This window comes from Olsenella sp. KH3B4 (genome assembly GCA_900111695.1).
Classification (GTDB): Bacteria; Actinomycetota; Coriobacteriia; order Coriobacteriales; family Atopobiaceae; genus Tractidigestivibacter.
The window spans coordinates 1-115343 of the sequence record FOHD01000007.1 but is presented as its reverse complement, the minus strand read 5'-3'; the positions used below and the strand labels follow the sequence as shown (position 1 = coordinate 115343).

Below are 115343 nucleotides of genomic sequence, written 5' to 3'. Positions count from 1 at the left end.
CGTCCTTACCCGACTTGGCGCCATAGTCCACCACGGCACCACCCTCGAAGCGTAGCCAGAAGTCGCGCACGGTCTGCCCATTGTGAACTAGCGGCAGCGCAGAGTACACAATGCCGTCAACGCGCATGCGGTCCGGCGAGGTAAAGACCTCCTCGGTAGGGATGTTGGGGAAGAAGACCGTTCCGTCTTGCAGACGGCCGGCTCCACCCTCCCAAATGTGACCCTCCGTGAGGCCAACCGTAAGGTTCGTGCCGTTCGAGGATGCATAGCGCAACGCAGAGTAGTGCTTGCGTTTGAGCATGCGCTTGGTCTGCTCAAACGTGGCGTTATGCGTCTCCCAGGCGCTCTCGGGATCGTCGCCCTCGGCGCGCGAGGTCTCGAGGATGGCAATCCACAGGCGGTAGACAGCCTCGGCCGGGGAGAGCTCGGGAAAGACCTCGCGCGCCCATGCCTGGACGGGAACGCCAGCGATGCACCATGCGTTGTGCCCAAAATCCATTCCGTCCCTGAACGACTTGCACTGCTCGTTGCGAGCGCGCGATGCCGTGGCGGGTTTGGCGGGATCGATGCCCTTCAGCGACGACGGGTCAGCTCCCTCGAGGAAGAGAAACGCCGCGCCGCCCTCCGCCAAGGAGTTGAGCTGCTCGCGCTGCCAGGACGGGACCGTCTCAAACCAGGGGGTGGGGACATTCTCGTAGGTCATGCGAGTGACCTGGTCGTCATGCCAGATAACCGTCACGTGGCCCGCGCCAACGCGATACGCCGCGCGAACGACCCTTCGCGTAAAGTCGGCGCGCTCGACGGGAGCAGAAAGCACAAGCTCCTGCTCGGGGTGGAGCGCCACGCCCTTCTTTACCAGCAGGTTTGCGTAACGGTCAAGCTGTTCCGATATGGCCTCGGTTGCCAGGCGGCATTCTTCGTCCGTCATGGGGATGGCAGTCATAGTGATTCCCTTCGCATGTGGTACGGGTGCGCCCATGTCCGGGCGCCTGCTCTCATATGGGTTAGTACCCACAAAAAGGGCCCCCGAAGGGGCCCGGCGTATTCTGGAGCGGGCAACGGGATTCGAACCCGCGGATGATGGCTTGGGAAGCCATTGCCTTACCACTTGGCGATGCCCGCATGCGTGGAGATTCTATCACAGCGCGTGCCCGGGGTGGCCACACTCCACAAGTTGGCCGTTTGGACGCACCGTGAACGCCGTTGAGCCGCCGGGTGCAGAGGCTTACAGATAGACGTCTGCCTCTTCGCGACCAAACTTGTGCAGTAACTCATGGCAGGGCCTACAGGCTGCACAGTCGCAAAACTTGGCGCCGGCCTTCTTGCGCTCCTGGGAGTGCGCGAGCATCTTTGCCGCGCCCTCCTCGCCAAAGACCTGCTTGCCAGCATCAGAGCCTGCGAAGCCGATAAGGTCATCGATCGTGGTCTGGTGAGCGCTGATGGCGTTGAGCAGAGCGTTCGTGGCGGCGTCTGCATCATCACCCTTAGCGATAGCGTCCTTCCATGCCTGGGCAGCATTCTTGGTTTCCGCCGAAGCTGACGGGGCAGCAAGCATCTCATCGACCTTAGCGGCGGTGTAGTCAAGCAGAGCCTTATCCATGGTGGATCCTCTCTAGAGAATGGGTCACAACGTGTACGGAGTTGATATACCCATCATCTCTGGCTTGGTAAACAATTCTCGCCACGAGTTTTGGGAAACCGAACCCCTCCTGCGGCAATTGCGTTCTCCCAGTTTAGAAGTAGTGCTCGTCAGATTCGTGCCGGCTGCGGGGCAGCCGCATGCAAGCGCGGCGTCAATCTCGTGCAAGTACCTCCCCGTAGCCTTGGCGTCCCTGAATGGGCCCATCGACACGCAAGGGAGGACGCATGAGACAAGAACAGGCACGAGAAGTCGAGAAGGGAGAGCGACACGCCCACGTGAGGAGGGATATGCCGCGCTCACGCCTTATTGGCGGAGACAAACTGCGGGGTGGCCCCCATGTTGGTCCGGGCCACGCTGGAAGACGGTCGATATGGCAGGGAGTACTAGCCATCGCGCTTACCGTGATGCTCGCCGCCGAGCAAATCCTGGGTGGTGGTCTTAAGTTGGACGGGGTTGCGCTGGCGCAATCGCCGGCATCAGGCAACGTGAACATTGGCTACCTGCACAACCCCGACGGGAGCAGGTACATCAGCGATCTTCTCGGCGTCACTCGTCAGCAGGTGGTAAACGAGCTCACTGCGCACGAGCATGACAGCTACTACCTGGGAACTCCCTACAAGGGCGTCAACGATACGGGCAACTTACCGCGTCCCAACGGAGATCCCGGCGGCTATTCTCCCGGCATGCAGTGCAACGGGTTTGTCTCCTACGTCCTCAACAAGGTTGGTGGCACGCCATACCAGACCTTCGTGAACACCGACGGTCACCGGGGAAACTGGGCATCGCTACTCAATTGGTTTGCCGTCTGCAGGAACAACGACGTCATCTCGTACACGTTTGACTCGAAGGAGGAACTCCTGGCGTCAGGACTACTTCAGAAGGGCGACATCATCTGCGCCGTTCCGTACTCATCAGTGTTTCGCGCTGGGGCGGACGCCTACGGAAACACCGCCGACGACCACGTGGGTTTCTTCTGGGGCAGCTCATCCAACGAGGACCTCTTCTGGCACTCTGCACACCGTTCGAACGGGATAGGCTCTGGAGACATGCTCATTGACGGGAACCAAATCTCGACCATCACACCCAAATGCTTTCCGTCCTGCTGGGTCCTCTTTCCCATGGGGCCCGCAAACGGACAGGTAGAGTTGGTGAAGCAGTCAGCAAACAAGACCATCACGCAGGACAACGGTAGTTATTCGCTCTTTGGTGCCCGCTACGGCCTCTACTCGGACGCTGAGTGCACGCAGCTGGCGCAGTCTGCCACAACAGACGAGAACGGCCACGCCTCCTTTGAGGACATCCCCGCGGGAGACTACTACGTCCGCGAGATCTATCCCTCAAAGGGCTACCTGCTTGACGAGACAATCTACCCCGTCTCCGTAAGTGCGGGTACAACGGCGCAGGTCAAGGGCTCGCCCGTTGAGGAGGTGCCGGCCTGCGCACCCGGCGGTGCCCTTGTGCAGAAGCTCGACGCCAAGACCGGTGGCACGGCGCAGGGGAACGGCTCATTGGCGGGCGCGCAGTTCACCGTCTCATACTACGGGGACACAACGGGAAATGCCTCGGGCAACCCCCTTCGTACCTGGGTCTTTGCGACTGACGAGTCTGGCGTGGCAGCATACGACAGCTCGCAGCTTGTCTCCGGCGATGAGCTCTTTGCCAACTCGAATGGCGAGACGGTCTTTCCTCTGGGCACGTACGCCATCAGAGAGACCAAGGCACCCGAAGGCTACGCACTCACGGACTCGTCAACGCACGTAGCAACCGTCACGCTCGAGAACGGCACCGCCGTCTGGAAAGCACTCGACGGCTGGAACAACACAAGCGCCGTGAAGGACGTACAAGGCCGCGGCATTGGTGACGAGGTGCTTCTCGGCTCGATTCACGTAGGAAAAATTGACCATCAGCTCAAGGAGGGCGTGGCGCAGGGCGACGCTACGCTGGCAGGCGCGCGGTTCCAGGTGCGCAACGTCTCCGACCACGCCGTCAACGTGAACGGTGTCACCTATGCCGTTGGGGAGGTCATTGCTGGCTTCGAGCTAGTAACAGACGCTACGGGGGCAGCAACGAGCGAGAGCTCGCTTCCCTATGGCACGTACGAGCTGCGCGAGATCCAAGCGCCCAAGGGCTACGAGCTCAACTCGGACTGGGTGGGCCTTGCTACGGTCACCGGCTCGCAGGCCCCGGCAGACGCAGGCACCGTAGACGAGGCTGTCGAGAGACCTCACACACCACCTGTCGTAAAGGTGGACATCAATCTTGGCTCGGACGGGCCACAGGGAGACTCCACCTTCGAAGGGACCGAGGTGAGTATCACCAACGCCTCAGAAGGGGACGTAGTCTACAACGATCAGGTTTTCTCGCCGGGCGAAGTGGTATGCGCCCTCACAGCCAACGTCGAGGGAAAGTTTCCCATCATCCAGCTTCCCTACGGCACCTATACCCTGCGGGAGACCAAAGCGCCCGAAGGTTACCTCCTCAACGAGGCGTGGACCAAGACACTCGTGCTGCATGAGGAAAGCGAGGAAGTTGTTGAGCTGCCGGACACCCCCATCTCGGGTGGGCTCTGCCTCGACAAGATTGATCACGAGCTTGCAACCTCTAACCCCCAGGGAGACGCCTCGCTCGAGGGGGCGCACTTCCAGATTACCAACGAGTCCAAGCGCCCCGTTGTTATCGCGGGAGTGGCATATGCCCCCGGAGAGGCAATCACGGGTATCGACCTGGTGACGGACGCCCATGGTCACGCAACTACAACGGCCAACCAACTACCGTATGGCCACTACTCCGTTCGCGAGGTCACCCCACCGGAGGGATATCTGCTCAACGAAGAGTGGAAGGCGAAGGTGAGCATCGCCGAGAACGGCAAGCTGGTCGCAGCCCAAAGCCCCGTCGACGACCAGGTGATACGTGGGGGCGTACGTGTTGGAAAGGTTGACCGCGAGACCCTTGGCAATGTTCCTCTCGGCTCCGCCACGCTAGCGGGGGCTACGTTCACGGTGACCAACAGCTCCATGCACCCTGTTCTTGTTGACGGAGCAACGATCAACCCCGGTGAGGTTGCCCTCACGCTGACAACGGATGAGACTGGCACAGTATTTACCAGCGCAAACGCACTTCCGTTTGGCACCTATACCGTTCGCGAGACCAACGCGCCGAGAGGGTATCTCCTGGACAGTGAGGCAAGACTCTGGTCAAACACGTTCCGTGTGGAGGAGGACGGCAAGGTTATAGACCTCACCGAACCCAAGGATGCTGTGCGCGACCAGGTTGTGCGTACGGACATCCGGCTCGTAAAGCGAGACGAGAACTCCCAGAAGCCCATGGCCAACGTCGCTTTTCTCATCACCAGCCTCACCACGGGAGAGTGGCACGTTGCGGTGACGGACGAGAACGGCATCTTTGACTCGTCCGTATATGCCCCTGAGCAGCGTACAAACGCAAACGACGCGGCAATGGACGAGAAAAACGCGGATTCCTCGGAGCTTTCGGTCGACTCCTCCAAGCTTGATGCACAGAGCGGCGTATGGTTTGGTGGCTCTGTTGGCGCTAACGAGAAGGCTATTGAGGGCCTCGCCGCACTCCCATACGACCGCTACGAGGTTCGGGAGCTGCGCTGCGACGCCAACCGCGGACACGAGCTCGTCTCCTTCGAGCTCACCACCGAGTTTCCCCCATCGCGGCACAGCGCGGTGCTCGACCTGGGCACCATTGATAACCGCGAGGAGCCCTCGCCTTCAGTACAAACAACGGCAACAGACGAGAAGACCGGCAGGCACGAGGGCGTGGCCCAGGAGACAAGCAGAATCGTGGATGTTGTTGCCTTTGAGGGACTCATCCCCGGCACAGCCTACGAGCTAAAAGGCGCGCTCATGGATGCAGAGAGCGGCGAGCCCATCCTCGATACCAGCGGCAACCCTGTCGAGGTGACGCAACAGTTCGTTCCCATAGAGGCAGCCGATACCGTTGCCATGCCGTTTGAGGTTGCCGGGTCATCCATCGAGGGCAGGAAGGTGGTTGTCTTCGAGACCCTCTATCGCGATGGCAATGAGGTTGCGTCTCACAAAGACCTTGGAGCGGCAAGCCAGACCGTCGACTACCACAAGGACGTGCCGCCAGACAACTCCGGGGATAAACCGGAGAACGCGAATCCCAACACGCGGCACGAGGCGAGCGGCACACCCCAGACCGGTGACCCAACGGCACACATCGCAATGGGAGTCTGTGCGACCCTCGGGTGCGCAGGGGTCATCCTTGCACTTTGGAGACGGAGAAAGGGATAGCCCAAGCCGCCATCTTCTCGCACGGTAACGCTATGAGGTAGACAAGAGGGGGCCGGCAACGGCCGACCCCCTCGGACTCGCACGTTCCACGTGAAACGCTGTCTCGTGGCTAGGAGCGACGAATCATCTCCGTAACCAGCTCTGCCACTGAGGCAGCCTGGTCGCCGTCAACGTTCTCGGGCGCGTCCTGCTCGGTGCGCGAGAGAGCCGGCAAGCCGTTGTTGCCCATGCCCATGATCGTGACAGCACGGACGGAGGTGCGCATGGCTACGGAAGCGTCAGTATCCGCCCAGTCGAAGTTCTGGGTCTTGAGATCCGTATGGAGATCAGATGCCGTGCCCGTAAGGAGCCTGAGGAGCCTCCTGTCCGCACGGCGGGTGGGCTCGAAGCCCTCGCGGGTCAGAAGAGAGAGGTCACCGGCGCCAATGCAATCGAGGTTCACAAGGAACGCACCACGGATGGCGGAGCGATGCTGAGACAGGAAGGAGCGCATGCCAGCATGGTCAAGATCGGAAGCACCGAGAGCGACAAACCAGATGTCGTGGCAGACCAGCTCATCATCACCCATGTGGAGCACGGCAGCCCGAAGGTCGTCCTCGGTAGGAGCCCCATCGGTCTCAGCCTCGGCAGCAGCAACGGAGGATCCTTCGGCATCGGTGCTAGTTGCAGAGTCATTGGAAAGAGGCTCGGCGTCTGCCTGCACGGCGGCGCCAGAAGGCTCTAGGGTCTCGGACGGCTCGTCATCTACCAGGCGAAGGCCGCTTCTCGTAGTGGCGCCCCCCTTCCAGGGATCAGAGTCAGAGCTCTCGTCCCAGTTCTCAGGGTCGTCGCTAAGCCAACTGCCGCGAGCATCCTGACTGTGGGAACGGCCACCGCTGCCCTTGCCATGACCAAAGAGACTAAAGTGGTGCTTCTCGGCAGGCCGCTCAGGCACTTCTTCCTGCATGCCAAGGTCATCTGCGCTGATAACGTCAAGACCATCCTGCGTCGCATTGGAAACAGGCTGAACTGGCGCAGCTGCCGTGGAGCCCGGCGTGATAACGGGCACGTCGGAATCGGCCACTCCGCTACGAATGCGCTGGGCATTCCTGCTGTTTGCATCGCTCAGCAGGCTTCCCATGCTCCTCCGTGCAGGGGTTGCTGCGGGGCGCGCGGGCGCAAGCTGGGTGGCATCAGAGTCCGACGCAAGGGGGTCGGACAGCTCAGACGGATCGGGAAGGTCAAACAGCGCAGCACGACGCGCGACGTCAGAGACCTGGGGCTTGAAGCTCGACTTACCCCAGTTGGGATCGTCGGGCTTCTCGGGACGCTTGCGCGGAGTTGGGGCCGTGGGGCGCGTGGACCCAAGATCGTCGTCGGGCGTGGCCGTGAGGCCCGAGTCATCCTTCTCACCAACGCCGCGGCTCTCAAAGCGATCAAACATGCTCGCGAGCTTCTTGCGGTCAAAGAAGTGCGTCTTCTCTGGAGCGTCAGGTGCGGCTTCCTCGGTAGGGGCGTCTGTCGTAACGGGCGCAGCAACCGTGGAGTCCACGTTGGCAGCAGGGTCAGAAACGGGTTCGGTGCTTGCATCGCTCGTGCGAGCGGCCGCAGGCCGTGGGAGGCTCTCGGTGGAATCCGCTGCGTCAGTCTGCGTCAGGGCATCGATGCGGGAACCGGTGCGGACGGGGCTGCCAGGCAGCTCGCTTGTCTCGTCAGCGTCAATAGAGGAAGACCTCATATCCTTAGAGGAGTCGACGTACTCAATATCACAGTCGGCGGGGAGGATGCCAAGTGCAGCAATCACGTCCTTGCCATGGCGTACGCCAACTACCTCTTCGGGCTTGGCGGCTGGCTCAAGGACAGGCTCCTCAACGGGGGTCGGGGCCTCGGCAGTCTGCGCTGCTTGGGCAGCGGCAGCCTCCTTCTCCTGCCGCTCTCGCTCGAGGGAGCGGTTGGAAACGGGCTTCTCGCCCGAGGGCCTCACATTGTCAAGGATGCCAAGAAGCGCCGCGACCGAAGACTTGTTGTCATTAGACCCAAGCGAGCATGTCGAGAACCTCTGGTAGATTCCGTCGGCGCCAAGCGCCACAAGGGGAATGGCAAGCAAAATGCCCGCAACCCAAAGAAGGGAGCGAAGGGGCGCAGGCAGGAAGGAGAAGGCCTGGAGCAGCGCGCAGAGCGCAACTGCAGGGACAAGCCACTTGACAGCCTTGCGAATCATGGGGATATAGCTGGAAATCGGGCTACTGTACAGAAAGCTCTCATGTGGGGAATCGTAGTGCGCAACCACGACGATGGGCCTGTTGCCCTTGGCAACAAGCTCTCCCGTGGCATGGTGAACGGCAACGACATTCTGGCTGCGAGCCGTAGGCCCAAGCTTAGAGAGGAACCCTCCACCAATACCAAGGGCGTCGAGAACAAGAACGGCGCCGGGCACCAGTGCCAAGACGATGCCCAAGCCCGAGGCACCCGTGCCCGCAAGGATAATTCCCAGGAACATGAGCACGAGAAGGACGCACCGCACAAAGCGAGCAAGGCCGGGGGCGTCAAACTCCTCGACGTTAACGTCGACGTCATGCTGCTTCATAAGGTCTGCAATAGTCTGGGCTGCCTGGAGCTCCTCCTGGCTGTTTGCCGGAGAAATGCCAATCTGGTCCTCCAGATAGTCCAAATAATCATGTGTCATGGCCATGCTGTACGTCCTCCGCTGGTCACGCAGCCGTTTGGGTCGCGAGAATGCGCATATACGGTACTGAGTATACGTCTTGATGGGCGGCGATATCACCCCGGCACCCCTTGGACGGTCTTCTGCACGGCATTTCCCCCACAGCGAGACCACATGTCCGGCCATTTGTTGCTGTTGCGGTGCGGGCATCTTGCATGTTTCTCTTTTTGGCGGGCTCGTCGGGTTCCGTCCTTTCGACTATCGTCTAAACGTGATAGGGCTAGGACCGCAAAAACACTGGCGGCGGGTACCGCTAAGGTGCGCGGGCCGCCGTGGAAAAAACGGGAGGACCGGGTTGGACACAGCAGAAGGCTACTCGGGGTTTTCGAAGGACGATGAGCAGGCAACAAGAATCGCTGCCCTTGCTCTCTCCTTTATGAGCTCGGACACCATAAGCGACAAGGCCATCTGGCACTCGTTCTATCCGGACCTCACAAAGGCAGACTCATATCGCACCGCCTTCCGCCGTGACAGGATGGCACTTGCCGAATGCGGCATCATGGTGAGCCGTGTTGATGGACCAGAGACGCTCTGGCGCGTCGACAGCGCGTCCTTCGTCGAAAATACCGAGCTCTCGGATGAGGACGCCATGGCTCTCGACGTTGCGTGCCTCCCGCTCGTCGACGATCCGGACTTCCCCTATGGTGCCGAGCTTCGCATAGCGCTCTCAAAGATCGATGACACATTCGACAACCCTGCGTCAGTTACTCTGCCAGCCGAAGAGAGAGTGCCCAGCCGACAGCTTGCGACCCTTCAGGAGTGCAACCTTTCCGGTCAGGTCGCGCGCATGGACTACGAGCGGGTCGATGGGACAACGCTCCAGCGTCAGGTGGCCCCCTACGGCTTCTTTGGCCTGCGTGGCCACCTCTATATGGTTGCGCCGGTCGTTGACGAGAATGGCGTTGCAGTTGAGGGCTCCACGCACACATATCGCATCGACCGCGTGAAGCGGGTGTCGAAGGTTACGGGCACCTCCTTTTGTGTTCCAGAAGACTTCGACATTCGCGACTGGAGGAAGCTGCCTTTTCAGCTTGGCCCGGTCCTGTGCGAGGGCGTGTTTGCCGTGCCGGCCCAGGCAATGCGGGAGTTCTCTCAGGCAACCCAGGGGAAGGGGACGTTCCTCGAGCCAGGGGCCACCCCCCATGCGGCGCCACCCTCAGACGGGGAACACTCGTCCGTCTCCCTTCTCTGGCAAGTCGAGATAAGCAGCATCGAAGACGCCGCGTCATGGGCAATCGCAGAGGACATCGTGCCCATCTCGCCTCAGGAGCTCGTTGCAGCGTGGCATTCCCAGCTAGAGGGGGTTGTTGCATATGGCTAGCCGTAGACAAGGGGCGGGGCGCAAGGGCGGCCTGCAGGAGGCCCGAGAGCTTGTCGCCATCATCTCGTCACTCGACCACGCTGGGGACAGTCTCGATGTGACAACCATCGCGGGTCGTTTGGGCATCAGCGAGCAGGACGCTCGCCATCGCATGGACCTCATCCTTGCCGCGGGTGGCGAAGGTGCCGCGATACTACCGCTCTCCGAAGGACAGGACAGCGGGCGTCTCACCCTTGAGGGAGGGTCCGGCAACCATGCTCGAAGGCTCCGTCTCACCACATCAGAGACCGTAGCGGTTGAAGCGGCGCTCAACCAGATGGGAATCCCCGCCAACGCCCCGCTGCGCCAGAGAATCGCGTCGTCACTCTCTTCACCGCGCTCAAACGAGGCAGAAACTGCCAGGCCCACCACCACACACGGGGACGACTCTCACACGGCCGAAAACCTGCTCCAGTGCTCAAAGGCCATAGCCCAGCTTGGCATGCTCGATTTCTCGTACCAGGGACTAGCCGACAAGACGCCCCAACAGCGGCATGTGGACCCGCGCGGACTACGCAACACAGACGGCTCCTGGTACCTCGACGCCTACGACCCCTCAAGGCAGGGTGCGCGCGTCTTTCGCCTTGACCGCATGAAGGACGTGCACATTGCTCCAGCAGAGGAACTACCGCCGGAGGATGAACGGACAACCGCCGAGCGCGTGGTTCGCATCGTCTTCCACAACAGGCACTACCTCGACCTTCTCGCCTGGCCGGGGCTGCATGTGGACCGCAACGACGGTTCCGTTGTGCATGCGCGCATTCCCTACTACGGCGGGGAGTGGCTGCCGCAGCGCATTGCCGCCTGTGGAGGCACCGCACACACAAACGATGGCGAGATAAATTCCCTCGCCATCGCCTATGCTCATCGCAAGCTGGGCTCTCGCTAACCTTCGCACCTATCGTTCGTGCGTCGAGCGCCACATCTCTATGTAGCGTCCCACGTTCTCGGTCTCAAGCGTGGTCACGCTCCTTGATGGCAGCGACCCTGTGAAAGAACGGCCGTAGCGCTTCTGCACCACGCGCGAGTCCGCAAGCACCAGCACCCCTCGGTCACTCGACGTGCGGATGAGTCGCCCCGCAGCCTGCTTCACCGAGATGACCGCCTCGGGCAGCGAGTAGCGCCACCACGCACGGTCTTCGCGCAGGTCACGCTCGCGCACAATTGGGTCGTTGGGGCTTGCGAACGGCAGCTTGGGTATGACCACGCACCTCAGCGTGTCACCAGTCGCGTCGAATCCCTCCCAGAAGGACCGCAATGCCAGAAGCGACGTGCGCTTCTCGGCCAAGAACTGCTGCCGCAGACGACGTGGGGACGACCCTCTCTCCTGGCATACCAGCGCAAGCCCGGCCTTAGTGAGACGGGGCTCAAGCGCGGCGTACACACGCTCCATGTCGCGTCTGTTGGTGAACAGCGTGAGCACAGAACCGTCCATGGAGCGATGCACGTTATACAGAAGTTCAACAAGAGCGTCGAGGTAGTTGGCATCGTTTGGTGCCGGCATATCCTTGGTCACAATGACCGACATACCCTTGTCGTAATCAAAACTTGAATCAAGATGAACATCTTTGTGCATGGATGCGGGAAGGCGGTCAAGACCCACCGCATGGTCAAAGTGCGAGAAGTCGTCCTTTACCGCCATGGTCGCCGAGGTGAACACCACGCTCTTCATCTCGGGGAGCCAGTTCTGAGCGAGGTCAGCGCCCACATCGAGCTTCTCGGCCAAGAGCTTCTCGGCGCCAATACGTCGCTTAGAGCGGTATAGCTCCGCGGAGTACACGTAGGTCTGATCCTCTCCGCCCAGGATGAGACGAAGGCTCTCGAGAAGCTCGGAGACAAAGCGCCCAGACTCCGTAAGGTCCGCACCAAGCTGGGGCGCCACCTCGGCAAGTTTCTCCTCCGCCTCGCCCAGATGCTTCGCCGCCTCGTCGAGGTGTGCCACGGCAGAAGCACCCGCCTCGGCAACGGCACCCCACTGCGACGTCTCGCGGACCTTCTCGTCAATCCAGAGCGTCGCCATGTCGTAGCCGCCGTCGCCCCTGGCAAGCGTTCCAAGCTCATGCACGGCCATGAACAGGTCGGCCGTGGACACGGACGCGCGCGAGACAGACGCAGCCGCCTTGGTGAGCAGCCCCTGCACAAGCGTTGCCCCCTCGAGCTTAGACGCCGAGACGGACGTCATGACCGTGTGCAGCGCTCCGCTCTTTGTACCTCCGAGCAGCTCGAACGCAGCACGGGCTGCGTCACCGGAGACTTCGTGCGCCCACTGGCGCCGCGCCTCGCCCTCGAAGGAGTGGGCCTCGTCGATCACCCAATGGCGAATGGGTGGCAAGATCTTTCCCTCGGCAGCAACGTTGCGTAGCAGCAGCGAGTGGTTGGTCACCACCACGTCGCCGCTGGCAGCACGCCGGCGGGCTCCATGAACCAGGCACTCGTTGGGGAAGTAGGGACAACGCGTGCGCAGACACTCGTTTGGTGTGGTCGTAAGCATCTGCCGAGGCACGTACCGCCAACGAATCCCCAGCGCATCTAGATCGCCGTCAGGCGACTGGCAGGAGTACGCATACGTCACGGCGATGGCAGTTAGCATGTCTCCGGCGATGGCATTGTCCGAGCGGCCGTCATTACGTGCGAGTTCCAGAGGCAAATCCTCAACGGCTGCTCGGTCCAGCCTGTGCAGGCACGGGTAGTGCTCATAGCCCTTGAGGCTGTGGAAGGTGAGTCCCTTGGGCAGCGCACGCGCAAGCGCAGGAAGTTCGTGCGAGACGAGCTGGTCAGTAAGGGCGTTGGTCTTGGTGGCAATGCCCACAGTCACGTTGTTGCGCTGAGCAAAGAGGACCTCGGGCAGCAGGTAGGCAATCGACTTCCCAACGCCCGTGCCCGCCTCTATCGTACGGTGGGTCGAAGTGGCAAGGGCATCGCGTACCTCGAGCGCCATCGAGACTTGCTCCGGGCGCGTCTCGTAGCTCTCGTACATACGCCCAACAACGCCGTCTGGCGCAAACTCGTCACGAATCGTCTCCGGTGAAGGAGCAACAAGTGACTCATCGCTCTCTGCCGCATCCGCACGTGGGTGCGTTTCCACACGGGAGACCAGGCCATGGCGCAGGGCCTTGAGCGAGAAGGGCTCTGGGCCTCTCTCGGCCGCAAGGTGTGCGATGACTGGCCTAAACGACCACTCTACCTCGGGGTGCATCTCCGATAGCCTACCCAGGAGACCTGCCGGCAGGTCAGAGAGGCCCAGCAGGATAATGCGCCACATGCCGCAAAGCGCGTCAACGTCGTCTCCCGCGCGGTGCGTTACCGAGTCGCACCCAAAGGCCTCCGCCATGTCTGAGAGCCGGTGAGACGAGAGGCGCGGGAGGGCGATGCGTGAGAGCGCGAGTGTGTCGATCCAGGTGTCAGATACCTCAGAGCCTCCGCGGACGCTCTCGATGAACGTGCAATCAAAGGTTGCGTTGTGCGCCAGCACAGGGGAACCGCCCACAAAGTCTGCCAGCGCCCTCACGGCCTCGACAGGGCTAGGCGCTCCCGCAACGTCGATGTCGCGAATGCCCGTGAGACGCTGGATCTCTGGTGGGATGGGCCTGCCGGGATCGACGAAGGTCTCGAAGCGATCAACTGCCTCGCGTCCGGAAAGCCGCGCGGCCGAGATCTCTATGAGCTCGCAGTCCTTGAACGAGAGACCCGTGGTTTCGGTATCGAGCACCACGATGTCCTCTTCGAGCAGGTCAAACCCATGGGTTCTCGCACGTTCGGCAAGGTTGAGGTAGTTAGCGCGTATGTCTTCGGGCGTTCCAGGAAGAAGCAGCCGCTCGAGGGCGGCTGCAGCTCGTTCCGTGTTCTCTTCTCGCCCGCCAGCATTGGCAAGGGCCATGGCTATGCCTCCGACTTCCCGTGGGCCTCAAGCGCATACTCTACGAACTTCTTGCAGAGTTCCGGGAACTCAATGCCGCCGTGACGCGCGGAGTCAGGCAGGAGGCTGTTCTCGGTCATGCCGGGGATGGTGTTGGTCTCGAGAATCACCGGCGTGCCGTCCTCTCGCACAATAAAGTCGCTGCGCGAGGCACCCAGGCAGTGAAGCGCGCGGTGGGCACGAATGGCCAGCTCCTGGGCGTGAGCATAGACGCCGGCCTCCAGACGGGCCGGAATCACGTGATGCATGGAGGACGGCTCGTACTTAACCTTGAGGTTGTAGAACTCCGCACCGGTCACTATCTCAACAATGGGCAGTGCCTTGGGGTTGTCGTTGCCAATAACGGGAACGGTGATCTCGGTTCCGGTGACGCACTCCTCGATGAGCGCACGGTCACCGCCGGCTGTCGCGCGTTCCACGGCCTCGGGGAGCTCGGAGGCGCTCGTCACGCGGGTCACACCAAAGCTCGAGCCGTTTGCGGCGGGCTTCACAAAAAGTGGCAGGCCGAGCTCGTTCACGATGCGGTCCACGTCATCAGCAGTGAGCTTGGTGCCGGGCGCAACGTCCGTGCCGCACGGCGTGGGGATGCCAGCCTGGTTGTAGAGGGTCTTTGCGACCTCCTTCTCGGTACTTACGGCACTCCCAAGAACGCCCGAGAAGGTGTAGGGCATGTGCAGAATCTCGAGAAGGCCCTGGATGCAGCCATCCTCGCCATAGTGCCCGTGCATCGCGACAAAAGCTACGTCATAGCCACCATTCGCAAGCTTCGACACAAAGCCATCGCCTGCAGGATCAAGCAGGTCAACGCCCGCAAAGCCCACCTCGGTGAGCGCCTTTTGGCACGCGCGCCCAGAGTCCAGGGAAATTTCCTTCTCGTCAGACCAGCCGCCGGCGATAACGACAACCTTGAGGCCCAACACGTCCTGACTTGTCATGTGCTCTCCCTCGCATCTCTCCGCCGTGCGGTAGACTCAACTCACACGGAGACAGTAACCCAAAGAGGATACTCCACCACACCATACGATAAGGGCAAGGTGCTAGAAATGCAGACGGATGACGTCAACCGAAACAACGAGAAGCTCGACCTTAGGAACTGTACGCGCGGCCAGCTTGAGGCACTTCTCGCAGAGCTGGGCCAGCCCAAATTCCGTGCCAAGCAGATCGAGGACTGGGTATGGGTCAAGAACGCGACCTCGCTTGATCAGATGACCAACCTCTCCAAGGCACTTCGCGCACAGCTTGCAGACTACGTTACGCTCGGTGGCGTCGAGGAGGTTGCGCGCCAGGTTTCCCAGGACGGTAGCCGCAAATATCTGCTTCGCTTCCCGGATGGCGTAGCCGTGGAGTGCGTCGGCATGCCTTCGAAGAACCGCCTTGCGGTGTGCGTCTCAACGCAGGCAGGGTGTGCCATGGGCTGCGCGTTCTGTGCGACAGGTGCCTCTGGCCTTACTCGTTCCCTCACGGCTGGCGAGATATACGAGCAGGTCATGCACGTGCGCGATGACTTCAACACGCGTGTGACCAGCGTCGTGATGATGGGGCAGGGCGAGCCGATGATGAACTACGATGCCACGCTCGCTGCGCTACGGCGCCTTAACTCCCCGGATGGAGCCGGCATTGGTGCCCGTCATCTAACGGTCTCTACGTGCGGCGTCATCCCCATGATTAAGCGTTTTGCAAACGAGCCCGAGCAGTTCACGCTCGCCGTTTCGCTTCACTCAGCCAATCAGAGCACGCGCAACATCCTCATGCCGGGCGTAAAGAAGTACTCCCTCATCCACCTCTACGACGTGATGGGTGAGTACGTGGACAAGACGGGTCGCCGCCCAACATATGAGTACGCGCTTATCCAGGGAGTGAATGACAACGAGGACGAGCTTGGCGCCCTCTGCGACTTCTGTCGAGGAACCCTGGCTCACGTGAACATTATTCAGCTTAACGAGGTTCCAGGCTCTAAGTTCAAGCCGGCAAGCCCCGAGCGTGCCGCAGAGTTTGTCGCTCGTCTGGCATCGGTTGGCGTTGAAGCAACCATCAGAAACTCTCGAGGCGCAGACATCGACGCTGCCTGCGGCCAGCTTCGACAGCGCATGCAGGAGCTCTAGGCGGAATTGCTGCAGTTTTCCCGCTATGGCTTTGTTACGAGATGGGGTGGCCCCTAGCTTGGCCACCCCATTATTTTAGAACACATGTTCTTAACTTTGAATCCTTCAGACCTAGTACCCAAGGTCCTTCCACTGACGCATGGTCGTCTGAACATTTGGCAGAGGTCCGTCTTCCGGCATTACATCGCCTCTCACCGAGCTGATTACCTCATTTATGCGGTCATATGACTTCTTCACGGTTTGGACCATCTTCTTGAGATTTTCTCGGGCTTCGTCAGAGAGAACCTCTCTGTAGACTACATAGCCAACGCCAGCGGCAGTTGCTACGACTACCATCCCACCCAGTAGCTTTTTCATTCAAACTCCTACTCCCTGGTAAGGAGGTCCACGAGATGTGCGAGTTCATCCTCGTCCTCAAACTCAATCTCTACCTTGTTTCTTCCACGAACAGTCTTGACCTTCACGTTGGTATCTAGAGCTAATCTCATTTGACGTGCTGCCCGCTTGAATGATTGAGGGACTGGTTGGCGACGTACCGGTTCAGCTTGACTATTGTCAGAAAATAGTGGCGCGAGAGTTTCTGTCTGCCTTACCGACAAACCTTGAGCAACAACTTTCTCAGCTAGGCGCACTCGTCCTTCTTCTGAGGGTACAGCGAGAATTGCTCTCGCGTGCCCAGCAGTGATCTTACCCTCACTCATAAGCTCCTGGACCTCATCTGGAAGATCCAGCAGTCTAAGCGTGTTGGTTATCGCAGACCTTGACTTAGAGACGAGACGAGCGACCTCTTCTTGTGTCAGGCCATTACTGTCAAGCAGCTGCTTATATCCTTGGGCTTCCTCGATGGGGTTGAGATCAGATCTCTGAAGATTCTCAATGAGCGCAAGCTTAAAGACATCCTCATCACTGATATCCCTTATGACTACTGGGACCTCATCGAGGCCAGCTAGCTTTGCCGCCTGGTAGCGTCTCTCGCCCGCAACTATTTCGTACCAGGTGCCTTTCTTGCGTACGATAATCGGCTGCAGGATACCATTCTGCTTAATTGAGTCTGCAAGCTCGGCAAGCTCGTCTGGATTGAAATTCTTTCTTGGTTGTCCCTTATTTGGCTTGATCTTAGTGATGGGGAGCGTTGAATCAGGAGTAGGAGCGCCAACCTCAGCGTTAGCTTCTCCCATCAGTGATTCTAGTCCCTTGCCAAGTCCTGATTTCTTAGCCACGACGAATCACTTCCTTTGCCAGCTTGGTATAGGCAGATGCACCCTTACTCATTCTCGCGTACATAGTGACAGGCAGCCCATGACTCGGCGCTTCAGCAATTTTCACATTGCGTGGAATGTAGGTTTTGAATATCTGTTGTCCAAAGTAGTTCTCGCACTCTTCAACGACCTGGTGCGAAAGGGTAGTTCGCGTATCGTACATGGTCATAACAACGCCAAATATTGAAAGTGTTGGATTGAGGCTACTTTTGACCATTTTCATTGACTCAATGAGCTTTGTTACGCCCTCAAGTGCATAGTACTCGCACTGTATTGGAATTAAGAGCTGGCCGGACGCAACAAGGGCATTGATAGTTAGAAGTCCCAGTGATGGAGGACAGTCGATAAATACGTAATCAAATTCGCCTTTTATCTTCTCAACTACACTTTTGAGAATACTTTCGCGTGCCATTGCTGAGACAAGCTCAATTTCCGCACCGGCAAGTTGTATTGTCGCGGGTGCAACGAATACTCGGTCTTCTACAGTGTCAACAATGACCTCTTCAATTGGGTAATCTTGGAGCAGGACATCATACATGTCGTGCTCAAGGTCTTCTTTCTCAATTCCATATCCACTTGTTGTATTTCCTTGGGGGTCTAAGTCAATTACAAGTACTTTTTTCTTTGCTTCCCCAAGTGCAGCGGACAAATTAATAGCCGTTGTCGACTTACCAACGCCGCCTTTTTGGTTAATGATGGCCAAGACCTTTGGTTCTCTATTTGTATATCCCCGTTTGACATCTTGGAATCCCACGAATGACCCCCAATTGCCGAGTATGAATGCGTCTAATCTGTGTTTGCTCACCAATCTGGTGTATGTCAATCATAGGGTATTGTTTCACGTGAAACGTTGAGAATCTTTCTGATTGTTTTGATGATGAGTTCGGCAAGCTTCAATATTCATATTCACGCGTTTCACGTGAAACTAGTCTATAGCTTTCACTCGTCTATCAAATTCTTGCTGTTTCACGTAAAAAATCATCACTAAACTGTAAGAACAAACCTTCTTTGCTGATGCAATGATTAACTCTAAACAGTGAACAAATAGACTAGCAAGTAGATCGCTCTCAGCAACGAGAACATCTGTGATATTGGATTTTGGTGCCTCGTACAACGAAAATCATGTTTTCAAAGACCAGGAGTTGCTTGTTTCACGTGAAACGTAGTAAAGACATATATCGCAATAAGGCAGGGACATGAGTCAAATCAAATTGATGAATTAGAGTAAATAAAAAATGTACACGTATCGAACGGAGCAACGAAAAAATGACCCCAACCAACAATAGAGAGATTGGGGTCACAATTAGCATCAACGAATACCAGAAATTGAGCAACAAGGAAATATAGTCCTACTCGATTCCAAGGGGTGCTCTCTTAGCCATTCCAATCTGACGAGGAAGTTTGATACGTGGATTCCCCGTCTTTGTATAAACGAGGATGGTTCGATGACCAAGTTCAGAAGGCAATTCATATTCAAATAGCCCAGACTCCTCAAGACCGCAAATCTTAGCAGCTCTATTAGCGGCGATAAGTTCCTCTGTGGTTGGGTTACCCTTACCAACAAGCAACGTCCCATTCTTTCTCAGACATGGTGTCGCGTACTCAATAAGAACATTCGTTTGGGCAACCGCTCGTGCGACAACAACATCAAAACGGGAGTCGCACAATGAGGGTACTTCCTCCGCACGGGCATGAACACAAGAAATCCTGTCCGATAGACCTAACTCATCAACAAAGTCCTGAACAGCAGAAACCTTTTTCCCTACAGAATCTATCAGGGTCGCTTTGCACCCACTAACAAGAGTGAGAGGAATGCCTGGGAATCCAGCACCAGTTCCAATATCAAGCAAAGACGAATCTGATTTGAGCAACGTTGGAGCATGCGCAACAAACAACAGCGAGTCGATAATGTGAAGGACAAGAGCTTCATGTTCATTGGTGATGCGTGTCAGATTCATCACTTTGTTCTTCTCGATAACAAGTTCCAAATGGTGAACGAGAAGATCGATTGTTTTATCAGATACATTTATTCTTGAGAGGTCTGCATCGTGGGCAATGAGTTCACGAAGCGCCTTGCAAGACGTATCTGAAGTCATACCGTTCATTGTCTCTCCTAAATCCATGGCATATGCTGATAAATCAAATTAGGGTTTGCCAAAAACTCTTGAAGCGAGAGAAATTGGCATAAAAAAGGAGGGTGACTGTGCCACCCTCCAAAACTGTACCTCATGTGAAACAGCAGTAATCGCCTTAAAGCTTGACCGGTGTGATTACTACGTACCTGTCAGGATCTTCACCCTCAGAGTGCGTAGAGACCTCGGGGTCCTCACGCAGAGCGAGGTGAACCAAACGACGGTCATAGGCATTCATCGGAGCAAGCTTAACACTCGAACCATGGCTCTTCGCGCGAGAGGCAGCATTACGAGCCATCTGCTCAATCTTCTTCTTAGCACGACTGCGATAGCTCTCAATATCGACCACGATGGGATAGTAGAACTTAAGCTTACTGCTCAGAAGCGTCGTAATAACGGTCTGAAGCGCCTCAAGCGTGCGGCCATGGCGACCGATGAGAACCGCAAGGTCACCACCGTTCACATCAAGGATGAGTTCGCCCTCCTCGCCGTCATACTCATCAATAGAGGAATGAGTCTCGCCGAAAAGGTTGAGAATGCCCCGCAGATACTCAACTGCAACGTCAGCAATACGGTCTGTCTCGTCGTCAGTCAAGGCAACGCCAGCTTCGTAGTGCTCGCGAATCGAAGCAAACTCGTCATTGGCAGTATCCTGGGCATCGGTATCACCCGAAACAACAACATCAGACTCGACAACATCGCCGAGAGTTCCTTCCTCCATCACAAACCTCCTAGAAAGGTAGGTATCAAATCGCACTAATATAACTAAAACTGAATATAATCAGCAATGCATACAAATTAAGTGAGAACTGCCTCATAATACCTAGCTCTTCTTGTGCGGACGGGGCTTCTTCTCCTTGCGTACCACGTCGACGGTGACCGAGGACTGACCCTGCATACTCTGCTCGGCCTCTGCCTTGGCCTTCTCCATGACCTTGCGTGTCACGAAGTACTGCTGAACAATGCCCCACAGTGCAGAGGCGTTGTAGTAGAGAACAACACCAGCCGGGATGCTCCAACCGAACCAGGCCATCATTACGGCCATGATGGCACCCATGCCAAGCTGCTGCTTGCGCTGGTCCTCTGAGACCTGGCCAGCATTGATGGCCATCTGCAGGAACGTAAGGACGCCAAAGAGAATGACAAAGAAGATGTAGATGGCCGCAGGGCCCCATCCGTCGGAGCTAATCATGCCGCCCGCAGATCCAGCAAGCGAGGGGATGATGCCATAGAAGCTTGCATCGGAAGGAATGCGGTCACGAGCAACCGTGAAGAGAGCAAAGAAGATGGGCATCTGAAGAAGCACAGGCAGGCAACCCATAACGGGGTTGAAGTGAATGTCGGAATAAAGCTTCTGCATCTCCTGAGCCTGACGCTCTGGATCGTCTGCGTACTTGGCCTGCAGCTCCTGAATCTTGGGCTGGGCAGCCTGCATACGGGCCGAAGACTCAACCTGCTTGTTCATCAGCGGCATGATGAGCACGCGAATGATAACGGTAAGGATGATGATCGCGAGGCCCCAGTCCCCGCAGAATCCCTCAATGCCCGCGAGTACGCCGGCGAGAAAGTCAATAATCCAATCCCACATGGTTCCTCCGTGTGTGTCCCCGAACGATTAGGGAACGGGGTCGTATCCGCCAGCGTGGAAAGGGTGACACCGCATGAGACGCTTCACAGCAAGCCACCCACCCTTCGCCAGACCGTACTTGGCTATGGCCTGTCGAGCGTACTCCGAGCAGGTCGGCGTGTAGATGCAGTGTGGCAAGAACAGAGGTGAGATGCGGCGCTGATAGAACCGAATGGCCCTTGTCGCAGCATGCGAAAGTGCAGACTCCCCCTTGTCCTTAGCCACACACCACACCGGCCCTCTCGAGCAACCTCTCAAGGGACGTCGCCACGCGCTCGGGGGAGCTGTCATGGGTCTTGTCGGTCGAGAAGAGGATTACGTCGTAGCCGTCACGCGGTAGCGAACAAGCGCGTGCTGCCTCTCGCAGGACGCGCTTGCACCTATTTCTGTAGACGGCGTTTCCAAGCCTTTTTGGCGCAACAAAGGCGACCTTCGGCAGGTCGCCTTCGCTCGTTGGCACCACTCGAATGCGCAGTAACGCGTCGTTGTAGCGCTTCCCGCGCGAGAAGACCCTCTCAAATTCGGCACGCGATTTGATGGTCTCCATGATGCTGTGTTAGACGGTGAGCTGCTTGCGGCCCTTGGCACGACGACGGGCGAGAACCTTGCGGCCGCCCTTGGTGGCCATACGAGCACGGAAGCCGTGGGTCTTGGCGCGCTTACGCTTGTTGGGCTGATACGTACGCTTCATGATGTATTCCTCCCATACGGGTCTAATGTCTTGAGCACTAAGCCCAAAGATTGTAAGGGTCTCTCCGCCAAGATGTCAATTTAATGCAGAATAACTGCACGGATTCGCACCGTACCAACCCATGGTAGGCCACAACAGCAACCATCCCCTCGCCAAGGAATGCTGCAAGAAATCTTCCGCGAGACGAAAAGAAACGTCCAAGCAGCTGACAACTTTCTTCCTGATGCTATGATTTTCCAGCCGGTATTTCACGTTTAGACCCAGTTATCAACCAAGTTTCATCCGATGTTGAAAACTTTCGTTCACATAGAAATCCGAGCGAAAGTTTTCATCCAAGGTTCAAACGGGGTTGAAAAGTCCGAGCTGGTGAAAAGAATCAAGAGGTAAAGCGGGATGGACCACGCGTTCTATCCGTTCGTAGACAACATGTCCGAGGATGCGAGCAGGGGGGACGAGAAGTCCCAGGAGAGCAAGCAGAAGGAGACCACGGCCCAAGGCGAGCTTGGAGCCGTGCGCTATCCCGCACGCATAGCCATCTACGACGATGCGGCCGCGGCTCCTCGCGTGGTGGTCATCGAGCCAACGGACATACGCAGCTACCTCGAGGAAATCACCGCGACCGTCAACCGTCTCGCACACGAGCAGGGAAGTCAGATTCCCTTCACCGTCATTCGCGAGATCGTCGAAAACTTCATCCACGCATACTTTATCGCCCCCACCATCACGATACTCGACGGGGGGAACACGCTGCGCTTCTCGGACCAAGGGCCAGGCATCCAAGAGAAGGACCTAGCCATGGAGTACGGCACCACCTCCGCAACAGAGGAGATGAAGCACTACATTCGCGGAGTTGGGTCAGGCCTCCCGTACGTGCAGCAGTACATGACCGACAAGGGCGGCAGCCTCACCATAGAGGACAACATCTCCGGCGGAACAGTCGTGACAATATCGACCAGGCCAAAGGAAGATGCCGAGAGATGCGCGGCACCAGGCAAGCCCGGGGGAACCACACAGCAGGTACCGCAGTCGCAGATGCCGCAGGCCTATGGACAGACACCCTATCCAACGCAGCCAATGCCAGGAGCCTACCAGCAGCCTTTCATACCGGGATATCAGCAGTACTACCAGCCGGTACCGTCCCAGATCCCGCAAGGGTTCTATCCGCAGCAGGGCTACCAGCAGCCTGCCTATCAGCAGCAAACTCCTGCCCAGGCGCTGGCGCCCGCTCGGGCCTCAGAGCAGCCAGCACCAGCATGGACGGCGGAACTCGGCCGCATCAACCTTTCGGACCGCTCGCAGACAATCCTCGAATACCTCTCGGCGCACGAGATGGTAGGCCCCACGGAACTGGTGAGAACCTACGGTAAGTCGGCGCCAACCTGGTCGCGTGAGCTCGCAAGCCTGGTGCAGATGGGCGTTCTCAAGAAAATTGGCCAGAAGTACTACCTCACGCAGCTAGGACAAAACTTCGTGTAAGACCATTGCCTCACTCACCAGCCAAGATAGTAGGTTTTCAACATTTCTCGTTGTTCTCGCCGCTTACAGGTGTTCATAAGGGAGAGTTTTCAACAATATCTTTATAATGGTCTCTCGCACGAGGGACGGGCGCCGATTGCGCCCACGAGCGCCGAGAGGGACGCACGCAATGGAACCAGGGATTGACTCAGACACCGAAGCGCTATGGCAGGACATGTTCGACCTGGTGAGCAAGCGCTGCCTGCCCGGGTCGGTCATGGCCATGCTACGCAGTTGCTCGCCAACGTCGCTGGATTCTGGCGTCCTCCACGTTGAGACACACAGCCGCACGGTCAAGAACCGCCTCTCGAAGCACCTCGAAGTCATTAACGAGTGTCTCACCGAGGCTGCGTTCGAACCAACCACGCTTGACATCGCCTTTGTGCAAGACCCTGATGCAGCGCCTCTCACCACCAGCTCGGCAGTGACGCCCGAGGAGGCGCGCCGCTGGATGGCACCATCCCCGCAGGTGGCCGCGCCCGCGACGGTCCAGGCACCCGCTGCGCCGCCACGCGCCCCCGAGGACGCCTGGATCGACGAGAACGCCGCGCGCGAGGCCGCGGGTCACGAGCGGCGGGCGGCAAACCCACTGGTAGACGATATCTCGGAGATGGACTCAAAGCTCACGTTTGACCGCTTTGTCGTGGGTGACGAGAACACCTTTGCCTACCAGGCGGCGCTTCAGGTGGCAAACGGAGAGAACCGCACCTACAACCCGCTCTTCATCTATGGCAAGAGCGGGCTTGGCAAGACGCACCTCCTGCGCGCCATACAGAACTACATCTCGGCAAACGACCCCACCCGCGTTTGCGTGTACAAGGATGGCTCGTCCTTCATCACCGACTACACCACTGCCATGTCACACCGCGAGAGGTCTGCTCCGGACATCCTGCGCGACCACTATTACGACATCGACGTTCTTATCATCGACGACATCCAGAAGCTCGCCGGCAAGGCGGGCACCATCGACTTCTTCTTTGATGCGTTCAATCACCTCACCAGCGCCGGCAAGCAAATCGTACTCGCCGCAGACCGCTCGCCCTCACAGCTGGGCGCCGAGGCGGCCTTCGACGAGCGCGTGACAAGCCGCCTGGACTCGGGCTTCTCGACATCGATCCAGGTGCCAAACTACGAGCTCAAGCTGCGACTCATCACCACCTTCTGCGAGCGCATGCACGAGGACGCCGCCGAGGGCCACGTGGGACTGGCCATCACGGGCACCATCTCGAAGGAGAACATCAGCTACATGGCCGAGCGGGCGGGCACCAACATCCGTGTGATCGAGGGGTTCTGCCAGCGCTGTCTCATCGCCGAGACGCATCGCGAGCAGCACGGTGAGGAGCTCTCGCGCGAGGACATTAACCGCCTTGCCAAGGAGTCGTGGCCAAACGGCGAGAAGCAGTACAAGATTGAGGAGATTCAGCGGGCCGTCGAGCAGTACTTCGACATCTCTCACACGGACCTCGTGGGCGAGAAGCGCAACAAGGACATCATGAACGCACGGCACATTGCCGTGTGGCTCTCGAAGGAGCTCTGCGACGCCACCTACGCCGAGATTGGCGAGCATTTTGGCGGGCGTAGCCACGCCACAATGCTCAACAGCATCAGGGTGGTGGACAAGAAGCGCAAGGAGGACAAAATCTACCACGACCGGCTGGTGCAGATCCGCGATAACATCACCGAGAACACGTAGGTCAAAAAGACGGGAGAAAGGCGTACGAAAACCCTCGAAAAGTGGGAACACAGTGTTGAGAGAGTTATCAACATGACTTCGACCGTCGAGAACCACTAGTTCCGAGAAGACGAACCGGAAGATTTGTTATGGCATCTACCAGCGAGTTTTCGAGTTCTCAACTTTTAGACAGACCTTATTACTACTATTGCTTTTATATATAGATAAAGAACTAATAGATAAGAGAGGGCAGCCATGAGGTTCACCGTAAGTCAGTCTTCACTTCTCAAGGCACTGTCAGTCGTTGCCAAGGGCATGGGGACCAACTCAACTCTTCCCTTGCTCTCAGGCATCTACATCAAGGCCGAGGAGGGCACGCTCGAGTTCCAGACTAACAACCTCACCATTTCGATTCGCCACCGCATTCCCGCGAATGTGGAGGAATCTGGCGAGACCGTTGTCTCGGGCAAAATGCTCACGAGCATCGTGAAGACGCTGGACGACGCTGCGGTGACCTTTGATGGCGGCGAGCGCACGATCTCTATCTCGTGCGAGAAGTCCTCGTTCCGTCTTAACACCCTGAACCCTGCCGATTGGCCTGCCTTCCCCGAGTACTCTCTCGAGGACGCCACAGAGCTTCCGAGCGAGTTGCTCTCCGGCATGGTCGACAAGGTCTACAAGGTGACCTCCAAGGAGACCACACGGCCCATCCTGCAGGGCGTTCTACTCACGGCCGCCAACAACACCATTCGACTCGTGGCAACGGACTCCTACCGCCTGGCCGTCTGCGACGCTTCTGCCGAGACGGGCGAGGGAGAGTTCAGCACCATCGTGCCCGGCCCCGTCTTCCATGATGTGCTCTCGATGCCCAACCTGGAGGAGCACATCTCCATTGGCACCACCGACACCCAGGTGGTCTTCACCTTTGGCAACACGACCTTCATCTCGAGCAAGATCGAGGGGAACTTCCCTGACTACCGTCAGCTCCTGCCGTCGAGCTGCAACACCTCGGTGCGCATAGACGTCGAGGCCTTCGCGGCTGCGCTCAAGCGCGTCTCGGTCGTGGCGATCTCCAACGCCTCCGTGCGCTTTGACATCGACGCCGATGGCAAGGTCATGCGTCTCTCGGCTTCCTCGCCCGACCAGGGTGAGTCCAGCGAGCTCCTGCCCGTTGAGGTTGAGGGTCAGAGTCTCTCCATTGCACTTAACTATCACTACGTCTTCGACTGCGTGAACGCCATCTCCGACAAGAAGGAGCTGGTCCTTGAGCTGCAGAGCAACATGCAGCCAGGCATCTTCAAGACCAACGGTAAGGTCAACTACCTCTACATGCTGATGCCCGTACGGATGTAGCGTGGGCCTTCTTGTAGAGAGCCTGGGGCTCGAGCAGTTCAGGAACTTCCGCGAGCGCGAGGTGGCCTTCTCGCCCACAACTACGATCCTTGTGGGGAGAAACGCCGTGGGCAAGACCAACACCGTCGAGGCTCTGCAGATGCTCACGGCGGGGGTGTCGTTTAGGCACCCCACGCCGTCGCAGCTCATCCTGTCCGGCTGTGAGCGTGCCCGCATTGCCGCGCGTCTTACGGGTGACGGTCGCGTGGTGGATGTTGCCTGCGACATCACTCCACAGCGCCGGCAGTTCTCGCGCAACGGCAAGCGCTGCCAGGCGGCGGACATGCCCGCCTCTCTCATGAGCGTGCTCTTCTGCCCGGATGACCTCTCGCTCGTGAAACGTGGTGCGTCCTTTCGCCGAGCGGAGCTGGACGGCTTTGGCTGCCAGGCGGCCGTGGGCTACTCCAAGCTCCTCGCTGCCTACACGCGCGCCATTGAGCAGAGAAATAGGCTTCTTAAGGACGAGAGGCCCGATCTCTCGCTGTTAAGCGCCTGGGATTCCTCCGTTGCCGTGGGCGGTGCCACCCTGCTCCAGGCCCGCGTGCGCCTCTTTGAGCGCCTGCGCGAGAAAATCCTGGACGTCTATGGCAGCATCGCCGGCGGGGAGAAGCTTTCCTGCACCTATCAAAGCACCGTTTGCGACGATCCTCTTGCGTCATCGCGCGAGGAACTTGCCGAGCGTTTTCTCACCCGTCTGGAGGAGGCGCGTCAGGACGACCTCCGCCGCCAGCAGACCACGGTTGGCCCGCATCGCGACGACGTGGTCTTTTCCATCGACGGACGAGACGCGCGAAGCTTTGGTTCTCAGGGCCAGCAGCGCTCCATCGTGCTTGCCCTCAAGATGGCCGAGGTCCTCGTCTCGGAGGACGTTACCGGATCGCGTCCCCTGTTGCTTCTGGACGACGTGATGTCAGAGCTAGACGAGACGCGCAGACAGTCCGTAATCGAGTTTGCCCAGAGCGGCATTCAGACGGTGGTCACCACCACCAACCTTGGGTACTTCTCGGATGAGCTCCTTGGCCGCTCGAAGGTGGTGGAGTTTGGTGAGTGAGGATTACGAAGGCATATCGTCGCTGCTCAAGGGCATGTTCTCAAACCCCGAAGTACGCCGCTCCATGAGCGCCAACCAGCGCGCGGCGTACGTGTGGCACAACGTGAATGGCGATGTGGAACGTGCCCACACCACGGGCGTCTTTCTCAAGGAACCTCACGTGAAAGGCGCGGCGCCCATACTTGGCGTCTACGTGGACTCGCGCATGCGTGCCGTAGACTTTAGGGCCAACCGCGAGGTCTACCGCGCTCGCCTCTCGATGGGCGGGCTCGAGGTCTCTGAAATCGAGTTCATCGTCTCCCAGTACGGTCACGGTGCAGCTCCGCGCAAGGAGCGTACAACAGGTGCCCCCGGCGCCCCTATGCCCAAGACACCGCTGCCAGAACTTACCGGAAGCGAGCAGGACACTGTCGAGAAGCTTGCAGAATCCGTACCGGAATCTCTCAGAGAGAGCGTCTACAAGGCCATGAGCCTGTCGTTTAGGCGAGAAAAGAGCAGAGACACGAAAGATGGGACTTCTCGTCTCTAGCGTGCCTCTCCGCGCCGCTGATGCGCAGGGATTCTGTTTTAGATGGCCCTAATTCTTGTGTGCCAAGAAGAAAAGTGCCCATGGAGTACACTTGACTCTGTATCTTGCTCAGCTCTGAGGGGAGTCACGTGGCAAACAAGAACGACAACTCGTACGACGCGAGCGAAATCAAGGTCCTCGAGGGCCTTGAGGCCGTGCGCAAGCGTCCTGGCATGTACATTGGCACCACCTCGTCCGCCGGCCTGCACCACCTGGTGTGGGAGATTGTCGACAACTCCGTCGACGAGGCCATGGCGGGATTCTGCACCAAGATCAAGGTGACGGTCCATCCGGATAATTCCGTAACCGTGGAGGACAACGGCCGAGGCATCCCCGTTGCCAAGCACCCCCAGAAGAAGATCTCCACCCTCGAGGTGGTCCTTACTATCTTGCATGCCGGCGGCAAGTTCGACAACCAGGCCTACAAGGTCTCTGGTGGCCTGCACGGCGTCGGCGTCTCGGTGGTAAATGCCCTCTCAAAGAAGATGGTTGTTCAGGTCAAGCGCGACGGCGGCATCTACGAGATGCAGTTCGCGCGCGGCAAGACTACCGAGAAGCTCAAGGAACTCGGCAAGACCAAGACAACCGGCACCACCATCACCTTCTGGCCCGATGACACCATTTTCGAGACGACGGTCTACGACTACGATACCCTGCATGACCGCCTTCAGGAGACGGCGTTCCTCAACAAGAACCTCAAGATCATTCTCACCGACGAGCGCGAGCTCACGCCCCGCGTGGACGAGTTCTGCTACTCGGGCGGAATCATCGACTTCGTGAAGTACCTCAACGGCTGGAACGGCCAGAAGTACGAGAAGGAAGTCCTCCCCGGTCTCTCGAAGCCCATCTACATCGAGGGCAAGTCCGACCCGGACGCGCCCTTCTCGCAGAGGGGCGAGGTCGAGGTGGCCCTGCAGTGGAACACCACCTACTCCGAGCACACCCTCTCCTTTGCGAACGACATCTTCACCGAGGAGGGCGGCATGCACCTCGAGGGCTTTAGAACTGCCCTCACCAAGGCCGTGAACGACTACGGTCATCGCCAGAACATCATCAAGGAGAAGGACCCCAACCTCACAGGTGACGACATCCGCGAGGGTCTTACGGCTGTTGTCTCGGTCAAGCTCCCCGACCCGCAGTTCGAGGGCCAGACCAAGGCGAAGCTTGGCAGCTCCTACATGCGCACGCTCACCAACCGCATTGTGAGCCAGGGTATGGCGGAGTACCTCGAGGAGCACCCCAACCAGGCCAAGGAGATCCTGAAGAAGGCCTCCCAGGCCGCCAAGGGCCGCCTCGCCGCGCAGAAGGCCCGTCAGGCAACGCGTCGCAAGGGTCTTCTCGAGAGCGCGAGCCTGCCTGGCAAGCTTGCCGACTGCTCCGTTCGTGACCCCGAGATGACCGAGCTCTTCATCGTCGAGGGCGATTCCGCAGGCGGCTCGGCCAAGATGGCCCGCGACCGCTCCATCCAGGCGGTGCTCCCCCTGCGTGGCAAGATTCTCAACGTCGAGCGCGTGCAGGAGCATCGCGCCCTCTCGAGCGACACCATCACCTCGCTCATTACCGCCATTGGCACGGGCGTCGACCAGGAGTTCGACATCAACAAGGCGCGCTACCACAAGATCGTCATCATGACCGATGCCGATGTCGACGGCGCCCACATCCGCATCCTGCTCCTCACCTTCTTCTACCGCTACATGAAGCCCATGATCGAGGCAGGCTACGTCTACGTGGCGCAGCCGCCCCTCTACCAGCTCAAGCCAAAGGGCAAGAAGCACGGCAAGTACATCTACACCGATGAGGAGCTTGCCGTGGAGGCCAAGAAGTTCGAGGACTCCACCAAGTACACCGTCCAGCGCTACAAGGGCCTGGGTGAGATGGACCCCGAGCAGCTCTGGTCGACCACCATGGAGCCCAAGAACCGCATCCTTCTCCAGGTGACCATCGATGACGCCATGGCGGCCGAGCGCGCCGTCTCTGACCTCATGGGAACCCAGGTCGAGAAGCGCAAGGACTTCATCCAGACGCACGCCAAGGATGTGCGCTTCCTCGACATCTAAGGCCCGCAGGGCGCTACAAGCGAGACATGAGAAAGGCAACTCGTGGCAGACGATAACAACAGGAACCACGGTCCCGCCGACGACGAGGACGACCTCGAGAACGGTATGGGCCCAGACGAGGGCGACGAGATCGAAGACGATGAGGTCTCGGAGGACGAGGACTACGACACCGCCGAGGATGACGACTCGGATGACGACGAGGAGGAGGAGGACTCCGATTCTGAGGATGTAGGTCATCTTGCCGGCGCGGACCTCGACCACACGATCTCCGACGAGGCTGGCACCCGCCTTGACCTCACTGACATCCACGGTGGCACGCTCAAGCCCACCGACATGGCTACCGAGATGAAGCAGTCCTTCCTCGAGTACTCGATGTCGGTCATCGTGGCGCGCGCCCTGCCGGACGTGCGAGACGGCCTGAAGCCCGTTCACAGGCGCATCCTCTACGCCATGAACGAGGCGGGCATCACGCCCAACAAGCCCCACAAGAAGTCGGCCTGGACGGTCGGCGAGGTCATGGGTAAGTACCACCCCCATGGTGACGCCGCCATCTATGACTCGATGGTCCGCATGGCGCAGGACTTCTCGATGCGCCTGCCGCTTATCGATGGCCACGGCAACTTTGGCTCCATCGACGGTGACCCCCCGGCGGCCATGCGTTACACCGAGAGCCGCCTCACCCGCGCAGCCATGGAGATGCTCGCCGACCTCAACAAGGAGACCGTCGACCTCCAACCCAACTACGACGAGTCGCTCACTGAGCCCGCCGTTCTCCCGTCGAGGTTCCCTAACCTCCTCGTGAACGGCTCCTCGGGCATCGCCGTTGGCATGGCAACCAACGTGCCGCCCCACAACCTCCGCGAGGTCGCGGCAGCCGTGAACATGCTCATCGACAACCCCGAGGCCACGACCGACGAGCTCATGACCGTTCTTCCCGGGCCGGACTTCCCCACGGGCGGCGTCATCATGGGCACCGATGGCATTCGCGACACCTACGAGACCGGGCGTGGCTGCATCACCGTGCGCGCCAAGGTCCACGTCGAGCAGGTCAAGAACGGCCGCCAGCGCCTGGTGGTCACCGAGATTCCCTATGCCGTCAACAAGGGCCTTCTCCAGGAGAAGATCGCCCAGGCGGTCAACGAGAAGAAGATCGAGGGCATCTCGGACATGCGCGACGAGTCCAACCGCAAGGGCATGCGCATTGTCATCGACCTCAAGCAGGGTGCCGTCCCGCAGGTGGTGCTCAACAACCTCTACAAGAAGACGGCGCTGCAGTCCAACTTCAACGCCATCGACATTGCCCTGGTAGACGGCGTGCCCCGCACGCTCACACTGCGCGAGATGCTGCAGTACTACATCAACCACCAGATTGACGTGGTGACCAGGCGCACCCAGTTTGACCTCGACAAGGCGCTGAAGGACGTGCACATCAAGGAGGGCCTGCTCATCGCCGTCGACAACATCGACGAGATCGTGCACATCATCCGCTCCTCCGAGACCGAGGCCGAGGCAAAGCACCGCATGAACGAGCGCTTTGGCCTGGACGGCCCGCAGTGCGACGCCATTCTCGCCATGCGCCTGCGCAAGCTCACCGGGCTGGCTCGCGAGCAACTTGCTGCCGAGATCGACGAGCTCCACAAGCTCATCGACTACTACCGCGACCTTCTCGCCCACCGCGAGAAAATCCTGGGCGTCATCAAGGACGAGCTCGGCCAGATTGTGGAGCGCTTTGCCGACAAGCGCCGCACCAGCATCTCCTCCCAGGAGGCGCAGGACCTCGACGTCGAGGACCTTATCGCCGAGGAGGACATGGTGGTCACCGTTACCCACTCCGGCTATATCAAGCGCCTGCCCGTTGCCACGTACCGCTCGCAGCGTCGCGGCGGCAAGGGTGTCCAGGGTCTCTCGCTGAAGGACAACGACTTTGTCGAGGACCTCTTTGTGGCATCGACCCACGACTACGTGATGTTCTTCACCAACTTTGGGCGCGTCTACCGTCTGAAGGTCCACGAGCTGCCCATCGGCAGCCGTCAGGCGCGTGGGTCGGCCATTGTGAACGTGCTCTCGCTCTCCGAGGGCGAACACCCCACAGCCGTGATTACCTGCCGCGACTTCCCCGCCGACGACTATCTCATGTTCGCCACCAAGAACGGCATGGTGAAGAAGACGGCCATGTCAGAGTACGACCGCACCCGTCGCGACGGTCTCATTGCTATCAACCTCAAGTCCGGCGACGAGCTGGTCAACGTGAGGCGGGTGCGCGCCGGCGATAAGGTCATCCTCGTGACCACCGACGGCAAGGCCATCCTGTTTGACGAGTCTGACGTCCGCGCCATGGGTAGGGATACCTCCGGCGTCCGCGGCATCACCCTCAAGGGTGGCGCGTCGATGCTGGGTATGGAGATCACCAACGGCAACGGCGACCTGTTCGTGATCACCGAGAACGGTTACGGCAAGCGCACCCCCGTCGCCGACTACCCCGAGCACAAGCGCGGCGGCCAGGGCGTCTTCACCATTGCCATGACGGCCAAGAAGGGCAACCTCGTTGCCTGCCGTGTGGTTGGACCGCAGCATGAGCTCATGATTGTCTCGGTCGACGGTGTGGTCATCCGCGTCAAGACGAGCGACATTCCCAAGCTCGGCCGCTCCACGCAGGGCGTGAAGGTCATGAACCTCGCTGCCAGCGACCACGTCTCCGCCGTGGCACGCATGGTTGCTCACAAGAAGAAGGCACCCAAGCACGACGCCAACCAGGGCATGCTCGACCTTGCGGCGGCCGGTGCCAAGGATGCCGACGACGAGGAGCCCGTCGACATTGGCGGCGACGAGGAGGTCTCCCCCGACCTCCTCGACGAGGAGTGAGACAAAGGGACAGTCCCTTTGTCTCATACAAGAGGACCCGACAGCCGGTAAGCTGGCTGCCGGGTCCTTTTCTTGTGACTCGATGAGACAGAGGGACAGTCCCTTTGTCTCATTTTTGCGGTGCGCCGTCGCCGCCGTCGGTTACGTTGAAGTCATCCGGCGAGAGGCCCTCAACAAAGTCGTGGAAGTCTTTCATCTCCTGGTCATGCTCCTGGTCCTCGATGGCGCCAAAATCTGGCATGGCGGCCACGTCGAGAACTGCCTGCTCGGCAAAGAGCGGCGCCCCGCAGCGCACAGCTAGGGCGATTGCGTCCGATGGACGGCAGTCGACCAGAATCTGCCTGCCCTCCTCGTTCACAATGTCGAGCTGTGCAAAAAACGTGGTTCCAGAGACGTCACTAATGATGACGCTGCGCAGGTGTCCGCCTAGGGACTCAAGCACGGACTTGAGCAGGTCATGCGTCATGGGCCGAGCGCTGCTGTCGGGGTTCACGCCCATGCTGATAGCCGTTGCCTCCACCGAGCCTATGCGGATGGGAAGGCTGAGCGGCTCCTTCTCGTCCTGTTTGGCTGGCATGAGGACGATGAGCGAGGAGACTGGGCCCCCGCCAATCACTACTGTCTTGATGTCCATTTCTACGAGCATGCGGTACCCCCTGTTGTGCTGTTGCCCGCCTATCCTACCCAAACTGCGAAAACATACAACGGAGGTCACGAAAACTTCTACGTAGAGCTACCAATACTGGGACAACGGAGCATAGTGGACGGCTCAGGCGGGTGCCAGAAGCCCGAGAAGGGAGCATCGTCCTCAACCTCCGTTGTTGGACCCCTACGAATCCCCCAAAATTTCTCGATATATGTTGTTGACCTACCCTTGGCTTGGGGTGTAGTATTCCTACTTGCGTTGGGCCTGTAGCTCAGTTGGTCAGAGCGTCCGGCTGATAACCGGGAGGTCACAAGTTCGAACCTTGTCAGGCCCACCACCTTTTGACAATAGTCACCCCAGCGTTAGCCGAGTCGCCGCTGGGGTGATTATTTATAAGGGGACATAGCTCAGCTGGGAGAGCGCGGGCTTTGCAAGCCTGAGGTCGTGGGTTCGAACCCCATTGTCTCCACCACATGTTCGAGGGCCCTGCGGTTGTCTCCGCGGGGCCCTTTTTTTCTCTCGTTCCCTGGTATCCCCTCACCCCTTCCCTCCCTTCTTTATCGGTATCTGTGAAACAGACTTCACGTTTGCCCAGTTGCCGGCTAACAAGATTCACAGATACCGATAAAGAAGGGAGGGAGGATAAAGAAGGGGGGTTGGGTAAAGAAGGGAGACCGGCTAAAGAGGGAGGGCTAGCTAAAGAGGGTGGGGTATAGTGAGAGTAACTGATTCAAAGGGGCGGGAGCCCCTGACGCCAAGGAGGTGCCATCCATGAGCGACGGTAGTCATGCTCGAGAAAACGCAAGCTCAGTGAGGTTGGCGCCTGCCAAAAGGGGAGACGGGCGCCGCCGGTAGCGCTGGCGCGGCCCCACCCTGCTCATTCAAGCCTATTGTGTGCCCGCCTTGCCGCCGGTTCCTACGCAGATGACGTCGTACTGCGTCCCTGCGCGCATCCCCGGATCGGAGGTGGCCCATGAGGCTGCTCACCAACGGGTTCCTGTCCAGGCTGACAAGGACGGGGCTTATCGCTCACCGTGCGGAGACGCAAACGGGGAAGTCGTCCCAGCTCGATTGGCTGCGCCGTGTCTCCTCGCTCGAAACGGAAGAGCTTCTCAACGAGTTCAACACCAGCCATGACGGCCTCTCTGCCGAGAAGGTCGAGCTGTCCCGTGCTGCATGGGGTTCAAACGAGGTCGCGCACGCCCATCGCGACCCTGTGCCGGTGCGCTTTGCGAAGGCCTTCGTGGACCCCTTCACGGGAATCCTCGCGCTTCTCGCCGTGGTGTCTCTTGTCACTGATGTGATCCTGGCTGCACCCGCCGAGCGCGACCCTTCGACCTTCATCATCATTTTCGCAATGATCGCCGTCTCCGGCACTTTGAGGTTCGTGCAGGAGGGCAAGAGCGACGACGCCGCGGCGGCGCTCGCCAAGACGATACTGACCACCTGCAACGTCGAGCGCGCGGACGAGGGGCGCGTGGAGATTCCCCTGGCAGACGTGGTTGTTGGCGACATCGTGCACCTTGCATCGGGCGACATCGTGCCGGCGGACGCGCGGCTCATCCAGGCGCGCGACCTCTTCCTCGGCATGTCGTCGCTCACGGGGGAAAGCCTTCCCGTGGAGCGTGTGGCAACGCCTCGCCCTGCACCCTCCGATGACACCCGCACCGCAGGGGATCTCGACAACATAGTGCTCATGGGCTCCACCGTGGTCTCGGGGAGTGGGGTGGCAGTGGTTGTCGCCACTGGTGCAAACACCATGTTTGGCGGCATGGCGACAAGTCTTGGTGCCAAGCGCGGCAAGACTGCCTATGACGAGGGAATCGCCTCGGTGAGCAGGCTCCTGCTGCGCCTCATGGTGGTCATGGCGCCTCTCGTCCTCGCCATCAACGGACTCACGAAGGGCGACTGGCTCTCGGCGCTGCTCTTCTCGCTCTCGGTTGCCGTTGGTCTCACACCCGAGATGCTGCCCATGATCGTGACGACCTGCCTTGCGAAGGGTGCCGTGGACCTCTCCCGCGACCGCGTGATCGTGAAGCGGCTTGACGCCATCCAGAATCTTGGCGCCATGGACGTGCTTTGCACCGACAAGACCGGCACGCTCACCGAGGACCACGTCGTTCTCGAGCGGCACCTAGACCTCATGGGACGCGAGGATCCGCAGGTGCTCGGCCACGCGTTTCTCAACAGCTTCTTTGAGACAGGCGTGCGCAACCTCATAGACTCGGCAATCATCTCGCGCGCGACCGAGGAGACCGCCCGCAGAGTTCCCGGTATAGACGCAGACGAGCTGTCAACAAGCTGGCACCTTGTTGACGAGGTTCCGTTCGACTTCGAGCGCCGCCGCGTGAGCGTTGTCGTCGAGAACAACGACGGACGCCGCCTCATGGTCACCAAAGGTGCAATCGAGGAGGTCCTTGGGGTCTGCACCGAGGTCGAATACGACGGCAGTGTGGTCCCCCTTGGGGGCGACGTTCGCGAACGGGTGCTCTCCACCGCCTATGACCTTGCCGACAAGGGCATGCGCGTGCTGGGCGTGGCTCGCAAGGAGAACCCTGCGGCGGCGGGGGTCCTTTCCGGGGAGGACGAGCGCGGCATGACGCTCATTGGCTACCTGGCATTTCTCGACCCGCCAAAGAGGAGCGCCGCACAGGCGGTTGCCGCCCTGTGCGAGCATGGCGTTGCGACCAAGGTCCTCACCGGCGATTCCCTTCGGGTTGCGTGCACGGTGTGCGAGACGATCGGACTTGACGTGGAGGGGACGCTTGACGGTGCGGCGGTCGCCAAACTTTCAGACGAGGAGCTTTCGGAGCAGGTGGAGCACACCACCGTGTTCGCAAAGCTCTCGCCCGACCAGAAGGTGCGCGTCGTGCGGGCGCTCCGCTCGTGCGGACACGTGGTGGGTTTCATGGGAGATGGCGTGAACGACGCTGCTGCCATGGGGGCTAGCGACTGCGGCGTCTCGGTAGACTCCGGCGCGGACGTGGCCAAGGAGGCGGCGGACATCATCCTTCTCGAGAAGGACCTTGGGGTTCTGGAGCGGGGCATCGTTGCGGGGCGGCGCACCTTCTTCAACATGAACAAGTATGTGAAGATGACGGCCAGCTCCAACTTTGGCAACATCTTCTCGGTCCTGGTGGCGAGCGTGTTTCTCCCCTTCCTGCCCATGACCGCAGTGCAGCTGCTGCTTCTCAACTTCATCTACGACTGCGCCTGCGCCGCCATCCCCTGGGACAGCGTCGACGCACGGGAGCTGCGGGTTCCCCAGACGTGGAGGCCTGGTTCCATTGCGAGCTTCATGCACTGGATTGGACCCACAAGCTCGGTGTTCGACGTGGCGACCTTTGTGCTGCTGTTCTTCTGGGTGTGCCCGAGCGTGGCCGGGGGTAGTTGGCAGGCCATTGTGGGAAACCCTACCGCCACGGCTCTCTTCGCTGCGACCTTCCAGGCGGGGTGGTTCGTCGAATCCATGTGCACGCAGGTGCTCTTCGTGCACTTGGTTCGGACCGAGCGCATCCCCTTCGTGCAGAGCATGGCGGACTGGCGCGTGCTGCTGCTTGACACTGTTGCCATCGTGCTGTCGCTGGTCATCCCGTTTACGGGGGTTGGGGCTGCCCTTGGCATGGCACCGCTGCCCGTGGCATTTCTCGCCGTGCTGCCCCTGGTTGTGCTTGGCTACGCGGTTCTCGTCCTGCTGGCGAGAAGGGCCTATGTGCGCCGCTTCGGACGCCTGCTCTAGTGGCCTGATGCCTCGCTGCCGCGACTCTCCTCCCTCCTCCCTCCTCTCCTGTTCCTTCTTTATCGGTATCTGTGAATTCTGCTTTTCGCCAACTGGGCAAATGCAACGTCCGTTTCACAGAAACCGATAAAGAACGGGGGTGGGGAGGAGAGTACCACCATGCCGTGGGCCGGAACGGCTACCATGTGTGTCAAAGACAACACAGGTAGCAGGGAGGCCTCATGGGCGCTGAGAAGGACGGACAGGGAGTATCGCCGGAGCTGGACGACCTCTCGAGCACCCTTATGGGCCAGGCATTCGACGTGCTTGCGGAGGGCGTAGAGCTTAACGTGATCCTCGCCGTGGAGGATGCGGCAGGCAACGTGGCCAGCTACACCTTTGCCGACGACGGCCCGGAGGAGTGCCTCGAGGGCGCCCGCAAGAAGGTGCGTGATCTCGCACGCTCTTGCGGGGACGCCGCAGCGAAGCTCGGTGCGCCGGTGCGTTACGCTCTTGCCTACGAGGGGGCGGTTGCCGACGAGCGCGGCGCCTACCAGGATGCGGTCTTGCTCGAGTTTGGCGAGCGCGGCCGCACGAGCTTCTCGGCCTTCTCGCTCGTGGACGGCAAGGGCGAAGGTGACAACTTCGCCTGGACGGACCCAGCCCCCGCCGGCGAGGTCGAGAACCTGCTGGGGTAGGGTCCGTCGGAGCCTCTTTTCTAAGCCGCTCTCCTGCCTTCGTAGAATCCGCTGGTCATGAAGTGCTCGTAGTATGGAATCCAGTTGTCGCCATACGTGTCAGCGAGGTCTGCATAGCGTGTCTTATACGTAACGGGGTCAAAGTTGAGCGACGCTCGAACCCCGTGAGGCAAGTCCTTCTCGACGAAGTAGGCGAGAACGGCGTCCTCGCCTGTCCCCGCTGTCTCCGTGACCTCAGGATGATTCTCCACGTAGTAGTCGTAGTCGTAGACCAGGCCGTAGTCTGTCCCGTTGTAGACGGACGTGTGGTTCTCGGGTGCCTCTGAGTTGGCAAAGTACTTGTTGAACCATTCGGTTCTCCAGGTAAGCCAGTCGACGAGGTAGCGATAGTTTTCCTCATAGGTTGGGAACGGCGCAAACTCATTACCGAAGTGACCCATCCCAAAGAGAGCCTGATTGGCTGCCTGCGAGGCGGAAATCTGGTTGCGGTAGTAGGAAAGAGAGTGGAGAAAACCGTTGCTGCCAACAGCGCTGCTGTCTCCAAGGACCACGTTGGCCATGAGGGGACTCAGCTCCTGCTTCCAGACCTCTTGCGCACGCTTCCAAATGGAGGGGATGGTGTTGATGTATGCGCCACCGGGGACGCTGTAGCCAGAGTACTTCTTGAAGTTGGCATCGCCGTCGTCGGTCCTCACACCCATCGAACCGTCGAAATCCCACAGGGGCTCGGCGTAGATGACGTTGCTGCCCTTGTCCTTGTAGAAGTAAGTCGAGGTGAAGAAGAAGTCGATGTTCTTGGTGAACTCGTTCACGAGGTAGCTTTTAGAAAGGCTGTCGAGGTCGAAGCTTGCCTGGTCATTGAGGTTGAACTTGCCTTCGTACATGGCGTTGATAGCGGCCTGAATCTGCTCAGCGATGTAGCACACCTGGTTCTGAGATGCCACCTCCGGACTCTTGACCACGAAGATGCCTATGCTCGTTTCAAACCAGCAGGTCTCCTTGGCATAGTAGGCACCGTCCTTCTCTACCAAATATCCCCCCGTGATGTCCTTGGGGTCCTTGACGCCTTCCACATACTGGAAGGTGTAGGTCCTGCCATCCGAGGTGTAGGTGCCTTTTGCGGTAGGAAGGGCGTCGAGGTCCGTGTCCTTGTTTGCCTTCTCGACGTCATCTTCGAGATTGTGGATGTCCACGCGCCCGTCTTTGATTTCGACCTTCTCACAAAGGTAGTAGCTCCCGCGGTACTCACCGTCGTAGTAGAGGTCGATCGGAGTGCCCTCGCAGCCGACGAGATCAAGCTCGAGACCCATGTCATAGGCAAGGGTGTCGTGGAGCAGCGTGGCATCGTTCTCATTGGCGAGAAGGACCCACTTCTTATTGGCGTTGTCTTCATTGCCGGTCTGGAGCAGGTCGGTCTTCTTGCTGAGCGAGATCTGGTAGGGCTTCTTGTTGCCATAGCCCCAGGTGTTGTTGCCGCGACCCTTTATGGTGGAGTGCTTCTTGCCGTCCTTGTTGTAGACGAGCGAGCCGTCACTGGCCACCATCAGTATGTCTACGCTGGCCTTGGCGCTGTGGTTCTTGCTTGCCTCGACCCATGCACGGTTTTGGGCGGGGTCGACGCTTGTGACAAAGATGGTGCCTACGTCTCCAGACTTGAGGATGACGAGCGGATGCGTGCCGCGCCGTGTCGCATAGCTAGCGGTAGACCCGAGGTCGCGTGAGAGGTCGACGTTCGTTCCCGCTGCGGAAACTGAAGCGTCATGAGAGGGCAGGTTGAGCGTGGCGTCGAGGCCCGTCCCGTTGGCGCTGACCCCCACGTTTACGCTGCTTGCGTTTGCATAGGAGGGAAGCACGAGGTAGGTGATGCCGTCTTTGGTCGTCGAGACAACGTCCTGAGTGGCACCCGAGCTATCGGTGACAGATGCGGTAATGATGCAGAAGGACGCGTCCGTGGCGTACCAACCGGTTCCCTCCTTGTTCCAGCCGATGGTGCCGAGATAGTCATACTCGCTCTTGCTGAGCGTGTAGTGATGGGTTCCTATGGACACATATGGGTTGAATAGGCGATAGACGACAAAACCGCTCACGTGATCGTCTTCGGAGTAGAAGCCAACGCCCTCCTGCTTCCAACCGATTGTCCCAAGGCTGCTGTATTCGTCTGCACTGGTCGTGAAGTGGTGGTCTCCTGAGTAGGGGTTGTAGAGACGGTAGACAGGAGTGCTCGATGACTTAGGGGCCTGCCAGCCCACGCCTTCGTCAGTCCAACCTAGCTCTACGTCGGAGTCTCGTTCGCTGGTGCTGGAGGTGAACAGGTGCTCGCCAGTCCATTGGTTGTAGATTCGCGACATCGTTATTGTTGAGTCGTCTGCGGGGTCTGCGGCATCAGGCGAGTCTGTGGGGGCGTCCTCATTGGTCGAGCCCGAAGTTGCGCTCTTCTCGACGTTCTCCGATGAGTCTGTCTGCGACTGTTGTGAATCGGGTGCCGGTTCCTGCTTCTCAGTTACGCTAGGCGAAGCGGATGCCGTTTCCTGTTCTTTCTTCTCGTCAGACAGGGTGTTCTGCTCGCTCGGCCGCTTGAATGCGGACGTACTATCCGTCGAATCGCTGTCCTTAGAGGGCGCGGAGGTGTTGGACGGGGAATTCTCCCTGGTTCCAGCCTCAATCTCGACCTTTTCAGTGACTGCGGTCGAATCTGTGAGGAGTGACTGCGCGTCTTCTGCCAGTGCGCTGACGGGGAACAGCCCGAGTACTGCTACTAGTGCAATTGAAGCAACTCTCCGTCCTGGCCCTCGATTACTCATAAAATGTGCCTTTCGTCCACGCTGTCCAAACGAGAGCAATTGTACTGTTACATTCAGGTTTTCAGTCGTACCATGTAGCAGTTTGCGTGGAACGGCGTGCTGTGGGGTCCGTTTGGCCCCGCGCTGGTATAAAGTTGCCGCGAAATCCATAAGCGCCGGCGTTTGTCTCGCCGGCGAGCCAGACGAGAGGTGCCCATGCTCCAGGAGCAGATCAGAAACATCGCAATTATCGCCCACGTCGACCACGGCAAGACCACGCTGGTCGACCAGATGCTCAAGGCCACTCACGCTTTCCGCGAGAACCAGCAGGTTCAGGAGCGCGTCCTGGACTCCAACGACCAGGAGCGCGAGCGAGGCATCACCATCCTGGCCAAGAACATCTCCATCGAGTACCAGGGCGTCAAGATCAACGTCATCGACACCCCGGGCCACGCCGACTTTGGCGGCGAGGTCGAGCGCGTGCTCAAGATGGCCGACGGCGCCCTGCTGCTGGTTGACGCCGCAGAGGGCCCCATGCCCCAGACGCGCTTCGTGCTCTCGCACGCCATCGCCGCGCACCTGGCCATCATGGTCGTCATCAACAAGATCGACCGCGACGGCTCCAACCCCGAGAAGGCCCTGAACGACTGCCTCGACCTCATGATGGACCTGGGTGCCACCGACGAGGAGCTCGAGTTTGCCATGGAGCACGTGGTGTACGCCTCGGCCGTCAACGGCTTTGCGCGCCTCGACCCCAACGACGGCAACATGGACATGTATCCTCTGCTGGACATGATCATCAACGCCATGCCCGCGCCCGACGTGGACCTCAAGGGGCCGCTGGCCATGCAGTGCGTGACTGTGGACCACTCCGACTACGTGGGTCGCATTGGCATTGGTCGCATCTACTCTGGCACCATCCACGCTGGCGACAAGATCCTTGTGGTGAAGAATGACGGTAGCCGCGAGATGAGCCAGGTCAAGCAGCTCTTCACCTTCGACTACCTGGGACGTAAGGAGTGCAGCGAGGCCCAGGCGGGCGACATCGCGGCCGTGGTGGGCGTTGACCACACTGACATTGGTGATGTCTACACCGACCCTGAGAACCCCGTGGAGCTTGACCCCATCGAGATCGATCCGCCTACCATGTCCGTTGTGTTCGAGGCGTCCACCTCGCCGCTTGTTGGCCGCGACGGCGACATTGTTGGCGGCCGCCAGCTCAAGGAGCGCCTGATGACGGAGCGCGAGAACAACGTCACCATGCGCATCGAGGAGCTGCCGGACAAGACTGGTGTCGAGGTCGCCGGCCGAGGCATCCTGCACCTCTCGGTCCTTATGGAGCAGATGCGCCGCGAGGGCTTCGAGTTCCAGGTTGGCCGCCCGCGCGTTCTCTTCAAGGACGATGGTCACGGTCACAAGCTCGAGCCCATCGAGGAGGCCGTGGTCGAGTGTCCCGGCGAGTACTCTGGCAAGGTCATCGAGCTCTTTGGCAACTCCGGCGGCAACATGACCAACATGGTCTCGGGCGTGAAGCAGGACCACCTCGAGTTCAAAATCCCCACGCGTGGCGTGATGGGCCTCAAGAATCGTATCCTCAACGTCACCCACGGCGAGGCCGTGTTTTACCACAACTTCCTCGAGTACGGCCCCATGGAGGGCGAGCTGGGCAAGCGCCAGAACGGCGCCATGATCTCGATGTCCACCGAGAAGGCCGTGGCCTACGCCCTGGGTAACCTGCAGGACCGCGGCACGCTCTTCGTGGGTCCTGGTGACGAGTGCTACGAGGGCATGCTCGTGGGCGAGCGTTCCAAGCCCGGCGACATCGTGGTGAACATCGCGCGTACCAAGAGCCTGGGCAACCAGCGCAGCTCCACTGCGGACATTGCGGTGCAGCTCACGCCCCCGCGCACGTTTACGCTGGAAGAGGCGCTCGAGTACATCATGGATGACGAGCTGGTCGAGATTACGCCCAAGAACATCCGCATGCGCAAGCGCATTCTCTCCGAGGTTGAGCGTCGCAAGTGGCGCGTGCGTCACGGCCTTGTGGACAAGTAATTTGAACCGGCACGGTTTGTTAGCAACGTAAGGGGCGCCGCGGGTTACCCGCGGCGCCCCTTACGTATGAAGAAGACACAGAATTACGTGCAAAAGTGAGGATAAGTGGGTTATTTTCCGTGCCGCCGAACATAGCGAGTCTCCTTGGCAGAGACTTCGGGGAATCGCGCAGAAAGAAACAACATTACTGCAGATATCTGTTAGGCATGCTCATGCCTCCATGGCTCTTGGGAGCTACGCTGCGCCTCCGTGGCCAGCGGTGATACTACACAACCTCGGTTCCGTACGTAATTTTGGGAGTGTTGCTTGCGCGCAGATGGTTCCCGGCGGGCCAGATTGCTTCTCTGGGGCCGCCTCTGGCGCATAGCATTAGCGCTAACCGTTGCGCTTCCGAGCAGAGCTGCGCTTACGGCGCGCGGCACTCCTGGTCCTCGAGACGCGACGGGTAAGCTTGCGCACACCACCAGCCACGCGTGGGGCAAGGTTTACGTCGTTGGGGGAGATGACGTTGTAGTGAAGCGACCAGCGCCTGAGCCCAACAGTTACCGCCACGCACAGGATTGCCGCCCAGGGTTTCCCCAGCCAGAAGACCATGACTGTTACGTAGTAAACGGCTGAGCCGGCAAGCGCGCACAGGGCGTAGTAGTTGCTCGGTTTGAAGATGCGAGGGATGTCGCCAAGGAAGACGTCGCGAAGCATACCGCCGCCTACGCCAGTTAGGGTGCCCATAAGGATTGCCGAGAACGGCAGAAGCCCGTAGACGATGGCCTTGTCGGTTCCCATGAGCGCAAAGAGACCCACGGAAACAATGTCCACCCATTCGATAATGCTGGAGAACCCGTCAAAGAGGCTTGGGAAGCAAAAGGCAAAGATGCCCAGGCCTGCAGCGGCGGGAATGGCGTAGGGCGAAGAGAGCATGTAGACCGAATCCACCTGCATGGTGATGTCGCGAATGAGCCCGCCGCCTAAGCCACAGAGCATTGCCAGGCCGACAAACCCCACAAGGTCGAGTTTGTGCTCCCGAGCCACCAGCACGCCGGAGACCGCACCCACCATGAGGGCCGCGAGGTCGAGCCAGGCAGGAAGAGATACGGCCGCCATTTCGGGGCCAAACTTTGAGAAAAGCTCCGGCATTCGGCCTCCCTGGGGTTGGACAGGTGTATATTTTCTCGCACAATGACCCGTGCGGACAAGAATAACCGGTGGAGAGAAAAACCACTTCCCCTTACCGGTGAACTTACGATATACTAGCCGTCGCGGTTCCTGGAGAGTTGTCCGAGTGGCCGAAGGAGCACGATTGGAAATCGTGTATACGCCTAAAGCGTATCCTGGGTTCAAATCCCAGACTCTCCGCCAGTAAATCCAGCGGCGTCCCACTGGGGCGCCGCTTTTCACCCCACGGAGGGGTGGCAGAGTGGTTGAATGCGGCGGTCTCGAAAACCGTTTACCCCTTCGGGGGTACGAGGGTTCGAATCCCTCCCCCTCCGCCATTTGAATGCGAGAGCAGGTGCCAGGTGGTGCCTGCTCTTTTTCTTTGTCGCGATGTCTAGGCGCGAACGGTGAATCGGAAAATGTGTAGAAGTTGTGTATGATGAGCATCTCGCTACGAGTTTTCGTTGTGGGCAAGGACGGCATTCGCCGCCCCCAGAGCGGTGCCTGTCAGCTCTGTGTCAGTAGCCTGTCCGTCCAGCGTCAGATTGTTGTCAGCGACGAGCCGTACCCTTTGGAAAGGCAAGAGGGACGCGTGGTCTCGAAAGTGCGGGGCGCATGCGGCAGGACGCAGAAGAAGTTGTGGATTCGGACACACATTCGCAGGTCACGGGGGAGTTGTCTTCGGGTGCTGTGATACGATACCAAATCGCATGCTTCCTGCCCTGGACGCAAACCTTCACGATCCAGGGCCATCAGCCCAGAGGAGGTGACACCATGAAGGCTTATGAACTGCTGTTCTTCGTCGATCCCACGAGCAACGAGGAGACTCGCGCTGGCGTCATGAAGCGCATCGAGGTCGCTATCACCACTGACGGCGGTACCGTCGGCTCCGTTGAGGATTGGGGCAAGCGCAAGCTCGCCTATGAGATCGACCACCTCACCGAGGGTGACTACACCCTCATCAACTTCCACGCAGATCCTTCCCAGATCGCAGAGCTCGACCGAGTCCTGCGCATCAGCGATGCCGTCAAGCGCCACATGATCGTGGCCCGCACGGACAAGGACTAGCCAGCGGAAGGCGGGCCATGCGCCCGCACAGAGAGGTAGTGAGCAACGTGAGCATTAACAGGGTGAACATTTCGGGCAACCTCACCAGGGACCCGGAGCTTCGTTCTACCGGCGGTGGCACCCAGGTACTCTCCTTTGGTGTCGCAGTCAATGACCGTCGTCGCAACCAGCAGACCGGCGAGTGGGAGGACGTGCCCAACTTCGTCGACTGCGTCGTGTTTGGCGCTCGTGCCGAACCGCTCTCGCGCTACCTCAGCAAGGGCTCCAAGGTCGCTATCGAGGGCAAGCTCCGCTATAGCTCCTGGGAGACCAAGGAAGGTCAGCGTCGCAGCAAGCTCGAGGTCGTCGTGGACGAGGTCGAGTTCCTCTCGTCCAGGAACCAGGCCGCCGCTCCGCAGCAGACTGCCCCTGCGCCGCAGTATGGTGCGCCTCAGCAGGTCCAGCAGGCTCCCTACGCCGCGGCACCCCAGCCGGCAGCGCCCGCGCAGTATCCCGCGCAGCCGGGCTACTCCGCACCCGCACCGGCAGCGCCGCCTGTTTCCACGCCCCCCGCGGCAGACGTGTACGACGAGGACATTCCGTTCTAGTAACAGTTAGGCGGCCCCAGGGCCGCCGTTAGAAAGGCAAACCAGACATGGCTCAGCAGCAGAAAAAGCAAGAGTTTCAGCGCCAGCCGCGTCGCAAGTACTGCCAGTTCTGCAAGGAGGAAACCGAGTACATCGACTACAAGGATGTGCAGCTCCTCCGCAAGTTCATGACCGACCGTGGCAAGATTAAGCCCCGTCGCGTCACTGGCGCCTGCACGCAGCACCAGCACGATATCGCGGTTGCCATCAAGCGCGCCCGCGTTATGGCGCTCCTGCCCTACACCGTCCCCGTGGTCTCCAGCCGCGGTGGCCGCAACCGCGGCTAGGTGCGGGGTTCGAGAGAGAACCACTAGGTCATGACGGTGGAGAAGCGCACAGATGAGCAGACCAGGGCACTTGCGCTCTGGGATGCGTCTCGCTCCAAGGATGGTTTGCCCGAGCAGGGCGGAATCGTTCCTACGGAGGGCGGCGCACAGGCACCGCGCGGCGGTTCGTCGCTCGTTGCCGGTCTCGTCATCTGTGCACTCGGTGGCGTTATTGCCGGGTACATCCCCATGCTTGGGTGCTTTGCCGTAGGTTACGGTGCAGTTGTCACCTTGGCTGCTCGTAACCGTCTGCAGGCACTCGCGACGCTCGCTTGCACGTTAGTGCCGGCGGCTGTCGTAGCGCTCGTGGTACAGGTTGCAACGGTGCCCAGCGTTCTTGTTGCCTGCACTCTAGGCATCGTGACGGCATGGGCCATCTCGCGCAGTAGGCTGTCGCTCTCGGTTACGTTTGCGCTTGTGGGGTGCGGCACGCTCGCACTCATAGGCGTCGACGCCATCCAGCTGCAGTCGATGGACTCCTCCATCGCCAACATGATCACGCAGCTTGTGAACGAGTACGCCAGCAGCATTGGTGTGGCGTCGGTCTCGGCCGTGGCCCAGATTGAGGCCCTGCGCGCAATGCTCCAGCTCTACTGGCCCAGCGCATACCTCGTTGTCGCCTTGGTCGAGTTCGTCTGCGCACTTCTCGGCGCCTGTGCGTCGGCGAGGCGAGAAGGACTTCGCGTCTCCATGCCATCGCTTGTGGATTACGACGTGCCCGTGTGGCTCGTTGGAGTCCTCGTGGCCGACATCCTCGGCATTGCGGCGGTGCGTGTGGTCCCGCAGGCGTTCACCAACGCCGTGAACATGGTTTCGGCCAACCTCCTGGTGGCGCTGAGGATTGCATTTGCGGTCCAGGGCTTTGCCATCATCGCCTGGCTCATCAGGACCAGGCACGTGGGGGCGTTCGCAGGCGCGTGCACCATCGTCGCCGGGCTCGTTCTCGAAGACCAGTTTTACGTCATGACCATCGTGGGGCTTGTCGATGTGTGGAAGAACTTCCGTCACCTTCCCAGGGGCGTGAAGACCACCGTCCAGAGCAACGCGGATCAAGATTAGAAGTCGGCATAGCCGACTGAACGAAGGAGTGTCCCATGAAAGTCATCCTCCTGGGTGAGCTCCGGGGCAAGGGCGGAGAGGGCGACGTCGTCGACGTGGCCCAGGGCTATGCGGAGAACTACCTCTTCCGCAACAAGATCGCCCAGCCTGCCACCCCGGGCAACCTCAAGCAGCTCGAGCAGCGCCGCAGCAGCATTGCCAAGCGCGAGGCCGAGCGTATCGCCAACGCCGAGGCAACCAAGGCTGTCCTCGACGAGAAGCTCGTGAAGGTCGACGCGAAGATTGGCGAGGAGGGCCAGCTCTTTGGCTCCGTCACCTCGCAGCAGATCGTTGACGCCATCAAGGCGCAGCTCGGCGTCGACGTTGACCGCAAGCGCATCGTCCGTGGCGCCACCATCAAGACTGCCGGCCGCCACGCCGTCGAGATCAACCTCTACCGCGAGATCAACGCGAAGGTCATCGTCCTCGTTGGCGATGAGCCCGTTGCCGAGCAGCCCGCGGCCGAGGAGGCCGCTGAGCCCGAGGTCGCTGAGGCCGCGGACGAGGCTGCCGAGACCACCGAGGCTGCCGAGTAACTCTCGGAGTTTTCGACCAGACCTGCCCTCAACTGGGGATTTCAACAATTCCCGCAGGTCAGGGGTAGGGGCCTCAGGGTACGGTGGGTAAGCGCATTACCACAAATTTGCCCCGCATGCACGAGTGGCATGCGGGGCAAACGCTCGAAAAATGCATTTTATTGGCCCGTCTAACTGGGAAAACGTACAGATTCCGGATAATCGAGCCAAACATGCAGGTGCATCTCGTTCGTAATGAATATTTAAGGCGATTGAGCAAGATGAGCTTCCCGGTCTCTTTCCGGCCGTTCGCGAAATTGTTGAAAACGTTGAAAACTCTCAAAATGCCCGCTCAGCGAGAGGCGTTTTCAACATTGCATGTAGAAGACTTTGGCCTTCTCCTCTCTTGCCGCAGGTAGAGGGCTTGTATCGGCTAAATGGCAGACAAAGGCACCACACGCGCGCAATGCGGTAGCATCCTGGGCAGTCGGGCGGCGCGCAAGCAGGAGGGAGTAGGCTCGTGGCACAGGACGGCTACGACATCAACCCAACCCAGATGACGGCGACGTCGGACGTTGCGATGCCGCAGGACCCCGAGGCCGAGTCCTCGGTCCTCTCCGCCATGATGATCTCGCAGGACGTGCTGCAGGAATGCCTCATCGAGCTGGAGCCGGATGACTTCTACATTCCCTCCAACCGCAAGATCTACCTTGCCATGCGCGAGATGTTCGACCGCAACATGGCGGTGGACACCATCTCGCTTGCAGACTTCCTCAAGAGCCAGGGCGAGCTGGAGCGCGTGGGCGGCAGGCCCTATCTCCTGGACCTTGGCAACAACTCGCTGGCTTTGGTGGGCTGGCGCCGTCACGTGGAGATGCTGCGCCGTGACTCCACGCTGCGCCGGATGATCTCTGCCGCCGCGCAAATCACCGCGCTTGCCTACGATGCTCCCGAGGACACCAAGGAGGTCGTTGACAAGGCCGAGAAGATGCTGCTCGACGTTACCAACAGGGATGTGCGCTCGAGCTACCAGCCCATCGGCTCCATCATGAGCGATCTCTTCGACCAGCTCTCGGACATGTGCGAGAACCAAACCGCCGAGCTGGGCGTCAGGACAGGCTTCCCCACCATCGACTCCAAGCTCCTGGGTCTGCGACCTGGCCAGATGATCGTCATTGGCGCGCGACCCGGCGTGGGCAAAACCTCCTTCGCGCTGAACCTTGCCGTGAATGCGGCGTTCAACGGCGCCTCCGTCGCGTTCTTCTCGCTTGAGATGAGCAAGATCGAGATCGCCCAGCGCCTGCTGTCGGCCCAGTCGGGCGTGGGCCTGCAGGAGATTCGCTCTGCCCACATCCAGAACGACCAGTGGCCCGAGCTCATCCGCGGCACAGACGAGCTCTCGGGCCTGGACATCATGATCGATGACACGCCTGGCACCACGGTTACCGAGATTCGAGCAAAGGCGCGCCGCATGCTCCATGGCAAGAAGCTCGGCCTCGTTGTGGTGGACTACCTGCAGCTCCTTTCGCCGCCCGCCGGCATGCGTCGAGCGGACAGCCGTGCCACCGAGGTCTCCGAGATGTCGCGTGGCATCAAGATCATGGCCAAGGACCTTGAGTGTCCCGTTATTGCCCTGTCCCAGCTCTCCCGTCGCGTGACCGAGCGCACCGGCAAGCGCCCCGAGCTCTCGGACCTGCGCGAATCCGGCGCAATCGAGCAGGACGCCGACATCGTCATTCTCCTCGACCGATCCATGGACGAGGAGGAGGCCGCCCGAGACGACCGCCCGGACATGGGCGTCACCAACTTCATCATCGCGAAGAACCGCTCCGGCGCCCTCGGCGACGTGCCACTCACCTTTGTGGGCAACAAGACCAAGTTCCTCGAGGTCACGACGCACTACGACGACTAGCGCCCACGTCCCTCTCGCCGGCACCTCGGCCAGTGCGTCCGCGCCGGGCCAGCGAGTACTTGTTTGGGCTGTGGGATGTTTCCGGACCCTGTTGCATGGCTCACGATAACCGCTGGCCATGCCGTATACTTGCGTGGTTAGGGGCGCCGTGTGCCAAGCGCCGGCCGCCCAATCTATCACACTCTTTTGAGGGGGAGCAATGCCTGCATCAGTTCTCGTGGGTACGCAGTGGGGCGACGAGGGCAAGGGTAAGGTGACAGACCTCATTTCCGGCGAGTTCGACGTTGTCTGCCGTTACGCTGGCGGAGCCAATGCGGGTCACACCGTCATTGCCGGCGGCCACAAGCTCGCCCTTCACCAGGTTCCCTCGGGCGTCATGTACCAGGGCGTCTACCCCGTGATTGGTAACGGCTGCATTGTCGACCCCGAGGTCCTTCTCGGTGAGATTGATACGCTCGAGACCCAGGGCATCTCCTGCAAGGACCTCAAGATTTCCGGCAACGCCCACATCGTGATGCCGTACCACAAGGACCTTGACGGCGCGCACGAGAAGAAGCTCGGCAAGAACCTCATTGGCACCACCAAGCGCGGCGTTGGACCCTGCTACATGGACAAGATGAACCGCACCGGCCTGCGCATCCAGGACATGCTGGACGAGAAGATCTTCCGCGAGAAGCTCGAGGCTGCCCTTGCCTACACCAATCCCATCCTCGAGAAGGTCTACGAGCTGCCCACCTACACCGTGGACCAGATCTGCGAGACCTACCTGCCCTACGCCGAGCGCATCCGTCCGTACATCGTGGAGAGCTCCCTGTTCCTCAATGAGCAGCTCGAGGCCGGCAAGAACATCCTCTTCGAGGGCGCGCAGGCCACCATGCTCGACATCGACCACGGCACCTACCCCTTCGTGACCTCCTCCAACTGCACCGCCGGCGGCGCCGTGACGGGCTCGGGCGTTGGTCCCACCCGCATCGACCGCGTGCTGGGCGTCGCAAAGGCCTATCTCACGCGCGTTGGCTCGGGCCCGTTCCCCACGGAGCTCTTCGATGAGGTGGGCGACAAGCTTGGCGAGGTTGGCCACGAGTATGGTGTGACCACTGGCCGCAAGCGTCGTTGCGGCTGGTATGACGCCGTGGTCGTGAACTACGCGGCCCGCGTGAACGGCCTTACCGACCTGGCGATCACCAAGCTCGACGTCCTTGGCTGCCTGGACGAGATTAAGGTCTGCGTTGCCTACGAGTGCGACGGCAAGCGCTACACCACGGTTCCCGAGCACCAGTCTGTCTTCTACCACGCCAAGCCTGTCTACGAGACCCTGCCTGGCTGGAAGTGCGACATCTCTGGCGTGCGCAACTTCTACCAGCTCCCGCGCGAGGCCAAGGACTACATCGACTTCCTCGAGCAGCTGGCTGGCGTGCGCGTCTCCATCATCACGGTGGGCCCCGACCGCGAGCAGACCATCAACCGCTACTGGGACTAGATAACACGCCGACGCGCCCGGATCGTCCGGGCGCGTCATGCCATTGCGAGAAACGAGGGATGACACGTGGGCGATTCTAAGGTTGATATTCTTCTCCTGGGCGCGGGCGGGCGCGAGCACGCGCTTCTCGCCAAGCTTGCCGAGTCGCCCCGTGCGGGTAGCCTCTGGGTGGCACCGGGCAACGGTGGCATGGATGCCATGGCCCAGGTTGCCCCCATTGACCAGAACTCGCCCGTCGACGTGGCAAACTTCGCCCGCGAGAACGGCATCGACCTTGTTGTTATTGGGCCGGAGGCGCCGCTTGTGGATGGCGTTGCAGATGCCGTGCGCTCGGCCGGCATCGCCTGTTTTGGGCCCAACGCCTCCGCTGCGCGCATGGAGGGCTCCAAGAAGTTCGCCAAGCAGGTCATGGCCCGTGCCGGTGTTCCCACCGCGGCCTGGCGCTCCTTCACCGAGCAGGAGCCCTGCGAGGAGTACGTTCGTCGTCTCGATGGTCCTTGCGTGGTGAAGGCCGACGGCCTGGCCGCAGGCAAGGGTGTCATCGTGGCGAAGAACACCGAGGAAGCCCTGGCTGGCGTGCGTGAGTGCTTCTCGGGCCGCTTTGGCGAGGCGGGGGCCACGGTGATTGTGGAGGAGACCCTCGATGGCCCCGAGTGCTCGCTTCTCGCGCTCACCGACGGCACTACGTTGGTGCCGCTTGCCACCGCGCAGGATCACAAGCGCGCCCTCGATGGCGACAAGGGCCCCAACACCGGTGGCATGGGCGTCTACTCGCCCGTCCCCATGGTCACTCCCGAAGAGCACGCTGCCATGGTTGCCATCGAGCAGCGCGTGGTCGACGAGCTTCGCGCCGAGGGCATCACGTACTCCGGCTGCCTGTACGGTGGCTTCATGCTTACCAAGGACGGCCCCAAGGTGCTTGAGTTCAACGCGCGCTTTGGCGATCCCGAGACCCAGGTGGTCCTGCCGCGCATGCAAGCAGACCTTATCGACGTCTTTCTCGCCTGCGACGAGGGGACCCTCTCGCCCAATATGGTCACGTGGGACGATGATTGGGCCGTATCGGTGGTTCTCACCAGCGCGGGCTACCCCGGAAGCTACGAGAAGGGCAAGGCCATCACGGGCATCGATCGCGCGGAGGCGCTGGACGGCGTCACCGTCTACCACGCCGGTACCGCAATCGACGCCAGCGGGCAGCTTGTCACGGCCGGTGGCCGCGTGCTGGACGTGACGGCCGTGGCGCCAACCTTCGAGGAGGCCCGACGCCAGGCGTACGCCGCGTGCGACCTTATCAACTTCGAGGGCAAGACCATGCGGCATGACATTGGCGCCAAGGCGGTTCTTCCCCGCAGCAATGGATAGCGCCGGAGCGCTTGCATAACGCAGCAATCAACGTATTTGGAGGCACACAGCGGTGGCACGGGTGCAGGACACGGGCGACGAGATGGGCGAGGGGTACTCCTACGAGGGTGCACCCACGGACGATTCGCAGATTCGCCCCCAGTACGTCGAGGCGGTTCCCACGATGGACGACCTTCGCTCGGCCACCGCGGACATGCGCTCCGCGGCCGATGACCTCACCTTTGACGGCGACCGCTCGAGCCAGGACCACGTCTCGGGCGTTCCGCAGATACGTGACCTGGTGCTGGGTGAGGATGACCCGCGCGACGCCAGCCTGGAAGAGCATCCTGTCTCCGAGGACGTTGCCTGGACCGGACGCATCTTCAACGTCAACCGCCTGCGTGTGAAGCTCCCGGATGGTCGAACTGCCGTGCGTGATGTGGTGCGTCATCCCGGTGCCGTGGCGATTGTCGCGCTCACGGACGAGGGGCGCATCTGCTTGGTGCGCCAGTTCCGCACGGCGCTTGACCGCGTGACGGTCGAGATTCCCGCGGGCAAGCTCGACCCCGGTGAGGACCCGCTTGACGCGGCCCACCGCGAGCTGGCCGAGGAGACCGGTATGCAGGCCGAGAAGATGGCCTACCTTACCACCATTGCCACGTCCGATGGCTTCTGCGACGAGCTCATTCACCTCTACATGGCAACGGGCCTGAGCTATCAAAAGTCGAGCCCCGATGCCGACGAGTTTATCAATGTGGACCTTGTTGACCTCTCCGAGCTGGTCGACGCGGTTCTTGACGGTAGGATTGAGGACGCAAAGACCGTGGTGGGCGCTCTTGTCTGCGACGCAATCGCGCATCGCCTTGCGCCTGGTGAGGCTGCTGGTCCTGTGAATGACCCCGCAGGCGAGGGGGAGCTTGATGGCTAAGTCGAACAACGAGATGGCCCGTCGCCAGACCAAAGCCCTTACCGGCGACGAGGCCGAGAAGCTCTTCGAAACCGTTGACGAGACGGGCCACTCCAACGAAGAGGTCGCCCGCCGCGAGCGCAGGCGCCGCAAGGAGAAGGGCGCGGGCGTCGACATCGACCCGCTTTCCGCCGACGACCCCTCCGGTTCCAACGTGGGCAAGGTCATCGCAAAGACGGCCGTTGGCTTTGTGCTGGTCTTTCTTGTGATTGTTGTTGTCGGACAGGTCATTTTTGGCGTGGTGCGTCGCTCCAACACCGCTGACCTCGCGCACAACGTGACGGTTGCCACGGTGGCTTCGGCGCTGCGCGGCGGCGTCGAGTGGGGCAACGGCTTCACGCAGTTCCCCGAGGACTTCTCGGTGCAGGAGGCGGACGAGAACACCGGTACCGTCGAGGTGACCGTGATTGACACAAGCTCGGAGGATGCGCTCGAGTGCTTTGCCGGCTCGCAGGTGCAGGCCTCGGCTTTCTCGGTGAACTGCCTGCTCAATCCCAACATCAACACCGTTATCTATCACGTGAACGTTCACATGGACGAGAACGGCAAGTTCAAGACGTCGCAGCTCTTTGGGTTCCTCAAGCCCACCGGCGACGTGACCTCGTTCATCACGTTTGTGTGGTCCAAGACGCAGAGTTCCACGGGCGTGAACTTTAATTGCAACATTACGGGTGTGGACGAGACGCTTGAGGAGGAGTTGCGCGACCAGGTCACCACGTCGTTTACGCCGGTTGCGATTCTGAATGACCTCACGGGCGGCTCGACGGGGAGCGATGCGGAGACAAGCAGCGAGTCCGGAGATGCGTCGACCGACAGCGGGAAGTAGGTGCGGCGCCCGTCGGGCGGCGTTTGGCGGCCAGCGTCATGCCGCGTGAGTTTGCCGTTTAGGGCGGGCTAACCGTTCGGAATTCGCGGCATGTCCGGTCCTGCCGCGACTCCTCGCCGTTTAGGGGCCCCTAAACGTTCGAAAAAGTCCTAACCGGCGAGAATCCGCGGCATTGCCGTGAGACCCGACGCCCCGCGCCCGCCGTCGCGCCTCGCGCCGACGCCCGCCGCCGCCACGGGCACCGGTGCTACCCCACCAGTGCGGCGACCTGCCCCAACAGGCTCTCGAACGACACCCCGCGCACCTCGTTATCCGGTTGCAGCCGCGTGATGCGCATGGCGTCGCGCACGAAGTCCGTGGCAAACGCCACCGCGTCGTACACGCTGCGACCGCACATCACGGCTCCGGTGAGTGCCGAGGCAAACAGGTCGCCGGTCCCGTGGGTCATGAACGGCAGCTGCTCGCCCACAACCTCTACCAGGTCGATCTTCTCGCCAGCAATGTAATTCCTGATAAGGCCGTCGCCGCGGACCACGCCCTTCACCACGACGAGACGAGCGCCCATACCCACAAGCTGGGCCGCATGCCGCTCGACCTCGGCCCGCGAGAGATCCTGCCCGCGGTAGGGTAGGCCGGTAAGCAGGTGCGCCTCGGTGAGGTTGGGGGTGAGAATGTCCGCTCCACTCACCAGCTCGCGCATCTTCTCGCACAGCTCAACCGTGTACGTGGGGTACATCTTGCCGCCGTCGCCCATCACCGGGTCGACAACGCGCAGCGCCTGCGGGTGCTCGCGGTACAGCCGCTGAATGGCGCCCACCTGAGCCGCAGACCCCAGAAACCCGGAGTAAATCGCATCAAGCTCGATGCCCTCCTTGGCCCAGGCGTCCAGGTAGTCGTCCAGGATCGGCGTCGTATCGTGCATGTAGAACGTGGGAAACTTGGTATGCGCCGAGAAGAGCGAGGTGGGCACGGGGCACACGTCGCACCCCGCCGCAGAGAGCACGGGGATGGCGATGCCCAGCGAGCACTTTCCGTATCCGCACAGGTCGTGCACGGCTGCGACGCGCGGGATGTACGCGCCTTCTCGCTGGTAAAGAATGAGATCCCTTGCGTTCATGCGGTGCCCTTCGGATCGTGTCTGGTTCGTCGCATCTGTTGCTGTTGGTCAATGATAGGCCCCAGCGCCCAGCTTCGCTCAGCTCCATCTATACTGTGATGGTCTCTGAACCCAACACTAAGGGGGTCCTATGGCGGACAAGCCGCTGGTGGGAATCATCATGGGGTCTAAGTCGGACATGCCGGCGATGGAGGCATGCACGGCTCAGCTAGACGAGCTGGGCGTTCCGTACGAGCTGGTCATCGCATCGGCGCACCGCGCGCCGCAGAAGGTCCACGACTGGGCCTCCACTGCGGCAGACCGTGGCCTCAAGGTGATTATCGCCGCTGCGGGCAAGGCCGCTCACCTGGGCGGCGTTGTTGCCGCCTACACGCCGCTGCCCATCGTGGGCGTCCCCATGAAGACGAGTGACCTTGGTGGCATGGACTCCCTGCTCTCTATGGTCCAGATGCCCTCAGGCGTGCCCGTGGCCTGCGTGGCTATTGGCGGCGCCAAGAACGCGGCCATCTACGCCACCCAGATTCTGGGGGCCACCATGCCGGAGTATCGCGAGAAGATCGTCCACATGAAGCAGCAGATGGCGGAGGCGTAAAGCCGCCGACGTTACCCGCTGCAACCAGGGAGGAAAGCACCGCATGAAGAAGGAAGAGCTGCTCGAGCAGATCAAGCTTGCCATGAAGGCACACGACAAGGCGCGCCTCTCCATCCTGCGCCAGGTCAACCAGGCCGTGAAGCAGGTCGAGGTCGACGAGCGCCGTGACGCCACCGAGGCAGACCTCACCAAGGCCGTGAAGAAGCTCCAGAAGGTCACCGCCGAAGAGCTCGACGGCTTGCGCAAGGCGGGCGCCGAGTCTCACGCCGAGCGCATCCAGGAGCTTTCGACGCAGGCGGACGTCCTTTCTCAGCTGCTGCCGCGCCAGCTCGAGGGCGCAGATCTTGAGAAGCTGGCCGATTCCCTCATCGCCGAGCTTGGCGCAACGTCCAAGCGCGACATGGGCAAGGTCATGGGTGCGCTCACCAAGGCGACCAACGGCAACTTCGACAAGCCCGCAGCCGCGGCGTACGTGGGAAGCAAGCTGTCCTAGCCCACTGCGCGCGAGAAAGGCAGTCACGTGTCAAACAGTCAGGGCAAGCACTTTGGCCAACCGGACGGAGGGGGCTCCGCGGCCCCCTCGCGCGGCGACGTCTCGGGCGACAAGCGCAGCACCGGCTTCATACCCGTGGTGACCGGCGACCCGTCCGCCAAGGGCGCCGGCGTCGGTGCTTCTCGCCACAACCGCCGCCTGAAGAGCGACAACTACCGCGAGACCGATCCGTATGACCTCTCCGGCCGTCGTTCCCGCGACCCACGCAAGCGGCGCAACCGCATCATCTCCACGATTCTCTTCATCGTGGGCATCGCGCTCATCGTGGCGGCGGCAGGCATGTACGGCTACTCGCAGTGGCAGTACCACGAGCAGGACGTCGAGAACGAGAAGCTCGCAGCCTACGCCACGGTGGATGACGAGGGCAACCAGCCGCCCGTGGTGGACTGGGCGGGCCTTAAGGCCGTGAACCCCGAGGTCGTGGGCTGGGTGCAGATTCCCAACACCGTGGTGAGCTTCCCCGTGTACCAGGCGTCGGATAACGACAAGTACCTCCATACCAACGCCGAGGGCAACTACTCGCTGGGCGGCCAGGTCTTCATGGACTACCAGAACCAGGCCCCGGGCATGCTTGACCAGCAGACCATCATCTACGGCCACCACCTGCGCAACGGCGCCATGTTCAAGCCCATCGCTGACATGGACAAGCAAGAGGCGTTCGACTCCGTGAACACCGTGTGGTACGTCACCGAGGACGCCACGTACGAGCTTGAGCCGCTTCTTCTCTACTACACGGACGAAAACGACACCAACGTGCGCGTGTTTGACTGGTCGACTGCGGACGAGTTCCACACGTACCTCTCCGACCTGCTCACAAAGTCGGTGACCAAGCGCTCTGATGCGGCGGATCTTATCGGCAAGTCGAGCCATGTGCTCACCCTGTGCACGTGCAACTATATCGACGGCTATGGCCGCACCATCCTGGTGTGCGTCCCCAAGAACGAGGTGGCACAGTGACGAAAGCGTCGTGGACGCAAGCGCCGGGGCCACAAGACCCCAGCGACGACAAGCTGCATGACGAGTGCGGCGTCTTTGGCGTGTGGGCGCCCAATCGCGACCCCGCGCGCATGGCGTACTTTGGTCTGCGGGCGCTGCAGCACCGTGGACAGGAATCGGCGGGCATTGCGGTGGGGGACGGTCGTACGGTCCTGGTGCGCAAGGACCTTGGCCTGGTGACGCAGGTCTTCTCCGAGGCAGACCTCGCCGCCATGCCCGGCAAGGTTGCCATTGGCCACTGCCGCTACGGCACGGCTGGCGCAAAGGGCTGGGAGTCGGCGCAGCCGCACCTCTCGATGATTAACGACGTGATCATCGCGCTGGCCCACAACGGTACGCTCGTGAACTTTGACGCCCTGCGTGGCGAGCTCATCGAGATGGGCATCCCCTTCCGCTCCAGTACCGACAGCGAGGTCGCGGCCAAGCTCATTGGCTACTTCACGCAGCGCGGGCACCGTCTGCGCACGGGCATCGCGCACACCATGCGCATGCTCGAGGGCGGCTATGCCATGGTGCTTGCCCGCGAGAACGCCCTCTATGCGTTCCGCGATCCGCATGGCATTAGGCCGCTGGTCCTGGGCAAGCTCGACGAGGGCGAGTGGGTCGTTGCCTCCGAGACCTGTGCCTTGGACATTGTTGGTGCTACCTACGTGCGCGAAGTTGCCCCCGGCGAGATCATTCGCATCTCCGACGATGGCTTCCGCTCCGAGCAGGGCGTGCCGCCGCAACCCCGCGCCGACTGCATCTTTGAGCACGTGTACTTCTCGCGGCCGGATTCCGTGAAGGACGGCAGCTCGTTCTACCTCATGCGCCACAACATGGGCCGCCGCCTTGCGCGCGAGACGCCCGTCGACGCAGACCTTGTCATCTCCGTGCCGGACTCCGGCACGCCTGCGGCAGAGGGCTACGCCGCCGAGCTTGGCCTGCCGTACGGTACCGGGCTCATCAAGAACCGATATGTGGCCCGTACGTTTATCCAGCCCACGCAGGCCCTGCGCCAGATGGGCGTGCGTCTTAAGCTCAACCCGCTGCCCGACGTGGTGCGCGGAAAGCGCATCGTGATGGTGGACGACTCAATCGTCCGCGGCACCACGTCAAAGCAGATCGTTCAGATGCTGCGTGACGCCGGAGCCACCGAGGTCCACATGCGCTCGGCCTCGCCCATGGTCACATGGCCGTGCTTCTACGGCATCGACACCGCTAACCAGGACCAGCTCATCGCCGCAAACATGTCGCTCGAGGAGATGCGTGATTTTATCGGCGCCGATACGCTGGGCTTCCTCTCCCCGCAGGGCCTCATCGACTGCGTGCCCCACGGTGGCTACTGCACGGCGTGCTTTACCGGCGACTATCCGGTGGCAATCCCGCGCTCGTTCTACGAGGAGAAGTTCCTGCCCAGCTACAAGCCGCACAACCTCATGCCGTCATCGCTCGAGTCGCACATGAGCATCGACGAGATTGCGCGCGAGGTCGAGCAGGAATCGGCGGTGCGGCTTGAGGCCGCTGGTGCAGCGCCTGCAGATGGCGGTACAGACGAGAACAACGAAGCAACCCCAGTGAGGAAGGATGCCAAAGATGGCAGATAAGCCCCAGCACGTCTCGTATGCAGACGCCGGCGTCGACGTGGACGAGGGCGCACGCGCCGTCGACGCGATCAAGGCGGCCGTGGCGTCGACCAACCGGCCCGAGGTCATTGGCGGCCTGGGTGGGTTTGGCTCGTGCTTCTCGATGGCTCCGTACAAGGACATGGAGGACCCGGTGTTGGTCTCGGGCACGGATGGCGTGGGCACCAAGCTTGCCATCGCGCAGCTGCTCGATCGTCATGACACGGTGGGCGAGGACCTTGTCGCCATGTGCGTGGACGACGTGGTGCCCATTGGCGCCGAGCCGCTGTTCTTCCTGGACTACGTTGCCATTGGCAAGCTTCGCGCCGAGCACGTTGCCAAGATCGTAGGCGGTATTGCCGAGGGCTGCCGCAAGTCTGGCTGCGCGCTTGTTGGTGGCGAGATGGCCGAGCACCCCGGCGTGATGAATCCCAACGACTACGACCTGGCCGGCTTTGTGGTGGGCGTGGTCGATCGCCCCAAGATGATTGGCCCGCACCTGGTGCACGAGGGCGACGTTATTCTCGGCCTTCCCAGCTCGGGCATCCACTCCAACGGCTACTCGCTTGTGCGCAAGGTGGCCATCGGGGGCAAGACCGTGGAAGAGCTCGAGCGCCCGCTTCCCGAGCTGGGCGGCGAGAGCCTGGCCGATGCCGTAATGCGCCCCACCACCATTTACGCCGGTGGCCTGGTGCGTGCCCTCAAGGCCGGTGTGCCCATCCACGCCATGGCCCACATTACCGGCGGTGGCATTACCGAGAATCTCAACCGCGCGCTGCCCGCAAACGTTAACGCCGTGGTGGATCGCGGCGGCGAGGACGGCCCGGCATGGGACGTGCCGCCGGTCATTACGTATATGGTGCGTGCCGCCGGCCTCACGCCTGACGAGGCGTACAAGACCTTCAACATGGGCGTTGGCATGAGCATCATCTGCGGCCGTGATGACGTGGACGAGGTGTGCGAGGGGCTTGTTGCCCAAGGGTTCTCGCCATTCGTGATGGGCGAGTGCGTTGCCGGCGAGGGCAAGGTGACCTATCGATGAGCATCAAGCTGGGAGTGCTGATAAGTGGCTCGGGCACCAACCTGCAGGCGCTTATCGACGCCGTTGCTGCCGGCAAGCTTGATGCCACCATCGAGCTTGTGGTGAGCTCGCGTCCGAGTGCGTACGGTCTTAAGCGCGCCGAGGCGGCAGGCATCCAGACGCTCACGCTCTCCAAGGAGATCTACGCCGATCCCATGGTTGCCGACGAGGTGATAGCCACCGAGCTGCGGCGCGCTGGCGTGGACTACGTGCTCATGGCCGGCTACATGCGGATGGTGCACGATCCCATCCTTGCCAGCTTCCCCAACCGCGTGGTTAACATCCATCCGGCGCTGCTGCCCAGCTTCAAGGGGGCGCATGCCATCCAGGACGCATTCGATTACGGCGTCAAGGTCACGGGCGTGACGGTTCACTTTGCCAACAGCGATTACGACTGCGGCCCCATCATCGCGCAGCGGCCGGTGGAGGTGGAGGAGGGCTGGACCGTCGACCAGCTCGAGGCCCGCATCCACGAGGTCGAGCACGAGATCTACCCGCATGTGGCGCAGCTCCTGGCAGAGGGATGCGTGCACGTGCGCGAGGACGGTCACGTGGTGATTGTCCAGGCGTAGCGCCCGTACTTGTCGCGGTCTTCCTCGCCCCTTCGGCGCCTTGCCGGAGGGGCTTTGTGTTCCTGTTGCACAGCTGCGTTGTCCGGGCCCGACCCCCGTTCCGGTCCTAGCTCCAACGTGCCCGCTACTCTCAGCTCAAAGGTTATCGCCATTTCTTAAAAGCAGTCCGGCTGACCTGCGTAAACGTGATGGCATTTTAAGAAATGGCGATAAACTACGGTTCAATGTCGCGGTGGAGGGGGCACCTAACCGTCACCGAGAACTGCTCGCGCTGGGCACAGGCGAGAAGAACGTACCTCTAGCACGGGCATTCGTACCGTTCATCCACATCTCATACTTTGGATGGATTTCAACTTTCCGACGTATCCGCATCATGCGTAAGTTGAGGGGTGTTATGCGGCTGCGCGACACCCAACGAGCACTCACTACGCTGGGGGCGCGATATGGAAGCGCACATATGTACAAGGTGTACGGAGTCCGGCGACCTTGGCCGGTGGCCGAGCGTGAATCGCCGGCAAATGGGAGCGAAACTTCGAATAACAAGCTTGTGCATTGCTGTCGGAGTTCCGACAGCAGAGGGGATATCTGTCCGGCCGTTTGCGTTTCAGGTTGGGGGTCAACTATGAGACACAGAGGAAGAACACTACTTCAAGGGTTACTTGCAGTCTTTGCTGCGCTTATCGCGATTGGCGTGACGCCGGCGTTTGCCGCCGAGCCGCCAGCCACCAGCAAGATCGTCACGCCAAATGGCGATGGGACCTACACGCTGAGCCTCAGCGTGACGGGCAAGTCGCGGGCGTCACAGGAGCAGAGCAAGGCTGACGTTATCGTCGTGCTGGATACCTCGACCTCGATGTCAGAGGGCACCGGCAACGGCACCCGCATACAGGTGGCGAGGCAGGCGGTCAACTCGCTTGCCCAGGAGCTTCTCGCGAACAATACGGACGAGAACCCCGACGCGGTGACGCTCTCGCTCGTTACGTTCGACAATTACGCCACCACGAAGATCACGGGAACGACGGCATATACGACGTTCTCCAACGCCGTTCCCTCAAGCGTTCAATACAACCGTGGCACCAACTGGGAGGACGCGCTCAAGGTCGCAAACGCTATCCAGACGCGCGATGGCGCCGACGTCTACGTCATCTTTGTCTCTGACGGCAACCCGACCTTCCGTGACACGCATGGCGGTTCTTACGGGCAGACCAGCGGGGAATTCACCAAGCACACGTCGGGGACGGGATTAAACCAAAAGACCTATTACGGTTCTGGTAATTCTGACAACAACGGCCTGAACCTTCAGTACGCAAAGAACCAGGCCTCGGCAATTGCCGGCGAAGGTCACACGCTGTTTTCTGTTGGCGTCTTCGGCAACGTCTCCAACATGCAGAGCATTGCCCAGGTAGCCGGGCAGAGCAACAACTACTACAGCGCCTCGGACAGCGCCGCTCTCAACGCCGCCTTTGCGAACATCATCAATACCATCACGCACAACCTTGCCTACAGCAGCGTGAAGGTGACCGATGGTCTCACGTCGCTTGCGGCGTCCGTGCTTGTGAGCGGCACGGCCGATGGCTTCACCTATACCCAGACCAAGAACGGCGTGACGAGCGATTGGAATGACGCCCCCGCCGCCACGTTCGCGGGCTCCGCGGTCTCCTGGGACCTCTCGTCCCTTGGCTCCCTCGAGCATGGCGTCACCTACACCGTGAGCTTTAGGGTGTGGCCGAGCCAGGAAGCCATAGACAAGGTTGCCGAGCTGCAGAACAGCGGCACCACAACCGGTCTGCCCGAGAACATCGTCTACAACTCGGGCACTGGTGCCTATGGCATCAAGACCAACACCGCCGCGAGCGTGGCATATACGCAGACGAGCACCACGACGACCAAGGTGCTGCCGGATGGTGCGGTGGAGAACGATGACGGCACCTGGACCCACGATGGCGTCACCTATACCTATGCGAACGGGGTGTACACCGGTACCAAGTCCGATTCTGGCATCGCCCCTCTCAACCAGCCCGACCCCATGCCCGTAGATACGCCCACCATCAACGTGAGCAAGGAGTGGGTTGACTCCTCGAACAACGCTGCGGACCGTCCCTCTGGCGACATCACCCTGAACGTCCAGCTTGACGGCACCACCTTCACCACGGTGACCCTCAACCCCAACAACAACTACCAGGCCGAGGTGCACGTGCCCTACGGCATCACTACCAGCGGCGAGGACCTCACCACTGGTCACAGCATGTCCGTCACCGAGGACGGCGTCGACGAGCACTACGAGCTGAGCACCGAGACGGTCAGGCCCATGCTGGTCGACGGTGTGCTGGCGATGGGCGGCAACGGTGACACGACCCTCACAGCCACCAACACGCTCAAGAGCTCGATCAAGATCTCCAAGAGCGTCACGTCCGATGACGGCACGTATCCCGCAGACGCCAACTTCGACTTCAGCGTCACCGTGACCACGCCGGACGGCTCGAGCGTCCCGTACACGGTCTTTGCAGCAGACGGCACAAAGGCGTCGGCTGGCATCCTCACGAGTGGAAAGGCGTCGGCTGTAACCCTCGCTGCCGGTCAGCACATCCTTATCGACAAGGTTCCCACAGGTTCCACGTACTCGGCAGCCGAGACCTCCTCGCCTGCTGGTTGGACCCTCGCGTCTCTCGCGTCTGATGGCGGCAGCGACGAGGTGAGCGGCAATGCCGTTTCTGGCACCATCGCCGAGGGTAACATCCAGCGCGGCGTGACCTACACCAACAAGTTCACCCCCGTCGAGTCGAGTCCCACCGGTGCAGGCAACCTCACGGTTACCAAGACGCTCGCTGGCCGTACGCTTGAGGAGGGTCAGTTCTCGTTCACGCTCACGGCACTTGACGGGGCGCCTGAGCCCGCGTCGACAACGGTAACCAATGCGGCCGACGGCACCGTCTCCTTTGGCAGCATCAAGTTCGACAAGGTCGGCGTCTATACGTACAAGCTTGGCGAGAAGAACGACGCTGCCGCTGGCTACACCTACGACACCACCGCCTACACGTTGGTGGCAACGGTGACGGCCAACGCCAACACCAATGCTCTCGAGGTTGCGTGGTCCATCGATGGGTCCGATTCCTCCGCAGTAACGTTTGACAACTCCTACGCAGCCTCCGGGTCCACGACCATCAACGCCACCAAGACGCTCACCGGCCGCGACATGGCCGCCGGCGAGTTCACCTTCAAGGTGACCGACGCCAAGGACAACGTGGTAGCAGAGACCACGAGCCCCAGGGCAGGCGACGGCACGCCCGCCTCACTGCGCTTTGGAACCTTCAGCTACTCCATCGAGCAGGTGGAGAGGGACATTGCGGCCGGAATCGCAAAGGAGTATCCCACGGTTAACGGTGGTGTGGGTGCCGCCTATCACTACACGGTCTCCGAGGAGACGGCCGGTCTTGCCGATAAGGGCGTAACGCCTACCGTCAACACGCTTGGCATTGACGTAATCGTGACGGACAACGGAAACGGCACGCTCAACGTCCAGGTAAACTATCCCCAGGGGTCAAACGACACCCTCGCGTTCCAGAACCAGTACAAGACGGGCAGCGTTGACCTCGTGATTTCTGGAAGCAAAAAGCTCGTTGTATCCGACGGCCTCGTTGGCCCCGGTGGCATCGCAGGCAAGTACACCTTTGAGCTTGTCGACGCTGACGGCAAAGAAGTGGCAACCACCACCAACCAGGCAGGCGGCACCATCGCCTTCCCCGCCATTACCTTCACCGACGATGGCACCTATACCTATACGGTTACTGAGTCCGGTACTATCCCCGGCGTGACCAATGACGCTGACGCCACAAAGACCGTGACGGTCCGCGTGACCGACGATGGTCTTGGCCATCTTGCGGCTGAGACGGTCGAGGGCGACTCATCCATCGAGGGCGACGACTTCACCTTCACCAACACCTATGGCGTCGAGAACGTAGTGGCCTCCGACCTGGTCGAGGCTTCCTCTCCGTGCCTGAGGGGCTCACCGGTCCTGGCGATATCGCAGGCAAGTACACCTTCACGGTTGAGGCCGTGACGGAGGGTGCCCCCATGCCCGTGAACACCACGGTCGAAAACGCGGACGGCGAGGGCACTGCCACGAGCTTTGGCGAGGTTACCTATACCAAGCCAGGCACCTACGTCTATCGTGTGACAGAGTCTGGCAGCGTTGACGGCGTGACAAACGACGCCGAAGCCGCCACCGGCAAGACCGTGACGGTTGTTGTCACCGATAACGGCGACGGTACCATGTCTGCCGAGACGAGCGGCGCGGCCACCTTCACGAACACCTATGTGGCCGACCCCGTCACCCTTTCTGGTGACACTGCCCTGCGCGTGACCAAGAAGGTCGTGGGCCACGATGCCTCGACCGGATTCGCCTTCACGCTGGCACAGTCGGACAATGACGCCAACCGGGCAACCATCGCTGCCGGTGGCTCCTCCGTCGTCACCGACGTCCTTGCCGACGGCGACGAGCAGACCGTCAAGTTCGACCAGGTGACCTTCTCCGCTCCGGGAACCTACCACTTCACCATCACCGAGGAGGGCGAGGACGGTAACGGTTGGACCTGCGATCACCGCACCAGCAACGTCACAGTCACGGTGACCGACAACGGCACCGGTCAGCTTGTCGCGACCGTCGACGGCAACGATCCCGTTGTGACCAACAGCTACACTGCCCAGCCCGTTACCCTCGCGGGCGACACGGCAATCCAGGTGACCAAGGAGGCCCATGGCCACAGCACGAGCGAGGTGTTCGGGTTCGTGCTCACCCCGGACTTTGACCTTGCCGAGTCTGGCGTGACCATCGCCAACGACAAAGCCACCACCTCCGGCACCATCGCCGATGGTGGCGCCCAGACCGTCGCGTTTGGTGACGTCACGTTTACCAAGGCCGGTGTCTACCGCTTCCATGTGAACGAGACCCCGGGCAGCGCAGGCGGCTGGTCCTACTCGACCGCCCAGCCCGAGATCGTGGTTGTGGTGACCGACAACAATGCCGGCCAGCTCGTTGCCACCTATTCTGACAACAGCAACAACCCGACGTTCGAGAACTACTACACGGCAACCGGCTCTGTGACCGTCTCGGCAACCAAGGCCCTCGCCGGTCGAGCCATGGCTGCGGATGAGTTCGCCTTCACCATCAAGGACGCAAAGGGCGGCATCGTTGCCACGGCCACGAATCCCGCCGCGAACGACGGCGAGGCCGCAGCCCTGAGCTTCCGTGCGCTCGAGTTCAACACCGACGAGCTTGCGGACGATGTTGCCAATGGGCTTGCCACCGCGAACGAGGACGGCACCTTTACCTATAGCTACCTTGCGGCGGAAGACACAGCAGCGCTGCCCGGTGGCGTCAAGGCTGGTGCGAAGAGCTTCGACTTCACCGTGACAGTCTCCGACAATGGCGACGGCACGCTTGCCGCCAATGTCAACTACCCCGACGGCGCAAGTGGCCTCTCCTTCACGAACAGCTATGAGGCCAAGACGGCAACGGCAGTCACGCTCGATGCCACCAAGACCCTCACTGGGCGCGACATGACCGCAGGAGAGTTTGACTTCAAGGTGACCGACATCAAGGGCAACGTGGTTGCCACCGCCACGAACGATGCCGCTGGTGACGGCACTGCCGCCAACCTCGTGTTCACCTACGGCGATGGCAGCGCCGAGGGCCTGAGCTACTCGCTCTCCCAGATCGAAGCCGACATCAGTTCTGGCATTGCCGAGGACAGCCCGGCAGATCCCGACAGGCCCGGCAGGACCGCCATCTATCGCTACAACGTTTTCGAAGACACCACGGCTCTCCCGGCTGGCGTGAACGCGGTGAAGGACACCTTCTCGATCAACGTCCTCGTGGTGGACAACGGCGACGGCACCCTGAGCGCCACCGTGAACTACCCCACCGGTGGCCTTGCCTTCATGAACTCCTACGACGCGGATGACGCCGAGATCTACATCAACGGCGCCAAGAGGCTCATGGTCGACGACGAGCTTGCGGGTCCCGGTTACATTACCGGCAAGTATGAGTTCACCATCGCGGCCGCTGACGGCACCCCATGCCCGAGACGACAACCGTCCCCAACCAGGAGGGCGGCAACATCGAGTTTGGTCCCATCAGCTACAACGCCGCAGGTACCTATACCTACACCATCACCGAGTCCGGGACCGTTGCCGGAGTGACCAACGACCCCGATGCCACCAAGACCGTCACGGTCAAGGTGACCGACGAGGGCGGCTACCTCGTCGCCAGGAAGGTCGACTCCACCGGCGCCGTGGTAGAGGGTCCCGACTTCATCTTCACCAACACGTATGGCGTGGAGGACAACGTCCTCTCCGGCGACAACGCGCTGCGTGCCACCAAGATGCTCGAGGGTCGCGACCTCAAGGCCGGCGAGTTTACCTTCTCGCTGACTTCCGACGAGGCCGATGCCCCCATGCCCGCCAGCACGACGGTTTCCAATGACGAGAACGGCAACGTGGTCTTTGGCGATATCGCCTTCACGCAGGCCAACGTCGGAAAGACCTATCGCTACTTCATCAGCGAGGACGCCGGCAGAGAGGGCGGCGTCACCTACGACACCGCTACTCGTGCGGTGACGGTCGAGGTTGTCGACAACGGCGACGGCACCATGTCGTTCAACGTCACCGGCAACAATCCCACGATCACCAACACCTACACGACCAACGAGGTCACCGTCGACCTCGGCGCCCGCAAGACCCTCACCGGGGCAACGCTTCAGGACAACCAGTTCGAGTTCCAGATTGCCTCCGGCGATGCCGCGGTCCTCAAGAGCAACGATGCCAAGGGCAACGTGAGCTTCTTCTCCGTCACGTACACCCTGCGCGAACTTGCCGACGTCGCTCCTGCGGCGGATGGTACTCGTAGCAAGACGTTCATCTACACGGTCACCGAGGTCATCCCCTCCGACGCCGTGAACGGTGTGAAGGACGGCATCAAGTACGACGAAGCCGAGCATGTCATCACCGTCAAGGTGACCGACAACGGCAAGGGCGAGCTTCTCGCCGACGTCCAGGGCAACAACCCCACGTTCAACAACGTCTACACCTCCAAGCCCGTCACGCTCTCTGGTGACGCTGCGCTCATGGTGACCAAGCAGGTCACGGGCTTTGACAGCTCCGAGTCCTACGTCTTCGGCCTCGCGCTGGCTTCCGGCGACGCCTCTGCCGTGAGCTTTGCTGACGGTGCAACCACGGCAACGACGTCCTCCTCCATCAAGGACGGCGCGACCGAGACCGCCTCCTTTGGTGCGGTGACCTTCTCCAAGGTCGGCACCTACACCTTCAACGTCACCGAGGCGCAGGGCTCAAAGACGGGCTGGACGTACGACAAGAGCTCGCACGTCATCACGGTCAACGTGGCAGACAACGGCAAGGGCCAGCTCGTGGCCACCGTCACGGGCAACAACCCCACGTTCGAGAACAGCTATGAGGCCTCAGAGTCCGACGGCGTCGTGGTTGTCGCCCAGAAGGTCCTCTCCGGCGCCCCGCTCATGGCCGGCGAGTTCTCCTTCCAACTGGTTGACGCAGACGGCAACGTTGTCCGCGAGGCGACGAATGCCACCGACGGCTCCATTGTCTTCGATCCCATCACCTATGCCGCACCCGGAACCTATACCTACACCCTGAGGGAGGTCGCCGGCTCCAACCCAGGCATGACCTACGACTCCACCGCCCATACGGTGATCGTCGTGGCGACCGATGACGGCACTGGCCAGATTCATGCCGCCGTCACCAGCCTGACGCCCACGTTCACCAACAGCTACGCGTCCGGCGTGGACGACCCCGTTGTGCTTACCGCAAAGAAGGTCCTTGAGGGCCGCAGGCTCGAAGCTGGGCAGTTCTCGTTCCAGCTCCTTGACGAGAATGGCAAGCAGGTGGGCGAGCAGGTGACCAACGACGCGTCCGGTTCCATCCAGTTCTCCGCGCTGCGCTACTCGCAGGACGACTTCAATGGCATCGAGCCTGACGAGAACGGCACCCGTACCAAGACCGTCACCTACACGGCGCACGAGGTCGTGGGCAATGCCGGCGGCTACACGTACTCCCAGAACGTCGCCACCTACAAGCTTGAGCTTGTCGATACCCACGACGGCAAGATCACAGCAACGCTGAAGGACGCCACGAACACCACGTTCACGAACATCTACGGGACGCAGCCCGTGACCGCCAAGTCCTTCTCGGCAACCAAGGTCCTTGAGGGCCGTGGCCTGGCGGAGGGCGAGTTCGAGTTCCAGCTCACCGCCACCGATGGCATGCCCATGCCCGCCACCACGACGGTGGCCAATGCTGCCGACGGCACGGTGACCTTCTCGCCCATCACCTACCACCTGGGCGACCTTGCCGGCGAGACCTCCAAGACCTTCACGTACACCATCTCCGAGGTCGCCAACGGCGAGGCGGGCGTGACCTACGACGAGGCCAAGCACACCGTCTCCGTCACGGTGACCGACAACGGCGACGGCACGCTGAGCGCCTCCGACCCGGTCTACGACGAGGCTTCGGCAGCGGCGCCCACGTTCACGAACGCATACAAGGCTGGCGAGGTGACCGTTGGGCTGCCGATGCTGACCAAGGTTGTCTCCGGTGACAAGACCGAGCGGTACCCCACGTTTGGCTTTGTCCTCGAGCCGCTTGACGGCGCGCCTGTTCCCGATGGTGGCGTGACTTCCTTCTCGGTTGACGGCGCGGGCAGCCTGGAGCTTGGTTCCATCACCTTCGACAAGGTCGGCACGTACTCCTACAAGGTGTACGAGCTTGCTGGCAACGCCGGGGGCTGGACGTACGACGGTTCCGTCTACACCGTGACCTACACGGTAATCGACGACGGCTCCGGCGTGCTCCAGGCAACTTCTGCCATCACCAAGGCCGACGGTACCGCATCCGACGCAGTGACCTTCGAGAACGTCTACACCGCGCCTGAGCCCGAGCCCAAGCCGGAGCCGGAGCCCGAGCCTGCGCCCGTGTCAGTACCCAAGGCCGAGCCCAAGAAGCCTGCCATCCCCAATACTGGCGACGCTACGCAGACCGCTCTTCCTGCCGGTCTTGCGGTCGCCGCAGTGGCAGTGCTCACAACTGCCGTGGTGGTGCGAAGGAAGAGCCGCAACAGCAAGTAGCGACGCATTTGGCGCATCGTACGCGGCGTTGAACGGCGCCCGCCCCCTGACCCCCAGGGGCGGGCGCCGCCTTTATGAGACAAAGGTGAGACAAAGGGACAGTCCCTTTGTCTCACCTTTGTCTCATCTCCGCATGAGCGTTGCGACGCACTCAACATGCTTTGTGTGCGGGAACATGTCCACAGGCTGTACGCGCTCAAGCCAATAGCCACCCTCGCGCAGCATCTCGATGTCGCGTGCCTGCGTGATTACGTTGCACGAGACGTACGACACGCGCTCGGGTCCAAGCGCGCACACCGCCGAGAGGAACTCCGGCGTCGAACCGGCGCGCGGTGGGTCCATGATGAGCGCGTCAAAGCGCTCCGCTCGTCCGTTGCGCACCGCGGCTACCAGGTATTCCGTTGCGTCCGCGCGCACAAAGCGGCAGCGCTTGTCCAGCCCGTTGGCAATGCCATTGCGCCGCGCCGCCGCCACCGCGCCGCCAATCTGTTCCACACCCACGACCTCGACGTCAGGGCACTCGTGCGCGGCGCAGATGCCGATGGTTCCCGTGCCGCAGTATGCGTCGAGCAGCCGCATGCCGGGCACAACGCCCGCTCCGGCAATGGCCAGTCGGTAGAGGACCTCGGTCTGCGCCGGGTTTGTCTGGTAGAAGCTCGTGGGGCCAATCTCGAACGAGCACCCCAGCAGTCGGTCGTGCATGACGCCAGGGCCATACAGCGCGCGGCACTCGCGGCCAAGAATCGCGTTGGTCCTGCGCTCGTTGATGTTCTGGACAATGCTTGTGACCTGCGGTTGGTTGCGGAGGATGTCTTTCACGAACTTCTCGGCGCGAGGAAGCCTTGGCCCGTTGGTAACTACGGTGAGCAGGCACTCCCTGGTGGCGTAGCCCATGCGCACCACGGCATGGCGCAGTACGCCGCTCCCGCGGTCCTCTTGGTAGGCGGGGATGCCGCAGCGCTCGGCCGCGCGCGCCACGCTGTTAAGCACATCTCGCGCGCCCGGCGCCTCTACCAGGCATGACGAGCAGGGCACAATGCGATGCGATCCGGCGGCATAGAACCCGCAGCGCACGCGTCCGTGCGAGCCCGGAGCAAACGGCGTGGCAGCCTTGTGGCGGTAGCCGCGCGGCTCGTCCATGCCGCAGATCTTCTCGAGTGTGGCGCCGTCTTGGCGAACCGCCTGGCCAAGGACCTCCTCGACCAGCGCCTGCTTGCGCTCAAGCTGGATGGGATAGGGTACCGCGAGCCACTCGCAGCCACCGCAGGACTTTGCGATGGGGCAGGTGTAGGTGCGATATCCCATGGGTCTCCAGTCAACGTAGCCGGTTTGCGCGATGCGTGACTCTCAGCATACACGCACCAAACGTGCTGGGCACCCGGGCCTTGCCATCTACGTATTCCCAGCGCAGGGGCCAAAATGTCCTTGTATGTTTGCCGCGCCGGGCGTATAGTTCTCTCAGATTTAAACGCAGGTCAAAAACTGCGTGTCACAAAGCGCATTAGCAAGGGAGCACGTAAATGCAGTCAAAGATTGCCCACGCGGCAGAGCGCAAGGCGTTTAGCGTCGCGCTCGACCAGATCATCAAGGCCGCCTCTGGCGATGATCGCGAGAAGAACCTCGACAAGCTCATTAACATGGCCGGTAACCTGCTCAAGGACACCGCCCCTGGAGTCACGCGTGGCCTCAAGGCTGGTCTCTACCCGGGTTCCAAGTGGGAGCAGTTCCTCTGGAGCGTCATCGACGAGACTGATCCGCACGTGCTCAAGACCGTCGTTCTCAACGGTGGCTACGAGGCAGCCTTCCGCGGCCTGCGCAACACCACGGCCAACGCTGACAAGTACCAGTGCAACGTGCCCTGGATTATCATCTTCGACCCCACCAGCGCCTGCAACAAGCACTGCGTTGGCTGCTGGTCGGCCGACTACGAGAAGTGGCAGAACCTCACGTACGAGGAGTGCGACAAGATCATCACGCAGGGCTCCGAGCTTGGCTGCCACCTCTACATGATGACCGGCGGCGAGCCCCTGGTGCGCAAGAAGGACGTTCTGCGCCTCGCCGAGGAGCACAACGACTGCCTCTTCAACATCTTCACCAACGCGTCTCTCATCGACCAGGCGTTCTGCGACGAGGTCAAGCGCCTGGGCAACATCGTGTTCTCCATCTCGCTTGAGGGCTACGAGAACACCAACGACGCCCGCCGTGGCGAGGGCTCCTACAACGAGGTCATGCGTGCCATGGACCTTCTCCACAAAAACGGCCTGCTCTTTGGTACCTCCACGGCCTACACCCGCGCCAACACCGAGACCGTGACGTCCGACGAGTACTTTGACCTCATCATCAACAAGGGTGCCCGCTGGGCCTGGTACTTCCACTACATGCCCGTGGGCGAGGGTGCCAACGCCGACCTCATGCCCACCATCGAGCAGCGTGAGTACATGTTGCACCGTATCCGTGAGGTGCGCGGCATCACCGGCGGCAAGCCCATCTTTGCGATGGACTTCCAGAACGACGGCGAGTACGTTGGTGGCTGCATTGCTGGCGGCCGCGTCTTCTGCCACATCAACGCCAAGGGCGACGTGGAGCCGTGTGTCTTCATCCACTACTCCAACGCCAATATCAAGGACCAGGACCTTCTCGACTGCCTGCGCCAGCCCGTCTTCCAGGCCTATCGCGAGAACTACCCCTGGAACGACAACATGCTGCGTCCTTGCCCCATGCTCGAGAACCCCGAGATGCTGCCCAAGATCGTGCATGCCGCCGACGCAAAGTCCACGGAGTACATCTCGCCCGAGGACGTCGACCACCTGTGCGCCCGCACCACGCCCTACGCCGAGAAGTGGGCTCCCGAGGCCGAGCGCCTGTGGCTTGAGGAGCACCCCACCGGCAAGAAGATCTACGCGGACAAGATGTCCAACGAGAAGATCTCCCTCAAGGCAAAGCTCATCGCCGAGGAGGACGCCAAGGCCGAGGAGGCCGTCAAGCAGGACTAGCTGCGGCTGGTTTGCTCTTGGCACATCGTAATTGCTGGCCCCGGGCTTCGTGCCCGGGGCCTTTTTCGTCGCTATTACGTGGACGCGTGTGCCGCGACGGCAGCGTCCTTCTCGCCTATGGCATCGCGCCTGCGGCGCATGCGCCCACGCTGCCCGATGCGAGCGAATCCGTCGCAGCTCACGCGGGTAAGGTGAATCCAACGCGCGGCGTCTGCCGCGCAGCGACAAAGGCACGGTGGCTTCGCCGTTGCGCTTCCCCTCGGCGATGCCGCCCTGGCATGCGGCTCGAGGAGGAACCATGGCTACAGCAAGCACTGAGAAGGTCAAGAACGTGGTCCTTGTGGGCCAAGGCGGCGTGGGCAAGACCATGCTGGCCGAGGCCATGCTGCACCTGACGGGCAAGACGACCCGTCTGGGCGGCCACGCCGGCACCAAGCCCACGCTGGATTACGACGCGGAGGAGGGCGAGCGCGGCTTCTCGATCTCTACCACCATTGCCCCCGTCGTCTGGGGGAACACCCGCATCAACGTACTTGACGCCCCCTGCTACCCGGACTTTGTTGGTGATGCCTATGCGGCCATGAGCGCGTGCGAGACGGCTCTCTTTGTGGTCGACGCCGCGGGCGGCCTTGGCACCGTGACCACGCGCCTGTGGTATGCGGCCGAGAACCTCTCGCTTGCGCGTGCCATCTTCGTGAACCGCTGCGACCGTCCGGACGCAGATTACGACGTGACCCTCGAGAACCTGCGCGAGCACTACGGTAACAACCTGGGCGCGGTTACCGTCCCCATGGGTACCGGTGACGCGTTTGACGGCGTCATTGATGTTGTCCACATGAAGGCGCGCCACCTCGAGAACGGCAAGCCCGTGGTGACTGACGTCCCGGCCGAGTACAAGGACGCAGCCGACGAGGCGCGCGCCAACCTCACTGAGCTTGTGGTTGAGGCCGACGACGAGCTCATGATGCGCTACCTCGAGGGCGGCGAAATTACTCAGGCCGAGCTCGAGGGACTTCTCGGCAAGGCCATGGCCGAGCGCGTGTTTGTTCCCGTCTTCGCCGGATCCTGCGTGCGCGAGGAGGGGCTCTTCTCGCTTATGGATGCCGTTGTTGGCTGGTTCCCCACAATGGCAGACTTTGGTCGCATCCCGCTGGTCAATGGCGAGCAGCTTGACATCTCGCCTGACGACGACCGCCCCGTTGCCTTTGCCTTCAAGAGCCTCAACGACCCGCAGAACGGGCGCCTCTCCTTCCTCAAGGTGCTGGCGGGCACCCTCACGCCGGGTATCGAGCTCACCAACGCGCGCACGCGTAAGACCGAGCGCTTGGGGCACCTCTACCTCATGTGCGGACGAGAGACCGAGGAGGTGCAGAGCGCTGCCGCGGGCGACATTGTGGTGGTGCCAAAGCTCGAGGCCATGACGGGCGACACGCTCTCCGTCACCGGCAAGGTCGAGGCGGCGGCGTTCAGGTTCCCCAACTCGCTTTACCGCATTGCCATCGAGCCCGACAAGCGCGGCACCGAGGGCAAACTGTACGCGTTTCTCGAGAAGGCCGCCGACGCCGATCCCACGCTCAAGGTCGAGCGCGATGAGGACACTGGTCAGACGGTCATCTCGGCAATCGGTGAGGCGCAGGTGAGCGTGCTGCTCGACCGCCTCGAGGACCGCGCGGGCGTGACGGCGCACACCGTGGCGCTGCGCATCCCGTATCGCGAGACCATCCGGCGCGTGGCCTCCGCGCAGGGCCGTCACAAGAAGCAGACTGGCGGTGCCGGCCAGTACGGCGACTGCTGGCTGCGCATCGAGCCCAATCCCGGCAACGGCTACGAGTTTGTGGACGAGGTCGTTGGCGGCCACATTCCTCGCGGCTTCATCCCTGCCATAGACAAGGGCGTTCAGGAGACCATGCGCGAAGGCGTGCTTGCCGGCTACCCCATGATCGACGTCAAGGTTGCCGTGTACGACGGTTCGTACCACCCGGTCGACTCCAACGAGATGGCCTTTAAGACCGCCGCGCGCATCGGCTTCCAGAAGGCCGTCGCCCAGGCCGAGCCCGTGCTTCTCGAGCCCATGGCACACCTGTGCATTACCGTGCCCGACAGCTACGCCGGCTCCGTGATGGGCGACGTCTCCGCTTCGCGCGGCCGCGTCGAGGGCATGTCCGCGGGTACAGGCGCTGCGGTTGGTGAGACGACCATCGAGGCGACCATACCGTACGCCGAGGTCACCGACTACGCCACGCGGCTGCGGTCGCTCTCGCGCGGTACTGGCGAGTTCGAGATGGAGCTCTCGGGCTACGAGCAGGTTCCGCACGACATCCAGGCTAAGCTTGCCGCCGAGTACGCCGAGAGGCGCGCCGCGGGCGAGAAGTAGACAACGCGTTATTGGCGTTTTGCGAGGTACATAGGGGTAACGAGGCCGGCTCATGGAGTCGGCCTCGTTCGTCTTCAGGAGAAATTCTGACAGCTTTCTTGCAGGCTTCTTCCCGGACTTGAGAGGTGACAGACCGTGGGGACACGACTGATCGTTGGGTTTGAATCCGCATTGAGCTTTTGGCGCTCATCGCGCGTTGCGCGTCTGGCAACCGGCGGCGTGCTGCTCGAGGAGGCTCGCTCGGTCTACGGCGTTGGGTCCAGAACCTTGGCGGAACGGGCGCGAGTGGCGCTTGGCGATTGTGGCTGTGACGGTCCGCTCGACGTTGTGCTTCCCCCGGGTGGGGTTCGACATAGCTGCCCATTGATCAGGGATCACAGGTGGAATGGCCCACCAGTAGACGAGGGTCTTTTCAAAATCGACGAACAGATTTACGTCTATCGAATGCCTGCCGTGCTTGTCCAACTTGCTTGCACGTGGGACGAGATTGATATCGCAACGGTCGCCATGGAGATGCTTGGAACCTACGGCCTTTCTGACCAGCTGGAACAGGGGTGGAGCGTAGACCTTGCCCCCTTGGTTACCTACGGAGAACTAACAAGCTACATTAGGGCGGCGGAGGCGCTCGGGATTCGCGGCGCAAAGCGTGCGGGGGAAGCGCTTAAGCTTGCTGTTCCAGGATCAAACTCGCCGCGAGAGACGGCGCTTGCTCTCTACCTCAGCTATCCGAGGCGGCGCGGTGGTGCCGAGCTCAGGGGCTACGTCATGAACAAGACGATTGAGCTGTCGGGCGAGCAGGCACAAATAGCGGGCCAAGGTCGCGTGAAACCAGATTTCCTATGGGAGGGCAAGCGCGTTACGGTGGAATACGACAGCGACCTCTCGCATCTCAACTCACTGCAAAAGACCAAGGACGAACGGCGCCGGAGCGCGTTGGAATCAGTGGGGTATAAATCGCTGGTAGTAACGAATGGAATAGCGGCAGACGAAGCCGCGCTTAGCGCGTTGACGACGCAGCTGGAGCGCTGGCTTGGATATCGAAGAAAGTCATTGAGCGAACGACAGGCCATGCTGAGGTCGACACTCGTGAGGCGGCTCTTTGGATAGCGCCCCGTTGCATCGTAACTGGTTGCTTCACACGTTGACAGAGCTTCTGGGGGTCGTAGTCGTTCGGGTCGCACGCTGGGCGAGAGTCCGATGCGTCGAAAGCGCCTTCGTTACACTGATTTTCGCTCTCGTGCATCGAACTGGCCTTCGTTACATGGGTGTTAGGAGAGGGCTCAAGTATCGAACCTCATATCTTGTGGGATTCTCTATCTATGGCACAACATGTGGTATGTAAAGAAGATCTCCTACTTAGGGGTACGCGAGAACTGGGTGTAACGAAGGCGGGTTCAGCGCACTAGGCCTGAAAAAAAGTGTAACGAGGACGGTTTCGATGCAACAACGCCCTCCTCGCGCTTCGCGCGAGGAGGGCGGGGCGCCGCAGGCGCCCCGCTATGAGGCCTCCAGAATACCGATGAGTGCTCGGTGGTCGGAGCCACTGACCTCAACGGTCTCGAGGTTGCTCACCACAATCCCCGAGGACTTCGAGTACACAAAGTGGTCGATCTCGATGAGTGACGGCACGTGGCTATTCGCAGGATACGTCATGTGGAATCCCTGTCCGCTCTGTTCGCCGGCATCCACAAACGTGCCGCCCAGCAGCTCACGGAAGCGAGCATGGTCCCAGGTCGAGTTGAAGTCGCCACAAAGCAGATAGGAGTGGTTGTACTCAGAGAGCGACTGGATGACAGAAAGCCCCTGGCTCCACTCGCTCTGGGCACCGCGTACGGGAGAGTTGGGGTGTACCGCAACTACGCGTACGGTCCTGCTTCCCACGGTGATATCGGCCGCGGGCATCGAACTCGTGTTGATGGGCAGTAGGTTAGTTGATACGTCCGACATGGGCGCTAAGGTCCAGATGCCGTTCCTGCCGCCGTTGTTGATCTGCGAGGCGGCGTCGGAGACCACGTGATATGGCAGTACCTCGTCGAGGCCAGCCTCGCTCAGGGCCTGGACCTCGGCGTCCGACAGCTCCTCAAGACACAGCACCTCGACGTGATAGCGCTTCACCACGTCAACGATTTCGGCCGCCGAGGCGTTTCCATTGCGGGTGTTGAGCGTCATTATTCGCGCGGCGTTGTCGTCTGTTGATGCGGAAGTCTCAACGCCTGTGAGCGCCGACGAACTTACGCGTGAAGTTGGAACGAAATAGCCAACGTGCCACACGACAAGTGTCGCAAGCGCGGCGCTACTCACCACCAGCAAGATTCGACGATGCCAAAGCGCCGAGAGGACCAGGCACACAAGCACGGGCACAAGGAGGATTGGCACAAACGAGACCAGCTCGGGAACGGCGCGTCCGTCGGAGGCAGATGCCGGCAGGCATCTAATCCCCATGAGTCCAAGGCAGGCCAGCATCACGAGCCACGCCAGAAGACCGGGAAACCTGTGGCGACGCTGGCTTGGCCTGTGGCCAGGTGTCTTTGCCCCGTGCGTCGGTTCAATCGCTGGGCCCGCCACCAGGGGCTCCGTGTCATCCATCATCGCTCCTCCCTTCCGCTGTTTGGCTCCGCGGTTAGCCCCAGCGAGTTCGTGACTGCCTCCAAGCAGCGAACGGAGTGCCAGATGGTATCAGCCAAATGTGGTGCCTTGGAGAACCCGATGGCCTCACGAGGTGCTCCCACTGCTTCTCCATGAACCACGAAAGGGTTACGTTTCGTGCGTATCTCCACGTCTAACGGGTATTTCTTATAGAATCAGAGCAACCGAGCCTGCCGCCGCCCTGGCGGTCCGGTTGTGCCCACATCGTCCGAGGAGGTTGCGCACTCGCGCATGGACATAGCCCTATCGATTCTTGTCACGTTTCTGCTCACGGTTGTAAACGGGTACTTCTCGATGTCGGAGATGGCACTCTCCACGGCACGGAAGGTCCTGCTCGATCATGACGCAGAGGAGGGTGACGCTCGGGCGGCCACTGCGGCAGACATGATTGACGACCCCACGCAGTTTCTCGCTGCCATCCAGGTTGCCATCACGCTTGTTGGGTTCTTCTCGTCTGCATTCGCCGCAACGAGCCTTTCCGAGCCATTCGGCCTGTGGCTCTCGGGCTTTGGCATGGACCTCGGCATCGCGAACGGCTTGGCCACGATTCTCATCACCCTCATCGTCTCGTACATCTCCATCGTGGTGGGCGAACTCGTGCCCAAGCGCATCGCCATGGCCGACGCCGAGGGCGTGTCCAAGCGCGTCGCCGGCTTTCTCCGCGGCTTCTCGCATGCCGTCAGGCCGCTGATCTGGCTAACCTCTGCGAGCGCCAATGGCCTTGCTCGTCTCATGCACGTGAAGTCCGCCGATGATCGCCAGGAGGTCTCGGAGGACGAGATCAAGTACATGGTCACGGACTCCGACGAGCTCTCCGACGAGGAGAAGTCGATGATTCACGAGGTCATCGACCTGGGCGACACCATCGCCCGCGAGGTCATGGTGCCGCGCGTGGACATGTGCGCCATGCGCGAGGACGCTACGCTCAACGAGGTGCTCTCCGTCATGCGCCGCACCGGCTACAGCCGCATCCCCATCTACCGGGGCAGCGTTGACCGCATCGTGGGTATCGCCCACATCAAGGACCTCATCTCGCCCATCATCGACGACGGTCGCGGCGGCGAGAAGATCTCGCGTCACATGCGCACTCCGGACTTTGTCCCCGACACCAAGGACATCATCCCGCTGCTCTCCGAGATGCAGTCAAGCCACGACCAGATGGTCATCGTGGTGGACGAGTATGGTGGCACGGCAGGCGTCATCACCATCGAGGACATCGTCGAGGAGATTGTGGGCGAGATCGAGGACGAGTTCGACCCCGACAACAAGTACCTCACCAAGCTCTCCGATCGTGAGTGGCTGGTCGACGGTCGCTTCTCGCTCGATGATGCCATCGACCTTGGCTGGCCTGTGGAAGACAACGAGGAGTACGAGACCATCGCCGGCTACATCACCGACATGGCCGACAAGCTCCCGCGTCCCGGTGACGTGATCACCAAGGACGGCTACACCTTCCGCGTGCAGTCCATGCGCGGCCGCCGTGTGGCCATGCTGCGCGTTACCGCTCCGGAGCCAGTCCGCGATGACGATGAGCCTGCTTCCGGCGTCGACGAGACCAATGAGGCCGAGAAGCAAGAGGCGTCCGGCGCGCTCGCCCCTTCTGAGGGGAAGGCGAATCCAGCCCTTCGCCAACCAGCTCCCGCCAATTTGCGTGAAAAGTCGCAACATAAGCCGAACTTGTCCGATTCGCATGGCGAAGAAGGGGAACAAGGCGCCTAGGGGTGCCGTTTGCCTGCGCCTTGGCTCTGTCTGCGCCCCACGTTGCCGCCTGATCCGTGCCGTCCGGCTGCGTACATGAGGTTCGGCCTAGGTTTTCACTACAATGGACCCTAGACTAGACCGCCTGTCCGCGTTCGCGGGCGCAGAAGAAGGGGAGCCGCACGATGGCCCAGCTCGTGGAAATCAAGAAGGTCACGGTAGGGCCGAGGGACCTCGACGCCCTCGTGGAGATTGCCCCCAACGCCCCGCTCATGACCAGCGAGGATATCGAGGCCACCGCGCGGGTCTTCCACCTCATGCCCGAGCTGGCAGACCACGTGTGCCTGGGCGACGCCGGCAGGCTCTTCCGCGACTCGATGGGCCATACCGAGCTTGCGCATCTCCTTGAGCACATGACGGTCGAGCTTCTCGCCCGCACCAACATCGCGGGCGACATCACCTGTGGCCGCACGTATCCCGTGGCTGGCAATGAGCGAGCCTTTGACGTGGTGTTCCCATGCCCCGATGACGTCCTGGTGACGTCTGCGCTCTCGAGCGCCGCGTGGATTCTGCAGTGGGCCTTCTCCGGTGGCGGCGAGCCCAAGCCCGACGTCGGCGCCATTGTCGATGGCATCGTGAGCCTGGTGCAGAGCGTCTCCGGCCCCAGCGCGGGCGAGGAAGAACCTGTCGAGCAGGACGAAGCCGTCCAGGAAGAGCCCCAGGAGTCGGCTGCCGATGGGGACGAGAATCCCACGGCGGAGCCCGAGTCCACGGAGGAGGCAGCGGAGGCGGCTGTTCCTGCCGTCCCGGAAAGCCCCGAGTCCACGCTCGTGTCGCCCGCACCCGTACCCGCACCAAGCGCTGCGAGCGCACAAGATGACGAGCTTGACGAGCCCGATGACGTCGTCGAGGAGGCGCAGCCAGAGCCGTCTGCGCCTGAGGCACCTTCGCCAGACGGCGGCGACTGGGACATGGCGAACATGCCGCGCCCTCGTCCGGTGAGGTAGGTCGCCCAGAAAGGCACTTCGCTCGCGCCGTACGCTGGCCGAACTCGTAGTTGGAAGCAAGAGGGTCGCATCTGCGTCCCGTAACGACAGGAGGATGTCATGAGCAAGACCGCTAGTTTCGTTCTCGGCAGCATCTTTGGTGCTGCTGCAGGCGTCGTCGCTGGCATGATGCTGGCCCCTCGCCCCGGTGCGGAGAGCCGCGCCATGGCCGCCGATGCCATGAACGACGCCTGGGACTCCGCCGTTGACACCTACGAGCGCGGTGCCCGCAGCGTCTCCGATCGCCTGGGCGACGTTCGTCCTGGCGTTGACGCCAAGACCGACGAGCTTCGGGCCAAGGTCGACCTCGCTCGCGAGCGCATGGACCAGCTCCGCGACTCGCTCTCCGAGGCCGTTTCCAGCACGTCCGCGCAGGTCTCTGACGCCATGAACACCGTGACCGACCGCATTTCGAGCATGGCTAGCGACGCGGCCGTCGCTAACGAGTCTGCCGCGCAGTCCGTGCACGTCGAGGTTGTCGACAACGACGAGAAGCCCGCAGAGTAGGTAACCGCCTCGCCAGGCAACTGCGGAGGCGACTCGTAACGGGTGCACGCATGGCGGGGTACCAGACGGTGCCCCGCCTGCTTGTTTGGCGTGCATGCTGGGACAACGTCGCCTTCGCGGTGCCTGCGCGAAGTGCGGTTGGGGAGTGATACCGTGGCCAAGATTAGTGACATGCAGGGCAAGAAGGTCTTCATCGCCAAGAAGGCTCGTGCAAAGAAGCCCAAGAAGGGCGAGAAGCCCGCAGCTGGCGAGCAGAGCGGCGAGCGCCTTTCCAAGCTCGGCAAGATTCACATGGCCGTGTTCACGCCTGACGGCCGCTCCATGGTGGGCTACCTGGTGGCGCGCCCTGATGTTGCCGGAATGGTCAAGCGCGAAGACGTCTTTGTGGCCTTCGACTCGCTGGCTGCCTGCGAGAAGGGCTTCCGCGTGGTAGGCGAGGAGGGCGCCTTCGACGACAAGGCACGCGAGCGCCTGGGAGTCGACTGGGACTCCTGCATCATGTGGGCGGGCATGGACGCCCGCACCGAGTCTGGCCGCGAGCTGGGCTACGTGGGCGACGCCGAGTTCGACGAGTCCACGGGTAAGGTGACCAAGTTCCTGGTGGGCGACGGCGGCATGGCCACGGCGCTCGTGGGCTCGGTTGAGATTCCGCCCAGCATGATGGTCGGCTACTCCAAGGGCCGCATGATCGTGAAGGACGAGGCCTCCAAGCTGGAACTCAACGGTGGCTTGGCCGCCAAGGCCGGTGAGGCCACGGCAAAGGCCAAGATTCGCGGCGCGGAGTTTGGCGAGAAGGCCGGGAAGGCCACGGGCGAGGCGGTCGACAAGGGCTCGTTCGCACTGGGCAAGGCACTGGGCAAGGCAAAGCGCGCCATCGACGACGCCCGCGCCGAGGGCGAGGCGGAGCGTGCCCGCGAGGAGGCCGAGGAGCTGCGTGCCGCGGCCGAGAAGAACCAGCTTCCCGCCACCGAGGCCGCTGACGTGCGCGTCTCCGAACCAACGGCCACGCTCAAGGCTAGCCCCGAGGAGCGCGCGGCTGCGACCTCCGGGCCCACGACCTATGCCGTGAAGAAATCCGCCGCAGGCACGGGGGCCAAGCCTGTCTCGGCAGCGAAGGCCGGCGCAGCCAAGACCGTCGCACCCAAGGCCAAGAAGCCGGCGGCAAGCCGCAGTGCCGGAGACGAGGCAGCCCGCGCGCTGGGCCGCGGGCTCAACAGCATGGGAAAGATGCTCGGCTCGTTCAAGGACGAGTTTGACAAGGCAAGCAAGTAGCGAGCCCGTGCGCTGGTGCTTCTCGCCAGCGCCGCGGCCGTAGGACAGAGAGGGGAGAACGAAGCCACATGAGCGTTGAGGAGTTTTTCGACCGCGTCATCTCGGTGAAGCTGCCGGAGGACCGCGAGTCCCTGGACATCATCGACCAGACGGTGCTTCCGGGTACGGTGAAGCGCATCAACCTTCGTACCAAGGAAGAGCTGTGGGAGGCCATCAAGAAGCTGCGCGTTCGCGGGGCACCCGCCATTGGCGTCGCTGCGGCAGAGGGCCTTGCGGTCCTCGCCAACAAGATCGACACCGCCGACCAACAGGAGTTCTACCGTCAGTTCAAGGAGATCGCGGACTACCTGGCAACCTCGCGCCCCACGGCGGTCAACCTCTTCTGGGCCCTCAACCGCATGGACGCGTTCTGCCGCGACCACCTGGACCTTCCCGTTGACCAGCTCAAGCAGGAGCTCTTCGAGGAGTCGCTTCGAATTCGCGAGGAGGACGTGCAGATCAGCCGCAACATCGGTGCTATTGGCTTCAAGATCATGCAGCAGGTGAGAAAGCCAGGGCAGCCCGTGGGCATCCTCACGCACTGCAACGCCGGCACGCTGGCCACCGCCAAGTACGGCACGGCGACGGCCCCCATGTACACTGCGCTCGAGCAGGGATGGGCCGGCACCGACATGCACGTCTACTGCGACGAGACCAGGCCGCTCCTGCAGGGTGCGCGCCTCACGTCGTTTGAGCTGTACAACGCCGGCATCACCACGACGCTGCAGTGCGACAACATGGTTTCGATGCTCATGCAGCAGGGGCGCATCGACGTGGTCTTCGTTGGCTGCGACCGCGTTGCCGCCAACGGCGATGCCGCCAACAAGATTGGTACCTCGGGCGTGGCAATTCTCGCCAAGCACTACGGCGTGCCCTTCTACGTGTGCGCGCCAAGCTCGACCATCGACCACGACACTCCCACGGGCGCGCAGATTCCCATCGAGATGCGCGACCCCGACGAGGTCACCGAGATGTGGTACAAGGAGCGTATGGCACCCGAGGGCGTGGACGTCTTCAACCCCGCGTTCGACGTGACCGATCACAGCCTGATCACGGGCATCATCACCGAGAATGGCCTGCTCACGGCTCCGTACGAGCTGTAGGGCGACGCCGCTGCGGTGCTTTTTTTGCGCACTTGGCGCCAAAAGGCGCTTCTTGGCGAGAAAGACTGCGGGCAATGGCCCTCCGGCGAGAAATCGGCGCCGGAGGGCCCCTTTCGCACGCAGTGCTGCGACAACGAGCCCTCCGGCGTCAGAATCTCGCCGGAGGAAGTGTTTCGTACGTGATAGCTGCAGCGGCGTGGCTTCCGGCGTCAATTCCTCGCCGGAGGGCCCCTTTCGTACGCAGTTGCTGCGACAACGAGCCCTTCGGCGTCAGAATCTCGCCGGAGGGCGTTTCTTGGCAGAGTGCGTCCGCCCTCCTCCCCGCGGGGCCCCGTCTCCCAGTCCCACGGCCGAGAAATAATGAACGTCGCACATCAATAACGGCACCCGTTACGAACAATTTGGTTACCAGTGGTCGAGAATCCCCTTGTGATGACCATCGCGTATCCGGCCAACGGTTAAGCTTGTGACTATCCGACGATTGGGTGAGAGGAAGCGTCGGAGGGGAAAGCCAATGGGAAAAGGGAGTGCGCTATGACTGCTCAGGTTTCGCGTCGCGGTTTCTTGGGGATGGCCTCTGGTACGGCTGCCGTCACCCTGCTCGGCCTTGCCGGCTGTGGCTCCGGCTCTTCAAGCTCCTCTAGCTCTAGCTCTAGCTCGGACTCCAGCTCCAGCTCAGACGCCAAGAAGGGGCTCAAGATCGTCATCATTACCTCCTCGGGCATCGATGACGGCTCCTTCAACGAGAACTGCTATGACGGCATCCAGGAGTTCCTCAAGGACCACTCCGACTGCTCCGTGAACGACATCAAGGAGCCGGACTACAACAACCTGGTCCCCACGGTTCAGCAGGTCGTTGGCGACTACGACGCCCTCGTGCTCCCCGGCTACAACTTCGCTGCCGTGGGTGACATCGCGTCTTCCAACCCCGATCACAAGTTCATCGTGGTCGACTCCACCATCACCGACGCCAACGGCAACCCCATGTCCCTCGACAACGTCTACACCATGACGTTCAAGGAGCAGGAGGGCGGCTTCTTCGCGGGCGTCGCCGCCGCCCTCTCCACCAAGTCGAACAAGGTCGCCGTCGTCAACGGCATGCCGTTCCAGTCCAACGTCAACTACCAGTACGGCTTCATGTCCGGCGTGAACTATGCCAACGCGCACTACGGCACCTCCGCCGAGTGCGTCGAGCTTCCCTCCTACGCTGGCACGGACCTCTCCGGCAACAACGTGGGCGGCAACTACATCGGCGACTTCACTGACGAGGCGGGCGGCAAGGTCGTGGGCTCCGCCCTCATCGACCAGGGCTGCGACGTGATCTTCGTCGCCGCAGGCGCTGCGGGCAACGGCACCTTCACCGCCATCAAGGAGGCCGACGGCTCCGAGCTCAAGGTCTACGCCATCGGCTGCGACGTCGACCAGTACGACGACGGCGCCAATGGCAGCAACAACATCATCCTCACCTCCACGCTCAAGGTGATGGACACCAACGTCGACAAGCAGCTCACCGCCATCTACGACGGCACCTTCAAGGGCCACGACGACCTCCTCGGCGCCGACACGGACTCCACCGGATACGTCTCTGCCGACGGCCGCCAGCAGCTCTCCGCCGACGCGCTCTCCAAGCTCTCCGAGTGCTATGACGCCCTCAAGGCCGGCACCATCGTGCCCGCCGCCGCGACCAACGACTACAAGCCGGACGACTTCCCCGGTCTCAAGTAGGCGGCGCGTCGGGGCGCGCCGATCGCGTGCTTCCTGGGGCCCGGCGCCACAAGGCGTCGCGGCCCCTTTGGTTTCCGGCGGGCGGGCTTCTCGCCTGCCTAGGCTCACGGGAAGGCGGAAGAACCGCCGGGAAAGGTGTGTGAACATGGCCAAGGAGTCCATCTCGGCAAGCATCTCGCTCAACGAGGGAACCTCGATTGCCAAGGTCGTCCTTATGCCGGGCGACCCGCTTCGTGCAAAGCGCATTGCCGAGAAGTACCTCGAGAATCCGGTGTGCTTCAACAACGTGCGCAACATGCTCGGATTCACGGGCATCTACAAGGGCCGCGAGGTCTCGGTGATGGGCCACGGCATGGGCATCCCCTCCGTTGGCATCTACTCCACCGAGCTCTACGAGCAGTTCGACGTCGACGCCATCATCCGCATCGGCTCTACCGGATCGCTCCAGCCCGACGTGCATCTCGGTGACGTCGTGGTTGCCATGGGCTCCTCCTCGAACTCCTCCTACGGCGACATCTACGGCCTGCCCGGAACCTTTGCGCCGGTTGCCAACTACGAGCTGCTCAAGGCATGTATGGACGCTGCCGAGAAGCTCGGCGTGCACCCGCACGTTGGCCAGGTCTACTCGTCTGACCAGTTCTACTACCCCAAGGCCAACGCCGATTTGCCCCAGCGCCTCACCGATCTGGGCATGCTCGCGGTCGAGATGGAGTCCGCCGGCCTCTACTGGACGGCGCAGGGCTGCCACAAGAAGGCGCTCGCCATGTTCACGGCCTCGGACAGCCTCATCTCGCACGAGGCCATGACGGCCGAGGAGCGCCAGAACTCCTTCGACACCATGATGTGCCTTGGCCTGGAGACCGCCTGGACCGTTGCGGGCGAGTAGGTTGCCGCTCGCAAGCGCGTCCCAGCGAGAGGCACGGGAGGAAGCCATGCAAGACGATTACATCATCGACATGCGTCACATCACGAAGCGCTTCCCGGGCATCGTGGCAAACGACGATGTCACGCTGCGCGTCAAGAAGGGCGAGGTATTTGCCCTTCTCGGCGAGAACGGCGCGGGCAAGTCGACGCTCATGAGCGTGCTCTTTGGCATGTACCAGCCCGACGCAGGAAAGATTGTCCTCCGCGGCCAGGAGGTGAAGTTCGATTCGTCCGATGACGCCGTGGCCGCGGGCATTGGCATGGTGCACCAGCACTTCAAGCTGGTCGACAACTTCACCGTCGCCGAGAACATCGTGATGGGCGTCGAGCCCAAGAAGCGTCTGGCGGGCTTTCTGCCCTGCGTGGACATCAAGGAGGCAAACAGGCGCGTCAAGGAGATCTCGGAGCAGTACGGGCTTGCGGTGAACCCCACCGACATGGTGGGCGACCTTGCCGTCTCCCAGCGCCAGCGCGTCGAGATCCTCAAGATGCTCTACCGCAACGCCGAGATTCTCATCTTCGACGAGCCGACCGCCGTCCTCACGCCAAAGGAGATCGAGTTCCTTCTCGACATCATCCGCGGCCTGCGCGACCAGGGCAAGACCATCATCCTCATCACCCACAAGATCGAGGAGATCAAGAAGGTCGCCGACCGCTGTGCCATCCTCTGCCGCGGCAAGCTGGTGGACGTCCTCGACGTTGCTGGCACCTCCGTGCAGCACATGGCCAACCTCATGGTCGGCCGCGAGGTTAAGCTCGAGACCACCAAGGGCGAGCCGCACTTTGGCAAGGAGGTCCTCAAGGTCGACCACCTCACGGTGAGAAACGCCGACAAGTTCGAGGTGGTGCAGAACGTCTCGCTCACCATCCATGAGGGCGAGATCTTCGCCGTCGCAGGCGTTGCCGGTAACGGCCAGGGCGAGCTTGCCAACACCATCGCTGGCATGCAGGACGCCTACAAGGGCACCATCACGCTAGAGGGCAAGGACATCACGGGCGAGACCGTCCGCAACCGTGTAGAGGACGGCATCGCCTACATTCCCGAGGACCGCCAGGGCATGGGCGTGTTCATGAACCTGCCGCTAGACGAGAACCTCGCTCTGCGCCGCTACTACAAGGAGCCCTTCTCCAAGCGCGGCGTGATCGACCACGGCAAGATCGGCGAGTTCGCCGACGACCTTATCGAGCGCTACGACATTCGCTCCGGCCAGGGCGGGCGCACCGTCACACGCTCGATGAGCGGTGGAAACCAGCAGAAGGCCATCGTCGCGCGCGAGATCGAGCAGCACGCGCGGCTCCTCATCTTCGTGCAGCCCACCCGCGGCATGGACATGGGCGCAATCGAGCACATCCACGAGCAGATCATCGCCGAGCGCGACCGCGGGGCCGCCGTCCTGCTTATCTCGCTCGAGCTCGACGAGGTCATGCAGCTGGCCGATACCATCGGTGTGATCTACAACGGCAAGCTTCTCAAGACGGCCCCGGCGAGCACCATGACCTCGCAGGAAGTGGGCAGGTACATGATGGGGGTGGCGGACAATGACTGACGCCGAGAAGAAAAGAGGAGGGTCGGACTGGTTCCAGCGGCTGCTGGACGGCCGCTGGTCGCACATCGCGGTCCCCGTGTTCTGCGTGCTGCTGTCCCTTCTCGTCTCAGGCATACTCCTTGTGGTGCTTGGCAAGGACCCGTTCGTGGGGTTCTACAGCTTCCTCCAGGGCTCGGGCCTGGCACCCAAGGGCAGCTACGGCGGCGGCGCGGGCATCCAGTCGGACTTCTTCACCTTCCTGGGCTACCTTGCCCCCATGCTGCTGGCATCGCTGGGCTTTGTGGTGGGCTTCCGTGCCGGCCTCTTCAACATCGGCATCTCCGGCCAGATGGTGGCCTCCGCGTTCACGGCTACGGTGCTCATCGGCTACAGCGACCTGCCCGCCGTTCTCGCCAAGCCGCTGGTTGTTGTGGTTGGCGTCGTGGTGGGCGCGCTCCTCGGCGCGTTCGTGGGCTTCCTCAAGTACCGCTTCAACGTGCACGAGGTCGTCTCCACGATCATGATCAACTACATCCTGAACTACGTCGTGGGCTTCCTCATCAACCTCAACTACGTGAACGGTCTCACGCGTTCCTCGCTGCCCTGCTCGACCGACGCCGCCCTCATGATCTACAACGTGCAGATCGGCGGGGTCAACTGCACCATCCCGCTGGGCGTGTTCCTTGCGGTGGCGCTTGCGTTCTTCCTCGATTGGCTCTTCAAGCGCACGGTGGTGGGCTTCGAGCTCAAGGCCGTGGGTCAGAACCCCAAGGCCGCGAAGTACGCCGGCATCAACGTGGGCAAGCGGCTCATCCAGGCCATGGCGCTCTCCGGCGCGCTCGCTGGCCTCGCCGGCGTTGCCTACTACTGCGGCTACTACACGACCATCGTGCCCAAGACGCTTCCGCAGATGGGCTACGACTGCATCGCCGTCGCGCTTCTCGGCAATGGTAACCCCATCGGAAGCGTCTTCGCGTCGATCCTGGTTTCCGTGTTCCAGAACGGCAGCAACTTCATGAGCTCCACGCTGGGCGTCCAGAAGGAGATCGCGTCGCTCATCGTTGGCATCATGCTGCTCTTCTCCGCGTGCGGCGGGTACTTCAAGTACCTTGCCCACCGCAGGCTGCAGCGCGAGGAGGACGCCAAGCTCGAGGCCAAGGCCAAGACTGAGGCTGCTGCGGAAGCCACGACGGGAGAGGGGGAGAAGTAGCATGGATACCGTGTTCATTGACGGGCTTGCCTTTGCGGCACCGCTCTTCATCATGGCCATCGGTGGCATCTACTCCGAGAAGAGCGGCGTCACCAACCTTGCCGTCGAGGGCTTCCAGGGCTTTGGCGCCTTCGTCGGGTCTCTCGTCGCCGTCATTCTCATGCAGCAGATGGGCAGCGACAACCAGATGGTCATCGTGATCGCCATGCTGGCGTCCATGATCGGCGGCGCCGTCTACTCCCTGCTGCACGCGTTTCTCTGCGTGAGGTTCCGTGCAAATCAGGTAATCAGCGGCGTGGTGGTGAACATCCTGGCGGCGGCGCTCACCACCTTCTTCACGAGTGTTGCCAACCAGGCACTTGCCGGGGCGGCCTCGAACAAGTTCGTCCTTGGCGTATCAGACCAGGTGACCGTGCCCGTCCTGAGCCAGATTCCCGTGCTGGGCTGGTTCTTCACCGACATGTACCCCTACGAGTGGTTCATTGCGGTGGTTGCCATTGCTGCCTGGTACCTCATGTACAAGACAAGCTTTGGCATGCGCCTGCGCGCGTGCGGCGAGAACCCCCAGGCCGTGGATGCCACCGGCGGTGACGTCAACAAGACGCGATTCATTGCCGTCGTGATTTCTGGCGCGCTCTGCGGCATTGGCGGCATCTGCTACGCGTACTCGATTTCGGCGAACTTCTCGCCCAGCATCTACATGGGCTTTGGCTACCTCGCCATCGCCGCGATGATCTTTGGCAACTGGAACATCCCGTCGACCGCGTTGGTGTGCCTCGTCTTTGGCCTGGCGCGCTCCGGCGGCTACCAGCTGTGCCTCTCTATGGGGCTCTCGAGCAATTACTCGGACCTCTTCCTCATGCTGCCGTATGTGCTCACGATGATTCTGCTGGTGTTCTTCTCGGGCAAGAACCACCCGCCCAAAGCTGCCGGCGTCCCCTACGACGCAGGCGAGCGCTAGCAGCTGCCGCGAAACGCGTGTGACCTTGAGCCCTTCGGTGTCGCTTGGCGCCGGAGGGCGATTTATTGCAGCTACGACTGCAGAAACCCCCGCTGTGGCGCCGTTTTGGCGCCACAGGGCCCACTTTGGCAGCAACTCCGTACGAAACCTCTGCTGCGGCACCACCCCGCCGCCACAGGCTGAAAAGACCCCTACAGTCCCATCGCCTGCAGCACGAACATCACAATCGTGAGGATGATGACCACCACGATGGTGAACCACGTGAGGCCCGTCCACACGCGACCGTTTGCGTACTGACCCATGACGTGCTTGTCGCTTGCAATCAGAACCATGCACACCATAAGCACCGGCAGCAGCACACCATTGATGACCTGCGCCAACATCATGACGCCAAAGAGGTCTACGTTGGGGATGAGCACAATCGCAGCGGAGAGGATCGTGATGCCGGTGATGATGACGCGGTATGCCGGCGCCTCGTTCCAGCTGCGGTCCACGCCGTGCTCCCAGCCAAATGCCTCGCAAACGGCGCTTGCCGTGATGCCGGGCAATACGCATGCCGCCAGGAACGATGCCCCAGCAAGGCCGGCGGCAAAGAGCGCAGAGGCATACTGCCCCGCAAGCGGCACAAGCGCCTGCGCGGCGTCTGCTGCGCTGTTCACGGTCACACCCGCCGGATAGAGCACGGTGCCGGTCGTGAGGACAATGAACCAGGTGGTGATCTCGGCAGCCACCACGCCCGAGACGTTGTCGGCGCGCTGGCCGGGGATGTCGGAGCCCTTGAGGTTCTTCTCAACTACGTTTGAGCTCACCATGAAGAGCATGTACGGCGAGATGGTGGTACCAATATTGGCCACCAGCAGCGACACGTAGCCAGGGTCGGTCGAGAACTGCGGAATCACGGTGTCCTTGAGTGCAAGCCCCCAGTCTGGGTTGGAGATGATGCCGCTCACGATGTAGGTGAGAAACACACAGGAGAGCGCAAGAAGGATCTTCTCGACGCGGTGGTATGAGCCACTCTGCGTGAGAAGCCACGTAGCGATGCCTGCGATGGGCACGCTCACCTGCAATGGAATGCCAAAGAGCTCCATGCCCGAGGCAATGCCCGCGAACTCTGAGAGCGTCACCGTGAAGTTGGAGATGATAAGCGCGAGCATGGCGATCGCCGAGACACGCACGCCAAACTGCTCGCGGATGAGCGCCGCAAAGCCCTTGCCTGTGGCGCACCCCATGCGCGCGGCGGTCTCCTGCGCCACGATGAGCAGGACGCACATGAGCGGCACGGTCCAGAGCATGCCGTAGCCGTACGTTGCGCCCGTCGAGGAGTACGTGGCAATGCCGCCGGCGTCGTTGCCGGCCATGGCGGTAAGAAGCCCCGGTCCCATGGCGGCGAGAATTGCGAGGCGCCCGGCCTTTCTTGTTGACTTCTTCGCGCTGTCCTTTGCCTCTGCCATGGGCTACCCCAGGACGATTCCGGTCGTGCCGGTCACGGCGATGGCGATGGCAAACACCACGGCGGCGACGATCATTGAGATAATGGCGAGCGCAAAGCCCGAGGTCTCCTGGTTCTTCTCGTCACGCTTGCGGAGAATAACCAGGTAGATGGGCGTAAGAGCGAACGAGACCAGCACTGATACGGCCGCAGCGGTGAAGCCCAGGCGAAGCGCGTGCGCCAGCGCGGCGTCGGAGGCGCCGGGCAGCGCCAGGCTCACAAACGCGAGCACCAGCAGCGTGCAGATAAAGGCAAAGACCAGGCCGGTGCCAATGCTGCGAAGCGTGAAACCTAGCGTGGAGGGTGAGTCCTCGTCGTCTGGGTCGTTCTCGAGGAAGAAGTTGGTGACGTAGCTCACGGAGTCGTCGGCAACCACAAGGGCGAGCGGCATGGCCGCGCAGGCGAGAAGTGCCGCCGTGAAGGTGCCGGTATCAGACTTGAAAGCAAGCGAGATAACCGCCGTGGCAATGATCCAGAAGAAGAACCAGGCGTTGCGGCGCAGCAGCCACACCAGGTCGTGGGCGTGCTCGGTGCCGTCTGCGTCGGAGCTGGCGCCGCCGGCAATCTGCAGGTCCTCGGCGTGCTCCTCCTCCAAGACGTCCAAGGCGTCGTCTACGGTGACAATGCCCAGCAGTTTGCCCTCGTCCGAGACGACGGGCATGGCCAGCAGGTTGTACTTTGCGATGTCCTGCGCCACGTCCTCCTGGTCATCCTCGGGACTGGCGGTCTTAAGTTCCTTGGTGGCAATGTCATCGAGGCGGGTGTCGGGGTCGGACACAATGAGTCGTCCTAGCGTGACCACGCCGGAGAGCTTCTCGTCCTCGTCGGTGAGATAGACGTAGCGCACGCTCTCGAAGTCCTCGTCCAGCCCGCGCAGGCGCTCGACGGCGTCGGCCACGGTCTTGTCCTCCGGAAGCGAGACCACCTCGGAGGTCATGATGCGGCCCGCCGTGTCCTCGCGGTAACCCAGCAGCTGGCGAATGGCTTTCTGCTCGTTGACGCCCATGAGCTTGAGGAGCTTCTCGGCCTTGTCGTAATCAAGCTCCGAGACAAGCTCGGCTGCGTCGTCAGGGTCCATTTCGGAGAGGATTCGCGACGCGTCTGCCTCATCCATGCTGCCCATGATTTGCGCGGCCATGGCGTCGTCATCCAGCTCGGCCATGGCGCCCGCGCGCTGCTCGTCGTCAAGCTGGGCAAAGACCTGCCCGCGCAGGCGCGGGTCCAGGCGCTCTATGATGTCGGCGATGTCGGCGGGGTGCATGTCGTCGAGAGTCTTGTGCGAGACCGAGAGCTTGACGTCGGAGAGGTCGCGCTCCACGAGGTCCATGTAGCTCCAGGCGATGATCTTCTCGGGAAGCTGCTTGCCAAAGGTGTGTGCGATGCGCAGCGCCAGGCGCTCGATGCCGGGGGAGAGCGAGCGCAGGATGCCGCGGATGCCCACCTCGGCGCCCAGAAGACGCAGCTGAGAAGAGTTGGTGTCCGAAAGCTTGAGGTCGTTTACGCGAACCACGCGCATGCCACGAGTATCAACAATTTGCTTGTTGAGGATGTCGCGTGCGAGAAGGACCTCGTTTGGCTGCAAGTAGGAGAAGCGGATGTCGGTGGCGACGACCTTGAGATGGACCTCGTGCTCGTCGTAGGTGTCGACATACTTGCGCCAGCTGATCATGAACGGCGTGTGGCCGGGGCCCATGAATGCGAGACTGGTCACGCGGGGGAAGACTTCGCCGGTGGCGATGCCCAGGTCAGAAACGGTGCCTATCTTCTCGCCGTTGAGGTCGAGAACCGGGTTTCCCAGGAGTTGGGAGAGGTAGATCATGCGTGCTCCTTCTCTGCCGGCGTGCACCCGGGTAAGGCTACGCACACGGCATATCTGGTGGAACGGCACCCCATGCGGCGGGCTGCCAATAGCACGCCGGAGGGGTCATCGACTGTGAGGTCGGGGTTTCATGGAAGCCTTTCTCTTTGACCTTTGATGACCGCGCGTGGCACGCTTGGCCATGCGCACAGGCCATTGTACACGAGGGCTTGTGGCGCTGGGCTGCTGGTCCCATCGCGTTTGGGTAACGATTCGTTAATCTCCACGTTAGGGGCGCGGGGTTGGCGGATCTGGCGGCAGTGACCCTTCTCGGCAGACCGACGGAGATTATCGCTATTTCTTAAAAATATTTCTGCCAACTGGGGAAACGCGGCTGACTTTTAAGAAAAAGCGATATCCTCCGCTAGGTCCCAGGGACGGGGGCGCTGGTCCCGGGGACGGGGGCGCCGAAAAGGGCAGTGCGTGCGCTCGCGACGTCGCAGCAAAATGCCGACGGGGCAACGTTGCCCCGTCGGCATCGAATCGTACTTCTCGCCGAGACGAACCTAGAACTTGACCTGCGGTGCCTGGCGCACCGCCTCGGACTGAACCTCGAAGCCCTGGCGCTCCTTGAACTTGGTGCCAGCCACAACGTTGCCGGGGAAGGTCTCGATGGCGTTGTTGTACTCGAGCACGCAGTCGTTGAAGCTCATGCGCGCATAGCTGATCTTGTTCTCGGTGTCAGAGAGCTCGGACTGCAGCTGCTGGAAGTTGGTGTTGGCCTTGAGCTCGGGATACGCCTCGGAGACGGCAAAGAGCGACTTCAGCGTGTCGGAAAGCACGTTGGACGCGGCCATCTTCTCTTCGGGCGTCTTTGCGGACATCACGGCGGCTCGCGCCTGCGTAACGGCAGTGAGCGTGCCGGACTCGTGCGCGGCATAGCCCTTGACGGTCTCGACCAGGTTGGGGATGAGGTCGTTTCTGCGCTGCAGCTGCGCGTCGATGGTCTGCCAGGCGTTGTCGCAGCGGTTGTCCTTGCGAACAATGCCGTTGTAGATGCTTACAAACCAGACGAGAAGAACAACGACGATAACGATGACGACAATGATTGCGGCCATGGAGGGCTCCCTTCAAGCGGGCGGGCAGTAGCGGGCCTTTCTGGGGCGCGAACGACGTGCAATGCCTCATGATGGGACGTGTGAGGCGGAGGGGGAGGGATTCGAACCCTCGAGACGCAAGGCGCCCGGCGGTTTTCAAGACCGCTGCAATCAACCACTCTGCCACCCCTCCGTGGGTGCGTGGATATATCCTAGCGCATACGCCGGAAAAGTCGATTCGAGACCACGCGAGAGGGGCGAGCATGAGCCGAGACGAGCAGGACAACAGCGAAGAAACCGCTGCAGAAGACCTCCGGTTCATGCATCTTGCGCTGGAGGAGGCAGCCGCTGCCGCAGAAGAGGGCGAGGTGCCAATAGGTGCGGTGGTGGTGTGTGGCGGCGAGGTCGTCTCTCGTGCGCACAACCGTCGTGAGGGGGATGCCGATCCGGCCGCGCATGCAGAGTTTCTCGCCATGGAGGAGGCGGCCCGCGCGCTTGGCCGCTGGCGGCTCTCCGGGTGCACAGTCTATGTGACGCTTGAGCCCTGCCTCATGTGTGCGGGTCTCATGGTGAACGCGCGCGTGGATCGCTGCGTGTATGGCGCGCCGGACCCCAAGGGCGGTGCGCTGGGCACGCTCTTCGACGTGAGCCATGACGAGAGACTCAACCATGCGTTTGAGGTGACGTCGGGCGTGCTTGCGGACGAGGCCGCCGAGCAGCTGCGCACGTTCTTCCGCGCGCGCCGCAAGAGCAAGGGCTAGGGACGCAACGTCCGCCGATCACGCGGGCGGTGCGCCGGACAGTATAAGACGGTATAAAATCGTGTAAGACGGTATAAGTTCGTGCAAGACGGTGTGAAACGCAGGAGGAGTGGCCGATGAACCCATTCAAGCCCACTGCTGGCAAGATGCCGCCCATCCTCATTGGGAGGGAGTCCGTCATACGAGACTTCGAGGATGCCTTGGACAACGGTGCTGGGGCTCCCGGCAGGCTTATGCTCATCTCTGGCCAGCGTGGGTTTGGAAAGACGGTCATGCTTACCGAACTGGGGCGCGTTGCCAAAAAGCACGATTGGGTTGTGGTTTCCGATACCGCATCGCATGGTCTGTGCGAGCGGTTGGTGGCGGCTCTCTCCTCTGGTGGTCTGAGGTTTGGGGGCGCGACAATCAGCCCTGCCGTGGGAGTGGGCGGAATGGTCTCCGCAAGTTTGGGGAGCGTCAGCATCTCGCCAAGTAACGCTGCACTCACGCTGAGAGAGGCCATCGAGGCCAAGCTCAAGCGTATGCCAGCTGGCAAGGGCGTTCTCTTCACCATCGATGAGGCGCAGGCTGCCTCCGAGGAAGATCTTGTCGCCGTGGCCACGGCCATCCAGCACGTCCTGAGGGACGAGGATATGCGTGACGTCTCGGATGCAAAGAAGCACGGAGTGGCGTTTGTCTTTGCTGCCTTGCCGTCGATGGTCGACGAAGTGCTCAACAACAAGGTTCTCACTTTCTTGCGCCGCAGCCAGCAGCAGATTCTGGCCGAGGTCCCTCTCAGTGATGTTCGCGCGGCATATGTGGACGTGGTCAGGGAGTCCGGCAAGGAAATCAGCCAGGAAGACGCCCTGACTGCGGCGCAGGCTGCAGCGGGCTACCCTTATATGGTACAGCTCGTTGGCTACTACATGTGGCAGTCCGCGGACCGGAGGGGGTCACGGCTCATTGAGTGTGCCGACGTTGATCGCGGTATCAGCGATGCCGTGGTGGCATTTGGCGAGGCGGTCTGCGCACCAATCATGGACGGGCTCACACCTGCGCAAAGAGAATTCGTAAAGGCCGTTGCCGTCGACGATCCCGGTTCCACAGCGGTGGCAGACATCGCTCGGAGGTGCAACAGGAGCTCGAGCTGGGTGAGCAAGTACCGTGCGAGCCTCATAAAAGAGCACGTCATTGAGGCGGACGGCAAGGGATACGTGCGCCTATCGACCCCACACATGGCGGAGTACCTGCGCGGGTCATCGTGGTAGGCGGCTCTCGAGGTTTTCTCTACACCACCTGGAACACAAAGAAGTCCAGGTAGTGGGTCTCGGGAACGCCCCAGAGAATGGGGTGGTCGGGCGCCTGCTGGCGCTCCTCGATCTGACGCAGCTGGACGTTGGCGTTGTGTGCGGCCTCGGCAATGGCGCGGGCGTGAAGGTCGCGCGTCATAAAGTGGCTGCAGCTGCAGGTGGCAAGGTAGCCGCCGCGCGGCAAAAGCCGCATGGCCCACTCGTTGATCTCGCGATAGCCGTGAGCGGCATGGTCGACGGTTCCACGGCTCTTGGTGAACGCCGGGGGATCCAAGACGATGAGGTCGAAGGGCCCGCCCTCCTCGCGCAGACGCTTCTTGTCTGAGACAAGTGCTGGTAGGTACTCCAGCACGTTTGCGCAGGTGAAGTCCATTGTTGCGTCAAGGCCGTTGAGATGCGCGTTCTCACGCGCAAGGTCGATGGCCGTCTGGCTTACGTCGACCTCGCGCACGAACGCGGCGCCGCCCGCCGCGGCGTTGAGGCCAAACGGCCCCACGTGGCAGAAGCAGTCAAGCACACGGCGGCCGTGGGCAAGTTCGCGCACGGCGCGACGGTTGTACTTCTGATCGAGGAAGAACCCGGTCTTTTGGCTGTTCTCGAGGTCAAGGTCGTAGGCAATGCCGTTCTCGCACGCAACGACGCGGGCGCTTTCCGGAGCAGGGCGGCAATCCTCGACCCACCAGCCCTTCTCTTGCGCAAGGCCCTCCTTGAGACGGGAAGGCGCATCGTTTCTCTCGTAGATGCCACGGATGTCCTGACCGTCTGCGCGCAGCACGTCGAGCAGCAGCGGGTAGAGCGTGGGGCGCAGACGCTGCATGCCAACGGTTCCCACCTGCGAGACAAGTACATCCTCGTAGCGGTCAACGACTAGCCCTGGAAACCCGTCCGCCTCCGAGAAGAGCACGCGGCAGCAGTTGGTGTCCGGCTCACAGCCCGGCAGCGCTCGTGACCCCATGGTGGCCTTGCGATAGTCCCATGCCCACTGGAGCTTGCGGGCCCAAAAGGCCTCGTTTATGCGGTCGTTGGCATTGCGACTCACAACGCGAACGCGAATCTTGCTCTGCTCGGAGAGAAGGCCCACGCCCTGCCACGTGCCGTTCTCCTCGACCACGTCCACCACGTCGCCGTTCTGCGCGTCTCGTCCATCTGCCGGTGACGGCTCCACGCGCAGGACCTCGCCCTCGAAGACCCAGGGATGCCCGGCAGCAAGGGCGCGGGCGGCTTTTCTCGTGACGATGACCTGCGGATATGGACGCTTCTGCTTCATGGTGATCCCTTTGGTGGACGGTGGCCAAACGCGCGTGTTATCGGCGGCCCTAGAAGTGCCGACCGTATCGGCCGCCGCCAAAGCCGCGTCCGCGAGCCTTGGAGCCCGAGAACATCGTGCGCGTGGGCTTGACGGTCGAGCGCCCGGGCTGCGGGATGATGCGTCCCTCGTCGTAGGCAAAATCGGGCAGATCCCATACAGGGACGAGCTTCTTGGTGAAGTACTCGATCTCGCGCAGGGGGCTCACCTCGTCAGGCGCCATGAACGTGTACGCGTGACCCGTGGCGCCGGCGCGGCCGGTGCGCCCAATGCGGTGCACGTAGTCCTCGGGATCCATGGGCACGTCGAAGTTGACCACCGCATCGATGCCCTCGACGTCAATGCCGCGGCTCATCACGTCCGTGGCAACAAGCACCTGGACCTTTCCATCGCGGAACCGCTCGAGTGCCTTCTCGCGCGCCTTCTGCGGGCGGTCGGCGTGCATAACGTCCACCTTGAGGCCGGCGTTCTTGAGGAGCTTCGAGACATCGTCCACGCGGTGTTTGGTGCGGCAGAATACCAGCACGCGCTCTGGCTGCACGCCGGTGCCGCCACCGGTCTTGATGAGTGCCTCCAGAAGCTGGGTCTTCTGGCCCTGGGTGACGGGGCAGAGGTGCTCCTCAACCGTGTCGGCCGTCTGTCCAACGCGTGCAATCTCCACGTAGGCGGGGTCTCTCAGCAGCGCATCGATGGTGCTCTTAATGCTTGGCGGAATGGTTGCCGAGAAGAGCAGGGTCTGGTGCTTCTCGGGCAGCGCGTGCATGATGCGGCGCACGCTTGGCCAGAACCCCATGTCGAGCATGCGGTCCGCCTCGTCCAGCACCAGGACCTGCACCTTGGAGAGGCTCACGTGGTTGTGCTCCATGAGGTCGAGCAGGCGACCGGGCGTTGCAACCAGAAGGTCGCAGCCCTTCTCGAGCTGCGTGATCTGCTTGTCGAACTTGGCGCCGCCCATCACGATGACGGCGCGCTGGCCCGTCTCCTTGCACACCACGCTCACCACGTTGTCAATCTGCGTGGCAAGCTCGCGCGTGGGCGTCACCACCAGGGCGAGGGGCTCCTTGCTAGGTGCCTTCTGGCCCTGGATGAGCTGCAGCGCAGGTAGGGCGAACGCGGCGGTCTTGCCGGTTCCCGTCTGCGCGGAGGCAACCACGTCGCGCCCCTCAAGGACAACGGGGATGGCCTGCGCCTGGACGGGGGTGGGGGTTTCAAAGCCAAGGGCTTCCACCCCGGCGAGGATCTGCTCGTTTAGCCCGAGCTCGGCAAATGATGTATTCATGCTGCACAGTATGGGGCATGTACGTGCGCTTTTCCACCTTCACGACAATATCGCCGCATGAAAACGGGGACAGTCAACGCGGTCTTTACTATACTGTGAGAGCGTGCGTGCCATATGGGGTGCGCGTGGCGAGAAGGACCTTGCATGAGCTGGAACAGGGCAAACATGGCTCTACTCACGGCGCGAATGTGTCGAATGCGCTAACTGCGTCGCGGCAACCGCCGCCGGCGCCCATTCGTCTTGCCCGTTCGCGCTATTCAAGGAGACATGCATGCCTATCAACATCCCAGACGGCCTGCCCGCCAAGAAGATCCTGCATCAAGAGCGCATCTTCGCCCTCGAGGAAGAGGTTGCCGAGCGCCAGGAGATCCGCCCGCTGAGGGTGGCCATCCTCAACCTCATGCCCACCAAGATCGAGACCGAGACCCAGATTCTGCGCCTCATATCTAAGTCGCCGCTGCAGGTGAGCTGCGACTTCATGCGCGTCTCGACGCACGAGGCCACGCACGTCTCGCAGGACCACCTCGTGAAGTTCTACGATACGTTCGACTCGTTTGTCGACAAGAACTACGACGGCCTCATCATCACTGGCGCTCCCGTGGAGCAGATGGACTTCGAGGACGTTGACTATTGGGACGAGCTCTGCAGAATTATCGACTGGTCGCAGGAGCACGTGCTCTCCACCATGTACCTGTGCTGGGGCGCCATGGCCGGGCTTTGGCACCTGTACCGCATTCCCAAGAAGCAGCTGGGCTCCAAGCTCTTTGGCGTCTTTCCTCAGCGCCTGTGCGACGAGTACAACTTCCTCACGAACGGCTTCGACGAGGTGCACTACATGCCGCACTCGCGCCACGCCGCCATCGATACCAACGAGCTTGCGCGCCACCCCGAGCTGCACGTGCTTTCGGAGGGCTTTACCAGCGGTCCAGCCATTATTGCCACCCCAGACTTCCACGAGATCTACGTGACCGGCCACTTTGAGTACGGCCGCGACACGCTTTCCGACGAGTTCTGGCGTGACTTCCACAAGGGGCTGCCCATTCGTCTGCCCGAGAACTACTTCCCGGACGACAACCCCGAGAGCCAGCCCATCTTCACGTGGCGCGCTCACGCGAATCTCCTCTATCGCAACTGGCTCAACTGGGTCTACCAGATGACCCCCTATGACCTGGACCTCATACCCCAAACCATCCGGCAGCTCCACGCGGGCGCCAACGGCATGGTCGACAAGTTCTGACGTCGGAGGAGCAGACGGAGTCGTGCAAGAGGCGCATGGGCTCAACCCCACGTTTTGCTACCAGATCTTCGAGGGCGCGCACCTGCCACACGTGGCCGAGACGTACGACCTGCCTGACCAGATATCCTCTTACGTCTACGTCTGAGAGGCATCTAGCCTGCTCATCGCCTACAAGGAGTCTTAGCGAAGCACTTCTCGGCATGAGGCGCCAAAAAGCGGCCGGGGTCTGCGGCACACGTCGCGGGCCCCGGCTGTCTTCGCGCTTGCTCTACTCGTCCCACACGCGGAACTCAAAGCGGCCGTTCTCGTAGATGCCATAGCTGTGGGTTCCGTCCTTGGGGATGCCAACCGAGCCGGGGTTGAACACGGTGATTCCAGGATGGGAATCACTTAGCTGGTTGACCTTCTTGTGCGTGTGCCCATACACGAGCGCCGAACCCTGCGGCAGCTCGGGCCACGCGTCGACGGAATTGTGGATCCCCGGTCCCCATACGTGCCCGTGCGTGAGGAAGAGGGTCATTCCCGCGCCGTAGTTGGCGTCGGGGTCAAGCAGGACGTTGTACTCGGCCATGCAGGGAAAGTCGAGCACCATCTGGTCGACTTCGGCCTCGCAGTTGCCACGCACGGCGATGACCCTCTCAGCAATGCCGTTGAGCATGCCGATCACCTTTTTGGGGGCGTAGTCTTCGGGGAGGTCATTTCTCGGCCCGTGATAGAGCAGGTCGCCGAGAAGAACCACGCGGTCCGGGTTCTCGGTGTCGATGGCATCCATGAGTCGCGCGCACCAGTCGGCGGCGCCGTGGATGTCGGATGCGATGAGAAGCTTCATGGGTACCTCCCGTGGTTGGGTTTGCCTCTAGATTGTAGGCGTGGGGCCGCGGCGTGGGGGAGGTTCCGCGTTGCGCCGCCCCATGCCCACGGGAAAACTGCGGGTTAATTGCAGAGCCGAGAAAGGCCGTGAGTCATCTACCTGCGGTTATTCTCAGCAGTACCTCAGACTGACTGCAATTAACCCGCAGTTTTTCTGGAAGGGCCGCCGCTGGCCGCCGCAGGTCGCCGTTGCCGGCCAGCGTGCGACCGCCGCCGGTTTTCTCCCCGGGCTGCCTTCTCAACAGTACCTGAGAGACAGCCGTCCGCGTGATTGCGGAATGCCACGTAGCTCCGCACTCAACCCTTGCGCCGGGCGGCGTTAAAAAATCTCATGCAAAGAGACTTAGATAATGTATAAAGTCAAACCGTAGGGGGCATAAGACAGAACGTACAAGAGCGAACAAAGCGCTGAGCACGGCAAATGTCGCAGCGGCGCAGAAGGAAAGGAACGAACACCATGGGCAAGATTCTCGGTATTGACCTTGGTACAACCAACTCTGCAATGGCAGTCCTCGAGGGCGGTCAGCCCACCATCATCGTGAACGCGGAGGGCGATCGCACCACCCCGTCCGTCGTTGGCTTCCGCGCCGGCGGCGACCGTATTGTGGGCAAGGCTGCTAAGAACCAGGCCGTCACTAACCCCAAGAACACGGTCTTCTCGATCAAGCGTTTCATGGGCCGTCGCTATGACGAGGTTGGCTCCGAGCTCAAGACTGTCCCGTACACCGTCAAGAGCGGCACTGGCAACCGTGCCGTTGTCGAGATTGACGGCGAGGACTTCACGCCCGAGCAGATCAGCGCCATGATCCTTGGCAAGATGAAGGCAGACGCCGAGAAGTACCTTGGCGAGCCCGTCACCGAGGCCGTAATCACCGTCCCGGCGTACTTCAACGATGCCCAGCGTCAGGCCACCAAGGACGCAGGCAAGATCGCTGGCCTCGACGTCAAGCGTATCGTCAACGAGCCTACGGCCGCGGCACTCGCCTACGGTCTGGACAAGAAGGGCACCGAGCAGAAGGTCCTCGTCTTTGACCTGGGCGGCGGCACCTTCGACGTCTCGCTGCTCGACCTCGCCGACGGCGTGGTTGAGGTTCTCGCCACCAACGGCGACAACCACCTGGGCGGCGACGACTGGGACCAGCGCGTCATTGACTGGGCTGCCGACAAGTTCCAGCAGGAGAACGGCATCGACCTTCGCAAGGACCCCATGGCGCTTCAGCGCCTGAAAGAGGCCGCCGAGAACGCCAAGAAGGAGCTCTCCGCCGCACAGCAGGCCGACATCAACCTGCCCTTCATCACCGCTGACGCCACCGGCCCCAAGCACCTCAACTACACGCTGACCCGCGCCGAGTTCGAGCGCATCACGCGCGACCTTCTCGACCGCTGCAAGGCCCCTGTGACCAAGGCGCTCCGCGACGCCAACATGCAGATCTCCGACGTTGACGAGGTCATCCTCGTTGGCGGCTCCAGCCGTATGCCCGCCGTGCAGGAGCTTGTTAAGCAGATGACCGGCAAGCAGCCCAACATGTCCGTGAACCCCGATGAGGTCGTTGCCGACGGCGCTGCCGTCCAGGGTGGCGTTCTTACCGGCGATGTCTCCGGCATCCTGCTGCTCGACGTCACGCCGCTGTCGCTCGGCGTCGAGACCATGGGCGGCGTCATGACCAAGATGATCGACCGCAACACCACGATCCCCACGAGCAAGACCGAGGTCTACTCCACGGCCGCAGATAACCAGACGTCCGTCGAGATCAACGTCCTGCAGGGCGAGCGCGAGATGGCCGCCGACAACAAGTCGCTCGGCAAGTTCACGCTCACCGGCATTCCTGCCGCGCCGCGTGGCGTGCCGCAGATTGAGGTCACGTTCGACATCGACGCTAACGGCATCGTGAAGGTCACGGCTAAGGACAAGGCCACCGGCAAGTCCCAGCAGATCACCATCTCCGGCTCCACCGCACTTTCCGACGACGAGGTCGACCGCATGGTCAAGGATGCCGAGTCCCACGCCGAGGAGGACAAGAAGCACAAGGACGAGATCGAGGTCCGCAACCAGACCGACTCTCTCTGCTACTCCACCGAGCAGACCCTGAAGGACCTTGGCGACAAGGTGCCCGAGGACCAGCGCAAGAACGTCCAGGACGCGGTCGACGCTGCCAAGAAGGCGCTCGAGGGCACGGATATCGACGCCATCAAGGCCGCGGGCGAGAAGCTCCAGGAGGCCAGCCACAAGCTGGCGGAGGTCGTCTACTCCAACACGCAGGAGCAGACCGCGGGTGGTAACGCCGGTGCCTCCAACGCCGACTCCGGCTCCGCCGACGACGTGGTCGACGCCGACTACGAGGTCGTCGACGACGACAAGAAGAAGGACTAGCCTCGGATTGGCGTCGCGGCCAAGCTGCGGCGCCGGTTCTCGAAGACAGACTGTCTAGGGGGCGGCCGAGAAGGCCGCTCCCTCTGGTACGCATGAGGAGGGTGACGTGAAAGTGCCAATCGAGGATGCAGACGAGAAGAAGCCTGGCACCACGCAGCCGGGCGAGGCAGAGTCCTCGCCCAAGGACGCGTCGGCATCCACGGCAAGCTCGGCGTCAGCCGCCACCAGCTCTGCCCCCGGTGACATCGATCCGGATGATGACGCGGCGATGCGCGCCGCTGCCATGAAGGCTGCCGATGAGGTGCTCGAGCAGGAGGCCGTTGAGGACGCGAAGAAGTTCCGCTCCGAGCGCGACGAGCTGCAGAAGAAGCTCAGTGACATGACGGAGGACATCGAGAAGGCCAAGAAGGAGGCCGCCGAATCCACCGATCGTCTCGTCCGTCTTCAGGCGGACTGGGACAACTACCGCCGCCGCACCGCCCAGGAGCGTTTGGACGAGCGCGAGCGCGCCGCCGAGAAGCTCGTAGTGAGCCTGCTGCCCGTCATCGACGACATGGAGCGCGCGCTCGAGCACGCGTCCGGCTTTGGCCAGGACACAACGGCAGAGCAGTTCAAGCAGTTCGTCGATGGTGTCTCGGCCGTCCATGACAAGATGGTGGGCGTCCTTTCCAAGGAGGGCGTCGAGCCCATTGACCCCGCTGGCGAGCCGTTCGATCCGCTTGAGCACCAGGCCGTTGGCCGTCGCGAGGACAAGGACGCCTATGACGAGACGGTCGACCAGGTCTACCAGAAGGGTTACCGTATGGGCAAGAAGGTCATCCGCACGGCGATGGTGACCGTCACCTACGGTGGGCCCAAGCGCCCGGCGGACGCTGCGGCCAACGCGGCCGATAAGGACGCCGAGGCCAAGGGCAGCGGCGACAAGGACCCCGGCTCGGGCAATGGCGCCGCAAAGGAAAAGTAGTGTAACGGCGCCCGGGCCGCTCGGTCCGGGCGCATTGATATGAGAGGGGGCTCGTGCGAAACCATGGCCAATGGCAAGAAGACGTACTATGACATCTTGGGCGTGAAGCGCGACGCCACCCAGGATGAGATCCGGAAGGCATTCCGCAAGCTTGCGGCAAAGTACCACCCCGATGCTGGTGGCGACGAGAAGAAGTTCAAGGAGATCTCCGAGGCCTACACCACTCTGTCGGACGAGAAGAAGCGCAAGGAGTACGACCAGCTGCTCATGTTTGGCGGCATTCCCGGCGCGGACTTTGGCGGGTCCGGTGGCCCCAGGCGCACGTACACCTACACCAACGTTGGTGGCAACGGCGACTGGTCCGACATCTTCAATGGTATGGGCGGTGACTTTGGCGGCTTTGACTTCTCGTCCATCTTTGGTGGCGCTGCTCGCCAGCAGGCTCAGCGGCCTGCCAAGGGCGGGGACCTCACCATGCGCATCGACGTCACCTTTGACGAGGCGCTCAACGGCGCCACGCGCAAGGTGTCGTACCGCGTGCCGTCGACAGGCGAGGAGCAGACGCTTACCGTCAAGATTCCGGCTGGCGCTGTGGATGGCGGCAAGCTGCGTTATCGCGGTCGCGGCGAGTACGGCGCAAACGGCGGTCAGCGCGGCGACCTCGTGATTACCACGCACGTCGAGGAGCACCCGCTCTTCAAGCGCGACGGCGCCGATATCCGCATGGAGCTGCCGATAAGCATGTACGAGGCCGCGCTTGGAGCGACGGTCGACGTTCCCACGCCAAACGGCACCGAGGTTCGTCTCAAGGTGCCCGCGGGGACGCAGGACGGCAAGTGCTTCCGGTTCCGCGACCTGGGTGCGCCCAACGTCAAGCGCAAGGGCACGCGTGGCGCGCTCTACGTGACCATCCGCGTGAAGGTGCCCACGTCGCTTTCAAAGAAGGAACGCGATGGCCTTAGCGCCCTGATGGATGCCGACAAGCGAGACTACAGAAAGGACGTCGAGCGCTATGAGTCGTAGCGATGGCGCATCCGAGGGTCGCGACGCGCGCGACAGGGACAAGCCCCTGTACATGATCAGCGTGGCCGCGGAGCTCACGGGCATGCATCCCCAGACCCTTCGCGTATACGAGCAGAAGGGCCTGGTCACGCCCGGTCGCTCGCGCGGCAACACGCGCCTGTACTCGCAGGCCGACATTGACCGGCTCAACCTCATCTCCAAGCTCACCGATGAGGGCATTAATCTGGCTGGCGTGGTACGCATCATGGACATGCGCGAGCGTGCGCGCGAGCGGGACGAGGAAATCGACCGCCTGCGCGCCCGCGTGCGCGAGCTCGAGGACGAGGTCCACGAGTTCCATATGCGAGAGAGGATCACAGCGCTTGCCCGCTACGACGGGCAGAGTCCCGAGCAGGTCATGCGAGGGCTTCTCGGAAACGGCAACAACGACCCCGTCGAGTAGGCGGGGTCGTTTTGCGCAGGCGGGTGCGAGAAGCGCGCCTCACCGCAGGCTAGAAGAACAGCGGGACGCGGTCGCGGAGGAAGTCATCCAAGCTGCATGCTCCCGCGGAGCTTCCTCCAACCACAATGCGTTTTGCTTCGGGATGCCGGGAGAGGAACTCCGCCATGCCGCTCTATCGAGCATGCACGCCACCTTTGACCTCGATGGCCGAGAGCGCGCCAACGGCGGATCCAACGAGGCGACCCCTGCGTTTCGCGTTAGATCCCCTTGCTATTGAGTGCATTTGCTCAATACGCCGAATGGGTGAGATGCTCACCGGACGCGGCTGCCCTCGCGCGGTCCTTACAAACCCATTACCCCAACAGATATTGCGCTATGTATTCAATGTACATATTATTGTGATATCACATTGAGACCAATCGACCCGGCACGTATCATGGAGGCCGAAGCGGAAAGGGGCAAAGATGACGTCCGAGAAACTCATCAAGGCTAAGTCGGGTTGGGCAATGCTCGCCATCACGGTGCTTGTCTTCGTGGCCAGCTGCGCGGGGCTCGTGTGGTCCATCGTGCTTCTCGCCTCAGCGGACGAGGCAGGCCTGGAGGCGCCGGCGTTCGCAGGCCCCCTGATGTTCGTCGGGTTCCTCCTGCTTGCGCTTGGCTTCATCCTGAGCTCGGGCTTTATCGCCCTGCAGCCGGGTGAGGCCAAGGTTTGTCTCCTCTTTGGCAACTACATCGGCACCATCCGCGAGTCGGGCTTCTACTGGGCAAACCCCTTCTACAGCCGCAAGATGGGCGAGTCCGGCCCGGACGAGGAGATTTCCGAGGAGGGCGGCAAGAAGGGAGCCCTTGCGGTCAAGGCGGCAGCGGGCATCTCGACCAAGGTGTCGCTCCGTGCACGCACGCACAACGGAGAGCGCATCAAGGTCAACGACAAGCAGGGCAACCCCATCGAGATTGCGACCGTCGTGGTGTGGCGCGTGTCCGATACCGCCAAGGCCCTGTTCGACGTGGACAACTACATCTCCTACGTCTCCATGCAGACCGAGACCGCATTGCGCCACGTGGCAAGCATCTACGCCTACGATCACATGGAGGACGACGACGCGGCCAATACCAGCATCACGCTGCGCTCCAACATCGAGGAGGTCTCGAACAGCCTGAAGGAGGAGCTGGGCCTGCGCCTGGCGCCCGCGGGCGTGGAGGTCGACGACGCGCGCCTTACGCACCTTGCCTACGCGCCCGAGATTGCGCCCGCGATGCTTCGCCGTCAGCAGGCTGAGGCCATCATCGCCGCCCGCAAGAAGATCGTCGAGGGTGCCGTTTCGATGGTTGACATGGCGCTTTCCGAGCTCTCGGACGGCGGAATCGTCGACTTTGACGAGGACCGTAAGGCAACCATGGCGTCCAACCTCATGGTGGTTCTCTGCGGCGAGTCCGAGGCGCAGCCGGTGCTCAACACCGGATCGCTGTACTAAGGCCTGCGGAGGCATCTGCGCATGACACGTCGCAAGCAATATCCCCTGCGCATCGACCCGGAGATCTGGGCCGCGGTCGAGCGCTGGGCCGAGGACGACATGCGCAGCGCCAACGCACAGGTGGAGTGGGTTTTGCGAGACGCGCTCCGGCGCGCCGGGAGGCTTCCGGACCGTGATGGCGCGGGCGAGCGTGGCGGCGCGGGCGACAAGAGCAACGACGGCGCGGGCGAGAGGGACTAGCGGTTCTCGCCTGGGGCGTCCCCGAAACGGAGACTGTGATGGCAGGAGAACGTCCGACCCCCAAGAGCGTGCTTGGCCTGGTTGGCAGCTATGCTCTGGCATTTGCGTTGCTTGTGCTGGGGTCTGTCGTGGGCGGGGCTGTTGCGATTTTCATTGCGGCGTTTGCCTACGGGGCTGTAACCTCGGGCGAGGGCGTGCAGGACATGGTGAATGTCCTTGCGCTCCAGGACGGTCTGGGAATGCTTGGGCTTGCGGAGGGCGAATACTCCACTTCCGCGGCATCCGCGATTTACACGATGGCGTTCTACCTAAGCTTCATTGGCATTTGGATCGTGTTTCTCATCCACCTGCGCGCAAGCAAACGCGTAAGGCCCATCCTGGGTGCAGTCACGCGGCGGACAGCTGGAAACACTCCGGCGCGGCTTGGCCTGGGGCTGCTCCTGGGATTTGTGCTCAACGGCGCGTGCGTGCTGGTCGCGGTGCTTGAGGGCAGCTTTTCCCTCTCGCTTGTGGGCGTGAACGTGGCGGGCATCATCGCGGTCTTTCTCGCCGTCTTTGTGCAGTCTTCTGCCGAGGAGCTTGTCTGCCGGTGCTATCTCTACCAGCGAACGTCTCGCGTTATGGGAAGCCATGTGGTTGCGATTGCGCTGAGCACGGTGTTCTTCACGCTGCTGCATCTGGCAAACAGCGGGTTGACGGCGCTTGCCCTCGTTAACCTAGCGCTCTGCGGGGTTCTGTTTGGCCTGGCCGTGTGGAAGCTCGATAGCCCTTGGATGGCGTTTGGGCTGCACGCAAGTTGGAATTTCACACAGGCCGTACTGTTTGGGCTGCCCAATAGCGGCGGCATCACGCCGTTTGCGATCTTTGGCGTGACTCCGGGAACCACGCCCACGGCGGGGTTTGCATACGACCCCGGCTTTGGGATTGAGGGCTCGGCGATGGCGAAGGTCGTGCTGGTCGCTGGCTGTGCGCTGGTATGGTGGCTTGGCGAGCGTTGGGGCGCGAGGCCGACGGACCTCTGGGCCGACGCTGGCGCCGCCGGCCCCGGCGGTGCTGGCGGCCCCGACGGCCCCGGCGTTCCAGCGGCGGCCTCCAACCCCTCTGCGCCAACCGCAGAGAATATCGCTGCTTCTTAATATTCGCTGTGGCGACCTGGGCAAACGCAATCGCCGTTTAAAAATTAGCGATAAACTCTGCCGACGCATGTCCGCCGGGCGCTGCGTGCCCCGGCACGCCCCCCACGCGACATCGACTTGACCACGCTGCAAAAGTGAACACAAAAACGGTCGGCCGATTCGTCATCTGGAATAACGTTGTTGCGTATTTCCTCGGATTGATTTCGTGTTCACTTTTGAGGGCGCGAGGACGCGGGGGGTGCGAGGATGCAGCAACGGGGCGATGCCCAGTACCCTTGCGGGCTTTGCGCTTGTCTCGCGCCGCGCTCGTCGCCTGAAAAGTGAACACGAAAACAATGACCGCTAAATGATTCCTGGGAAAATGAGGCCGCACGGCATCCGCGATTGATTTCGTGTTCACTTTTGGTGGACGCTTTCGCGAGAGCCAAGGCCCCCGCGTGCTTCCGGGTCTCGCGACTGTCTCTCGCCGCGCTCGTCGCCTGAAAAGTGAACACGAAAACGGTCGGGCCAAAATTTCATCTTGGATAACGTCGTCATTGGTTCCCTCGGATTGATTTTGTGTTCACTTTTGGGGGGCTGGCGGCCGAGAACGACTGGCAGCCGAGAAGGGCTGGCGGCCGAGAAGGGCCGCCGGGCGTGGCCGCCGGGTGTGGCTGCCGAGAGGGGAAAGACGCAAGCAAGATCCCCCGGTTCTTCTCTCCACCAAACCATGCGTGTCAACGCATACGAAAATCTATATCAGATACACTTAGATTTCTGTATACATCACCCCTCAGGTGGGAATACTCATTCACGATAAACAGATTCCGCCGTCCCTCAGGCCGTGCGGACCATAGGGAGTGATGCATATGAGAATTGATAAGTGGGCAGTCACCGCCCAGGAGGCGCTGCAGTCTGCCGTCGGCATCGCGACGGACGCCGAGGCGGGCCAGGTGGAGCCAGTCCACCTGCTCAAGGCCCTTCTCAGCTCCGGAGAGCAGAACATAAAGGCAATTGTGGAGCGCGTGGGCGCGGACCCGGCCGCAATAGAGGCGCAGGTCGACCGTGCCATCGCCAACGCGCCCAAGGTCACGGGCGACAACTCGCAGATGGGCGCTGGCACCAACTTCGTGCGTGTGGCAGACGCCGCCGAGAAGCTCGCAACCAAGATGGGAGACTCGTACGTCACGAGCGAGCATCTGCTGTGCGCCCTCGCGGACGACCGCTCCGAGGCCGGCAGCATCCTCAAGTCCGCCGGCGTAACGGGCAAGCGCGTGCAGGAGGCCTACGAGGCCCTGCGCGGCGGCGAGCGCGTGACCAGCCAGGACTCCAAGCCGGAGTTCGAGGCCCTCTCCAAGTACGGCCGCAACATCACGGACCTCGCCCGCCAGGGCAAGCTCGACCCGGTCATCGGCCGCGTTGAGGAGATTCGCCGCACCATCCAGGTGCTCAGCCGCCGCACCAAGAACAACCCCGTGCTTATCGGCGAGCCCGGCGTAGGCAAGACCGCCATCGTCGAAGGCCTGGCAGAGCGCATCGTCTCGGGCGACGTGCCCTCGACCATCCGCGACAAGGACGTCATTGAGCTCGATATGAGTGCCCTTGTGGCCGGCGCCAAGTACCGCGGCGAGTTCGAGGACCGCCTGAAGTCCGTGCTCAAGGAGGTCGAGAAGTCCGACGGGCGCATCATCCTGTTCATCGATGAGCTGCACACCATCGTGGGTGCCGGCGCAACCGAGGGCTCCATGGACGCAGGCAACATCCTGAAGCCTGCGCTGGCCCGCGGCGCGCTGCACGCCATTGGCGCCACGACGCTCGACGAGTACCGCAAATACATCGAGAAGGACCAGGCCCTTGCGCGCAGGTTCCAGCCGGTCATGGTGTCGGAGCCCAGCGTCGAGGAGACCATCTCGATTCTCCGTGGCATCAAGGACAAGTACGAGCAGCACCACCGCGTGCGCATCACGGACGCGGCGCTCGTCTCGGCAGCCGATCTTTCCAACCGCTACATCTCCGACCGCTTCCTGCCCGACAAGGCCATCGACCTTGTGGACGAGGCGGCGAGCCGTCTGCGCATGGAGCTTGACTCCATGCCGGCCGACATCGATGCCGTCGATCGCCAGCTCACCCAGATGCAGATCGAGGAGCAGGCCCTCATGAAGGAGGAGGACGAGGCGTCGCGCGAGCGGCTTAAGAAGCTGCGTGGCGAGATAGCCACCACCCGCGAGAAGCTCGACGGCATGAAGGCCAACTGGCAGAACGAGAAGCAGGCCATCGACCACGTCCAGGACCTCAAGTCCCAGATTGAGGACGCCAAGGGCGAGATGGAGCGCGCCACGCGCGACGGCGACCTCGCCAAGGCCTCCGAGCTGCGCTACTCGACCATTCCCTCGCTCCAGCGCGAGTATGACGCTGCATCCGAGGCGCTCTCGCAGAAGCAGGAGTCCGGCGGCATCCTCAAGGAGGAGGTCACGTCCGAGGAGATTGCCGACGTGGTCTCCGAGTGGACGGGCGTGCCTGTGTCCAAGATGATGCAGGGCGAGATGGACAAGCTCAAGAACCTCGAGGCCGAGCTCCACAAGCGTGTCGTGGGGCAGGACGAGGCCGTCTCGGCCGTGGCCGCAGCCGTGCGCCGCAGCCGTGCGGGTCTCTCCGATCCCAACAGGCCCATCGGCAGCTTCTTCTTCCTGGGCCCCACGGGCGTGGGCAAGACCGAGCTGGCCAAGGCGCTGGCCGAGTGCCTCTTCGACGACGAGCGCGCGCTCGTGCGCATCGACATGTCCGAGTACATGGAGAAGTTCAGCGTCCAGCGGCTCATCGGCGCGCCCCCAGGATATGTGGGCTACGACGAGGGCGGCCAGCTCACCGAGGCCGTGCGCAGGCACCCCTACAGCGTCATCCTGCTCGACGAGATGGAGAAGGCGCACCCCGACGTCTTCAACATCCTGCTGCAGGTGCTCGATGACGGACGCCTCACCGACGGTCAGGGTCGTGTCGTGAGCTTCAAGAACACGATCATCATCATGACGTCCAACGTGGGCAGCCAGTTCATCGCCGGCGCCAACGCGCAGAGCGACCCCGACGAGGTGCAGCGCAAGGTCAACGACGCCCTGCGCCAGACCTTCAAGCCCGAGTTCCTCAACAGGATCGACGACGTGGTTGTCTTCCATCCGCTGGGTCTCTCCGACATCGAGAAGATCGTGGACATCCAGCTCAAGGACGTCCGCGCACGTCTTGCACGCGAGCGCATCACGCTCGAGCTCACGTCCGCGGCCAAGCAGTCGCTTGCCCTTGACGGCCTCGACCCGGTCTACGGCGCGCGTCCGCTCAAGCGCCTCATCCAGCGCCAGGTTGTCGACAACGTGGCCAACCTCATCATTGACGGCAAGGTCGGCGAGGGCGACACCGTCAAGGTCGACGTGGGTGACGACGACAGGCTCTTCGCCGCACGCGACGATGCCGCAAGCGAGGAGAGCCGTCGCCAGGCTGCCGAGGCGGTTGCCGCCGAGGCAAGCGCCGGCGAGGCCGAGCCCTCTTCGGCGGACGAGCCCGTTGAGCCCGACTCCGTGGAGTAGCACGAGAAGCACGGCGCTACGAAGCGCTGCGAGGTTTGATTGAGAAGTGGCCCTGGGGCTTGTGCCCTGGGGCCGCTTTTTTGTGCGTTGCGGTCGGCTCCGTGAATGGTGTTTGCGCGGCGCGATTTACCCTGTTGGGGCACAATGGAGTCCATGCTGAGCAGACAGGCGTTGGTTCGGGGAGGTCGCGACATGGAAGATCCAGAGCTTGAAGGCGACGCCACACAGGCGAAGCGCGACGACCCCGACGCCACGGTGCTCGCTGCGCCCGAGGACCCCGACGCCACGGTGCTCGCGGACCCCGACGTCACGCGCCGCGTCGACCCCGACGCCACGGTGCTCGCCGCGCCGCCCGAGCCCGCGCCCGCGGACCCGGATGACGCCGCGGCGAACGACGACATGCCCACCATCGTGGTGCCCCATGCCGTCTCGTCAGCCGAAGGCCCCGACGGTATCGACGCGATGGACGACCCCTATGCCCCCATCAACGATGCGGACTTTACGCGCGTGACCCCTTACGCGCCGGTGTCCATCGACTCTCCGGTTACGTCTAACGACAAGCACCATCGCCACGTGCGCCCGCTGGCCGTGATCCTCGTGGCGGTCGCGCTTCTCGCCGCCGCTGCCTTTGTGGTGAAGTACACCTACGAGAGCGAGTACTGGGGCGGCAAGACCCTGCCCGACGTGGTGGGCAAGACCGAAACCGAGGCGCGCTCGACCCTCTCGCCGCTGGGGTTTACCGTCAGCGTCAACGAGGTCCCGTCCGACGACAACGTGGGCAAGGTCATCTCGATGAGCCCCGCTGCCGGCACGCGCACGGGCGACGACCTCTCGGTGACCATCACCGTGGCTGTGGCGCGCACAATCCCCTCCGTGGTGGGACAAAGCCAGGCGGACGCAAAGAAAGCCCTGTACAGTGCAGGTGCCGAGAACATCTCTATCGCATACCAGAACTCCAGCGAGGCGGAGGGAACGGTGCTCGCGGTGGATCCGGGCGAAGGCTCGGCGTTTGTCTCGACGGACCAGATCACGCTTACGGTGGCGCAGCCGTTCAAGGTGCCGGACGTGGTGGGCCTCTCGCTTTCTGATGCCGAGAAGGCCATCAAAGACGCTGGCCTTACGTCCACGGTTTCGTATGCGGACGAGAAGGGCGACGAGAACGAAGTCCTCTCAACCTCGCCCGAGGCGGGCACCGAGGTCTCCGAGGGCTCCACGGTCACGCTGTACGTGCCGGCGCCCAAGCTGAGCGACCCCTACCACATTGCCGAGTACTTTGACATCGACCCCGCCGACCTGGATGCGTACCTGGCCAAGCAGGGCTATTCCGTCTCGTCCACGGGCGTGTTTCCCAGCGGCAACGCCTACGCGGTCTACACCAACGGCACGGCGACCATCACAATCACAGATTACCCCGAGTCCGCAGACGCAGTTGGCGCAGGTGCGGGCACCAGCGCGCTTGCCGGCGGCAAGGCGGTGGGTGGCGTGAGGCTCCAGGCCTCGGCGTCTTCGGTCTCGTCGAGCGCCGCCATGAGCTCGAGCGGGATCTCGTCCGTGATGGACGCCTGCGGTCTGAGCAACCTTGTCTCCTCGTGCACCGCCGACACGGCCCAGACAACGCGCCACGTCGACAAGACCGGCCTCTCCTTCGCGTGCGGCTACGGTCAGCAGGGCGACTACGTGTGGAGCATCCTCATTGGGAGCCTCAACGGGTCCCCCACGCACGCCATTGTGACCATCGCGCCCAAGAGCCACTACGACGGCATTGACCTTAGCGATTATGGAAACGACCTGGCGAGCTACATCGCCATCACGAACTACTACGGGAAGTGACAAGCATGGACGAGAAAAACGTCGCACCCAGGGCTAAGGCAAAGGCAGGCAAGCCCGCGCACGAGAAAATCGACCCGGCCGACCAGCCTTTTATCCGTGCCGAAAACGAGGACGACGACGGTTACGACCCGTACTCAGACCGCCGGCCCTCGCCCGAGCCGCTCTTCGAGCGTGACCCCTGGGACTAGCGGTGCCGTGCGGGCGGCGGCACCCACAGGGGCCCGCCGCTGCCGGCTGTGGGTCGCCTAGCTAGTGGCGCCCCAGTTGACCTGCATATACTGCCAGACAAAGAACACAATCACGCAGAGTATCGCGATGACGGCGATAAGCGCCACCACCGAGCGGATGCGCATCTTGCGTTCGCGCGAGGCGAAGATGTCGCGGCGGCCCTTGGGAATCTCGAGGTACTGGCCATAGTGGAGGTCGCGGCGCAGCTGCGGCATCTCGGAGCGCGACTTGCGATAGGAGCGGCCAGAGAGCACCGAGCCCCTGTTGGCGTAGTCTGAATCGTGCGTAAAGCCCTCGAAGCCGTCGGCACTCGACTGGTTGTCGAAGTCATCAATGGGCGCGACGGTCTTGTGCGGCGTGCGCGCGCGCGTGTAGCGCTGCGGCCGGGGTGCGGGCTGTCGCTGCGGCTCGGCGGCCTCTTCGAAACCTGCGGCAGGGGAGTTCTCGCCCGAGTAATCTGCCATGACCGTCTCATCGGGCGATGCCGCGCGCCGCGCCTGCGGATTGCCAGGCGCGGAGAAGTGCGAACCCTCGGGAGTCCCCTGAGGGCGAGAAGAAACGTTGCCTGGGTTGCCCAGGTCGTCATAGTTGTTCATGTGTTCGTGCCTCCGGTTGCGGTTTGCACGGCAATACCAACATCATAGAGCACACGCGACCTTGGGCTGCCGACGACACGCCCATTATGTTGGCAACGTGCGCAGAAACAAAATCTAAGTCGTAGACACTAAGAAAATCTTTTCTCGTGCGTTTAATTAATCGGATGACGGGAACATATACCAGCGAACACCAAGGGCGCCGCAACGAGGCGCCCGCACGTCTCAAGGAGTTGATCATCATGGCAAGCATGATTCCGTATGACAGGTACGCAAGGGCTCTCGCCAGCTGGCCGTTCAACGCGTTCGACGACTTCTTCGCTCCGCTGGCAACCACCGATGGTGACGTGGCCTTCAAGATGAACGTCGAGGACGCGGGCGACAAGTACGTGGTCACCGCCGAGCTCCCTGGCGTCAAGAAGGACGAGGTCGACGTCGAGCTCAACGAGGGCAGGCTCTCCGTCAGCGTTGACAAGAAGGAGTCCGACGAGGAGAAGGGCAAGAACTACCTCCACAAGGAGACCGGCGAGTGGAGCGCCACGCGTGGCGTGTACCTTAAGGACGCCGCGACCGAGGGCCTAACCGCCAAGATGGACGGCGGCGTGCTCACGGTGAACGTCCCCAAGCAG

The 115343-nt window shown here is 61.7% G+C and carries 88 protein-coding genes and 6 tRNA genes (1 of these 94 running past the window's edge); 65 read left to right on the top strand and 29 right to left on the bottom strand.

Translation table 11 applies throughout. The features are described from left to right. The 3 genes from BMX94_RS08005 to BMX94_RS07995 all read right to left on the bottom strand — a co-directional run. On the bottom strand, positions 1–943 hold the 5' portion of the coding sequence (locus BMX94_RS08005; RefSeq protein WP_091005409.1) for an aminopeptidase. Its footprint begins 338 nt before the window's first position; 943 of the gene's 1281 nt are visible here — the first part of the coding sequence; it begins with the start codon at positions 941–943; its stop codon lies off the left edge, out of view. A 104-nt stretch (positions 944–1047) separates the two neighbouring features. Then, a tRNA-Gly gene (locus BMX94_RS08000) sits at positions 1048–1122 on the bottom strand. A 103-nt stretch (positions 1123–1225) separates the two neighbouring features. Next, positions 1226–1600 carry a 3-hydroxyisobutyrate dehydrogenase gene (locus BMX94_RS07995; RefSeq protein ID WP_091005408.1) on the bottom strand — a complete coding sequence of 125 codons (375 nt, stop codon included), beginning with the start codon at positions 1598–1600 and terminating at the stop codon, positions 1226–1228. Between the two features lie 266 nt (positions 1601–1866). Here BMX94_RS07995 and BMX94_RS07990 point away from each other — a divergent pair, with 266 nt between their 5' ends. After that, on the top strand, positions 1867–5925 hold the full coding sequence (locus tag BMX94_RS07990; RefSeq protein ID WP_143052297.1) for a SpaA isopeptide-forming pilin-related protein: 4059 nt from the start codon (positions 1867–1869) through the stop codon (positions 5923–5925). 109 nt (positions 5926–6034) lie between these two features. On the opposite strand, the gene BMX94_RS07985 is transcribed toward BMX94_RS07990, so the two are convergent. Beyond that, complete coding sequence (locus tag BMX94_RS07985; protein ID WP_091005404.1) at positions 6035–8596, bottom strand: M28 family peptidase; 2562 nt, start codon at positions 8594–8596, stop codon at positions 6035–6037. 328 nt (positions 8597–8924) lie between these two features. Between BMX94_RS07985 and BMX94_RS07980 the strand changes: the two genes are divergently transcribed. Beyond that, positions 8925–9950 (top strand): helix-turn-helix transcriptional regulator, encoded by a 1026-nt coding sequence (locus BMX94_RS07980; protein WP_177171378.1) that lies wholly within the window; start codon positions 8925–8927, stop codon positions 9948–9950. Then, the gene (locus BMX94_RS07975; RefSeq protein WP_091005399.1) at positions 9943–10878 is read left to right on the top strand and encodes a helix-turn-helix transcriptional regulator; all 936 of its coding nucleotides are present in this window, start codon (positions 9943–9945) and stop codon (positions 10876–10878) included. The genes BMX94_RS07980 and BMX94_RS07975 overlap by 8 nt, the downstream gene beginning before the upstream one ends. Before the next feature lie 9 nt (positions 10879–10887). Here the strand turns inward: BMX94_RS07975 and BMX94_RS07970 are convergent, their stop codons facing one another. Next, a complete protein-coding gene (locus BMX94_RS07970) occupies positions 10888–13866 on the bottom strand; it encodes a helicase C-terminal domain-containing protein (protein ID WP_091005398.1) in 2979 nt (992 codons plus the stop codon). A gap of 2 nt (positions 13867–13868) precedes the next feature. Next, positions 13869–14840, bottom strand: coding sequence for a D-alanine--D-alanine ligase family protein (locus tag BMX94_RS07965; RefSeq protein ID WP_091005396.1), 972 nt, complete (start codon positions 14838–14840; stop codon positions 13869–13871). 108 nt (positions 14841–14948) lie between these two features. On the opposite strand from BMX94_RS07965, the gene rlmN reads away from it, so the two are divergent. After that, entirely contained in the window at positions 14949–16007 is a 1059-nt protein-coding gene (gene rlmN, locus BMX94_RS07960) for a dual-specificity RNA methyltransferase RlmN (protein ID WP_091005394.1), read from the top strand. A gap of 111 nt (positions 16008–16118) precedes the next feature. Here rlmN and BMX94_RS07955 read toward each other — a convergent pair whose 3' ends face one another. From BMX94_RS07955 to rpmH, 9 genes are all read right to left on the bottom strand, one after another. Next, entirely contained in the window at positions 16119–16364 is a 246-nt protein-coding gene (locus BMX94_RS07955; RefSeq protein WP_091005392.1) for a DLW-39 family protein, read from the bottom strand. A gap of 8 nt (positions 16365–16372) precedes the next feature. Beyond that, entirely contained in the window at positions 16373–17227 is an 855-nt protein-coding gene (locus BMX94_RS07950) for a ParB/RepB/Spo0J family partition protein (protein WP_091005390.1), read from the bottom strand. Next, positions 17220–18020 carry a ParA family protein gene (locus BMX94_RS07945; protein WP_091005446.1) on the bottom strand — a complete coding sequence of 267 codons (801 nt, stop codon included), beginning with the start codon at positions 18018–18020 and terminating at the stop codon, positions 17220–17222. Before BMX94_RS07945 ends, BMX94_RS07950 begins: the two co-directional genes overlap by 8 nt. A 595-nt stretch (positions 18021–18615) precedes the next feature. Further along, positions 18616–19371, bottom strand: coding sequence for a 16S rRNA (guanine(527)-N(7))-methyltransferase RsmG (rsmG, locus tag BMX94_RS07940; protein WP_177171377.1), 756 nt, complete (start codon positions 19369–19371; stop codon positions 18616–18618). A gap of 145 nt (positions 19372–19516) precedes the next feature. Beyond that, complete coding sequence (locus BMX94_RS07935; RefSeq protein WP_091005387.1) at positions 19517–20119, bottom strand: Jag family protein; 603 nt, start codon at positions 20117–20119, stop codon at positions 19517–19519. Between the two features lie 102 nt (positions 20120–20221). Continuing rightward, entirely contained in the window at positions 20222–20986 is a 765-nt protein-coding gene (locus BMX94_RS07930; protein ID WP_091005385.1) for a YidC/Oxa1 family membrane protein insertase, read from the bottom strand. Positions 20987–21013: 27 nt separating this feature from the next. Then, positions 21014–21250: a membrane protein insertion efficiency factor YidD gene (gene yidD / locus BMX94_RS07925; protein ID WP_286160057.1), complete on the bottom strand. Its 237-nt coding sequence runs from the start codon at positions 21248–21250 to the stop codon at positions 21014–21016. Beyond that, on the bottom strand, positions 21243–21572 hold the full coding sequence (gene rnpA, locus BMX94_RS07920) for a ribonuclease P protein component (protein WP_032110078.1): 330 nt from the start codon (positions 21570–21572) through the stop codon (positions 21243–21245). The genes yidD and rnpA overlap by 8 nt, the downstream gene beginning before the upstream one ends. Positions 21573–21581: 9 nt before the next feature. Further along, complete coding sequence (gene rpmH, locus BMX94_RS07915; RefSeq protein ID WP_032110077.1) at positions 21582–21716, bottom strand: 50S ribosomal protein L34; 135 nt, start codon at positions 21714–21716, stop codon at positions 21582–21584. Positions 21717–22109: 393 nt separating this feature from the next. On the opposite strand from rpmH, the gene BMX94_RS07910 reads away from it, so the two are divergent. From BMX94_RS07910 to gyrA, 7 genes are all read left to right on the top strand, one after another. Then, positions 22110–23192 (top strand): ATP-binding protein, encoded by a 1083-nt coding sequence (locus tag BMX94_RS07910; RefSeq protein WP_091005381.1) that lies wholly within the window; start codon positions 22110–22112, stop codon positions 23190–23192. A gap of 169 nt (positions 23193–23361) precedes the next feature. Next, complete coding sequence (locus tag BMX94_RS07905) at positions 23362–24924, top strand: DnaA ATPase domain-containing protein (RefSeq protein WP_091005379.1); 1563 nt, start codon at positions 23362–23364, stop codon at positions 24922–24924. 234 nt (positions 24925–25158) lie between these two features. Beyond that, the gene (dnaN, locus tag BMX94_RS07900; RefSeq protein ID WP_091005377.1) at positions 25159–26256 is read left to right on the top strand and encodes a DNA polymerase III subunit beta; all 1098 of its coding nucleotides are present in this window, start codon (positions 25159–25161) and stop codon (positions 26254–26256) included. 1 nt (position 26257) lies between these two features. Then, entirely contained in the window at positions 26258–27346 is a 1089-nt protein-coding gene (recF, locus tag BMX94_RS07895; protein WP_091005375.1) for a DNA replication/repair protein RecF, read from the top strand. Then, positions 27339–27875: a hypothetical protein gene (locus tag BMX94_RS07890; RefSeq protein WP_143052296.1), complete on the top strand. Its 537-nt coding sequence runs from the start codon at positions 27339–27341 to the stop codon at positions 27873–27875. The genes recF and BMX94_RS07890 overlap by 8 nt, the downstream gene beginning before the upstream one ends. Positions 27876–28003: 128 nt before the next feature. After that, positions 28004–29971, top strand: a complete 1968-nt coding sequence (gene gyrB, locus BMX94_RS07885; protein ID WP_091005371.1) for a DNA topoisomerase (ATP-hydrolyzing) subunit B — start codon at positions 28004–28006, stop codon at positions 29969–29971. Between the two features lie 42 nt (positions 29972–30013). Next, positions 30014–32833, top strand: coding sequence for a DNA gyrase subunit A (gyrA, locus tag BMX94_RS07880; protein WP_502685916.1), 2820 nt, complete (start codon positions 30014–30016; stop codon positions 32831–32833). Between the two features lie 109 nt (positions 32834–32942). On the opposite strand, the gene BMX94_RS07875 is transcribed toward gyrA, so the two are convergent. Then, the gene (locus BMX94_RS07875) at positions 32943–33479 is read right to left on the bottom strand and encodes a bifunctional nuclease family protein (protein ID WP_091005369.1); all 537 of its coding nucleotides are present in this window, start codon (positions 33477–33479) and stop codon (positions 32943–32945) included. Positions 33480–33739: 260 nt separating this feature from the next. On the opposite strand from BMX94_RS07875, the gene BMX94_RS07870 reads away from it, so the two are divergent. The 4 genes from BMX94_RS07870 (at position 33740) to BMX94_RS07855 (ending at position 37895) form a co-directional block, all read left to right on the top strand. Beyond that, a tRNA-Ile gene (locus BMX94_RS07870) sits at positions 33740–33816 on the top strand. Positions 33817–33875: 59 nt separating this feature from the next. Further along, positions 33876–33951, top strand: a tRNA-Ala gene (locus tag BMX94_RS07865). A 501-nt stretch (positions 33952–34452) separates the two neighbouring features. Then, complete coding sequence (mgtA, locus tag BMX94_RS07860; RefSeq protein ID WP_091005367.1) at positions 34453–37218, top strand: magnesium-translocating P-type ATPase; 2766 nt, start codon at positions 34453–34455, stop codon at positions 37216–37218. Between the two features lie 221 nt (positions 37219–37439). Continuing rightward, complete coding sequence (locus tag BMX94_RS07855; RefSeq protein WP_091005366.1) at positions 37440–37895, top strand: hypothetical protein; 456 nt, start codon at positions 37440–37442, stop codon at positions 37893–37895. 20 nt (positions 37896–37915) lie between these two features. Here BMX94_RS07855 and BMX94_RS07850 read toward each other — a convergent pair whose 3' ends face one another. Then, positions 37916–40243 carry a CotH kinase family protein gene (locus BMX94_RS07850; protein WP_177171376.1) on the bottom strand — a complete coding sequence of 776 codons (2328 nt, stop codon included), beginning with the start codon at positions 40241–40243 and terminating at the stop codon, positions 37916–37918. 648 nt (positions 40244–40891) lie between these two features. Between BMX94_RS07850 and typA the strand changes: the two genes are divergently transcribed. Beyond that, the gene (gene typA, locus BMX94_RS07845; protein WP_091005362.1) at positions 40892–42730 is read left to right on the top strand and encodes a translational GTPase TypA; all 1839 of its coding nucleotides are present in this window, start codon (positions 40892–40894) and stop codon (positions 42728–42730) included. 375 nt (positions 42731–43105) lie between these two features. Here typA and BMX94_RS07840 read toward each other — a convergent pair whose 3' ends face one another. After that, the gene (locus tag BMX94_RS07840) at positions 43106–43864 is read right to left on the bottom strand and encodes a trimeric intracellular cation channel family protein (protein WP_091005360.1); all 759 of its coding nucleotides are present in this window, start codon (positions 43862–43864) and stop codon (positions 43106–43108) included. 131 nt (positions 43865–43995) lie between these two features. Here BMX94_RS07840 and BMX94_RS07835 point away from each other — a divergent pair. The 12 genes from BMX94_RS07835 (at position 43996) to BMX94_RS07780 (ending at position 54041) form a co-directional block, all read left to right on the top strand. Next, positions 43996–44086 (top strand) — tRNA-Ser (locus BMX94_RS07835). A 44-nt stretch (positions 44087–44130) separates the two neighbouring features. After that, positions 44131–44220, top strand: a tRNA-Ser gene (locus tag BMX94_RS07830). A gap of 436 nt (positions 44221–44656) precedes the next feature. Beyond that, positions 44657–44950, top strand: a complete 294-nt coding sequence (rpsF, locus tag BMX94_RS07825) for a 30S ribosomal protein S6 (RefSeq protein WP_091005358.1) — start codon at positions 44657–44659, stop codon at positions 44948–44950. Between the two features lie 47 nt (positions 44951–44997). Continuing rightward, complete coding sequence (locus BMX94_RS07820) at positions 44998–45537, top strand: single-stranded DNA-binding protein (protein WP_091005441.1); 540 nt, start codon at positions 44998–45000, stop codon at positions 45535–45537. Between the two features lie 47 nt (positions 45538–45584). Beyond that, the gene (rpsR, locus tag BMX94_RS07815) at positions 45585–45863 is read left to right on the top strand and encodes a 30S ribosomal protein S18 (protein WP_032110063.1); all 279 of its coding nucleotides are present in this window, start codon (positions 45585–45587) and stop codon (positions 45861–45863) included. Positions 45864–45893: 30 nt separating this feature from the next. Next, positions 45894–46961 (top strand): DUF2232 domain-containing protein, encoded by a 1068-nt coding sequence (locus tag BMX94_RS07810; RefSeq protein WP_091005356.1) that lies wholly within the window; start codon positions 45894–45896, stop codon positions 46959–46961. Between the two features lie 35 nt (positions 46962–46996). Continuing rightward, entirely contained in the window at positions 46997–47536 is a 540-nt protein-coding gene (gene rplI, locus BMX94_RS07805; protein ID WP_091005354.1) for a 50S ribosomal protein L9, read from the top strand. A 535-nt stretch (positions 47537–48071) separates the two neighbouring features. Continuing rightward, positions 48072–49427, top strand: a complete 1356-nt coding sequence (gene dnaB, locus BMX94_RS07800) for a replicative DNA helicase (protein WP_091005439.1) — start codon at positions 48072–48074, stop codon at positions 49425–49427. A 199-nt stretch (positions 49428–49626) separates the two neighbouring features. Continuing rightward, positions 49627–50907, top strand: coding sequence for an adenylosuccinate synthase (locus BMX94_RS07795; protein ID WP_091005352.1), 1281 nt, complete (start codon positions 49627–49629; stop codon positions 50905–50907). Positions 50908–50973: 66 nt separating this feature from the next. Next, positions 50974–52269 (top strand): phosphoribosylamine--glycine ligase, encoded by a 1296-nt coding sequence (gene purD, locus BMX94_RS07790; protein WP_091005350.1) that lies wholly within the window; start codon positions 50974–50976, stop codon positions 52267–52269. A gap of 163 nt (positions 52270–52432) precedes the next feature. Then, positions 52433–53176 carry an NUDIX hydrolase gene (locus BMX94_RS07785; protein ID WP_177171381.1) on the top strand — a complete coding sequence of 248 codons (744 nt, stop codon included), beginning with the start codon at positions 52433–52435 and terminating at the stop codon, positions 53174–53176. Further along, positions 53169–54041, top strand: coding sequence for a hypothetical protein (locus BMX94_RS07780; RefSeq protein ID WP_091005348.1), 873 nt, complete (start codon positions 53169–53171; stop codon positions 54039–54041). The genes BMX94_RS07785 and BMX94_RS07780 overlap by 8 nt, the downstream gene beginning before the upstream one ends. 247 nt (positions 54042–54288) lie before the next feature. Here the strand turns inward: BMX94_RS07780 and BMX94_RS07775 are convergent, their stop codons facing one another. Further along, positions 54289–55158 (bottom strand): pyridoxamine kinase, encoded by an 870-nt coding sequence (locus BMX94_RS07775; protein ID WP_091005347.1) that lies wholly within the window; start codon positions 55156–55158, stop codon positions 54289–54291. Between the two features lie 130 nt (positions 55159–55288). Here BMX94_RS07775 and purE point away from each other — a divergent pair, with 130 nt between their 5' ends. From purE to BMX94_RS10770, 9 genes are all read left to right on the top strand, one after another. Continuing rightward, a complete protein-coding gene (purE, locus tag BMX94_RS07770; protein WP_032110057.1) occupies positions 55289–55750 on the top strand; it encodes a 5-(carboxyamino)imidazole ribonucleotide mutase in 462 nt (153 codons plus the stop codon). Between the two features lie 43 nt (positions 55751–55793). Continuing rightward, positions 55794–56243 carry a GatB/YqeY domain-containing protein gene (locus BMX94_RS07765; protein ID WP_091005345.1) on the top strand — a complete coding sequence of 150 codons (450 nt, stop codon included), beginning with the start codon at positions 55794–55796 and terminating at the stop codon, positions 56241–56243. 27 nt (positions 56244–56270) lie between these two features. Beyond that, positions 56271–57260, top strand: a complete 990-nt coding sequence (locus BMX94_RS07760) for a class B sortase (RefSeq protein WP_286160055.1) — start codon at positions 56271–56273, stop codon at positions 57258–57260. Continuing rightward, on the top strand, positions 57257–58885 hold the full coding sequence (gene purF, locus BMX94_RS07755; RefSeq protein WP_091005343.1) for an amidophosphoribosyltransferase: 1629 nt from the start codon (positions 57257–57259) through the stop codon (positions 58883–58885). Before BMX94_RS07760 ends, purF begins: the two co-directional genes overlap by 4 nt. After that, positions 58875–59945 (top strand): phosphoribosylformylglycinamidine cyclo-ligase, encoded by a 1071-nt coding sequence (purM, locus tag BMX94_RS07750; protein WP_091005341.1) that lies wholly within the window; start codon positions 58875–58877, stop codon positions 59943–59945. Before purF ends, purM begins: the two co-directional genes overlap by 11 nt. Further along, positions 59942–60556: a phosphoribosylglycinamide formyltransferase gene (purN, locus tag BMX94_RS07745; RefSeq protein WP_091005339.1), complete on the top strand. Its 615-nt coding sequence runs from the start codon at positions 59942–59944 to the stop codon at positions 60554–60556. The genes purM and purN overlap by 4 nt, the downstream gene beginning before the upstream one ends. A 622-nt stretch (positions 60557–61178) precedes the next feature. Continuing rightward, entirely contained in the window at positions 61179–64613 is a 3435-nt protein-coding gene (locus BMX94_RS07740; protein ID WP_177171375.1) for a Spy0128 family protein, read from the top strand. Then, the gene (locus BMX94_RS07735) at positions 64547–66754 is read left to right on the top strand and encodes a Spy0128 family protein (protein WP_091005336.1); all 2208 of its coding nucleotides are present in this window, start codon (positions 64547–64549) and stop codon (positions 66752–66754) included. The genes BMX94_RS07740 and BMX94_RS07735 overlap by 67 nt, the downstream gene beginning before the upstream one ends. Beyond that, a complete protein-coding gene (locus tag BMX94_RS10770; protein WP_286160059.1) occupies positions 66673–69708 on the top strand; it encodes a Spy0128 family protein in 3036 nt (1011 codons plus the stop codon). The genes BMX94_RS07735 and BMX94_RS10770 overlap by 82 nt, the downstream gene beginning before the upstream one ends. 123 nt (positions 69709–69831) lie before the next feature. On the opposite strand, the gene rlmD is transcribed toward BMX94_RS10770, so the two are convergent. Beyond that, positions 69832–71013 carry a 23S rRNA (uracil(1939)-C(5))-methyltransferase RlmD gene (rlmD, locus tag BMX94_RS07725; RefSeq protein WP_091005333.1) on the bottom strand — a complete coding sequence of 394 codons (1182 nt, stop codon included), beginning with the start codon at positions 71011–71013 and terminating at the stop codon, positions 69832–69834. Between the two features lie 215 nt (positions 71014–71228). Between rlmD and BMX94_RS07720 the strand changes: the two genes are divergently transcribed. The 3 genes from BMX94_RS07720 to BMX94_RS07710 all read left to right on the top strand — a co-directional run bounded on the left by BMX94_RS07720 (position 71229) and on the right by BMX94_RS07710 (position 76182). Then, positions 71229–72701: a radical SAM/SPASM domain-containing protein gene (locus BMX94_RS07720; RefSeq protein WP_091005331.1), complete on the top strand. Its 1473-nt coding sequence runs from the start codon at positions 71229–71231 to the stop codon at positions 72699–72701. A gap of 298 nt (positions 72702–72999) precedes the next feature. Beyond that, the gene (locus BMX94_RS07715) at positions 73000–75075 is read left to right on the top strand and encodes an elongation factor G (RefSeq protein ID WP_091005329.1); all 2076 of its coding nucleotides are present in this window, start codon (positions 73000–73002) and stop codon (positions 75073–75075) included. A gap of 363 nt (positions 75076–75438) precedes the next feature. Further along, complete coding sequence (locus BMX94_RS07710) at positions 75439–76182, top strand: putative endonuclease domain-containing protein (RefSeq protein WP_143052294.1); 744 nt, start codon at positions 75439–75441, stop codon at positions 76180–76182. 390 nt (positions 76183–76572) lie between these two features. Here the strand turns inward: BMX94_RS07710 and BMX94_RS07705 are convergent, their stop codons facing one another. Then, the gene (locus BMX94_RS07705; RefSeq protein ID WP_218138473.1) at positions 76573–77661 is read right to left on the bottom strand and encodes an endonuclease/exonuclease/phosphatase family protein; all 1089 of its coding nucleotides are present in this window, start codon (positions 77659–77661) and stop codon (positions 76573–76575) included. Between the two features lie 291 nt (positions 77662–77952). Here BMX94_RS07705 and BMX94_RS07700 point away from each other — a divergent pair, with 291 nt between their 5' ends. From BMX94_RS07700 to BMX94_RS07655, 10 genes are all read left to right on the top strand, one after another. Further along, positions 77953–79440, top strand: coding sequence for a hemolysin family protein (locus BMX94_RS07700; RefSeq protein WP_091005323.1), 1488 nt, complete (start codon positions 77953–77955; stop codon positions 79438–79440). A 164-nt stretch (positions 79441–79604) separates the two neighbouring features. Further along, positions 79605–80426, top strand: a complete 822-nt coding sequence (locus tag BMX94_RS07695) for a cyanophycin synthetase family protein (RefSeq protein WP_091005321.1) — start codon at positions 79605–79607, stop codon at positions 80424–80426. A gap of 99 nt (positions 80427–80525) precedes the next feature. Continuing rightward, positions 80526–80972: a YtxH domain-containing protein gene (locus BMX94_RS07690; RefSeq protein WP_091005319.1), complete on the top strand. Its 447-nt coding sequence runs from the start codon at positions 80526–80528 to the stop codon at positions 80970–80972. A 153-nt stretch (positions 80973–81125) separates the two neighbouring features. After that, positions 81126–82244, top strand: coding sequence for a PRC-barrel domain-containing protein (locus tag BMX94_RS07685; RefSeq protein WP_286160054.1), 1119 nt, complete (start codon positions 81126–81128; stop codon positions 82242–82244). 68 nt (positions 82245–82312) lie between these two features. Continuing rightward, the gene (gene mtnA / locus BMX94_RS07680) at positions 82313–83386 is read left to right on the top strand and encodes an S-methyl-5-thioribose-1-phosphate isomerase (RefSeq protein ID WP_091005316.1); all 1074 of its coding nucleotides are present in this window, start codon (positions 82313–82315) and stop codon (positions 83384–83386) included. A 534-nt stretch (positions 83387–83920) separates the two neighbouring features. Then, positions 83921–85111 carry a BMP family lipoprotein gene (locus BMX94_RS07675; protein ID WP_218138472.1) on the top strand — a complete coding sequence of 397 codons (1191 nt, stop codon included), beginning with the start codon at positions 83921–83923 and terminating at the stop codon, positions 85109–85111. A 145-nt stretch (positions 85112–85256) separates the two neighbouring features. Beyond that, the gene (gene deoD, locus BMX94_RS07670) at positions 85257–85997 is read left to right on the top strand and encodes a purine-nucleoside phosphorylase (RefSeq protein WP_091005314.1); all 741 of its coding nucleotides are present in this window, start codon (positions 85257–85259) and stop codon (positions 85995–85997) included. A gap of 46 nt (positions 85998–86043) precedes the next feature. Next, positions 86044–87582 carry an ABC transporter ATP-binding protein gene (locus BMX94_RS07665; RefSeq protein ID WP_091005312.1) on the top strand — a complete coding sequence of 513 codons (1539 nt, stop codon included), beginning with the start codon at positions 86044–86046 and terminating at the stop codon, positions 87580–87582. Continuing rightward, complete coding sequence (locus BMX94_RS07660) at positions 87575–88771, top strand: ABC transporter permease (protein WP_091005310.1); 1197 nt, start codon at positions 87575–87577, stop codon at positions 88769–88771. The genes BMX94_RS07665 and BMX94_RS07660 overlap by 8 nt, the downstream gene beginning before the upstream one ends. A gap of 1 nt (position 88772) precedes the next feature. After that, a complete protein-coding gene (locus tag BMX94_RS07655) occupies positions 88773–89732 on the top strand; it encodes an ABC transporter permease (protein ID WP_091005309.1) in 960 nt (319 codons plus the stop codon). A gap of 191 nt (positions 89733–89923) precedes the next feature. Here BMX94_RS07655 and BMX94_RS07650 read toward each other — a convergent pair whose 3' ends face one another. The 4 genes from BMX94_RS07650 to BMX94_RS07635 form a co-directional block, all read right to left on the bottom strand. Continuing rightward, positions 89924–91183 carry an Nramp family divalent metal transporter gene (locus tag BMX94_RS07650; RefSeq protein ID WP_091005308.1) on the bottom strand — a complete coding sequence of 420 codons (1260 nt, stop codon included), beginning with the start codon at positions 91181–91183 and terminating at the stop codon, positions 89924–89926. A gap of 3 nt (positions 91184–91186) precedes the next feature. Beyond that, positions 91187–93040 (bottom strand): magnesium transporter, encoded by a 1854-nt coding sequence (locus BMX94_RS07645; protein WP_091005307.1) that lies wholly within the window; start codon positions 93038–93040, stop codon positions 91187–91189. Between the two features lie 545 nt (positions 93041–93585). Next, positions 93586–94137, bottom strand: a complete 552-nt coding sequence (locus tag BMX94_RS07640) for a LemA family protein (RefSeq protein WP_091005306.1) — start codon at positions 94135–94137, stop codon at positions 93586–93588. Between the two features lie 86 nt (positions 94138–94223). Further along, positions 94224–94309 (bottom strand) — tRNA-Ser (locus BMX94_RS07635). Between the two features lie 70 nt (positions 94310–94379). On the opposite strand from BMX94_RS07635, the gene tadA reads away from it, so the two are divergent. Both tadA and BMX94_RS07625 read left to right on the top strand, forming a co-directional pair. Further along, the gene (gene tadA, locus BMX94_RS07630) at positions 94380–94877 is read left to right on the top strand and encodes a tRNA adenosine(34) deaminase TadA (protein ID WP_091005305.1); all 498 of its coding nucleotides are present in this window, start codon (positions 94380–94382) and stop codon (positions 94875–94877) included. A gap of 116 nt (positions 94878–94993) precedes the next feature. Further along, entirely contained in the window at positions 94994–96124 is a 1131-nt protein-coding gene (locus tag BMX94_RS07625; RefSeq protein ID WP_091005304.1) for an ATP-binding protein, read from the top strand. 19 nt (positions 96125–96143) lie between these two features. Here the strand turns inward: BMX94_RS07625 and BMX94_RS07620 are convergent, their stop codons facing one another. Both BMX94_RS07620 and BMX94_RS07615 read right to left on the bottom strand, forming a co-directional pair. Next, positions 96144–97433, bottom strand: a complete 1290-nt coding sequence (locus BMX94_RS07620; protein WP_091005303.1) for a class I SAM-dependent rRNA methyltransferase — start codon at positions 97431–97433, stop codon at positions 96144–96146. A 49-nt stretch (positions 97434–97482) separates the two neighbouring features. Then, the gene (locus BMX94_RS07615; RefSeq protein ID WP_091005302.1) at positions 97483–98751 is read right to left on the bottom strand and encodes a DEAD/DEAH box helicase; all 1269 of its coding nucleotides are present in this window, start codon (positions 98749–98751) and stop codon (positions 97483–97485) included. 271 nt (positions 98752–99022) lie between these two features. On the opposite strand from BMX94_RS07615, the gene BMX94_RS07610 reads away from it, so the two are divergent. Both BMX94_RS07610 and BMX94_RS10765 read left to right on the top strand, forming a co-directional pair. Continuing rightward, entirely contained in the window at positions 99023–99988 is a 966-nt protein-coding gene (locus BMX94_RS07610; RefSeq protein WP_091005301.1) for a homoserine O-succinyltransferase, read from the top strand. 22 nt (positions 99989–100010) lie between these two features. Then, the gene (locus BMX94_RS10765; protein ID WP_286160053.1) at positions 100011–100133 is read left to right on the top strand and encodes a hypothetical protein; all 123 of its coding nucleotides are present in this window, start codon (positions 100011–100013) and stop codon (positions 100131–100133) included. Positions 100134–100256: 123 nt separating this feature from the next. Here BMX94_RS10765 and yfcE read toward each other — a convergent pair whose 3' ends face one another. Next, a complete protein-coding gene (yfcE, locus tag BMX94_RS07605) occupies positions 100257–100817 on the bottom strand; it encodes a phosphodiesterase (protein WP_091005300.1) in 561 nt (186 codons plus the stop codon). 498 nt (positions 100818–101315) lie between these two features. On the opposite strand from yfcE, the gene dnaK reads away from it, so the two are divergent. The 10 genes from dnaK to BMX94_RS07555 all read left to right on the top strand — a co-directional run bounded on the left by dnaK (position 101316) and on the right by BMX94_RS07555 (position 114081). Further along, positions 101316–103229 (top strand): molecular chaperone DnaK, encoded by a 1914-nt coding sequence (gene dnaK / locus BMX94_RS07600; protein WP_091005298.1) that lies wholly within the window; start codon positions 101316–101318, stop codon positions 103227–103229. A 106-nt stretch (positions 103230–103335) separates the two neighbouring features. Further along, positions 103336–104193, top strand: coding sequence for a nucleotide exchange factor GrpE (locus BMX94_RS07595; protein WP_286160052.1), 858 nt, complete (start codon positions 103336–103338; stop codon positions 104191–104193). A 63-nt stretch (positions 104194–104256) separates the two neighbouring features. Continuing rightward, positions 104257–105216 carry a DnaJ C-terminal domain-containing protein gene (locus tag BMX94_RS07590; RefSeq protein ID WP_059052481.1) on the top strand — a complete coding sequence of 320 codons (960 nt, stop codon included), beginning with the start codon at positions 104257–104259 and terminating at the stop codon, positions 105214–105216. Further along, positions 105206–105658, top strand: a complete 453-nt coding sequence (locus BMX94_RS07585; RefSeq protein WP_059052479.1) for a heat shock protein transcriptional repressor HspR — start codon at positions 105206–105208, stop codon at positions 105656–105658. The genes BMX94_RS07590 and BMX94_RS07585 overlap by 11 nt, the downstream gene beginning before the upstream one ends. A 464-nt stretch (positions 105659–106122) precedes the next feature. Continuing rightward, on the top strand, positions 106123–107133 hold the full coding sequence (locus tag BMX94_RS07580) for an SPFH domain-containing protein (protein ID WP_091005296.1): 1011 nt from the start codon (positions 106123–106125) through the stop codon (positions 107131–107133). A gap of 21 nt (positions 107134–107154) precedes the next feature. After that, complete coding sequence (locus BMX94_RS07575; RefSeq protein WP_091005294.1) at positions 107155–107373, top strand: type II toxin-antitoxin system antitoxin; 219 nt, start codon at positions 107155–107157, stop codon at positions 107371–107373. Between the two features lie 38 nt (positions 107374–107411). Continuing rightward, on the top strand, positions 107412–108509 hold the full coding sequence (locus BMX94_RS07570) for a CPBP family intramembrane glutamic endopeptidase (RefSeq protein WP_091005292.1): 1098 nt from the start codon (positions 107412–107414) through the stop codon (positions 108507–108509). Between the two features lie 848 nt (positions 108510–109357). Then, positions 109358–112063 carry an ATP-dependent chaperone ClpB gene (clpB, locus tag BMX94_RS07565; protein ID WP_091005290.1) on the top strand — a complete coding sequence of 902 codons (2706 nt, stop codon included), beginning with the start codon at positions 109358–109360 and terminating at the stop codon, positions 112061–112063. Between the two features lie 192 nt (positions 112064–112255). After that, positions 112256–113893 (top strand): PASTA domain-containing protein, encoded by a 1638-nt coding sequence (locus tag BMX94_RS07560; protein ID WP_143052293.1) that lies wholly within the window; start codon positions 112256–112258, stop codon positions 113891–113893. Between the two features lie 5 nt (positions 113894–113898). Further along, the gene (locus BMX94_RS07555; protein ID WP_091005287.1) at positions 113899–114081 is read left to right on the top strand and encodes a hypothetical protein; all 183 of its coding nucleotides are present in this window, start codon (positions 113899–113901) and stop codon (positions 114079–114081) included. 57 nt (positions 114082–114138) lie between these two features. Here the strand turns inward: BMX94_RS07555 and BMX94_RS07550 are convergent, their stop codons facing one another. Then, on the bottom strand, positions 114139–114717 hold the full coding sequence (locus tag BMX94_RS07550; RefSeq protein ID WP_091005285.1) for a hypothetical protein: 579 nt from the start codon (positions 114715–114717) through the stop codon (positions 114139–114141). 239 nt (positions 114718–114956) lie between these two features. On the opposite strand from BMX94_RS07550, the gene BMX94_RS07545 reads away from it, so the two are divergent. Beyond that, on the top strand, positions 114957–115343 hold a 387-nt coding region (locus BMX94_RS07545), incomplete at its 3' end, for an Hsp20/alpha crystallin family protein (protein ID WP_091005283.1).

Coding starts and splice junctions, on each gene's coding strand:
- BMX94_RS07995 (WP_091005408.1), bottom strand. CDS start 1,600: ATGGATAAGGCTCTGCTTGACTACACCGCCGCTAAGGTCGATGAGATG.
- BMX94_RS07990 (WP_143052297.1), top strand. CDS start 1,867: ATGAGACAAGAACAGGCACGAGAAGTCGAGAAGGGAGAGCGACACGCC.
- BMX94_RS07985 (WP_091005404.1), bottom strand. CDS start 8,596: ATGGCCATGACACATGATTATTTGGACTATCTGGAGGACCAGATTGGC.
- BMX94_RS07975 (WP_091005399.1), top strand. CDS start 9,943: ATGGCTAGCCGTAGACAAGGGGCGGGGCGCAAGGGCGGCCTGCAGGAG.
- BMX94_RS07970 (WP_091005398.1), bottom strand. CDS start 13,866: ATGGCCCTTGCCAATGCTGGCGGGCGAGAAGAGAACACGGAACGAGCT.
- BMX94_RS07965 (WP_091005396.1), bottom strand. CDS start 14,840: ATGACAAGTCAGGACGTGTTGGGCCTCAAGGTTGTCGTTATCGCCGGC.
- rlmN (WP_091005394.1), top strand. CDS start 14,949: ATGCAGACGGATGACGTCAACCGAAACAACGAGAAGCTCGACCTTAGG.
- BMX94_RS07955 (WP_091005392.1), bottom strand. CDS start 16,364: ATGAAAAAGCTACTGGGTGGGATGGTAGTCGTAGCAACTGCCGCTGGC.
- rsmG (WP_177171377.1), bottom strand. CDS start 19,371: ATGAACGGTATGACTTCAGATACGTCTTGCAAGGCGCTTCGTGAACTC.
- BMX94_RS07935 (WP_091005387.1), bottom strand. CDS start 20,119: ATGGAGGAAGGAACTCTCGGCGATGTTGTCGAGTCTGATGTTGTTGTT.
- BMX94_RS07930 (WP_091005385.1), bottom strand. CDS start 20,986: ATGTGGGATTGGATTATTGACTTTCTCGCCGGCGTACTCGCGGGCATT.
- rnpA (WP_032110078.1), bottom strand. CDS start 21,572: ATGGAGACCATCAAATCGCGTGCCGAATTTGAGAGGGTCTTCTCGCGC.
- rpmH (WP_032110077.1), bottom strand. CDS start 21,716: ATGAAGCGTACGTATCAGCCCAACAAGCGTAAGCGCGCCAAGACCCAC.
- BMX94_RS07910 (WP_091005381.1), top strand. CDS start 22,110: ATGGACCACGCGTTCTATCCGTTCGTAGACAACATGTCCGAGGATGCG.
- BMX94_RS07905 (WP_091005379.1), top strand. CDS start 23,362: ATGGAACCAGGGATTGACTCAGACACCGAAGCGCTATGGCAGGACATG.
- dnaN (WP_091005377.1), top strand. CDS start 25,159: ATGAGGTTCACCGTAAGTCAGTCTTCACTTCTCAAGGCACTGTCAGTC.
- BMX94_RS07875 (WP_091005369.1), bottom strand. CDS start 33,479: ATGCTCGTAGAAATGGACATCAAGACAGTAGTGATTGGCGGGGGCCCA.
- mgtA (WP_091005367.1), top strand. CDS start 34,453: ATGAGGCTGCTCACCAACGGGTTCCTGTCCAGGCTGACAAGGACGGGG.
- BMX94_RS07855 (WP_091005366.1), top strand. CDS start 37,440: ATGGGCGCTGAGAAGGACGGACAGGGAGTATCGCCGGAGCTGGACGAC.
- BMX94_RS07850 (WP_177171376.1), bottom strand. CDS start 40,243: ATGTCGCGAATCTACAACCAATGGACTGGCGAGCACCTGTTCACCTCC.
- typA (WP_091005362.1), top strand. CDS start 40,892: ATGCTCCAGGAGCAGATCAGAAACATCGCAATTATCGCCCACGTCGAC.
- BMX94_RS07840 (WP_091005360.1), bottom strand. CDS start 43,864: ATGCCGGAGCTTTTCTCAAAGTTTGGCCCCGAAATGGCGGCCGTATCT.
- rpsF (WP_091005358.1), top strand. CDS start 44,657: ATGAAGGCTTATGAACTGCTGTTCTTCGTCGATCCCACGAGCAACGAG.
- rpsR (WP_032110063.1), top strand. CDS start 45,585: ATGGCTCAGCAGCAGAAAAAGCAAGAGTTTCAGCGCCAGCCGCGTCGC.
- BMX94_RS07810 (WP_091005356.1), top strand. CDS start 45,894: ATGACGGTGGAGAAGCGCACAGATGAGCAGACCAGGGCACTTGCGCTC.
- rplI (WP_091005354.1), top strand. CDS start 46,997: ATGAAAGTCATCCTCCTGGGTGAGCTCCGGGGCAAGGGCGGAGAGGGC.
- dnaB (WP_091005439.1), top strand. CDS start 48,072: ATGACGGCGACGTCGGACGTTGCGATGCCGCAGGACCCCGAGGCCGAG.
- BMX94_RS07795 (WP_091005352.1), top strand. CDS start 49,627: ATGCCTGCATCAGTTCTCGTGGGTACGCAGTGGGGCGACGAGGGCAAG.
- BMX94_RS07785 (WP_177171381.1), top strand. CDS start 52,433: ATGGACGACCTTCGCTCGGCCACCGCGGACATGCGCTCCGCGGCCGAT.
- BMX94_RS07780 (WP_091005348.1), top strand. CDS start 53,169: ATGGCTAAGTCGAACAACGAGATGGCCCGTCGCCAGACCAAAGCCCTT.
- BMX94_RS07775 (WP_091005347.1), bottom strand. CDS start 55,158: ATGAACGCAAGGGATCTCATTCTTTACCAGCGAGAAGGCGCGTACATC.
- purE (WP_032110057.1), top strand. CDS start 55,289: ATGGCGGACAAGCCGCTGGTGGGAATCATCATGGGGTCTAAGTCGGAC.
- BMX94_RS07765 (WP_091005345.1), top strand. CDS start 55,794: ATGAAGAAGGAAGAGCTGCTCGAGCAGATCAAGCTTGCCATGAAGGCA.
- purM (WP_091005341.1), top strand. CDS start 58,875: ATGGCAGATAAGCCCCAGCACGTCTCGTATGCAGACGCCGGCGTCGAC.
- purN (WP_091005339.1), top strand. CDS start 59,942: ATGAGCATCAAGCTGGGAGTGCTGATAAGTGGCTCGGGCACCAACCTG.
- BMX94_RS07740 (WP_177171375.1), top strand. CDS start 61,179: ATGAGACACAGAGGAAGAACACTACTTCAAGGGTTACTTGCAGTCTTT.
- rlmD (WP_091005333.1), bottom strand. CDS start 71,013: ATGGGATATCGCACCTACACCTGCCCCATCGCAAAGTCCTGCGGTGGC.
- BMX94_RS07720 (WP_091005331.1), top strand. CDS start 71,229: ATGCAGTCAAAGATTGCCCACGCGGCAGAGCGCAAGGCGTTTAGCGTC.
- BMX94_RS07715 (WP_091005329.1), top strand. CDS start 73,000: ATGGCTACAGCAAGCACTGAGAAGGTCAAGAACGTGGTCCTTGTGGGC.
- BMX94_RS07705 (WP_218138473.1), bottom strand. CDS start 77,661: ATGGATGACACGGAGCCCCTGGTGGCGGGCCCAGCGATTGAACCGACG.
- BMX94_RS07700 (WP_091005323.1), top strand. CDS start 77,953: ATGGACATAGCCCTATCGATTCTTGTCACGTTTCTGCTCACGGTTGTA.
- BMX94_RS07695 (WP_091005321.1), top strand. CDS start 79,605: ATGGCCCAGCTCGTGGAAATCAAGAAGGTCACGGTAGGGCCGAGGGAC.
- BMX94_RS07690 (WP_091005319.1), top strand. CDS start 80,526: ATGAGCAAGACCGCTAGTTTCGTTCTCGGCAGCATCTTTGGTGCTGCT.
- mtnA (WP_091005316.1), top strand. CDS start 82,313: ATGAGCGTTGAGGAGTTTTTCGACCGCGTCATCTCGGTGAAGCTGCCG.
- BMX94_RS07675 (WP_218138472.1), top strand. CDS start 83,921: ATGACTGCTCAGGTTTCGCGTCGCGGTTTCTTGGGGATGGCCTCTGGT.
- deoD (WP_091005314.1), top strand. CDS start 85,257: ATGGCCAAGGAGTCCATCTCGGCAAGCATCTCGCTCAACGAGGGAACC.
- BMX94_RS07665 (WP_091005312.1), top strand. CDS start 86,044: ATGCAAGACGATTACATCATCGACATGCGTCACATCACGAAGCGCTTC.
- BMX94_RS07660 (WP_091005310.1), top strand. CDS start 87,575: ATGACTGACGCCGAGAAGAAAAGAGGAGGGTCGGACTGGTTCCAGCGG.
- BMX94_RS07655 (WP_091005309.1), top strand. CDS start 88,773: ATGGATACCGTGTTCATTGACGGGCTTGCCTTTGCGGCACCGCTCTTC.
- BMX94_RS07650 (WP_091005308.1), bottom strand. CDS start 91,183: ATGGCAGAGGCAAAGGACAGCGCGAAGAAGTCAACAAGAAAGGCCGGG.
- BMX94_RS07645 (WP_091005307.1), bottom strand. CDS start 93,040: ATGATCTACCTCTCCCAACTCCTGGGAAACCCGGTTCTCGACCTCAAC.
- BMX94_RS07640 (WP_091005306.1), bottom strand. CDS start 94,137: ATGGCCGCAATCATTGTCGTCATCGTTATCGTCGTTGTTCTTCTCGTC.
- tadA (WP_091005305.1), top strand. CDS start 94,380: ATGAGCCGAGACGAGCAGGACAACAGCGAAGAAACCGCTGCAGAAGAC.
- BMX94_RS07625 (WP_091005304.1), top strand. CDS start 94,994: ATGAACCCATTCAAGCCCACTGCTGGCAAGATGCCGCCCATCCTCATT.
- BMX94_RS07620 (WP_091005303.1), bottom strand. CDS start 97,433: ATGAAGCAGAAGCGTCCATATCCGCAGGTCATCGTCACGAGAAAAGCC.
- BMX94_RS07615 (WP_091005302.1), bottom strand. CDS start 98,751: ATGAATACATCATTTGCCGAGCTCGGGCTAAACGAGCAGATCCTCGCC.
- BMX94_RS07610 (WP_091005301.1), top strand. CDS start 99,023: ATGCCTATCAACATCCCAGACGGCCTGCCCGCCAAGAAGATCCTGCAT.
- yfcE (WP_091005300.1), bottom strand. CDS start 100,817: ATGAAGCTTCTCATCGCATCCGACATCCACGGCGCCGCCGACTGGTGC.
- dnaK (WP_091005298.1), top strand. CDS start 101,316: ATGGGCAAGATTCTCGGTATTGACCTTGGTACAACCAACTCTGCAATG.
- BMX94_RS07590 (WP_059052481.1), top strand. CDS start 104,257: ATGGCCAATGGCAAGAAGACGTACTATGACATCTTGGGCGTGAAGCGC.
- BMX94_RS07585 (WP_059052479.1), top strand. CDS start 105,206: ATGAGTCGTAGCGATGGCGCATCCGAGGGTCGCGACGCGCGCGACAGG.
- BMX94_RS07580 (WP_091005296.1), top strand. CDS start 106,123: ATGACGTCCGAGAAACTCATCAAGGCTAAGTCGGGTTGGGCAATGCTC.
- BMX94_RS07575 (WP_091005294.1), top strand. CDS start 107,155: ATGACACGTCGCAAGCAATATCCCCTGCGCATCGACCCGGAGATCTGG.
- BMX94_RS07570 (WP_091005292.1), top strand. CDS start 107,412: ATGGCAGGAGAACGTCCGACCCCCAAGAGCGTGCTTGGCCTGGTTGGC.
- clpB (WP_091005290.1), top strand. CDS start 109,358: ATGAGAATTGATAAGTGGGCAGTCACCGCCCAGGAGGCGCTGCAGTCT.
- BMX94_RS07560 (WP_143052293.1), top strand. CDS start 112,256: ATGGAAGATCCAGAGCTTGAAGGCGACGCCACACAGGCGAAGCGCGAC.
- BMX94_RS07555 (WP_091005287.1), top strand. CDS start 113,899: ATGGACGAGAAAAACGTCGCACCCAGGGCTAAGGCAAAGGCAGGCAAG.
- BMX94_RS07550 (WP_091005285.1), bottom strand. CDS start 114,717: ATGAACAACTATGACGACCTGGGCAACCCAGGCAACGTTTCTTCTCGC.